Here is a 109,917-nt window from a genome sequence, read left to right as displayed (position 1 = left end):
AATCTGCGCCCCAAGCGCGTCGCCGCCCTGGAAATCCGTGATGGCGATCGGCAGCGGCTCGACATTGCCCTTGTTGACGTTGAGCTCGACCAGCGCCAGCGCCGGCAATGTGCTGGCAGCGGTCATGCCCATCGCCATTGCTGCGACCATCAGGAGCGGCTTGAGGATTGATTTCATGTCTTCTCGCTTCTCGTACTGATTTTCGGATACCCGGGCCTTAGAGGCCCAGCATCTCCCTTGGATCGAAGGTGACGCGGACGTCGGCCCAGATGTCCTGCTTGCCGGCGGGAACTTGCAGGCCGGTGACATCGCATTTTTGCACCGCACGAACGGCACTTTCGTCGAACTGGCGGTTTCCGCTCGACGTTTCGACCGCCGGGCGTCCATCCAGCTTGCCGGAGCCATCCAGGTTGAACCGCACCACGACGACGAAGTTCTCGGAACCTTCAAGGCCCGCGGGAAGGGTCCAGCAGCCGCCAAGCTGGCTTTCCAGAGCACCCATTTCGGACCTGGAAAGCTTCTGGCCCTGATCCTTGTCGCCGCCGAGCGACGCCTGCTGGGTCGAGCGCTTGGCGCCACCGCCGGATGGTTTCTGCTTGTCGAGGAGCGCGGAGATCTCGTCGGCGTTGAATTGCTTGTCGTCGGACTTCGGCTTCGACGACGCTTCCTTGACCGGCTTGTCGGCGTTCTTGCGTTCCGGCGCCTTGGCGCTTTCGGCCTGCGCCGGCTGCGGCTTCGGCCGCGCTTCCGGCGCGGGAGCGGAATCCGGCAGCTGCGTCGCCTCGGCGGGCGGCTCCTGCGCTATGGCTTCAGCGACGGCGTCAGGCTTGACCTCGGGCGTCGGATCGATGGCAGCAGTCTTGTCCTGCGGCGGCGGGGTTGGCGCCGGCTTGGCCGGTGTCGGCTTGGGGTCGGCCTGCTTGACCGGCTCGGGCTTGACCTCTTCCTTGGGCGTCGGCGCCGGCGCCACTTCCGTTGCCGGGGTGGGCTTGGGCTTCTCCTGCGGCTTCGGCACGTCCTCGGGCTTCGGCTTTTCGATCGGGGTCGGCGCGGGCGGCGGAGCCGAGGTCGTGTCGACGGGCTTCGGCTTGGCTTCCGGCGTTATCGGCTTGTCGGTGTCGACGCTGTTCTCGCCGACCTTCTGCGCGTCCGGAACGATGTCCGGGCGCTGCGTCGGCACAGGTGCCGGCTTTTCATGCATCACGGCCTTCTTGTCGCCCTGCAACGTCTGCGCAATGGCTTCCATGGGCACGATATCGACCGCCACCGACTCGACGTCGGACGACGGAAGTGCCGCCGGCGCCGTCAGCGTGAACAGGCCGAAGGTCAGCGCCGCCGTATGCAAGATCACCGATGTGGTGAGGCCGGTCTTCATCGCGCGTCTATTGGTCCTGTTCCTGCAGTGAAACCAAGCCGATGTTCTTGTAGCCAGCGGCCGAAATGCGGGCCATCACCTTCATCGCCGTACCATAGTCGGTGGACTTGTCGCCGCGGATGAAGATGCGCTCCTCATAGCCGGTCTTCGAGATTGCCTGCAGCTTGGCCACCAGCTCCTCGATCGGGATCTCGGTTTCCTGCAGATAGATCTGGCCGGCGGCGTTGATCGAGACGGTGATCGGCTGCGTGTCGGCATTCATCGCCTTGGCCTGCGTATCCGGCAGGTCGATCGGCACGCCGACCGTCAGCATCGGTGCGGCGACCATGAAGATGATCAGCAGCACCAGCATCACGTCGACCATCGGCGTGACGTTGATCTCGGACATCAGCGCATGGTGACGGCCGCGCCGCCTGTGGCCGCGCCCGCCGCGCCCTCCCATGCCCATGGACATACCCATCTGCTACTCCTCAGGCCTTGGGGGCCACTTTTTCATCGATTTGGCGCGAGAGTATGGCGGAGAACTCGTCGGAGAACCCTTCCATGCGCACGGCTATCTTGCTCGCATCGGACGACAGCTTGTTGTAGGCAATGACGGCCGGAATGGCGGCCAGCAGGCCGATGGCCGTCGCCAGCAACGCTTCGGCAATGCCGGGCGCAACCACCGCGAGACTGGTGTTCTTGGAGCCGGCGATCGCCTGGAACGAGGTCATGATGCCGATGACGGTGCCGAACAGGCCGATGAAAGGTGCCGCCGAGCCGGTGGTGGCGAGGAAACCTAGGCGGCCTTCCAGCTTTTCCATCTCGCGGGTCAGCGCCAGGTCCATCGCCTTGTCGATGCGGGTCTGCAGGCCGAGCGGCGACTTGGCGCCCTTCTCGAAACTCTTCTTCCACTCGCGCATGGCGGCGACGAAAATGGCGCCCATGCCGGTGGTCTTGCGATCGGCGAGCGTGCGGTAAAGCTCCTCAAGCGACTGCCCCGACCAGAACACCTGTTCGAACCGGTTGAGCGCCAGCCGCATGCGGGCATAGGAAACCAGCTTGTCGACGATGATCGCCCAGGTCCAGACCGAGGCGCAGAGCAGGCCGATCATGACCAGCTTGACAACCCAGCTGGCCGAAACGAACAGCGACCAAACCGACAATTGCGCGCCCGGGTCGGCGAGTGCGATATTTTCCATCGTTACGTCCTTAAGATTTTCCGGGCGAAGCTGGCGGCTGGCCCCTGGCATCCCTTGTGGTCGGTTCGCACGAAGCTACCGGAACAACCCCAAACTGTGCCGTTATCGGCCTTTTCGGGGCAAATATTGGTGAAAGGAAGGCGTTCGATAACGCCAATCTTCACCAATCTCTTCATGAACCGTTATGGTTAAGGATGGGTTAGTATATAAGGCGCGGCGCATTGCCACGCCCAATGGCAAGGCCATCAATTCAATGGCTGCGCCTAGGGTGTGCTGAGATTCAGGTCAGGCCGAGCCGAAAACGGTAGATTCCGAGAACCGGAGCGGAGCGTACTTTTCGTACGTGAGCACAGTTCTACCGCGATGCGGTAGAACGGGGAAGCGCAGGAAGCTGCTGTTTGCAGGCCGGTATCACCTGAATATCAGCGCACCCTCGGCATGAATGCCGCCACCCATTCTCTGGGAAAACGCCTTGGGCGGCCATTCTCACCGATGATCGCCGCCTCGACCTTGGCCTCGACCAGCAGTTCGTCGCCACGCTTGAGTTGCTGCGCCATGAAGATGCGCGCGCCGGAAATCTCCTCGGTGCGAGTGTCGACCGTCAGGATGTCGTCGATACGGGCGGGGCCGCGAAAGTCGATCTCCATGCGCCGCACCACCCAGACTATTCTTTCGCCATGCTTGCCGTCGGCAAGCTCTGTGTGGTGCACGCCGGTCAGCCGGAGATAGTCGGAGCGACCGCGTTCGAAGAATTCGAGATAGCGCGCATGGTAGACGACGCCGGAGAAATCGGTGTCGGCATAATAGACCCGCGCCATCAGCCGGTGGCCGAACGTGGTCAGCGCGCCGGAAAGCCCGGCCAGCAGCGTCGCCGATTCACCATGATCGCCCATTGCGCTTCCTTTTTCAGCCCCGACGAGGCACCAGTTTCCCGCGGAACATAACATCGGATGGCACTGTTGACGGCGATGATCAAGAGTTTGACGGCGGCGCTGTTCGTGCTCGTGGCTTTGGCGCTGCCTGGCCAGGCCGCGACATTCTCGATGAAGCGCGGCCTCAACCTCGACCAATGGGTCACATGGCCCGGCGAAGACCAGTGGGGCGACGCCAAAGCCATCCTGCCCTATCCGGAATGGCGCAAATTCCTTGGGGAGAACGACCTCAAGGCGCTGAAGGATGCCGGCCTCGATTTCCTGCGCATGCCGGTCGACCCTTCGCCTTTCCTGTCCGACCAGACCGTGGCCTTGCGTGACGACCTCTATGCCAGCGTGCTGGACTCCGTGCGCATGATCAACCGCGCCGGGCTGAAGGTGGTCGTCGACATGCACCTGATCCCGGCCGGCGGCAGCCGCAAGATCGGCATGGCGCAAGTGATGGACGACCCGCGGACCTTCGACGCCTATGTCGAGATGGTCCGCAAGATGGCCCGCACGCTGGCCGGCGAAGACCCCACCCAGGTTGCCTTCGAGCCGATGAACGAACCGATCGTCGACTGCGACAGCGACGGCACCAGCCTGTGGCCGGACCGCCAGCGTAAACTGTTCGCCGCGGCGCGATCCTCGGCGACGAAACTGACCTTCGTGCTGACCGGCGCATGCTATTCCGCGGCGAGTTCGCTGGAGAAGATCGATCCCAAGACGATCCCTGACGACAATGTCATCTGGACGTTCCACTCCTACGATCCGTTCCTGCTCACCCATCAGGGCGCGACCTGGGCCGGCGACTTCATCCCCTATGTGACCGGCCTGCCTTACCCGCTGAGCGCGGTGCCCAAGGCACAGCTCGACGTGACGCTCGACACCATCCGCGCCAGGATCAAGGCCGAGGCGCCGTGGACACGGCAGAGCGGCCTGCTTGCCTATCTCGACGAACAGGTCGCCAGCATGGATAGTCCCGACAAGTTGCTGGGCCTCATGGATGCGCCGTTCAAAAAGGTCGAGGCATGGGCGAGTGCCAATGGCGTCAGGCCTGAAAACATCACGCTGGGCGAGTTCGGCATGATCCGCCAGGAATATGGCAATTCCTATGTGATGCCCGCCGGGTACCGGGCCGCCTATGTCAGGGACATGATCGGGCGTGCCGAAGCACATGGCTTCTCATGGTCGGTGTGGAGTTATGGCGGCGCCTTCGGCATCGTCGACGCCTTCAATGGCGACAAAGCCGAGCCGGATGTGATGGACGTGATCCGCGGGCTGCATTGATCGCTCAGCCAAGATCGACCGAGAAGATTCCGGGCGCATTCAAAAACGTACCGACGCAATGCTGAGCCAATACCCGAGACGACGGGCGGCGCACTGGAAAATTACTCTTCCTGGAACAGGTTGATCTGCTGCTGTGCCAGATCCTTCGGCGCGTCGAGGCCGAGATGGCGCCAGGCATTGGCCGTCAGCATGCGGCCGCGCGGCGTGCGCTGGATGAAGCCCTGCTGGATCAGATAGGGCTCGATGATGTCCTCGATGGCATCGCGCGGCTCTGACAGGCCGGCGGCGATCGTCTCGATGCCGACCGGCCCGCCGCCGAAATTGCGCGCGATCATGCTGAGATACCGCCGGTCGAGCGCGTCGAGGCCGAGCGCATCGACCTCCAGCCGGGTGAGCGCCTCGTCGGCGATCTTGCGGTCGACATGGCCGTCGCCGGCCACCGAGGCGAAATCGCGCACGCGGCGTAAGAGCCGGCCGGCGATGCGCGGCGTGCCGCGCGCGCGCCGCGCGATCTCCAGCGCACCGTCGTCGCCAAGCGGCATTTGCAGGATGCGCGCGCCGCGCCGCACGATCTGCTCCAGCTCCTCGACCGTGTAGAAATTGAGCCGTACCGGAATGCCGAAACGGTCGCGCAGCGGATTGGTGAGCAGGCCGAGCCGCGTGGTGGCGGCGACGAGCGTGAAGCGGGCAAGGTCGATCTTGACCGAACGCGCCGCCGGTCCTTCGCCGATGATCAGGTCGAGCTGGAAATCCTCCATCGCCGGATAAAGGATCTCCTCCACCGCCGGGCTCAGCCGATGGATCTCGTCGATGAACAGCACGTCGCCTTCCTCGAGATTGGTCAGCAGCGCGGCAAGATCACCGGCCTTGGCGATGACGGGACCCGAGGTCGAGCGGAAATTGACGCCGAGTTCGCGCGCCATGATCTGCGCCAGCGTCGTCTTGCCGAGACCGGGCGGCCCGACGAACAGCACATGATCGAGTGCCTCGTTGCGGCCCTTGGCGGCCTCGATGAACACTTTGAGATTGGCCCGCACCGCCGCTTGGCCGACGAAATCGTCGAGCGTCTGCGGCCGCAAGGTCTGCTCGGCATCCTCGCCGCGTTTTTCCGGCGCAATCAGGCGGGGCGACAGGCTCATGACGCCTTCCTTGCACACGGCAAGGAGCTGAACAAGCGACGGTTCACCGCGCCAGTTCCTTCAGCCCGAAGCGGATCAGCTTCGGCGCATCGGCATCCTCGCCCGCCGTCTTCAGCGCCGCCGCCACCGCATTGGCGGCGGTGTCGCGCGAATAGCCGAGATTGACCAGCGCCGAGACCGCATCGGTGATCGGCGCGGATGCCACGCCGTCGCCGAGTTCCTGCTTCAGCCCGATGGTGCCCGAGGCGGTGCCGGCATAGGCCGGCGCCTTGTTCTTCAACTCGGTGACGATGCGCTCGGCCACCTTCTTGCCGACGCCGGGTGCGCGCGACACCATGGCAATGTCGCGCAGCGCAATGGCGTTGGCGAGGTCGGCCGGCGCCAGCGTCGACAGGATAGCCAGCGCCACCTTGGCGCCGACGCCCGGAACATTGTTCATCAGCAGCCGGAACCACTCGCGTTCCAGCACCGACTGGAAGCCGTAGAGGCGCAGCATGTCCTCGCGCACATAGGTCTCGATAAACAGCACCACCGCTTCGCCCGGCGAAGGCAACGCCGCCAGCGTACGCGCCGAGCAATAGGCGACGTAGCCGACGCCATGGATGTCCACGAGGCAATGATCCTCGTCGACCTCGTCGAGCGTGCCCTTGAGCTTGCCGATCATGCCAGATCTTTCATGGAAGATAGGCCCTCATGGGTGCGTTTCAGGAGAGATGATGTCGAGGTCGGGAAAATAGCTGCGGTAGCGAGCAGCGTCGCGGGTCAAAAGACGATGTCCAGCGACGGTCGCGTGAGCGCCGATAAAGAAATCGGGCAAGGTTCTTTCCCTGACGCCACCGGCCCGGCGATAGCGGGAATGCGTCACGCCGGCAAGGAACGCCGCGTCCCAAGATACAAGTTCGCGATCCATCCCAAGCATGTCGACTGCTTTTCGAAGCGCCGTTTCCGTCGCAATCAGCGGCGCCAACTCGGACCAGACGATCGTGTTGACCACCAACGCGCCGTCGCGGCGGCAGGAGGCGATTGCCGATGCCGACCATCCTTTCATCGGCCCGGCTGGACCCCAAACGTCGATCAGGACATTTGTGTCAATCAACGTCGAGATCTTCACGCGGCCCCCTCAACCACTCCATGTACTGATCGGTGGTCATGCCTCCCAGATCCAACGTCCCCTCCATCCGGTCGAGGACATCGCTGAACCTGCGCAATTTCTCTTCCTGGGAGAGGTTCTCGTTGACGGCAACCAGCCGAACGCCCTCGTCGGTGGCCACGAACTCCACCTCGGAGCCCGGGGCGATGCCCAGACGGTCCCTTATCGGCTTGGGGATTGTGACTTGCCCCTTGGTGGTCACGCGCATGGTAATACCTCTGCGGTATTACTTATCCCTGCAGCGTGAACAAGTCAAGAACATAGCTAGCCGGCCAGCGCCATCCTGTAGGCCACGCTCTGCCGGTGATGCGCGTGGCAGATGGCGATGGCGAGCGCATCAGCGGCATGTTCGGTATCGAAGACGGCTTTTGGCAACAGCACCTTCACCATCATGTGGATCTGCTTCTTGTCGCCATGGCCGACGCCGATCACTGCCTTCTTGACCGCGTTGGGCGCATATTCGGCAACGACGAGACCCGCACGCGCCGGCACCAGCATGGCGATGCCGCGCGCCTGGCCGAGCTTCAGCGTTGCCACCGCGTCCTTGTTGACGAAGGTCTGTTCGACCGCCGCCTCGTGCGGCATCGCGCTGTGCAGGATTTCGGCCAGCCCGTCATGCAGCTGGCACAGCCGCGTTGCCAGCGCCGCCTTGTCGTCGGACTTCACGGTCCCGGAAGCAATGAAGCGCAGCGAATTGCCGAGGCTTTCGACGATGCCCCAGCCGGTGCGTCGAAGCCCAGGATCGATACCGATGATGCGAATCGCTTCCGCCATTTGCCGAGTTTACCTCCGGCCCACAGCGATGCCAGCGAAATGTGAACAAACCGGAAACAGAAGACAGACCGGGGTCTAGCCCCGAGCGAAAGCCGTGTTGAGCAGGCTGATCTGGTCGGAAACTGGATTGAGGCGGCGAGCCATCGGTTGCATGTCGACCAAGGCGCCCGAGCCATAGATCTCCTCGTCCATGCGGCGCACCAGTGCTTGCAGGCGCAGCGAGCGGGTGACGAGATCGAGGAAATCCTCGGGCAACTCGGCCCAGCCGGCGGCTTCGTCATGGGCGGAAGCGGTGTCGAGACGCACCTTGGACTTTTCCGACGCGACCTGGTCGCGGGTCATCTCGCCGGAATTGGCGGCGCGCTGCAAAAGCAGCCAGGACGCAACCTGCATCAGCCTGGTGGTCAGCCGCATCGATTCGGCCGCATAGAGCGTGGCGCCCAGCCGCGACAGTTTCTTTGCCTCGGCCCGGCCCTTGCCGTCGAGATATTCGGCGGCCTGTTCGACCAGGCCCATGCCTTCCTGGTAAAGCGGCTTGAAGGATTGCGAGAACACCCGGCGCTCCGCCAACTTGACGGTTTTTGCACTGCCCTTCGAAGGCTCGTTCATTGATACGCCCCTGCACTTGCAACCGGCCGATTCGGCTCCCTGCCGATACACCCGGAACCCTATCTGACTGAAGCTTGAAAATGCGCTTCGTCACCGGCGAAGGCAAGCACATGTTTAACAGAAGGTTAACGGCGAGCCGCCATTGGGCGGCCCCGCTGAGATGCGGACAAAAAAGAGAAATGAAGACAAAAAAAGAGCCGCGGATAAGGCGGCTCTCAGGAGTTTAACAGGGAGGCGTCAAACAAAGTGGCTCCAACCACTCGGTAAGAATCCAGATCACTGGATGAACATAGTAAACACCTGTAAAGCTTAATGAAGCCTTAACGGCGCGGATTTTTTTGACCGAACGCCGCCATACTGTGCCATAACAGGACAGCATTCCCGGCCTCAGGCTAGCTCAGGCTGCCCTCCAGATCGCCGGCACAGCCTCACCTTAACTCAGGTCCAGCTCAGGCCGTCCTCCAGACGGCCGGCAGCGCGATGAAGGCGAACAGCAGCATGGCTGCGTAGAAGCCCATCGAGGAGGCCGCCACCAGCGGTTCGATCGCGGCATTGCCGGCAAGCAGGAAATAGAGGCCGATCAGCAGGCCGATGCCGCTGATTGCGGTCAGCCAGAAATGAACGGTGGCGAGCGTCTTCTGCCCGATGGCAGGGAACAAATGGTAGAAGAAGGCGAAGACCGCCGACATCAGCCATCCGGCCACCATCGTGTGGGCGTGAGTCGGCATCTGGCCGTGATCCTGGCTGATCGACATGTGCAGGCCGAGCGCCATGCCGCACAGCGAATAGATGACGGCCAGTGTGAAGAAATTCCGTGCTACCCCTTGCATGTCTGTCCCCCGAATTGCCTTTTCCCGTTTGCGGGAATGGGTTGATCGTCAGACGACTTTTGTCGCCACCGGGCTCCCGGCGTCGGCGCATTAGCATCGGCGATGTTTCCGGACGATGTCGCGCCAACCCCTCCCGACGATTCGTACATTAGCAGGAAATCAGATAGCGCGTTCACTATCTCAGCCGCTTCTTCATTGCCTGAAACAGATCCGGTTTTTTCGCGACATCGTTCCGAAACAGGCGCCACGCTAAACGCCCGCTCCTCTGACGGCCGGCGCAAATCAGCGCCGCCGCAACCTGACCGGAACACTGCAGGAGCAACCCATGGACTGGTACACGATCGTCAAATTCCTCCACGTCACTACCGCCATTCTGTGGGTCGGAGGCGGCTTCGTGCTGTTCCTGCTGGGCATACTTGCCGAGCGGGCGGGCAACATCGAGGAAAAACTGCAGGCAATGCGCGCCAGCGGTCAGCTGGGCGGCAGGTTCTTCGCGCCGATGTCGATGCTGACGCTGATTTTCGGCCTCATCATGTGCTGGTTCTGGGTCGGCTTCTCCAACCTGTGGATCCTCATCGGCCTGGCCGGCTACGCCACGACCTTTTCGAGCGGCATGTTCATCTTCAAACCGACCGGCGAGCGCATGGGCGCAATGATCGCCAAGGAGGGCGTCACACCAGAGGTTCTTGCCATCGGCCAGCGTATGATGAGCGCGGCGCGCTTCGACTATGCCGTGATGGTGGTCATCATTGCCGACATGGTGCTCAAGCCGACCGTGCATGACATCGGCATCCTTGCCGGGATGGTGCTAGCCGTCTTGATCGGCGCCACACTGGCCTTTGGCGGCAACCGCCGTCTCGTGCCGAGCGCTGCCTGACCCTGATGACGGGCGGCGGCGCAGCCGCCTTTCTACATCAGACCTGCGATGCCATCCCACAGCAGCTTCAGTGCAACGACCGCGACGGTTGCATAGGTGAAGGGATAGAAGGTTTCCGGCCGCATCCGCCGCACCAGCCAGGCCCCGGCAATGGTCGACAGCGGCGCCAGCGGCATCAGCACCGCCGATGCCGTCAGATTGGCGGTGTCGAACTGGCCGAGCGCGAAATAGGGCACCAGCTTCAGCGCATTGGTGGCGGCAAAGAAGATCGCGGCGGTGCCCGACAGAACCTTCGGATCGAGCCGGATCGGCAAGGCATAGACCTGGAAGGGCGGGCCGCCGACATGGGCTACGAAACTGGTGAACCCGGCGACCGTGCCCCAGACCGCGGCGGCCACGCGGTTGGGCGCGGCAGCGTGATCGGCGCCATGGCGGAACTGCAGATAGAGCCAGCGCAGGACGAAGACGATGGCGACGGCGCCGACGATCAGCCGCACCGCCTCTTCGGTCACCAGTGCCGCCGTCAGCCAGCCAAGGCCGATGCCGATGACGGCACCCGGCATCATGTCGACCAGCATCTTTCTGTTATAAACGCCCCACCATGTCCATACCGAGACGATGTCCATCAGGCACAGGATCGGCAGCAGGATGGCCGCCGCCTGCACCGGCGGCATGGTCAGCGCCATCAGCGGCACGCCGACGAAACCGACGGCGCCGCCAAAGCCGCCCTTGGACAGGCCGACCAGAAAGACCGCCGGAATGGCAGCCGCATAGAACCACGGATCGAGAAGCAGGCCTGACATGGGAGGGGGGACTGGTCCGGAGGGAAAGCGGGTCGACGCTTGAATAGCCCAGAATGCCCGGCGGAGCGACAGCAAATATGAGCGTGGCGGCGGCACACTCGGCCGACGCCGGCCAGTGCCTAGCGCCGAGCCGAGACCAGCAGGAACATCGGCCGCTCGAGCTCTTCCGCCAGTTCCGGCTTGGCTGCGATTTGCGCATCGGTCGGCCGGAATTCCTCGACATGGCCGATGGTGAAGCCGAACCGGATCAGTGCGTTAAGGGTGGTGCCGATCGTGCGGTGATGTTTCACCACGCCCTTGGCCAGCCAGTCGGTGCTGCGCGGTCCTTCCACCAGATATTGGTCGACAGGCCACGTCTTGCGGCCTTCGCTATCGATCACCCAGCCGGGTTTGGTCGGCGCCATGAAGATCGGATGTTCCGTCGAAAAGACGAAACGCCCGCCAGGCGCCAGGGCCCGATGCACGGTCCCGAACAGACGCGACACATCCTCGACATAGTGCAAGGCGAGCGAGCTGTAGACGAGATCGAAGCTGGCTTCCGGCAGGCTGAGCCGATCGAGATCGGCCGTCTCATAGCTTATGCCAGCATCGGGGCCGGCGGCCCTTGCCCGGGCAAGCATCTTCTCCGACAGATCCAGGCCAAGCACCTGCGCCGCCCCATGCTCGCGAGCCCAGCGGCAGAACCAGCCGAAGCCGCAGCCGAGATCGACGACCCTCAAGCCGCCGACATCGGGCAGCATGGCGCGCAGGGCCGGCCACTCGGCGGCACCCTCCAGCCCCGCGACCGAACGGCCGAGCTGGCTGTAGCCTGCGAAGAAATCCTCACGATCGTATATATTCTGCGCCATGGTTCCGGCCTCGTTTGGCCGGCACACTAACCAACCGGCCACCGGCTTTCCACCCAACTCGATCAGGAGGCCTGCAAGACCTTTGCCCTATCCCGAGAGGCGGTTGCGTCAAGCGGCGGCGGCCGACGCCGGATCGGCTGCGCCTTGATAATGGCGGTGCTTGTCTCCGCCTTGTCGGCGATACGGTCCAAAATCCCGTCGAGATCGCCGATCGATCGCACGAACAGCCGGGCGACGAAACAGTCATCGCCCGTCACCTTGTCGCATTCGCCGAATTCGGGAATCTCCTCGATCAGCTTCTGGACGATGTGCAGCTTGCCCGGCAAAGGCCGGATGCGCACGATCGCCTGCAGGGTATAACCGAGCGCCAGCGGATCGATCTCGACAGTGAACGCCCGGATGACGCCGCGCTCCTCGAGCCGTCGCAGCCGCTCCGAAACGCTTGGCGACGACAGCCCGACCTGGGCGGCCAGTTCCTTCAGCGAGGTCCGTGCATCCTTGACCAGGATTTCAAGGAGATTTCGGTCGAGATCGTCCAGCATCTTTTTCTTTCCCCGATAGTTTGGAGTTTTCTCCTAATGTAATTAGGCCAACCGGCCATACACCCTTTCCAATCAGATGGAAAGCTTTGCGGCAGCATGAGATTATGGCGGCTCAACCGATATGGAGGTTTGTTGTGAACGAAACGGTGCGCGGCACGGTCGAAATGTCAGCCGCAATGGCCATCCTGGGAACGATCGGATGGTTCGTCGTCCTGTCCGGCCAGCCGATCATGGATGTGGTGTTCTGGCGTTGCGCTTTCGGTGCGCTGACGCTGCTCATCATCTGCGCCGGGCTGGGATTGCTGCGCAACAGGCTGTCGCTGCGCATCATCGGCATCGCCGCGCTCGGCGGCGTCGCCATCGTCGTCAACTGGCTGCTGCTGTTCAGCGCATTCTCGCGCGCGTTGATCTCGATCGCCACCGCTGTCTACAACACGCAGCCTTTCATGCTGGTCGGCTTCGGTGCGCTTTTCTTCGCCGAGCGGCTGACCCTGACCAAGCTGACCTGGCTGGCCATCGCCTTCGCCGGCATGGTTCTGATCGTGCAGTCGGCTCCCGATGCCGGCGATATCGGCACGGATTATTTCACCGGCATCGTCATGGCGCTGGGCGCGGCTTTCTTCTGGGCCGTCGCCGCCATCGTCACCAAGAAGCTCAAGGGCACGCCGCCGCACCTCATCGCGCTGATCCAGGTCTGCGTCGGCGTCGTCATGCTGGCGCCTTTCGCCAATCTTGCAGAGCTTCCGGCCGATGCCTGGAGCTGGACCATGCTGGCGACGCTCGGCATCGTCCATACCGGCCTGATGTACATACTGATGTACGGCGCCATCCAGAAGCTGCCGACGCATCTGCAGGGATCGCTGTCCTTCATCTATCCCGTCGTCGCCATCCTGGTCGATGTCGTCGCCTTCGGCCATCGGCTGCATCTGAGTCAGGTCGTCGGCGCCACCGCCATCCTGATCGCCGCCGCCGGCATGAATCTCGGCTGGACGCTGTGGAAGGGCAAACCGCCCGTGGCGAGCCCGCACCCGATCAAATGAAGCGCCCCGCCGGATGCCCGGCGGGTCAAACATCGCGATCCCGGCTGCCCGCCTGTTCAAAGCGGGCACTTTGCTCTATGCCGCAATCCAACCATCTTCGCCCGGCATAGGCGAAACGCGGGACCCGAAGAACCATGAATGAAGCAACGCCCCCCAATCGCTGTCGCATCGTGCTGATCGCGCCGTCCGGCGTGCCGGCGGCCCGTATTGTCGCGGCATTCGATGGCGGCGATGTCGCTTCGCTGATCCTGCCCGAGAACGGCATGGATGAAGCCTCCTTCCAGGCTTTCGCCGAACAGATCGTGCCGGCAGCGCAAGCCGCCGGCGTTGCTGTCATCATCGCCGGCGACACCCGCATAGCCGGCCGCGTCCAGGCCGACGGCATCCATGTCGAGGTCTCCAAGGCCGAACTTGCCGAGACGATCGAGCATTTCCAGGCAAAGATGATGGTCGGCACCGGCGGCGCCAAGACACGTGACGACGCGCTCGAGCTTGGCGAGACGCGGCCAGACTACATCTTCTTCGGCCGCTTCGGTTACGACAACAAGCCCGAACCGCACCCGCGCAACCTGTCGCTCGGCGCATGGTGGGCGGACATGATCCAGATCCCTTGCATCGTCATGGCCGGATCCGACATCGCCTCGGTCGAAGCGGTGGGCGCCACCGGCGCTGAATTCGTGGCGCTGTCGAGCGCCGTGTTTGCCGACGGCACCGATCCTGGGACAGCGGTCGCCACCGCCAACGCGCTGCTCGACGAGACCGCGCCGCGCTTCGAGGACTGAAATGTCCTCGGCGACGCTTCCCCTCCAGGCTCTGCTTGCGGTGCTGATGGTCCAGGCTGCCGCCGCGGAGACCATCCCCCTGCCGCAGCCCAAGCCGGAAATCGGCGTCCACACCGACAAGCCGATCGACAAGCCGTTGCCGCAGCCCGCTACCACGGCCGAGCCCGCGCCGCTGCCGTCGGCCGACACGGTCAATCCCGACCGCTTCGGCGCAAAACCCGCCGACGCGGCCTATGGCGCCTTCCAGCGCGGTCTCTACAAGACAGCTTACAATCTGGCATTGGTCCGGGCGCAAAACGGCGATCCGGCGGCGCAGACCTTGGTGGCCGAGATCCTGTCGCGGGGGCTCGGTGTACCGGTCAATTCGGCGCAAGCGGCGAAATGGTACGCGCTGGCCGCCGAACAGGGTGTGCCGGAATCGCAGTTCCAGTATGCGCTGATGCTGCTCGACGGCCGCTATGTCAAAAAGGATGGAAAAGAGGCCTACGCCTTGATGCAGGCCGCCGCCGAAGCCGGCAACCGGCTGGCGCAATTCAATTTCGCGCAGATGCTGGTCCAGCAGGACCCCGGCGACGCCGGCATGGCCAAGGCGGTTTCCTACTATGAGCGCGCCGCCGCGACCGGCCTCGCGGACGCGCAATATGCAATGTCGCAGATCTACGCCAACGGTGTCGGTGGCAAGCCACGTGACGACGCCCAGGCAAGGCGCCTGCTGGCGCAGGCCGCAAGGCAGAACTACGACACCGCGCAGATCGATCTCGCCGCCTGGATGATCGAAGGCCGCGGCGGTGCGCGCGACCTGAAATCCGCCTTCGGCTGGATGAAGCAGGCGGCGGAGGGCGGCAATGTCGCCGCCCAGAACCGCCTGGCCAAGCTCTATATGCAAGGCATCGGCACCGATCCGGACCTTGTGCTTGCCGGCGCCTGGTACGTCGTCGCCCGCCGTGCCGGCCTCATCGACCCACAGATGGATGACTTCCTGCAGGGGCTGGACGACGACCAGACCAAGCAGGCGCTGCAGAAGGCCAACCGGCTGCCTTGACGGCGGTTCTCGCGGTCATTGCAAGTGTAACCTCGGCTCCCCTCGCCCGGCACCGACCTGCCCGCTCCCTTGCCTCTTCTGGCGATTTGTGGTCTTGGGAGCCCGAAATCGCTTTCCCAGCGAACATCCCATACCGACGGCGTGGCCGTTGGCATTATTCCGGATCATCTCATCATGGCCAAGATCAATGGCAACGAAATCCGTCCCGGCTATGTCATCGAGCATGATGGCGGCCTTTGGGTGGCGGTCAGGACCAACACCGTCAAGCCCGGCAAGGGCGGCGCCTACAATCAGGTCGAACTGAAGAACCTCATCAACGGCACCAAGCTCAACGAGCGCTTCCGCTCGGCCGAGACCGTCGAACAGATCCGGCTCGACCTGAAGGATTTTTCCTTCCTCTACGCGCAGGAAGACGCACTGGTGTTCATGGACACCCAGAGCTACGAGCAGCTCGAATTGAACAAGGACTTCGTCGGCGATCGCGCCGCCTTCCTGCAGGACGGCATGATGGTGACGGTCCAGCTCTACGAAGAGCGGCCGATCGGCATTTCGCTGCCCGACTATGTGACGCTGACCATCACCGAGGCCGACCCGGTGGTGAAGGGTCAGACGGCGGCATCGTCCTACAAGCCGGCGATCCTGGAGAACGGCATCCGCGTCCTGGTGCCGCCCTTCATCGGCGCCGGCGAGCGCATCATCGTCGACACCAACGAAATCACTTACGTGCGCCGCGCCGACTGACGCATGTCGCCCAAAAGTGGCCGGGTTCCGGGTCACCGACATGCATCGAGGCAGAATTTAAAGCGCAGCACCGGGAAAAAGCACTATGGCACGCTCAGCCCTTCTCAACGTCATGGTCCAGGCCGCAATGAAGGCCGGCCGCTCGCTGTCGCGCGACTTCGGCGAGGTGCAGAACCTGCAGGTCTCGATGAAGGGCCCCGGCGATTATGTCAGCCAGGCCGACCGCAAGGCAGAGGACATCGTCTTTGCCGAATTGTCCAAGGCTCGGCCCGGCTATTCCTTCCTGATGGAAGAGCGCGGCGTGGTTGAAGGCGACGACAGCCAGCATCGCTGGATCGTCGACCCGCTCGACGGCACCACCAATTTCCTGCACGGCATTCCGCTCTTTGCCGTTTCGATCGCGCTGGAGCGCCAGGGCCAGATCGTCGCCGGCGTCATCTACAATCCGGCGATGGACGAACTCTACACCTGCGAACGCGGGGGCGGCGCCTTCATGAACGACCGCCGCTTGCGCGTCGCCGGCCGCATCAAGCTGGTCGACACCGTGATCGGCTGCGGCATGCCGCATCTCGGCCGCGGCCACCACGGCAATTTCCTGGTCGAACTGCGCAATGTCATGGCCGAGGTTTCCGGCGTCCGCCGCCTCGGCTCCGCATCGCTCGATCTCGCCTATGTCGCCGCCGGCCGCATGGATGGCTTCTGGGAAACCGGCCTGTCGGCCTGGGACATCGCCGCCGGGCTGCTTTTGATCCGCGAGGCGGGCGGCTTCGTCTCCGACATGGATGGCGGCCAGGACATGCTCGACAACGGCTCGGTCGTCGCCGGCAACGAGATCATCCAGCGCGCTTTGCTGAAGGTCGTGAAGAAGCCGCTCTCCTCCCGCTGACAGCCACGCCGCGCTGATGCGCCGCAGTCGCAAAACCGCAATGGAAGCTTGAAATACTGCCCGGCATGCGCCCAAATTGAAGGGCGCGGTGCAGGAACCCGGCTTAGTGAGAGACAACCAACCCTACCCCGATATCCCGTTCATCGGACGCTGGCACTATTCGCGTGCCGAGATGATCGCAGACGGTGTTGTCCACGCGATCGGCATCGTGCTGGCGATCGCGGCAGGGTCGGCACTGCTGGCGCTTGCCGCCTTTCGTGTCGGACCTGGCGAATACATCGCCGCCGCCTTCTACGTGGTTTCGCTGCTCACCGTGCTCTCGGTGTCGATGACCTACAATCTGTGGCCGGTGTCGTCGCCGGCAAAATGGGTGTTGCGGCGTTTCGACCACGCCGCGATCTATCTGCTGATCGCTGCGACCTATACGCCTTTCCTGGCGCAGCTCGAAGGCTCGCCGCTGGCGCGCTGGATGATCGTGCTGGTCTGGACCGCGGCAGTGCTGGGTATTGCCATCAAGGTGTTCTTTCCCGGCCGTTTCGACCGGCTGGCGATCGGTTTCTATCTCGCCATCGGCTGGAGCGGCATCATCCTGGTCAAGCCGCTTGTCCAGACGCTGCCGACGACATCGATAGCGCTGATCGTCGCAGGCGGCATGGTCTACTCCTGCGGCGTCATCTTCTTCGCCTGGAAGGGGCTGCGCTTCCACAACGCGCTGTGGCACGGTTTCGTCGTCACCGGTGCTGGCCTGCATCTGGCCGCCATGGTCGACTGTCTGGTCATCAATCGCTTCTGACATTCTCGACGCGGCAATATTGCCAAGCGCCATTCAATTTGGTCACAATTCCGTTTAGAGTCGCGGTTTACGTGATCGGCGGCGGCATCGGAAACGGGGCACGGATGGCTTTTCTCAGATCCTTCGGCATGGGCAGACGTTCTGATGTCCTGATCTACGACCCGCATAAATTATCGAGCCCGCAGGTCTTTTTGCTCACCATGGTGATCTTCCTGGTCATCGTCGCCTTCATCGCCGCCATCCTCACCCGACAGATCTCAACCGCTTTTGGCAGCAATCCCGGCCTCAATGGCCTGATCGTCGGCGTGCTGGTGGTCGGCATCCTTTTGGCCTTCGCCCAGGTCGGGCGACTGTTTCGCGAAGTGCGCTGGGTCAACTCCTTCCGTGCCGGCTCGGAGACCACCGAACCAGTGCTTCTGGCGCCGATGAAGGCGATGATCGGCCGCTCCTCGGCGACGGCCTTCTCGACCAGTTCGATGCGCACCATGCTCGATTCCATCGCCACCCGCCTCGACGAAAGCCGCGACACCTCGCGCTATCTCGTCGGCCTGCTGGTGTTCCTCGGCCTGCTCGGCACTTTCTGGGGACTGTTGAACACCATCGGTTCGATCCGCGAGACCATCGAATCGCTCGATCCCGGCACCGGTGACGCCGCCGCGGTGCTCGATTCCCTGAAGCAGGGGCTTTCCGCGCCGCTGGCCGGCATGGGCACGGCCTTCTCGTCCTCGCTGTTCGGCCTCTCCGGCTCGCTGGTGCTCGGCTTCCTCGACCTGCAGGCCGGTCGCGCCCAGACACGCTTCTACACCGAACTGGAAAACTGGCTGTCCTCGGTGACCGACCTGTCGTCGGACATCGTCGTCGCCGACCCAGCCAAGACCGAATCCTCCGACGAGATCCGGGTGCTGTCGGAACGGCTGCGCTCGATGCAGGAGAATGGCGGCGGCTCCAACCCGCGCGTCGCCACCGCCATGGCCAATCTCGCCGACGGCATTTCCGGCCTGGTCAAGAACATGCGCTCGGAACAGCAGATCATGCGCGACTGGGTCGAAGCCCAGTCCGACGAGCAGAAGGCGATGCGCAACACGCTGGAAAAGATCGCCGATGCCCTGAAGAAGCCCGGAGTTCACTGAAGTGGCACTCGCCAGGGGCCGGCGCACCGATCGCCGCATCGACTACTGGCCGGGTTTCGTCGACGCGCTGTCGACGCTGCTTTTGGCCATCATGTTCCTGCTCACGGTCTTCGTGCTGGCGCAGTTCCTGCTGGGACGCGAAATCTCCGGCAAGGATACGGCACTCTCGCGCCTCAACTCGCAGATCAACGAGCTGACCCAGTTGCTGGCGCTGGAGCGCTCGACGGCGCAGGACAAGGATGATTCACTGGCCAATCTGCAGGCGTCGCTGTCAGCCGCGCAAGCGGAAAGGAGCCGGCTCCAACAGTTGCTGGCGCAAGGCGCCGGTGCCGGCGACGCCGCCAACCAGCGCGCCGCGGCGCTCGGCGGCGAACTCGACAGCCAGCGCCAGATCAGCCAGCAGGCGCTGAGCCAGGTCGAGATCCTCAACCAGCAGATCGCGGCACTGCGCAAGCAGATCGGCGCGCTCGAGGATGCGCTCAACGTCTCCGAAATCCGCGACCGCGATTCAAACACCAAGATCGCCGACCTCGGCCGTCGCCTCAACGTCGCACTGGCACAGCGCGTGCAGGAGTTGAACCGCTACCGCTCCGACTTCTTCGGCCGCTTGCGCGAAATCCTCGCCGACCGCGAGAACATCCGTATCGTCGGCGATCGCTTCGTCTTCCAGTCGGAAGTGCTGTTCCCGACCGGCTCTGAGGTGATCAACGATGCCGGCAAGGTCGAGATGAAGAAGCTCGCCGACGCCATCATCGAGTTGCAGAAGGAAATCCCGCCCGAGATCAACTGGGTGCTGCGCGTCGACGGCCACACCGACAACAAGCCGCTCTCCGGCGCCGGCCGCTACCGCGACAATTGGGAGCTGTCGACGGCGCGTTCGACCTCGGTGGTGAAATTCCTGATCGAAAACGGCGTGCCTGCCAACCGGCTCGTAGCCGCCGGTTTCGGTGAGTTCCAGCCGCTCGACCCCGCCGACACTGAAGAGGCGCGCAATAAGAACCGCCGTATTGAACTGAAGCTCACCGAACGTTGATCTAAAATCACGCGAACTTGTTCGCCGGCTCAACTCTAGGGCGCAGATAGAGGCCGACAAGGCCTGAAAAGATTATCTTTTTTTAATTACACATTGTCGCAGGGCGATCCTAGCTTGCCGACCGGGCCGAGAACCGCCGGCGATGAACCCCCTCATCGCGACGCGACGGAACCGGACGGCCCAAGGCCGGAAGGCAGGCGGACAACCGCCGCCTTCCTCTACAAGAGGAGACGCGTGATGCGCTCTTTCAAGACCTCGCTTAGAACTGCTACACTCACGGCGTTCCTCATCGCCGTTCCGCTTGCCGGCGCCTATGCCGCGGGCCATCACAAGGGCGCTCTCGACGCGGCCGATCCGACCGACATGACTGGCCCGCGTGTCGAGGCGCTTATGGCACAGGTGCAGGGCGTCCGGCAGGGCATCGTGGACGCAAGACAGGCCAACAACATCACCCCGGCCGTGGCGGAACGACTGGAAATGCGCACGGCCCACATCGGTCAGGCGGCAGAGAAAGTCGCCGCGTCCGATCACGGCAGGATACCGGCCGCGCAATATCATGACCTGCTGCGCCGGCTCGACAATGTCGACCAGCGCCTGAGGGTCGATACTGGCAGCGGTTTCCTGATGGGCGACGGCGACGACGGCGGCAACTACCCGAACGGCTGAGACCACAGCGGCTGAAACGGTCCAAGAGGAAGGGACCACCTGGCGCTTTCGGGAGCCATCCCGCGGGCGTCCTTTTACCAGCCCAGCCAGACCGCGATCAGCGCGGCAATCGCCGGCGCGGTCTGGATAAACAGGATTTTGCGGCCAACCGTTGCCGCGCCATAGAGGCCGGCAACAGCCACGCACAGCAGGAAGAAAACCTTGACCTGGAAACCGGCCGCCCCGAGGTAAAGCCCCCAGATGAGGCCGGCGGCGAGGAAACCGTTATAGAGCCCCTGATTGGCGGCGAGCACTTTCGAGGCACTGGCGAATTCCGGGGTCAGGTTGAAAGCCTTGTGTCCGCGCGGCGTGTCCCACAGCACCATCTCCAGATAGACGATGTAGGCATGGATCAAGGCCACCAGCCCGACAAGGATGTTGCCGATCATTTTTTTCCCCCTTGATGTGTTGCCGGCAGCATTTCATGCGCGGCCTCGCCTGCGCAAGGTGCATCTGCCGGACGGCATCCGAGGGTTGCCAACGCATTTGCGTTGGTGTCTTTTCGCGCCGTCCCCAATCACGGAAGCCGCCATGTCCTTTCAGAAACTCGATGACCTCGGCCACAAGCTCGAAGCGCTTGAGCATGCGCTGGCCATCCTCGGCGCCGACGAGGCCACCCACATGGCTGTCGGCGGTGGCGAGAAACGTGCCGAGGCGATGTCGGCACTGGCCGGCATGTATCACACCAGGGCAACGGCGCCGGAGATAGCGGACTGGATCGCCGCGGCCGAGCAGGAAGCGTTGGGTGAAGAGCAGCGCACTGCGGTCTCGGAACTGCGGCGGCAATACACCAACCTGACCTGCCTGCCGGTCGAATTTGTCGAACGCCAGACGACCGCGCGCATGCGTTGCGAGCAGCTGTGGCGCGGCCTGCGCGCCAAGAACGACTGGGCGAGCTTCCAGCCGGCGCTGGAGGGCGTCGTGGCGCTGGTGCGCGAGGAGGCGGCGCTGCGTGCCGATGTGCTCGGCCTCGCCCCCTATGACGCGCTGATGGAGCAATACGACCCCGGCAACCGCACCGCCGACATCACGCCTGTGTTCACCGACCTGAAGGCTTTCCTGAAAGGTTTCGTGCCGGAGGCGCTGGCTATCCAGGACGCACGGCTGCGCAAGCGCCCGCTGAAGCCGCTCTCAGGCACCTATGCGATCGACCGGCAGCGCGAGCTCGGCCTTGCCATGATGGCGGCGGTCGGCTTCGACCTGACACACGGGTCGCTGTCGGTGTCGCACCACCCTTTCTGCGGAGGCGTGCCGAGCGACGTGCGCATCACCACCCGCTACAAGACTACAGACTTCCTGTCGGCGCTGATGGGCGTACTGCACGAGACCGGCCATGCGCTCTACGAGCAGAACCTGCCGAAGGCATGGTCGCACTGGCCGCTCGGCAAGGCGCGCGGCATGGCCGTGCATGAAAGCCAGAGCCTGTTCGTCGAGAAGCAGCTCGGCCGCAACCCGGCCTTCTGGCGCTGGGCGCTGCCGGTGGTCGAAAAGCATCTCGGCGAAGCCTGGTCGCTCGACGACATCCTGCCGCATGTGCATCGCGTCGAGCGCGGCCTGATCCGTGTCGATGCCGACGAGGTGACCTATCCCCTGCATGTCATCCTGCGCTACGAACTGGAGCAGGAACTCGTCGCGGGCCGGCTGGAGGTGGGTGATCTGCCCGAAGCCTGGGACGCCAAGATGCGTGACTATCTCGGCCTCTCCACCATCGACAACCCCGCCGACGGACCGATGCAGGACGTGCACTGGCCGGGTGCGGCCTTTGGCTATTTCCCATCCTACACGCTGGGCGCGATGATGGCGGCGCAGCAATGGGCGGCGCTGACGCGGGATCATCCTGCCGCCGACGAGGATCTCGCCAAAGGCAATTTCGAGGCGATCAACGACTGGCGCCGCGAAAAAATCTGGTCGCAGGGATCACGCTGGTCGACGCCGGACCTGCTCGAACGCGCCACCGGCGAAAAGCTCAACGCTACCTATTTCGTGAACCATCTGAAGCAGCGATACGGAGCCGTATAGCGGCTTGCCGGCACAGCGGCAGATGTTTCTGCCTACTCAGCCGCGCCCCTGAAAGCACTGGCGCCGGTTTCGAACTGCAGCTTGGCCAGCCGCGCATAGATGCCGCCCTTGGCGACAAGGCTTTGATGCGTGCCTTCCTCGACGATCGAGCCGCCATCCATGACCAGGATCCTGTCGGCCTTCAGCACCGTTGCCAGGCGGTGGGCGATGACGATCGTGGTGCGGCCCTGCATCAGCCGTTCCAGCGCCGTCTGCACCAGCGTCTCGCTTTCGGCGTCGAGGGCGGAGGTGGCCTCGTCGAGCAGCAGGATCGGGGCGTCGCGCAGGATGGCGCGGGCGATCGCAACCCGCTGGCGCTGGCCGCCTGACAGCGTCACGCCGCGCTCACCGACCTGGCTGTCATAGCCTTTTTCCAGCTTGAGGATGAATTCATCGGCAAGCGCATCCTTCGCCGCCGTCTCGATTTCGGCCTTGCTGGCTCCCGGCCGGCCGAAACCAATATTGTCACGCGCGCTTGCCGCGAAAATGGTGACGTCCTGCGGCACGATCGCGATGCGCTGGCGGACCGAAACGGGATCGGCCTCACGCACATCGACGCCATCGATCAGGATCTTGCCTGTTTCGGGATCGTAGAAGCGCAGGATCAGCGAAAACACCGTGCTCTTGCCGGCCCCTGACGGCCCGACGATCGCCACCGTCTCGCCCGGCATGACCTGAAAGCTCAAGCCATGCACGGCGGCGCGGTCGGGCCTCGCCGGGTAGGAGAAGGAGACATTGTCGAAGGCGATCGCGCCCTTGGCGACGGCCGGCAGCGGCTTCGGATCGGCGGGAGCCTGGATCGCCGGCTTCTCGGCCAGGATCTCGGTCAGCCGTTCGGCGGCGCCCGCCGCTTGCGCAAGCTCGCCCCAGACTTCCGACAGGGCGCCCAGCGCGCCGGCGGCGAACACCGAATAGAGCAGGAACTGACCGAGCGTACCGGGCGATATCGAGCCTTCGAGCACGTCGCGCGAGCCAAACCACAGCACCGCCACGACGGACGAGAAGATGGTGAAAATGGCGAAGAAGGTAAGGAAGGAGCGCGCGAAGATCGAGGAGCGTGCCGCCTCGAAAGCGGCTTCCACGGCAGCCGAGAAATGCCCGGTAACCAGCTTCTCATTGGTGAAGGCCTGCAGCGTGCGCACCGCGCCTATCTGCTCGCTGGCATAGGCGGTGGCATCGGCCAGCGTATCCTGCGCCTGGCGTGATTTGCGCCGCACCGAACGGCCGAAAGCGACCAGCGGCAGCACGATGACAGGAATGGCGGCAATGACGAGGCCCGACAGTTTCGGGCTGGTGATGACCATCATCCCCACCGCGCCGAGACCAAGGATGACATTGCGCAGCGCCACCGAGGCCGTGGCTCCGACCGCCGACTTGACCTGCGTCGTGTCGGCGGCAAGCCGCGACACGATCTCGCCGGACTGGGCGGTGTCGAAGAAGGCAGGCGACAGCGTCGTCACATGGGCAAACACATCGCGCCGGATGTCGGCGACGACGCGCTCGCCCAGCGTGATGACGAAATAGTAGCGGCCGGCCGATGCCGCCGCCAGCAGGGCAGCCATCGCCACCAGGGCGGCGAAATATTCGGCAATGAAGGTGGTGCTGGACGACGAGAAACCATGATCGATCATGCGTCGCACCGCCAGCGGCAGCGCCAGCGTGGTTGCCGCCGCGATGACCAGCGAGATGATGGCGCCGACGACCAGTGTGCGATAGTGCGTGATGTAGGGGAACAGGCGCCGGAGCGGCTTGAGCGAGCGCCGGCGCTCGTCTGCGCTGCTGATTTGCGCCATCCCGATGTTTCCTCCAGCCGCCCTTGGGGTCTGCGCCTCAATATGCGCTTGCCGCGGCCTTGTGATTCAATTCCGGCTGATGTATAGGCTCGCCGACCGTTTTAGAAGCCGTGGCTCCTCAATAGCTGCGGCTTCGAGTTTTAAAAAGGGGCGCATCGACGCAGGCTTATGCCCGTCGGCAGCGCCGGCAAGCCAGGAACCGAACCCATGAAGACCGACATCCATCCCGATTACCACACCATCAAGGTCGTCATGACCGACGGCACCGAATACACGACCCGTTCGACCTGGGGCAAGGAAGGCGATACGATGAACCTCGATATCGACCCGACCACTCATCCGGCCTGGACCGGCGGCCAGCAGACCCTGCTCGACCGCGGCGGCCGCCTGTCGAAGTTCAAGAAGCGTTTCGAAGGTTTCGGCATCTAAGCTCGACGACCTTTACGCAGATCGAAAACCCGCCCTTGTGGCGGGTTTTTGTTGACCACGGGCAGCCTTGGTGGAACGCAATGGTTCTCGGAGGGCAAGATGTTTATTCTCGACGACGATCGATGTTCCAGCCTTAAAGGCGGATACAAGGTGGCCTACGATCCTCGACCGGCCTTGCGAACACTGGCCCTTCGCTATGATGACAAAACGGTCTGGGACGAGCTTTGGAATGAGTTGCATCATCAGGGGGATGTTGGAGACGCGTCTTACGCAGCGGTCGTTGAAATCGTTCGCATCTCCGAAGGTCACGCTCCGGCTTATTGGGGTGCCTATGGTCTGGCCGCAACCATCGAAGAAGCGCGCCTACTCGACGACCGGAACCCGAAGATTCCTGCTTGGATCGAACCGCATTACAGGGCAGCGTGGCGAACGCTTCTGCATTTGGCATTGCGGGATCTGGCAACTTCCACCGATGACGAGACGGTGAACTGCGCATTGTCCGTCGTCGCGCTTTGTCGCGGCCGGTTCAATCTCGGCCGCATGGCGATGTGCACAGAAGATGAACGCGGCGAAATGCTGAAGGACTATTTTGGCCGCTAGTGCACTGTCCTACTCGGCCAGCAATTCTCGCAACGCCATGCGCTTATACGCGGCGACCAGCCTGTCGCCCTCCAGCCGATCGACCGAGATCGCCAGCCGCATGGCGGCTTCGCCCATTTGCCAGATCAGGAACGCCGTCGTTTCCAGCGCCACCGGATCGGCGTCGGGCCGCAACCGTTTGAGCACGGTGGTCAGAAACTCGGCATTGGCCCGGCTGTCGGCGAGTTCAAGTTGACGCAGCGCCTTGTCGGCCTGCGTGCCCGACCAGATATCGCGCATCACCGGTTCGGCCAGGAACAGCCCGTAGTAGATATCGACCAGTTCCGAAAACGCCCGGCCGAGCCCTTCGGCGTCCCTGACACCAGCCAGTGCTGCCGAAATGCAGGACTGGCTTTCGGCGGTGTAGCGCTCGGCCAGCGCCCAGATGATCGCCCGCTTGTCCGGAAAGAACTGGTAGAGCGACCCGATCGACACCCCGGCCCGTTCCGCCACCTCTCCCATGCGCATGGCGTCGCTGCCTTGCTCGGCGATCAGCGCTGAGGCGGCAGTCAGCATGCGCTCGACCCGCTCGCGGCTGCGCTGCTGGCTGGGCGCCCGGCGCGGCGAAGCAATCTGCTCCCGCGCGGAAACCGGCGCGGCCGTGTCTTCCATGACTGACTCCAATGCCAGCAAAATCGCTTGACTCGCAAAATACGAGGGTTTATCACATTTTGCAAATGTGAGGATTATTCATATTTTAAACAGAGGAAACGGTTATGACTGACCCGACAACCAAACCAATTCTGATCCTCGGCGGCACCGGCAAGACCGGCCGCCGTCTCGCCGAGCGGCTGACGGCGCACGACCTGCCGGTGCGGATCGGCTCGCGCTCCGGTACACGGCGCTTCGACTGGGAAGTCCCAGCGACCTGGGGACCGGCAATGCAAGGCGTCAGCGCCGTCTACATCAGCTACTATCCCGACATCGCCGTGCCGGGCGCCGCTGAAACCGTCGACGCCTTCGCCAGGCTCGCGGTGCAAAACGGTGTCACCCGACTGGTGCTGCTGTCGGGGCGCGGCGAAACGGAAGCCCAGCGCGCCGAAGAGATGCTGAAGGCCTCGGGCGCCGACTGGACCATCCTGCGCTGCGCTTGGTTCTCGCAGAACTTCAGCGAAGGCTTCTTCACCGGGTCCCTGGCTGAAGGCGAAGTGGCGTTGCCGATCGGCAATGTCGGCGAGCCCTTTGTCGATGCCGACGACATCGCCGACGCCGCCTTTGCCGTGCTGACGGAGCCAGGCCATGTCGGCCAGCTCTATGAGTTGACCGGGCCGCGGCTGCTGAGCTTCGCAGACGCGGTCGCCGAGATTGCCAAGGCGGCCGGACGCGACATCCGCTTTGTCAGGATCTCGCATGACGAATTCACTGCCGCAGTAGCCGCGCATGAGCTGCCGCCCGAATTCGGCTGGCTGCCCAATGAGCTGTTCACCCAGGTGCTCGACGGCCGCAACGAGTCGTTCACCGACGGCGTCCAGCGCGTGCTTGGTCGCCAGCCAAGAGACTTCTCCGCCTACGCAACGCAAACCGCCGCAACCGGCATCTGGAGCAACTGACATGATCGCGAAGCTTCTCCCCACCCTCATCTTCATCGCCGCAATCGGCTCAGGCGTCGTCGGCGGCGTCTTCTTTGCTTTCTCCAGCTTCGTCATGCCGGGCCTCGCCCGCCTGCCAGCCGCAAGCGGCATTGCCGCGATGAATTCCATCAACGTCACAGCGGTGACGCCGCTGTTCATGACGGCGCTGTTCGGCACGGCGCTCGTCTGCATTGTTGTCGCCATCGGTGCGGCGATCGGCTGGAGCCAGCCGGGCTCGCTCTGGCTGATTGCCGGCAGTCTGCTCTATCTCATCGGCATCGTGGTGGTGACGATGATCTTCAACGTGCCGCTCAACGATGCCCTGGCCGCCATCGATCCGGCAAGCGGCAACGGTGCAAGCCTATGGTCGCGCTACCTCAATGAATGGGTGATGTGGAACCATGTCCGCACCATCAGCGGCATAGCCGCGCTGGCATCCTTCTGGTTCGCCACGCGTTGACGACGATGGATGGAGCGACCGATGAAGGATCAATACGCAAATATGGCCTTCGGCATGGCCATCGGAGTTGATCGGCACCGCTCTGGATGATCTGCCGATGGGCGTTGCCGTGGGTATTGCGATTGGCGCCGCTGTCGGTGCGTGGCGACGCAAGTGACGGCAGCGCTGGCGACCCCTATGCCTTTGTCTTCCGATCGGAATGGCCGAGGTCGCGGTCCGGATCAATGACATCGCGGACCAGTTGCTTCAGTTTGGCCGCGTCCGGAAAGCCGCCGTCGCGCTTGCGGTCCCAGACAAGCACGTCATTGCAGGAAATGGTGAAGATGCCGCCGGTGCCCGGCACCAGCGTCACCTCGCCCAGATCGGTGCCGAAGGTCGACAGCAGCTCCTGCGCCATCCAGCCGGCGCGCAGCAGCCACTGACACTGCGTGCAATAGGTGATGCGGACGACCGGCAACGGCTTTTCGCTCGTGGCGGGTATAGCTCCGCTCATTTCGGACTGAGCTTCGCTCATGCCGCGCTGAGCTTGGCCATGGTCTCGTCGTCGACTTCGAAGTTGGCGTAGACGCTCTGGACGTCGTCGTCATCCTCGAGCGTGGCGACCAGCTTCATCAGCGACTGTGCCCGCTCCTCATCGACCGGAACGTTGTTTTGCGGCCGCCAGATCGGCTTGACCGATTCAGCCTCGCCGAGCGCGCCTTCCAGCGCCTTCGACACTTCTCCCATGTTCTCGAAGCCGCAATAGATGGTATGGCCTTCCTCGTCCGATTCTACATCGTCGGCACCGGCTTCGATCGCCGCATCCATGATCTTGTCGGCGCTGCCGGCCGATGCCGGATAATAGATCTCGCCGACGCGGTCCCACATGAACGACACCGAGCCCGTTTCGCCCATCGCGCCGCCGGCCTTGGTGAAGGCGGCGCGCACATTGGATGCCGAACGGTTGCGGTTGTCGGTCAGCGCCTCGACAATGACGGCGACGCCGCCCGGGCCATAGCCCTCATAGCGCACGGCTTCGTAGTTCTCGGCATCGCCCATCGAGGCCTTGTTGACGGCGCGTTGGATGTTGTCCTTCGGCATCGACACCGCCTTGGCGTTCTGGATCGCCAGCCGCAAGCGAGGGTTCATCGATGGATCGGGCGTCCCGCTTTTGGCGGCGACGGTGATTTCGCGCGCCAGCTTGGAAAACATTTTAGACCGCACCGCATCCTGGCGGCCCTTGCGGTGCATGATGTTCTTGAACTGTGAATGGCCAGCCATGGTGTCGTCTTCTCGGCTAGAGCATCCCGAAGCGAAGTGATCTGACCTCGTTTCCGCAATGCCCGAATTCAAAATTTCAGAGCGTCTCAGGTGCACCTCGTGGAAGCACGGCGTTCTCTGTCGGAATGGCCGGCTTATAGATAAATCGGCTCAATTCGTCCAGCCGCACCGCGCATGCGGCGTAAGACATGACCTGCTGCGGCCGCTCATGCCTCGAGGTCCGACTTCAGCCGGTCGATGATGCTGAGGGCATGCCCGGCATACTGGCTGATCCAGCGGTCGTGGATCTGCTTGATCGGCAGCGCGTTGAGATGGTTCCAGCGCTCGCGGCCGTCGCGCCGCGCAACGATCAGATCGGCCTCCTCCAACACCTTGAGATGCAGCATCACGGTGCAGCGATCGATGTCGGGAAAGGCCTCGCACAGCATGCCGGTCGTCTTCGGCGTGTCCTTCAGCTGATCCAGCATTTCACGCCGGCGCGGGTGCGCCAGCGCCTTGAAAACATTGTCGTCTTGCGATCGGCTTGACATGTTATGTTTTTATAACATATCGTTGGACCGATCAAGGGAAGGAGTTGTGGATATGTCACTTGGATTCAGTGTTTCCGGACGCATCGGCAAGCCGGTCGCCGAGGTCTTCGACGCGGTCGTCAATCCGAAGAAACTGAGCGGCTATTTCACCACGATCGGCGGCGCCAGCGCCCGGCTGGAAGCCGGCGCCGGCGTCGTCTGGTGGGGCAAGGTGCCGGTCGAGGTCGACGAAGTGGTCAAGGACAGCCGTATCGTGCTGCGCTGGGATGCCACCGACGCCGACGGCAAGCCGGCCTACAAGACCCGCATCGAGATGAATTTCGAGCCGCTCGACGATGGCGGCACCTTCGTCACCATCGCCGAGAGCGGTTGGCAGGAAGGCGCGGTCGGCCTGAAGAAGTCCTACCTCAATTGCGAGGGCTGGTCGCAGATGCTGGCCTGCATGAAGGCCTATGTCGAATACGGCATCAATTTGCGAGACGGCTACTACCGCAGCGAGATGAAGGGCGAACCCGCCAACGAGACCAATATTTGAGCGACCCGATATCCGAGCAACAGAAGGAAGATGGAGACCTTGCGATGACGAAAGTATCGCCATTCCTGATGTTCGAGGGCAAGGCCGAAGAGGCAATGACCCTCTATTGCGAGACCATTCCCGGCAGCAGCGTCCTTGACGTCACACGCTACGGCCCCGGCGAAGACGGCCCGGACGGGACGGTCAAGCTTGCGCGCGTGTCGATCGCCGGCCTGGAAGTCATGATCTTCAATAGCCCCGTCCACCACGCTTTCACCTTCACGCCGTCGGTCTCGCTGTATGTGGACTGTTCCGCCGAGGACGAACTGGACCGGATTGTCGAGACACTGGGCAAGGACGGCGCGTTCCTGATGCCACCGGACAATTACGGCTTCAGCCGCCGTTTCGCATGGCTCGACGACAGGTTCGGGGTCTCCTGGCAGATCAATCTCGCATGACCAGCCTGAGCAAAGGCGACAACAGCAGAACACGACAACGGAGCCAGCTATGACCACGAAAATCACCGGCGGCATCAACATCGCCATGAAGGTACCGCCGCACCAATATAAGGCGACGATCGCCTTCTACCGCGACGTTGTCGGCCTGAAGCCGTTCACGGACAAGGCGCCCGCCATTGGCTTCGAATTAGGCCCCAACCGCCTGTGGATCGATGAGGCGCCGATGATGAGCCAGGCCGAGGTGTGGCTGGAACTATTCACCGACAATTTTTCGACGGCCGCGGATCATCTGGCCAAGGCCGGTGTTGTGCGCTGCGACGTCATCGAGCCCCTGGGTGAGGGCTTTCGCGGCGGTTGGATCGCCAACCCGGCCAACATCGTCCACATGCTGCGCGAGCCGGACGCCTGGTGAGCGCCAAGCCACGAGGGAGCATCCCATGGACATCCACGAAAAGCCGACCGCCGAAGCCGGCATGCTGATCCGGCGGCCTGTCGCCGATGTATTCGAGGCCATCGTCGATCCGGCCATCACCACGAAATTCTGGTTCACCCATGGCAGCGGCCGGCTGGACAGCGGCAAGCAAGTCCTCTGGGAGTGGCGCATGTACGGTGTCTCGACGACCGTCAACGTCAGCGAGATCGTCGCGAATGAAAAGATCGTCATGCAATGGAGCGATCCGCCGACCACGGTGGTCTGGACCTTCACCGAAATGCCCGACGAGACGACCTTTCTCGAGGTTCGCAATTTTGGCTTCGCCGGGGATGGCGACGAGCAGGTGAAAGAGGCCGTCGGCTCAACCGGCGGCTTCACGCTGGTGCTGGCCGGCGCCAAGGCGTGGCTGGAACAGGGCCTGACGCTCGGCCTGATCGGCGACCGTCACCCGAAGGGCGTGCCAGGACATTAGGTATTCAGGGTCTGCCTCAATGCCCGCCGCCCGACTTCTTACGTCGCCGCGCCAGCATGTTGAGCCCCTCGACCAATGCCGAAAAGCCCATCGCCGCATAGATGTAGCCCTTGGGCACATGGTAGCCCATGCCGTCTGCGATCAGCGTCATGCCGATCATCAGAAGGAAGCCCAGCGCCAGCATGACGATGCTCGGGTTCTTGGCGATGAAGTTGGCCAGCGGCCCGGCCGCCAGCATCATCACGGTGACCGCGACGATCACGGCGATGTACATGATGGCGATCTCGTCGGTCATGCCGACGGCGGTGATGATCGAATCGATCGAGAAGACCAGGTCGAGCAGCAGGATCTGGAAGATCGCGCCGGCAAGGCTGATCTGCAGCGTCTCGCCCATCATCGTATCCTTGTGGTCGTCGGGATCGACGGTGTGATGGATCTCCTTGGTCGCCTTCCAGACCAGGAACAGGCCGCCGGCGATCAGGATCAGGTCGCGCCAGGAAAAACCGTGGCCGAAGGCCGTGAACACCGGCGTGGTCAGCTGGACGATGATCGAAATGGTGGCCAGCAGCACCAGCCGCATGATCAGGGCCGCCGAGATGCCGAGCCGGCGGGCACGGGCCCGTTGTGCTTCCGGCAGCTTGTTGGTCAGGATCGAGATGAAGATCAGATTGTCGATGCCGAGCACGACCTCGAGCACAATCAACGTCAGCAGCGCGACCCAAGCCGTCGGGTCGGAAACAAATTGAAAATGCGGCGCCAGGAATTCGATGAGCTGCATGGAGGTCGTCCCCTCTTTTAACGATCTAGAGCAGTGTCGCCGGCAGTTAGGTACTAAGCGTGCCTATATCAATGTCACGACCAGAAGGACGGTGCGGTTTCCTCCAGCCGTGGCCCGCGACGAAACGGCGCAATCCGCTCGGTCAGCCCTGTGCGGTCTGAAATATCGACGCCGACGCCGCACAAGGTCGCCGGTCCGGTCGCCGCCTCGAAGCGGCCTTTCGGCACCTTCGACAGGAACCGGTTGAGCGGCTCCTCCTTGTCCATGCCGAGCGAGGAATCATAGTCGCCGCACATGCCGGCGTCGGACATATAGCCGGTACCGCCGTTGAGGATCTGGTGATCGCCCGTCGGCTGGTGGGTGTGGGTGCCGATGACGAGGCTGGCGCGGCCGTCGACGAAATGCGCGAAGCACATCTTTTCCGAGGTCGCCTCGGCGTGGAAGTCGATAATCACGGCATCCGCCTGCTCGCCGAGCGGACAGGCGGCAAGCTCGCGTTCGCCTGCCTGGAAGGGATCGTCGAGCTCGGGATGCATGAACACCCGGCCCATGATGTTGGCGACCAGCACGCGCGCGCCGCTCCTGGCGATATAGACACCGGAGCCGCGCCCGGGCGTGCCCTTGGGAAAGTTGGAGGGACGCAGGAAGCGCTCTTCGCGCGGCGCGAAGGCGAGCGCGTCGCGCTGGTCCCAGACATGATTGCCGGTGGTGACGACATCCGCACCGGCCGCGATCGTCTCGCGAAAGATCTCTTCGGTGATGCCGAAGCCGCCGGCGGCGTTCTCACCATTGACGATGACGAAATCGAGTTTGAAGTCGGAGATCAGTCCGGGCAGCTGTTCCCACACCGCCGTGCGTCCTGTCTTGCCAACCATGTCACCGAGGAAGAGAAGTCTCATATGATCCCGCACCGAAGGTCAGCGAAAGCTGCATGGCGCCAGTGAAGATCATGCGCCCCTTGTACTTATCTACAATTTTGGCGCGAAGCGGCGCAACCCGCTCTCGGTGAGTATTTCCGCGATGACGACGTCGTGCGCCTCATCCGGCACCTGCGCCACCTCCTGGCAGTCGAAGGCGATGCCGATCAGCCGCGGCGGCTGTCCCTTGTCGATCAGCTTGGCGATGGCGCGGTCGTAATAGCCGGCACCATAGCCGATGCGATGGCCGCGTGCATCGAAAGCGGCAAGCGGCACCAGCATCACAGAGGGGTCGAGCACCTCGGCTTCCTCGTGAGGGCCGACCGTGCCGAAACCCATCTCGACCATCGGCGCGCCGCGCACCAGTTCGCGAAAGACAATGGTGGTCTTGTCGAGAATGGCCGGCAGGCAAAGCCGCGCGCCCTTTTCGCGCAAGGCAAACATCAGCGGCCGAACGTCGACTTCCGAACGCATCGGCCAGAAGCCGGAAACGATCTGGCCCGGCTCGACATGGAGGTGATCGCGTGCCGTCTCGGCCATTTCAAGCGCGACCTCCACCCGCCAGAACTCATCGAGCGCATCGCGGCGTCCGAGGGCCTCACGGCGAAGCTGCTTTTTCAGGTCTTTGAGAGAGGTCATTCAGCCAGGGTAGAATTTGGGAGCGACGTTTTCCACCGCAATCATCCACCGAAATGCGGGACGCGTGGCAATAAGTGACGATCCACACAACCGGTGGAGAGAGCGATCCCGGGAACCTACAAAGTAGGTGGGCGCCGTGTGAGAAAACCCACGGGTCTTCCCAGGGACAGCTCCCTAAGGATCGTTAAGGCCCCGGGGAAAATGTTCTCCTGCCGGGAAGCACAGACCGTCCCGCCCAATATAGGCTGCCGGCCGGCTAAGCGCCAGTGAGACGGGCATATGTTTCCATCAGGGTTCAAGGCCATTCGCCGCGGCCGGCGCACCCTTGCACAGGGTGAGCCGCGTCCTTACGGTTGCCATGACCAACCGAGGAGCAAGAATGCGTTTCGAAGGCACGGCGGCCTATGTCGCCGACAAGGATCTGATGGTGGCAGTCAACGCGGCGATCGCGCTGGAGCGGCCCTTGCTGGTCAAGGGCGAGCCAGGCACCGGCAAGACGGAACTCGCCCGCCAGGTGGCTGCTGCACTCGGCCTCGACCTCATCGAATGGCACGTCAAGTCGACGACGCGGGCGCAGCAGGGCCTGTACGAATATGATGCCGTCTCGCGGCTGCGCGACAGCCAGCTTGGCGACGAGCGCTTCAACGACATCAGGAACTACATCAAACGCGGCAAGCTCTGGGAGGCGTTCGCCGCCGGCAGGAAGGTCGTGCTTTTGATCGACGAGATCGACAAGGCCGACATCGAATTCCCCAACGACCTCCTGCAGGAACTCGATCGGATGGAGTTCTTCGTCTACGAGACCGGCGAAACCATCCGCGCCGCCGTCAGGCCGATCGTCATCATCACCTCCAACAACGAGAAGGAACTGCCGGACGCGTTCCTGCGCCGCTGCTTCTTCCACTACATCCGCTTTCCCGACGTCGACACGCTGCACAAAATCGTCGACGTCCACTATCCCGGCATCAAGCAGAACCTGGTGCGCGCGGCGCTGACCCAGTTCTACGAAATCCGCGACGTGCCCGGCTTGAAGAAGAAGCCGTCGACCTCCGAGGCGCTCGACTGGATAAGGCTGCTGGTCGCCGACGATATCGCGCCGGAAGATCTGCGCGCCGATCCGAAGAACGCCCTGCCCAAGTTGCATGGCGCATTGCTGAAGAACGAGCAGGACGTGCATTTGTTCGAGCGGCTGGCCTTCATGGCACGAAGGCAGCAATAGGGCAGCAGCAGCGCTTTCCCTCCTGTGGACCGTTGCCCGCAGCCGAACAGGCAGGCAGCTTCGGCCAAACCTTCAGAGGAGATGACATGTCTGAGATTATCGTCCGCCCGCTCGTGCAGTCCGACCACGCCGACTGGCGGCGGCTGTGGACCGACTACCTCACCTTCTATGAGACGAAGCTGCCGGAAGAGGTCTACGCCATCACCTGGAAGCGGCTGTTCACCGAGAGTGAATTCGAGCCGAAAGGCTTCATCGCCACGCTCGACGGCAAGGCCGTCGGCCTCACCCACTATCTCTACCACCGCTCAGGCTGGTCGGAAAAAAACAACTGCTATCTGCAGGACCTGTTCGCCGACCCTGACGTGCGCGGCAAAGGCGTTGGTGCTGCGCTGATCAAGGCGGTGAAAGAGGAAGCCGACAAAGTCGGCGTCAAGAACGTCTACTGGATGACGCACGAAACCAACACCACCGCGCGCAAACTCTACGACCATGTCGCGCGCCGCACCGGCTTCATCGAGTATGATCTGCTGTAGATAGACAATGTTCATCCCCTTCTTCCTCGAACTGAAGGCCGCGCGTGTTCCCGTTTCGCTCAGGGAATATCTGTCGCTGCTGGAGGGGCTGGAAGCCGGGCTGGTCGACTACGACGTCGAAGGCTTTTATTACCTCGCCCGTGCGGCGTTGGTGAAGGACGAGCGCCATATCGACCGCTTCGACCAGGTGTTTGCCCATGTCTTCAAGGGCATCGAAGCACTGGGCGGGCCGGATGCCGTCGATGTCGCCAATATCCCCGAGGAATGGTTGCGCCGCCTCGCCGAAAAGCACCTGAGCGACGAAGAGAAAAAACTGGTCGAAGCGCTGGGCGGTTTCGAGAAACTGATGGAGACATTGAAACAGCGGCTGCAGGAGCAAAAAGGCCGCCACCAGGGCGGCTCGAAATGGATCGGCACCGGCGGCACGTCGCCCTTCGGCGCCTATGGCTACAATCCCGAAGGTGTGCGTATCGGCCAGCATGAAAGCCGCAACCGCCGCGCGGTGAAGGTGTGGGACAGACGTGAGTTCAGGAATTTCGATGATGCCGTCGAACTCGGCACCCGCAACATCAAGATCGCGCTGAAGCGCTTGCGTCGCTGGGTGCGCGAAGGCGCCGAGGAGGAATTCGACCTGCCCGGCACCATCCACGCCACCGCCGAACATGGCTATCTCGACGTGCAGACGCGGCCCGAGCGGCGAAACGCGGTGAAGCTTTTGATGTTCTTCGATGTCGGCGGCTCGATGGACGACCACATCAAGAGCGTCGAGGAGCTGTTCTCGGCCGCCCGCGCCGAATTCCGCCAGCTCGAATATTTTTATTTCCACAACTGCCTCTATGAGGGCGTGTGGAAGGACAATCGCCGCAGGCATGCCGAGGTGATTCCGACCTTCGACCTGCTCCACAAATATGGGCCGGACTACAAGGTGATCGTCGTCGGCGACGCGTCGATGAGCCCCTACGAGATCGCTCACCCCGGCGGTTCGGTCGAGCACTGGAATCCGGAGGCAGGCAGCGTCTGGCTCGGCCGCCTGCTGCAGCAATGGCCGAACGCGGTATGGCTGAACCCCGAAGACCCCAGGAACTGGGGCTACACCCATTCGATTGCGATGATCCGCGACATCTTCGGCGGCCGCATGTTCCCGCTGACTTTGGCCGGGCTTGAGGGCGCGACCAAGCAGCTTTCAAGAAAGCATTAGTTGTCAGAGGTGCGGAACCATCACCTCAGAGACCATCAATCGTGAAAGTTGGCGCCGCCCCTCACTGTCCTGCCGGACATCTCTCCCCGTAAACGGGGCGAGAGGGCCTGGCCGCAACGCCGGCGCCCTTTCTTGCAACGCTGACAATTGGCGAAATCGCGGACGACAGGGCCCCTCGCCCCGTTTACGGGGAGAGGATGCCGGCAGGCAGGTGAGGGGCGGCGCAGACGCCTGAAGAAGGGGGAATTCAACCTTGGAACGTCAGACACTGGGCAGTCGTGTAACAAATGCCTATCTTGACGCGAATATCCGGTTGCAATCAACAACGAGCCGGCAAGGCTGAGGAGATCACATGGACACCCATACCTACCCCGTAACCCGCACCGACGCCGAATGGCGCGCCCGGCTGACGCCGGAGCAGTATGCCGTCATGCGCGGCCACGGCACCGAACGGCCGGGAAGCTGCGCCTTGCTCTACGAGAAGCGCGCCGGCACCTTTTCCTGCGCCGGCTGCGACCAGCCCTTGTTCGAATCCAAGCTGAAGTTCGAGAGCGGCACCGGCTGGCCGAGCTTCAACGACCCGGTGCCGGGCTCGGTCGAAAACACCGTCGACCGCAGCTACGGCATGGTTCGCACCGAATGTCATTGCGCCCGCTGCGGCAGCCATCTCGGCCATGTCTTCGAGGACGGCCCGCCGCCGACCGGCCTGCGCTATTGCATCAACGGGGTGGCGCTGAAATTCGAGCCTTCGGCCTGAGCCATCCGGGTTCGACACTATGAAAGGGCGGCATCTGTCGCCCTTTTCGTTTAAGTATCCGTTGCCCCCCTCTGGGCAGACGATCAGACCACGATCATCGCCACCAGCCACAGCGTAGCGCCCAACGTCATCATCCAGGCCTTGGCCCCGGAAATCTTTTCGGTGGTCCGCCACACCGCCAAGGTCAGGAACAGGCTGTAGGGCACCGACGCGAAATGCACTGCCAGCACAAGCCCGAGCGGCAACTTCAGTCCGAGCAAGACGAGCGCCAGCACGGATGCGGCGATGCTGACCGCAGTGCCGACGAGGACAAGGTCGCGCCAGAACAGCCGGTCGAGCGGCACCTGGCCTTGCCAGCGTGAGCGGAAAAAGGAGCCGATACCCTCTGGCAACACCGGATGTCTATCCCTGCCTCAGGACTTCGGTTACCGCGCGCTCGATACGCGAGCATTCGGTCACCAGCCAGTCGGCCATGGCTGGCCAGTTGTCCTCGGCATAGCAGTTCACCCGCCACATCGAATTGATGCCGAGGTCCTCGCAACTCTGTTCCGGCCTGAGCTTCAGCCTGGCTTCGATATCAGGCTGAAACGGTTTCAACCGCGACCACGCCTGCGTGGCGCCGAACTTCTCGTTGCGACCGAAGAAGACGCCGACCTGGCTCTGCGCCGGCGCGACATACATGGAAAGAACCAAGGCGAAGTCGGGCAGCCCACGCTGCCAGAACCAGGGTCCGCGCCTCGCCATCAGAGCCCTTTCTTCCGGATGCCGCTCGGCGAACAGCGTCCAGAAGCCGCGCTGGCGGAATTCAGAGGCGCGGCGGGCGCCGAAGTCGAATTCGCTCATGGCTCGATGCTCGCTTCGGCATCATGCTCGGCCCGAGACTGTTTCGAAATTCGCTCTGGCGAGTCATATGGTGGTGGTTTCGAGAACCGGAGCGGAGCGTACTTAAAGTACGCGAGCACCGGAAGCGCAGAAAACGCCAACAGATGGCCGCCAGAGTAGAATTTCCAGACAGTCTCTACACCATACCGAGTGCGGCCTTGTACAGATCGAGGATGGTTTCCTCTTCCTGACGCTCGGCCTGGTCCTTCTTGCGCAGCCGGATGATCGTGCGCATCGCCTTGGTGTCGAAGCCGGTGCCCTTGGCCTCGGCGAACACTTCCTTGATATCGTCGGAAATGGTTTTCTTCTCCTCCTCGAGCCGCTCTATGCGCTCGATGAAGGCACGCAGCTGGCCGGCGGCAACAGTCTGGCTGGTATCGGTGATATCGTCGGCCATATTTTTCTCCACATCGTTTCTGCGCCGCGACTCGGGATGCATGCAGCGGCGAATTGAGCGGGCTCGATGCCCGACCGGCGGCGGCGGGTCAAGCTGTTATCGATGATCGAACTGACGCTGCCGCCACGATGCGGACAGCCATCCCCAGGAAGGTATCAATTAGCTGAAAGCGATCAGCAGATCCTTCGCATCGATCTGGTCGCCGGCCTTGACCAGCACCTCGGCGACCGTGCCGTCGCGCTCGGCATGCAGCGCCGTCTCCATCTTCATCGCCTCGATGGAAAGCAGCACGTCACCGGCCTTCACAGCCTGGCCGGCAGCCACCGAAAGCGCCGAGACGACGCCCGGCATCGGTGCGCCGACATGCGCCTCGTTGCCGGGTTCGGCCTTGCGGCGGGCCTTGGCGGCGGACGCGCCATGCGCTCTGTCGGGCACTTTCACGCGGCGCGGCTGGCCGTTGAGCTCGAAGAACACGGTGACCATGCCCTTCTCGTCGACATCGCCGATGGCCAGGCAGCGCACCACCAGCGTCTTGCCCTTCTCGATGTCGACGAAGATCTCGTCTTCCGGCTTCATGCCGTAGAAATAGGTCGGCGTCGGCAGGACGCTGACCGGCCCATAGGTTTCCTGCGCGCCGGCGAAATCCGTGAACACCTTCGGATACATCAGCCACGAGGCGAATTCGAACTCCGACAGCTTGCGCTCGAGCTTCTCCTCGATTTCCTTGCGGTTGGCCTTGAGGTCGGCTGGCTTGAGCAGTGAGCCGGGCCGCACCGTGATCGGCTTGTCGCCCTTCAGCGCCTTCCTCTGCAGCGCCGTCGGCCACCCGCCTGGCGACTGGCCAAGATCGCCGCGCAGCATCGAGACGACCGAGTCCGGAAAGGCGATATCCTTGTCCGGGTTTTCGACATCGGCAACGGTCAGGTCCTGGCTGACCATCATCAATGCCATGTCGCCGACGACCTTGGAGGACGGCGTCACCTTGACGATGTCGCCGAACATCAGATTGACGTCGTGATAGGTCTGCGCCACCTCGTGCCAGCGCGTCTCCAGTCCGAGCGAGCGCGCCTGTTCCTTCAGATTGGTGAACTGCCCGCCCGGCATCTCGTGCAGATAGACTTCCGAGGCCGGTCCCTTGAGGTCGCTTTCGAAGGCGGCGTACTGGTTGCGCACCGCTTCCCAGTAGAACGAGATTTTCCTGATCCATTGCGGGTCGAGACCGGGGTCGCGTTCGGTGCCCTTCAGCGCCTCGACGAGCGAGCCAAGGCATGGCTGCGAGGTGTTGCCGGAGAAAGCATCCATCGCCGCGTCTATGGCGTCGACGCCGCTTTCCACCGCCGCCAGCACCGTCGCCGCCGACAGGCCCGACGTGTCGTGGGTGTGGAAATGGATCGGCAGGTCGGTCGCCTCGCGCAACGCCTTGAACAGCACGCGTGCTGCGGAAGGCTTCAGCAGACCGGCCATGTCCTTGACGGCGATGATGTGGGCGCCGGCCGCCTGCAATTCCTTGGCCAGGCCGACATAGTATTTGAGGTCGTATTTCGCCCGCGCCGGATCGAGAATGTCGCCGGTATAGCAGATCGCCGCTTCGATCAGCTTGCCCTCGGCGCCGACCGCATCCATGGCGACGCGCATGTTGTCGACCCAGTTCAGGCAATCGAAGACCCGGAACAGGTCGATGCCACCGCTTGCTGCCTGCTTGACGAAATGCTGCACGACATTGTCGGGATAGTTGGTGTAGCCGACGCCATTGGCGCCGCGCAGCAGCATCTGCAACAGCAGATTGGGCGCCGCCTCGCGCACCAGCGACAGCCGCTCCCACGGATCCTCGGTGAGGAACCGCATGGCGACGTCGAAGGTGGCGCCACCCCAGCATTCCAGCGATAGAAGCTGCGGCAAGGCACGCGCATAGGTACCGGCGATGCCGGCAATGTCATGCGTTCGCACACGGGTGGCGAGCAACGACTGGTGGCCATCGCGCATCGTCGTGTCGGTGACCAGCACTTGCCTCTGATCGCGCATCCAGGCGGCGAACTTCTCCGGCCCGAGCACATCCAGCTTCTGCTTGCTGCCGCCGGGCACATTGCCGTTGAGGTAAGGCACCACGGGTGCGGCCGCATCGGCCTTCGGCTGCGGCCGGCCGCGCGTCTCGGGATGGCCGTTGACGCTGACGTCGGCGAGATAGTTGATGAGCTTGGTGGCGCGGTCCTGGCGCTTGACCTGCTGGAACAGTTCCGGCGTCGTGTCGATGAACTTGGTCGTGTAGGAATTGTCGGCGAAGCTCGGATGGTTGATGATCGCTTCGAGGAAAGTCAGGTTGGTGGCGACGCCGCGGATGCGGAACTCGCGCAGCGCCCGGTTCATGCGGGCGATCGTCTCGGCCGGCGTCGGCGCCCACGCCGTCACCTTTTCCAGCAGCGGATCGTAGAAGCGGGTGATGACAGCGCCCGAATAGGCGGTGCCGCCATCGAGGCGGATGCCGAAGCCTGTTGCGCCGCGATAGGCGGTGATGCGGCCGTAATCGGGGATGAAATTGTGTTCGGGATCTTCCGTGGTGATGCGGCACTGCAGCGCGTGGCCGTTCAGCCTTATGTCCTTCTGCGCCGGCACGCCTGATTCCGGTGTGCCGATGGCAAAGCCGTCGAGGATGTGGATTTGCGCCTTGACGATATCGATGCCGGTCACCTGCTCGGTGACGGTGTGCTCGACCTGGATGCGCGGATTGACCTCGATGAAATAGAATTTGCCGGTGTCGGCATCCTGCAGGAACTCGACCGTGCCGGCGCCGATATAACTGGTCTCGCGGGCGATCTTCAGCGCATGGCTGCAAAGCTCCTCGCGCTGCGACATTTCGAGATAGGGCGCCGGCGCCCGCTCGACGACCTTCTGGTTGCGGCGCTGGATCGAACAGTCGCGCTCGAACAGGTGCACCGCATTGCCATGGGTGTCGCCCAGCACCTGCACCTCGACATGGCGGGCGCGTTCGATCAGCTTTTCAAGATAGACCTCGTCCTTGCCGAAGGCGGCTTTCGCCTCGCGCTTGCCCTCGGTGACTTCACGGGCAAGGTCGGCTTCGGCGCGGATGGCGCGCATGCCGCGGCCGCCGCCGCCCCATGACGCCTTCAGCATCACCGGATAGCCGATTCCCTTGGCCAGTTTCTTGACCGCCTCCATGTCATCCGGCAACGGATCGGTGGCGGGGATCACCGGCACCCCGACCTCGATGGCGAGATTGCGCGCCGCGACCTTGTTGCCGAGCCGCCGCATTGTGTCCGGCTTCGGCCCGATGAAGGTAATGCCGGCTTCGGCACAGGCGTCGGCGAATTCGGGACTTTCCGACAACAATCCGTAGCCGGGATGAATAGCATCGGCACCCGACAGCCTGGCGACGCGGATCACCTCCTCGATCGACAGATAGCTTTCGATCGGCCCCATATCCCGGGTCAGATGCGGCCCGCGTCCGACCTGGTAGCTCTCGTCGGCCTTGAAGCGATGCAGGGAGTATTTGTCTTCCTCGGCCCAGATCGCCACGGTTTTGAGGCCGAGTTCGTTGGCCGCGCGAAAAACGCGAATGGCGATTTCGGACCGGTTGGCGACGAGGATCTTCGTGATGGCCAAGGACTGGGCTCCAGCAACGGAAGGAAGAGAAATCGGCGCAATGATTAGCGTGAAAATGCTGCAGTGCAAACAAAATTGACGTGCGTTTAAACCGATTGAAATGGAATCATTGAGCCAGAAGCCCTTCGCATTCATCCGAACAGCAAGAAAAGCGCCGGCTTTGCAGTTAGCGCACGATCATTCACCGGCTAAGAACCCGGCTCTATCGGCCGCCCCCCGTGATGGCAAAAGAAAATGCCCGGCGCGAGCGCCGGGCATCGTACATGGTCTGGAGACTGACGAGCTTACATCTTCTGGATGTAGGTGTACTTGCCGTCGTCGCCCTTCTTCCATTCGTACATGACGTAGCCGGGCAGCGTCGGGTCGCCCTTGGCGTCATAGGACAGGTCGCCGAGCACGGTCTTGAACGGGCCGTTTTCATGCAGCGCCTTGGCAACTGCCTGCGGATCGTTCGACTTGGCAGCGGTGGCTGCCGCGGCGATCGCCTGCATGGCTGCGTAGGAGTAGAGCGTGTAGGCTTCCGGTTCGAAACCCTGCGCGCGGAACTTCTCGACGAGTTCCTTGTTGGCGGGGATCAGGCGCGGATCCGGACCGAACGTGTTGAGCGTGCCCGCAACCGCGTCGCCCGCGATCGAAGCCAACTCGTTCGACACGATGCCGTCACCGGAGACCAGCGTCGCCTTGAGGCCCTGGTCGGCGGCCTGGCGGATGATCAGGCCGGCTTCGGTGTGCAGGCCGCCCCAATAGATGATGGAAACGCCGGCTTCCTTCATCTTGGCGATCAGCGCCGAGAAGTCCTTGTCGCCGACATTGATGCCTTCGTACATGACTTCCGTCAGGCCCTTGGCATTCATCGCCTTCTTGGTTTCGTCGGCAAGGCCCTGACCGTAGGTGGTCTTGTCGTGCACGACGGCGATCTTGGCATCCTTGAAGTTGGCGGCCAGATAAGCGCCGGCAATGCTGCCCTGCTGGTCATCGCGTCCGCAGGTGCGGAACACGTTCCACAGGCCGCGTTCGGTGAACTGCGGGTTGGTTGCGGCCGGCGTCACTTCGACGATGCCGTTCTCGGCATAGACTTCCGAGGCCGGGATCGAGACGCCGGAGTTGAAGTGACCGACCACGAACTTGACGCCGTCGCCGACGAACTTGTTGGCGACCGAGATGCCCTGCTTCGGATCGGAAACGTCGTCGCCGACTTCGAGCTTGATCTGCTCGCCATTGATGCCGCCAGCCGCATTGATGTCGGCGACAGCAGCTTCCGCACCCTTCTGCAACTGCGCGCCGAAGGCGGCATTCGGACCGGTGATCGGGCCAGCGACGCCGACCATTACGTCAGCCCACGCGGCACCGCCGAACGCGACAAGCGCGGTCAGGGCGACGGCGGACAAAAGTGACTTTTTCATTTAAACGCTCCCATTAACGAGTGGGCGTGGATGAAGCTTTCATGCGATGCCCACCCTTATCGCAGAAAGCATAGTTTGCCGATTTTCAGGCACTTGTCACGCCGATTCAATTTCGAGACGGCGTTAATGATGAACGTCAACCTTTCGGTTTCCAGCTCAAGAGTGAAGCTCTTTCGTAGAGCCAATTATACTGTGTCACCATCTGGTTGGTGCGCGTGTATTGGTAGCCGACGAAGCCGAGGATCATCAGCACGATGGTGTCGACGACATAATAGTGCAGCGAGAACATGGTGCCGCCGAACAGCGCGTGATGGATGAAGCGGATCGCGATGCCGAGGCCCAGCATATAGGCGAACAGCTGGATGAAGCTGCGCCACGTCTGAGCACTGGCCTTGCCCGTCATCCACGCCGCCCAGCCGCCGAGCAGACAGGTGACGAAGAAGAACTGCCAGATCGAGGGTTCCTCGTAAAGAATGCCCTGCATGGTGAAGTCTCCTTAGCATGATCCCGAAAAGTTGCGGACTTTCCGGACAAAGATCATGCGACAAACAAACAATTTGGAGCGGAATGGCGGATGCACGCATTCCGCTCCGAACTCAGTGGTGTCCGCCTTCGAGATAGGCGGCGCGCACTTCCGGATTGGCGAGCAGCTCCTTGCCGGTGCCGCTCATCGTCACATTGCCGTTGACCATGACGTAGCCGCGCGTGGCGAGCTTGAGCGCACCGAAGGCGTTCTGCTCGACCAGGAACACGGTCAGCCCCTGGGTGCGGTTCAGTTCGCGAATGGCATCGAAGATCTGCTTGACGATCAGCGGTGCGAGACCCAGGGACGGCTCGTCGAGCAAAAGCAGCTTCGGCCGTGCCATCAGCGCGCGTCCGATCGACAGCATCTGCTGCTCACCGCCCGACAGCGTGCCGCCGCGCTGGGTGATGCGCTCTTTCAAACGCGGGAACAGCGTGAACACCTTCTCGACGTCCTCGTCATAGTGCTTGAGGTTGTCGAGGCTGGCGCCCATCTGCAGGTTTTCCATCACCGTCATGCGCGGAAAGATCCGCCGGCCCTCGGGCGACTGGGCAATGCGCATGCGAGCGATCTCGTGCGTCGGCATCTGGGTTATGTCGGTGCCGGCAAAGGTGATGGTGCCGGCGCGAGCCCGCGGCGCGCCGAAAATGGTCATCATCAGCGTCGACTTGCCGGCGCCGTTGGCGCCGATCAGTGCCACGATCTCACCTTGGTTGACGGTGACATCGACGCCGTTCAGCGCCCGGATGTTGCCGTAATAGGTCTGCACGCCCTTGATATCGAGCAGCGTTGTCGCGGCCATCACTTGCCCCCTCCACGCTTGCCCGCCGCGGGCTTGGCAGCGGTCTTGCTCGCGGTCTTTCCGGAGGCTGCCTTTGCAGTCTTTGCGGAAGCATGGCTTGTCGCCACCTTGCCCGCGTCGACGCGGCGCGAGAATTCCGTGTCCTTGCCCTGGCCGAGCAGCCTGGCCTGTTTGACCCATTCCTCGCGCGCGATACGTCCGTCAAAGGCGAGATAGGCTTCGGCGGCCTCGACGTCGGCCTTTTTCCAGGCGCCGATCTGGTCGAAATGGAAGATGCCGTGATCGTTGAGCTTCTTCTCGTTGACCGCGCCGATGCCCTTGATACGGGTCAAATTATCGGCCTTGCCGCCGCGAGGTGCAGCCAGCCGGTTGGAGATCTCTCCAGCCTTTGCCGGGGCCTTGACTGCCGGCTTGGCCGACGCGGTCGACTTCGCCGCCGTGCCGGTTGCCGCCTTTGAAGCCGCTTTCGGAGCAGGCTTTGCCTTCGCTGCCGGCACGGCTGCCAGCGAGGCTGCCTTGTTTGCCGCGGCGAGCGACCTGGCGTCGACCTGACCGGCCTTTGACGCTCCCTTGGCCACCGTAACTCGCTCGCCCGAACTATGGCCGACCGTGTCGGTCACCGGCCCGGCGAGATAGGACGACGACGTTCCCGGACCATGCGCGGCATCCGGCCCTGTATCGAGCTGTTCGATGACATCTTCGTCGCCGACTTCGGTAAGGACCGCTTCGACTTCCTCGTCGTCGACGCCGAGATAGGCGGCGATGACGCGCGGATCGGTGCGCACCGACTGCGGACTGCCGTCGGAGATCTTGCGGCCGTACTCCAGCACCACGACATGGTCGGATATCTGCATGACCACCGACATGTCGTGCTCGATCAACAGGATCGAGGTGCCGGATGTGTTCTTGATGTCGATCAGCAGCTCGTTGAGCGCCGCCGATTCTTTCGGATTGAGGCCGGCCGCCGGCTCGTCGAGGCACAGAAGCTCGGGTCCCGTGCACATGGCGCGAGCGATCTCGAGGCGGCGCTGCGCGCCATAGGGCAGGTCGCCGGCCGGGTCGTCGGCACGGTCGACAAGATCGGCCTTTTCCAGCCAATGCTTGGCGAGTTCCACCGATTCGGCCGAGGCCTTGCGATAGCCGCTGAAGCCGAAAAGGCCGAGGACCGTGTAGCCCGATGCCTTCATCAGTTTGTTGTGCTGGGCGACCAGCAGGTTCTCCAGCAGGGTCATGCCGGAGAATAGGCGGATGTTCTGGAAGGTGCGCGCCACCTTGGCGCGCGCCGGGATTTCATGGTTGGGCAGCCGCTCGAGCAGGAAGGTCGAACCATCGTTCCGGTTGAGCGTGATCATGCCTTCCGACGGCTTGTAAAAGCCGGTGATGCAGTTGAACACCGTGGTCTTGCCGGCGCCGTTGGGGCCGATCAGCGCGGTGATCTCGCCGCGCTTGGCGGCGAAAGACAGATCGCCGATGGCCACCAGGCCACCGAACTTCATCGACAGATGATCGACCTGCAGGATAGCGTCGTTCGCGCCGGAATTGGCCTTCTGAACAGGGTTCGCATTCATCAGCCGTGTCCTTCCTTGGTGAAGGAGCTTGAGACAGCCTTTCGCTCCTTCAGGAAGGCGGTTGGTTCACGACTGCCGACGAAGCCGCGCGGCTTCCACAGCATGACGATGACCATGGCCATGCCGAACAGAAGCATGCGGTAGAGTTCCGGTGTGAAGTCGGGCCCGAAGACCTGCTTGAGGAAGTCGAGTTCGCGCAATGCCTCGGTGCCGCCGATCATCACCATTGCGGCGACCGCGATGCCGACCAGCGAACCCATGCCGCCGAGAACGACGATGGCCAGGATGATGGCCGATTCCAGGAAGACGAAGGATTCCGGGCTGACGAAGCCCTGCCGTGCGGCGAAGAACGCGCCGGCGAAGCCGCCGAACATCGCACCCGTGGCGAAGGCTGTCAGCTTCGTGGTGGTGGTGTTGATACCGAGCGAGCGGCAGGCGATCTCGTCCTCCCGCAACGCTTCCCAGGCACGGCCGACCGGCATGCGCCGCAGCCGGATGGTGACGAAGGCTGTCAGCAGCGCCAGCGCCAGGATCAGGTAATAGAGGAAGATCTTGTAGTAGGCGCTCGATGTCGCCAGATGCAGCACCTTGGCGATATAATTGGGGTCCGACACGTTGAAGGTCATCAGGCCGAAGAAGGTGACCTTCGGGATGCCGGAAATACCGGCCGAACCGTTGGTGACCTCGCGCCAGTTGATCAGCACCAGGCGGATGATCTCACCGAAAGCCAAGGTGACGATCGCCAGATAGTCGCCGCGCAGGCGCAGCACCGGGAAGCCGAGCAGCACGCCCCAGAAGGCGGCCATGGCGCCGGCGGCCGGCAAAAGGATCCAGAACGACAGGCCGTACTGCGTGCCGAGCAGCGCATAAGCATAGGCGCCGACCGCGTAGAAGGCGACATAACCGAGGTCGAGCAGGCCGGCGAGGCCGACGACGATGTTCAGGCCCCAGGCCAGCATCACATAGATCAGGATCTGGATGCCGAAATTGTCGACCCATTTCAGCGACCCTTGCAGCCCGCCGACGAACGACCAGGACATCAGCGACAGGATCGCCACCACCAGGATCGGATAGAGGATCAGCGCGGCAATGCCGAGTTTGGTGAAGTTGGCATGGATGAAGCCCCGGAAATAATAGATCACGCAGGCCAGCACATAGATGATTGCCAGGGCGCGCAGGAATTGCAGATAGCCCGCCGGCTCCGCTCCCACCCATCCGACGAGAGAACTGTTGACCGCAAACAACACCACCGCCGCGACCAAGGCCACGATGAAGGCCGGCAATTGGAAGAAGCGTGACGCCACGCTGGCCGGCAGCAGACCGGTGGCGACGTCGGTGATCTTCTGGTTGGCCAGGAAGGGCTGGCCATAAGCGACATAGAGGAAGCGCCCGATGGCCGTGGCGATCACCACGGCGGCAAGCAGGCCCCAGCGCGTCGTCAGGACCAGTTCGTTAGAAATGTTCTGGCCGGTCTTCAGGCCGATGAACAGCACGAACAGGCCAAACGATATGGCAGCGGCATAAAGTGACTCGCGCAACGCGCGCTGCATAGGCGTGGCGACGGTGTCGCGCTCCGGAGATACGGTGACGGCCATGGTCTCAGACCTTTTCGACTTCTGGCCGGCCCAATATGCCGGAAGGCAGGAAGATCAGCACGATGGCCAGGATCGAGAACGCCGCGACGTCCTTGTAGTCGATCGAGAAATATGCCGACCACATGCTCTCGATGAAGCCGATCATCAGCCCGCCGAGCACAGCACCCGGCAACGAACCAATGCCGCCCAGCACCGCCGCCGTGAAGGCCTTCACGCCCGGCGTGAAGCCATCCGAGAAGGCAATGACGCCGTAATACATCAGGAACAAAGTGCCGGCGACCGCGGCAAGGGCCGCACCCATGATGAAGGTGATCGAGATCGTGCGGTCGACATCGATGCCGAGCAGCGCCGCCATCTTGCGGTCCTGCTCACAGGCCCGTTGCGCTCGCCCGAGCGAGGTCTTGTTGACCAGATACCAGAACAGCGCCAGCAGCAGCGCCGTGACGACGACGATGATGATCTGCTTCAGCGACACGCTGATGCCGTTGATGTTGTAAACTTGGCTGACCATCGGCGGGATCGGCTTGTTGCGGGGACCCTGCGTCACCTGGACGAAGTTCGACAGCGCGATCGACATGCCGATGGCGGTGATCAGCGGGGCCAGTCGGAACGAACCGCGCAGCGGCCGGTAGGCGACTTTTTCAATCGTCCAGTTGTAGAGGCTGGTGAGCAGCATCGCCACGATCATCATGACCAGCAGCGCCAGCACAACCGGCACGGAATAGAACAGCGCGCCAAGGGCGAGGAAGACGATCAGTGCTGTGAAGGCACCCACCATGAAGATGTCGCCATGGGCGAAATTGATCATGCCGATGATGCCGTAGACCATCGTGTAGCCGATCGCGATCAGCCCATAGATCGATCCCAGCGTCAGCCCGTTGATAAGCTGCTGGACAAAGTACTGCATGTGTACATGGCTCCCCTGGAATGTCGCCCATGCAGACGCATTCCTTTTCGTATTTCCCCTAGTCGTAAAGTTTCGAGCCCGGATTGCAACGTCATTTTTCAATCGTCATGCGTGTTTTCGAAGCACGCTGTCCGATTGCCCGTTTTCCATCATCCGGCCCCTGGACTATCGCGGACCCTACCATTGGCATAACGCAATGTCTTTGACGATTCGACTGCATCATGCGCTCCGTTTCGAAGAAATCGCCGTCAAAATTAGGTGATGAAAGGAATCCTTGCGTTTTTGGCACGATCCGTTTTTCAAGTCGTCGCTTTCCGCAAGGTCAGGATTCCCATCACTTGACAACAAATCCGTGCGCGAACGGGTCGCGGTCGTCGATGAAGATGGTGTTCAGCCCGGTCATCCGCGCCCAGCCGCCGATAGAGGGAATGATGGCCGGCTTGCCGGCGACGGTGACATCCTTTTCGACCTTGCCCTTGAACAGCGAACCGATGATCGATTCATGGACGAAGCTGTCGCCGGCCTTGAGTTTGCCCTTGGCATGAAGCTGCGCCATGCGCGCCGAGGTGCCGGTGCCGCAGGGCGAGCGGTCGATCGCCTTGTCGCCGTAGAACACGGCATTGCGGGCATCCGCCCCATCCACCGTCGGAGCACCGGTCCACAGCATGTGCGACAGCCGGTTGATGCCCGGGTTCTCAGGATGGACGAAGGAATATTTCTCGTTGAGCCGCTGGCGCACCACCGGGCTCCAGGCGATGAAGTCGCCCGCCGAATAATCGGCCATGTCGCGATAGTTCTTCTGTGGTTCGACGATGGCGTAGAAGTTGCCGCCATAGGCGACGTCGACGGTGATTTCGCCGAGCCCAGGGCATTCGATTGTCAGCCCCTCGGCATGGAGGAAGGACGGCACATTGGTGATGCGCACCTCCTCGACATAGTCGCCGACCTGTTTGTATTCGGCGATGACAAGTCCGGCCGGCGTGTCGAGCCGAAGCACGCCCGGCGTCTTCGGCTTGATCAGACCGTGCTCGATCGCCATCGTCACCGTGCCGATGGTGCCATGGCCGCACATCGGCAGGCAGCCGGAGGTTTCGATGAACAGGATGGCGATGTCGCAATCCTCGCGCGTCGGCGGATAGAGGATCGAACCGGACATCACGTCGTGGCCGCGCGGCTCGAACATCAGGCCGGTGCGGATCCAGTCATACTCGGCCAGAAAATGCGCACGCCGCTCCATCATCGTCGCGCCCTGCAGCAGCGGGCCGCCCCCAGCGACCAGCCGCACCGGATTGCCGCAGGTGTGGCCGTCTATGCAGAAGAAGGATTTCTTGGCCATGACGCTCCTCGAAAATCAAAACCCGAAAATATCAAAATCGTTGCGGACTGAAGGGGGCCAGTTCGATCGGTGGAGTCTGCCCCAGGACAAGATCCCTGATCAACCGTCCGGTGGCCGCCGCCTGGGTCAGGCCGAGATGGCCATGGCCGAAGGCATAGACCACCGGCCGCTTTCCCGGCGCGCCGCCGATGACTGGCACTGAATCCGGCAGCGAGGGGCGGAACCCCATCCATTCGCGCCCGCCCGAGGGATCGAGCCCCGGCAGGAATTTCTGCGCCTTCTGCAGCAGCGCCTTAGACCTGGCATAATTGGGCCGCCGCTCGATGCCGCCGAGTTCGACGGCGCCACCGACACGCAGGCCCGTTGCGAGCGGCGTGACGACGAAGCCATGGCCGGAGAAGATCAGCATCCGCTTCACGTCGAAGGCACTCGTCGGCAACGTGGTGTTGTAGCCGCGCTCGGTCTCCAGCGGAATGCGATCGCCGAGTTGCTTCGCCAGCAGATGAGACCATGCGCCTGCTGCGACGACGAGGTGTCGCGCCTGTCTGGTCGTGCCGTCTGCCAATGTCAGCGTCGCACCATCCTGATCCGCCGCGACTTGGCCGATCCGGGCCATCTCAAAGCGGGCACCCTTGCTTTGTGCGTAGGCCCACACCGCCTTGCCCAGCAGTTTCGGGTCGGCGACCGTCTTCCATCCCGGCACGAACGTGCCTTTGATGAAGCGCGGCGACAGCCCCGGCTGCAAGGCGGCCAGTTCCTCGCCCTCGACATGGCGGAAACCGATGCCGAAACGCTCACGCGCCGCCCAGCCGGGCAGCCCGGCCTGGAACTCGGCTTCGCTTTCATAGAGCTCGAGCGAGCCATCCTCGCGCAGCATCGACCGCGTGCCGGAGCGATCGAGCAGGCCCATCCACTCCGCCTCGGCGAGCTTCATCATACCCGCCTGAGCAGCAAGGCTCGCCTCGTATTTTCCCGGCGCGCCGGCGCGCCAGAAGCGGATCAGCCAGGGCAGAAGCTTCGGCAGATAGGCGGGCGGAATGCTGAGCGGGCCAAGCGGATCGGCCAGCCATTTCGGCAGCTGCCGGATCATGCCCTTGTGGGCCAGCGGCAGCACATCGGAAAAGGCAAAGGCGGCGGCGTTGCCGGAGCTCGTCTCCTCGCAAATGCCGGTGCGGTCGAAGACGGTGACCCGGCGTCCGGCCTCGGCGAGAGACGCAGCGGCACAGATGCCGATGATGCCGCCACCGATGATGGCGATGTCCAAGCCTTCTCCCCGTTCACGGGGAGAAGGTGCCCGAAGGGCGGATGAGGGGCGGCGCGCCGCTTCTGTCGACTTGGAATTTCCTGACACGTAGGCGCTGCCCCTCATCTGGCTGCCGCCATCTTCTCCCCGTGAACGGGGAGAAGAAAGCCATCAAAATGTCGGCAGCTTCGGCCGAACCGCGAGCGCATCCTTGACGATCTTCTCGACGGCCTTGCGGCGCTCGCCCGACAGCGGCTGGCGCGGCATGCGAACGCGGTCATTTGTGTTGATCGCGAACACTTCGGCAAGCTTGATGTTTTGGACCAGATAGGTCGAGACATCGAGATCGAGCAGCGGCCGGAACCAGCGGTAGATGGCGAGCGCCTCCTCGCGGCGGCCCTGCTTCATCAGCTGGAATATGGCGACGGTCTCGCGCGGGAAGGCTGTGACCAGTCCGGCGACCCAGCCGATGGCGCCGACCGACAGCGCCTCGAAGGCCAGATTGTCGACGCCGGTGAACAGGTCGTAGCGAGTGCCCAGGCGATTGATGATCTCGGTCGAACGACGGATGTCGTCGGAGGATTCCTTGATCGCGACAAAGCGCCTGTCCGACGCCAGCTCCTCCATCTGGTCGACGCTGACGTCGACCCGGTAGGCAAGCCGGTTGGAGTAGATCATGACCGGCAGGTCGCCCGCCTGCGCGACCGCGCGCAGCGCCGCGACCGTCTCTTCCGCGTTGGTGTGGTAGATCGGGCTCGGCACGACCATGAGGCCACTGGCGCCTTCCCGGCTCGCGCGCTTGGCGATGCTGGCCGCCTCGCGTGTGCCGGCCTCGTTGACCGTCAGCAGCACCGGCTTCTTGCCGGCGACCTTCTGTGCGGTCTTCAGCACCTCGATCTTCTCGTCGGGCGACAGCATCGGCCCCTCGCCGAGCGACCCGCAGACGATGATGCCGTCGCAACCGGCCTCCATCTGCAGGCTGAAGCAGCGCTCCATCTCGGCATGATCGAGACGATCATCCGCGGTGAATTTAGTCGTGACGGCGGGAAAAACTCCGGTCCACATGATCATCTCTCCATCTGATATATCAGTGGTATATCTATTAACAAACCCGCTGTCAACGCGGATTCCGTTATGATATATTCAAGATATATCAGGAGAGCGCATTTGATATCCACGGCAGCAAGCACCTCGGCAGAGCCGGCCGCGACCAGGGCCTACCATGTGCTCGAGCACATGATCGTCACGCTCGAACTGGCCCCGGCAAGCTTCGTCACCGAGGGCGCTCTGATCGACAGGCTCGGGCTTGGCAGGACACCGGTGCGCGAGGCGATCCAGCGGCTGGCATGGGAAGGGCTGCTCGACGTCAGGCCGCGCGCCGGCATCGCCATCGCCCCGCTCCATCCCGGCGACTGGCTGCGCGTCCTCGATGCACGTCGCGGCGTCGAGGTGGTGCTCGCCCGCTCGGCCGCCCGCTTCGTCACCCGCGAAGCCGCCGACCTGTTTCACGAAGCAGCGCTCGCCATGCAGAAAGCGGTGATCTCGGGCAACGTGCTTGCCTTCATCCAGGCCGACAAGGCTCTCGACGAAGCGCTCGCGCTGGCTGCCGACAATCCCTTCGCCGCCCGTTTGGCCGCCCCCTTGCAGACCCACAGCCGCCGCTTCTGGTTCCGCTACAAGGCCGAGACCGGTCTTGCCGAATCCGCCGAGCACCATGTCGCGCTGATCCGCTCGATCCTTGCCGGCGACGAGGAGGCCGCGGCCAAGGATGCCAAACGCCTGATGGCGCTGCTGCGCGGCCACGCCGAGACGGCCGCCACGCGCTGAACGTCCTTCATACCCCGGTGCGCTTTCGTCGCCGGCGCTTCCTCGAAGCTCGGGTCAAGTCCCTGGCAAGGCAGCCGCCGCCATCAACGAACCGTCCCAGCCTTCGCCCGCCGTGATGACGCAACTCTGACCACGCGTGTCGGTGGCAAGAATTGTCCAGGTGCCCCGGTCGGAGACGAATATCTCAAGAATCAGGCTCGGGTTGACCAGGCCGCGCGCCGCCTCGCTTTCGTGGAATTTTTCCCCGAGCGCTTTGATCATATCCGCACGGGCCGCGCATTGCTCCGCCAGCGCCGGGACGGCGGGGAACGCGGAAACCGCCGCGAAAAATAGCGTTGCCACAAGACGGGTCATCTGACACCTCCTTGCGCCAGACGATGTCCCCGAAGCTGTCGCCAGCGCCGTTCCTTGATCTGCCGTACCTCCTTGCGGCAGGACTGCAGACCAAGACGGCAGATGCCTACTTGGTTCCATCACATTAGCGTTCAAGCGGATAGGGTCGTCACCGGATTGCAAAAAAGGCCCGGGCGCGAGCGCCCGGGCCTTAACCCAAATCAATTTGTTGTCCGGTCAGTTCATCGTCGGGATAACGAATTCGGCACCATCCTTGATGCCCGCCCGCGCGACCGCAGCCGAAGGCGAGGACGCGCAACCAAGAAATCGTCCGGTCAGTTCATCGTCGGGATGACGAATTCGGCACCATCCTTGATGCCGGACGGCCAGCGCGAGGTCACCGTCTTGGTCTTGGTATAGAAGCGGAACGCGTCCGGGCCGTGCTGGTTGAGATCGCCGAACGAAGATGCCTTCCAGCCGCCGAACGTGTAGTAGGCGATCGGCACCGGGATCGGCACATTGATTCCCACCATGCCGACCTGGACACGGCTTGCAAAGTCGCGCGCGGCATCGCCGTCACGGGTGAAGATGGCGACGCCATTGCCCATCTCGTGATCGTTGGCGAGCTTGATCGCGCTCTCATAGGTCGGGGCGCGCACAACAGAGAGCACCGGCCCGAAGATCTCTTCCTTGTAGATACGCATGTCCGCGGTGACGTTGTCGAACAGGCAGCCACCCATATAGTAGCCGTCTTCATAGCCCTGCATGGAGAAGCCGCGGCCGTCGACGACCAGCTTGGCGCCTTCCTTGACGCCGGTATCCACGTAGCCCTTAACCCGTTCCAATGCCTGCGCCGTCACCAGCGGGCCGAAATCGGCGGAAGAGTCCGTCGAAGGACCGACCTTCAGGCTCTCGACGCGCGGGATCAGCTTTTCCATCAGCCGGTTGGCGGTATCGTTGCCGACCGGGACGGCGACCGAGATCGCCATGCAGCGCTCGCCGGCCGAGCCGTAGCCGGCGCCGATCAGCGCGTCGACGGTCTGGTCCATGTCGGCATCGGGCATGATGATCATGTGGTTCTTGGCACCGCCGAAGCACTGCACGCGTTTGCCGGCGGCTGTGCCGCGCGAATAGATGTAATGGGCGATCGGCGTCGAGCCGACAAAGCCGATGGCCTTGATGTCGGGATCGTCGAGGATGGCGTCGACGACATCCTTGTCGCCATTGACGACATTGAGGATGCCTGCCGGCAGGCCGGCCTCGAGGAACAGTTCGGCGATGCGCATCGGCACCCCCGGATCGCGCTCCGACGGTTTCAGGATGAAGGCGTTGCCGCAGGCGATGGCCGGCGCGATCTTCCAGAGCGGGATCATCGCCGGGAAGTTGAAGGGCGTGATGCCGGCGACGACGCCGAGCGGCTGGCGCATGGAATAGACGTCGATGCCGGGGCCGGCGCCGTCGGTGAATTCGCCCTTCATCATGTGCGGTGCGCCGATGCAGACTTCGACCACTTCGAGGCCGCGCTGGATGTCGCCCTTGGCGTCGGCGATCGTCTTGCCGTGCTCGCGCGCCAGGATGTCGGCCAGTTCGTCATAGTCGCGGGCGACCAGTTCGAGAAACTTCATCAGGACGCGTACGCGGCGCTGCGGGTTGGTCGCGGCCCATTTCGGCTGCGCTGCCTTGGCATTCTCGACCGCCGCGCGCAGTTCCGCCTGAGAGGCCAACGCCACCGTGCCGCGCACGGAGCCATCCATCGGCTGCATGACATCCTGCTTGCGGCCGCTGGTCCCGGCGACATGCTTGCCGCCAATGAAATGACCATAGTCGATCATGATTTCTCTCCCTGTTTGTGATGCTGCATTGTCCGCCTTTGGCCGGCGGATGGCAACGCGACGGAGAACGCAACCGTTGTGCGGAGAATAGATAGCGATTGACGAGCGAGCATCAATTCCCGCAAATGGTGGGATGCAATTGCTGCCGTGCGGATTGAGAGATTGAGTTCCACCACAGAACGCAGCGTCGATAATTGTCATCTGGACCCTCCCCATGAACTGGGATGACGTCCGCATCTTCCTCGCCGTGGCGCGCGCAGGCCAGATCCTTGGCGCCGCCAAACGGCTGGAGCTCAACCACGCCACCGTCTCACGCCGCATCGCCGCACTCGAGGAAGCGCTGCGGACAAAGCTGTTTCGCCGCTTGACCACCGGCAGCGAGCTGACGCCCGCCGGCGAGCGTTTTCTCGACATTGCCGAGCGCATGGAGGGCGACATGATCGCCGCGCGCTCGACCATTTCAGGCGAAGGCGACGACGTTTCCGGCACGGTGCGCATCGGCGCACCGGACGGTTTTGGTGTCGCCTTCCTGGCCAAGCGCCTCGGCGAACTGACCGCCCTGCACCGCGAACTGACGATCCAGCTTGTGCCGGTGCCGCGCTCCTTCTCGCTGTCGCGTCGCGAGGCCGACATCGCCATCACCGTCGAGCGGCCGACCGAAGGCCGGCTGGTGGCGGGAAAGCTGGTCGACTACTCGCTCGGCCTGTTTGCCTCGCGCGCCTATGTCGAGGCGCATGGCTTGCCCAAAACCGCCGCCGAGCTCGGCCAGCACACGCTCATCGGCTACGTACCCGACCTCATCGTCAGTCCCTCGCTCGACTATGCGGGCGAATTCAGCACGGACTGGCGCACCAGCTTCGCCATCTCCTCGGCGCTCGGCCAGGCCGAGGCGGTGCGCTCGGGCGCCGGCATCGGCATCCTGCACACCTTCGTCGCCCGCTCGATGCCGGAATTGGTATCGGTCGAGGTGGTCGCGCCGATCCGCCGTGCCTACTGGCTGGTCTATCACGAATCGGTCAGGCCGCTGCGCCGCGTCCAGATCGTCGCCAGCTTCATCACCAAGGTGGTGGAGCGGGAGCGGAGCCTATTTGTTTAGCCGTGCCGCCTTTTCCTTGCCACAAAACCGGCCAGAGTGGCATCAGACGTGCAGCCGCCGCGTAGAGACGATCCCTTAGAAAGCTGGCGCGGATAGACATGCGAGCCGTTCTTGCCATCCTGCCGCTGCTTTTCGTTTCCGCTTGCGCCAATCCGTGGACGAAGGTCCCGGGAGCCGAACTGCCCAAGCCGATCCGCTACGCAATGGCGCGGCCTTCGCCTTTCGTTCTTGGCAATTATTGCGGCCCCGGCACCCGCACCGGCGACCTGTCGGCCCGGCCGGCCGACCGCCTCGATGCGGCCTGCCAGGCGCATGATGCCTGCTACATCGCCCGCCACAACCATTGCGACTGCGACGGCACCCTGGTCGCCTCGGCGAAAGCGATCCGCGACGACAAGACGGCGCCACGCAAAATGCGCGGCGAGGCCGAACTGTTGATCGCCACCTTCGCCATTCCCGTTTGCAAGGTCTTCCCGCAGGGCTTCATGCCGCCGCGCGATCCCGCGCAATTGAGCGCCCTGAAGGCCGGAGCGGCCGGGTGAAGGGTCGCGCATCCATCGCCATCGTTCTGTTCGGGCTGGCTGTCCTTGCCGGCTGTGCCGGCGCTGGCCGCAATGCCTGCGACCTGCTGCAGGGCCAGAGCGCTTGCGCGCGACCCGCGCTCTCGGCCGGGACAGCTGGGCCGCGGATCGCCGCCGCGCAGTTTTTCGGTGACGCTGGCACGAGCGACTATGAAAAACGCTTCCTGGCGCTGCTCGCCCACCACCAGCTTGGCGCCATGGACCGCGCCAACGGCACCGGCCCTTTCGGCCATGACCGCCATGAGATCGCCAACAGCGATTTCCAGGCGACCTACCGGACACTGCAAAAACTGGCCGGACCGGTTGCCGAAACGCATCTGCCGCCGGCCGGCGCCAGCAGCGGCGAGGGCCATTTCGATGGACGCTGGCGGGTGTCGCGGCAGACACTCTACATCGATGCGGCTGCGCGGCCCTCGGCGCCCAGGATCTTCGATTTCTCCGGCCTGCAGGCGCGCAGCGTCGAGATCGTGCTGCGCCAGGCCGGCAAGCAACCGGCCGACATCGAAGGCATCTGCGACGGCACGCTGGCGATCCGTGCCGGCGGCGGTTCACGCACCATCGCCATGGGCACGGCATTCCGTTTTCGCCTGTCCGGCGAGGACGACACGGTCAGCCTGTTTCCGAGTGACGGCCTGAACCGCTGCACCGCAAGGATCCGCTCCAGCCTTGCCCCGGCCGGCGCGCCGCTCACCATTCGGCGCGAAGAGGCCGCCGATCCGGCTCTCGCCGCCTTCGACAGTCGCTACGAGCGTTGCACGACGCCTAACCCCACCGGCCTCGATGCGCTCAGCCGCGCCTTCTATGCCAGCCGCTGGCTGTCGCAGACCTGCGCCTTGCCGATCGGAAAGCCGCGCCTGCTGCGCAAATCGCGCGATGGCTTCAACGCCAAGGTCGAGGCGCTGATGGGAGCGCCGCTGTCCGACAGCGCCATCGACAAGGGCGACCCGGAGCTGCCGCTCGACTTCTCCAAGGCGCCAAGGCTGAAGCTGATCTATCTGTCGTCCCTGGAGTTCAAGGCCGACTTTTCCGGCCGCATCATCGAACGGCTGATCCGTCATCATGCGGCCCTCGGCACCAAGGTGCGCATCCTGGTCACCGACGTGCTGGAGCGCGACAAGGACGACGCCATGCTGCATCGGCTGGCGGCCGAATTCCCCAATGTCGAGCTGCAGGAATATCGCTGGCGGGCGGACCGGGGCGCGCCGATCGACGAGCAGATCTCGCAATTGCACAAGGTCCATCACGTCAAGATGCTGGCGACGCTTGCCGACGATCCACGGCGGTCGCGCGCCATCATCGGCGGCCGCAACATCCATGACGGCTTCCTGTTCCACCAGCCGATCGATCTGTCGCGCTATCCAGACCTTGAGCAATACGGCAAGACCGACGGGTTCTCGCTGAACTACTATTCGAACTGGAGCGACTTCGACATCGAGTTCGCCGATCCGGCCATGGTCGAGACGCTTGCCGCGCATCTTTCGACAGTGTGGCTGCGCGACGCCGACACCAATCTGGCGCGTCCCTTCTCCATTCCGGTCCGATCCGACGGCGCCCGCCCCTCAGGTACGGCGCGGCACTTCATTTCGGTGCCCTACGAGGATGGCCATGCGCTGGAAGATTATTTCGTCGAACTGGTCGACGCGGCCCAGCACCATATCCAGATCGTCAATCCCTACCTCAACCTGACACCGAAACTTGCCCAGGCTGTTGACCGGGCGCTCGCCCGCGGCGTCAGGATCGACATTGTCGGCCGCATCGATCTCAAGGGCGATATCGGCGGCAAGTTTCTCACCGCGCTCAACAAGCTGTTCGTCGAGAAATATGGCGACCGCATCAACATCCGCGAATTCAAGGCGCCTGACGTGGTGCTGCATTCCAAGATCATGATGATCGACGAAAGGTTGGTCGCCATCTCGTCGGTCAATCTCAACAACCGCAGCTTCTTCCACGACAGTGAGAACGGCATGATGGTACTCGATCCGGCCTTCTACACCAGGATGAAGCCGATCTATGACGACTATGTCGCGCACTCCAATCCGGTCGCCACCAATGTAACGAATCCGTGGGCCTACCGGCTGCTTTTCGACGAGGACTGGGTCCGGCAGGCGTTCTGACCCTCTACCGTAGATAGCGCTCCTGCGCGAGGTCGCGAACGTCGATGTCAGGCACCCGGCTGGAGATGATGTCGGCCAGAACCTTGCCCGAGCCACAAGCCATGGTCCAGCCGAGCGTGCCGTGGCCGGTGTTGAGATAGAGATTGGAAAGCTCGGTGCGGCCGATCAGCGGCGGACCATCCGGCGTCATCGGCCGCAGCCCGCACCAGAACGTCGCGTCCCGCATGGCGCCGGCGCCCGGAAAGAGATCGCCAACCGAGTGTTCCAGCGTGCGTCGCCGCGATTCGTGCAGCCTGAGGTCGAAGCCGGAAATCTCGGCCGTACCACCAACCCGGATGCGGTCGCCGAGCCGGGTGATCGCCACCTTGTAGGTCTCGTCCATCACCGTCGACACCGGTGCCGCGGCGGCGTCCTTGATCGGCACGGTGATCGAATAGCCCTTGACCGGATAGACCGGGATCGGCCGCTTCACCCGGCGCATGAAACCTGCCGAATAACTGCCCAGCGCCATCACATAGGCGTCGGCGGTCTTCCAGCCCTTGCTGGTGCTGAGATTGGCGATGCGGTTGCGGCTGCGGATGACGCGCCAGATCGTCACGTCGTACTCGAACTTGACGCCGCGGGCCAAACAGAGTTCGGCCAGCCTGTCGGTGAACATCTTGCAGTCGCCGGTCTCGTCGTGCGGCAGCCTGAGGCCGCCGACGAACTTTTCGCGCACCCCGGCAAGGCCAGGCTCAGCCGCGATGCAGCCGTCCTGGTCGAGGATCTCGTAAGGCACGCCATACTTCTTCAGCACCTCGACATCGCCGCCGGTGCCGTCGAGCTGCTTTTGCGTGCGAAACAGCTGCAGCGTGCCCTGGGTGCGCTCGTCATAGGCGATGCCGGTCGCTTCGCGCAGCGCCTTCAGCGTGTCGCGGCTGTATTCGGCGAGCGGCACCATGCGTGCCTTGTTGATCGCATAGCGCTCGGCCGTGCAGTTGCGCAGCATCTTGATCAGCCATGTCCACATATGCGGGTCGAAGGCCGGCCGCACCACCAGCGGGCCATGCTTCATCAGCAGCCATTTGATCGCCTTCAGCGGAATGCCGGGTCCGGCCCAGGGCGAGGCGTAGCCGGGCGAAATCTCGCCGGCATTGGCGAAGCTGGTTTCCAGCGCCGGGCCTTTCTGGCGGTCGAGAACCGTCACCTCGTGGCCGGCCTCGGCAAGAAAGTACGCCGTGGTCACTCCGATGACGCCGCCGCCCAGCACCATGATCTTCATCGTTCACTCCTTGCCGCCGCACGTCCTTGAGGACGCCTGGACGCGGCCGCATTTCCGATTTGCGCACGATCCCCTGCGAAAATCGATGCCGACTTTCGGGATCGTGCAGTGTTGCCTGTTCACGCCGCCGTGGGACCGGGGTCGTCATCCCCTGTCTGCCGCATTCCGGCCCTTTCGCCAAGGGGCCGCCAATCGGCTGCGGCGCTGTAGACGAGGGTGAGCCCATGCGGCCGTCGCGCCTCGGCCTGGGATTTCTTCCTGACGGCACGCCGCGCGGCCTCCGGCTGGTAGAGCACGGCTGCAATCAGGACCGACTCCCGCCTGCCGTCGGCGTGTTCGATCCATGCAGTCTGACCCTCGGCCATGCCGAGCATGCAAAGCCCCCGCCTTGTCATGATCGACAGGCTGGAGCCGACCGGACCGCGCACCTCATTCTGCACCAGAGTTCGGGTCTCGGCAGGGCCGGCATCGACACGAAACACCAGCCTGCTGTTCAGCGTCACGATATCGGATCCGACCGAATCGATCGCGACGACCTCGGCTTTGGAAAGCTTCTCTTCAAGCATTGGAACAGTCGGATCCGCGAAAGCCCGCCAACGCTCCAACATGATCTCGAGGACGGCGAAGTCCTTCGTCGTCAGCCGGAAATTCGCGCCTGTCATCGCCGTCTCCATGATCAGGACCCTTCCCGCCCGCAGGCCGGCGCATCGACCGCTTCGATGGTCGCCGACAGCTCCCGGCCGCCACGGCTGCTCCAGCACACTGTCTGCCCGATCGACGCGCCGATAAGCGCCGTCCCCATCGGTGTCAGCACCGAGATCCTGTTTTCACTGATGTCTGCTTCGCCGGGATAGACCAGCGTGATGCGCTGGGTGTGGCCGCCATCGTTGCGGATTGTCACCGTCGAATCCATCCGCACCACGTTGGCCGGCATGGAAGCCGCCGCCGTGACGACGGCACGGTCCATCTCCGAAAGCAGTTCTTCGGCCGTCTCGGGCTCGCGGTCGAGCGACGCCCGCGCCAGGCCCGTCAGCCTGTGGTGGTCGGCATCGCTGACCAGAAGCCGGCTCGGTGGCCGCAATCCTGTTGCATGTTGCATGGCAAACCTCATGACTTGGCGCATCCAACAGACGCGCGCCTGCCCCCGCACAAACGGTGGCTTGATGAAAAGCCGGCAGCCGCGAAGCTGTCTGGCTCGGGAATGATGATGTCAGGTAGAAATGCCCCGGTTCGGACGAACGCCAAAAGGCGACCGCGCCGGGGCTACGATCCCGCGATTGGGCAGACCCTGAACAAGGTTCTGATATAAGCTGGGTTGCTCATGCAAGGAGCCTTGCCGACAGGCATCCGCTTGTCAAGCGCGGCCAAACCGCTCAACCGCCCACATAGCGCCGATGGAAGCGCGGGCCGAGGCTGGTCAGGATCTCGTAGCCGATGGTGCCGGCATGGCCGGCAGCGTCATCGACACTTTGCGAGGGACCGAGCAGTTCGACGAGATCACCCTCGCGCAACCTGCCGGCCGGCAGGGCGGAAATGTCGAGAATGATCGAATCCATCGACACCCGCCCGAGGAAAGGCAGGCGCGTGCCCTCGAACCACGCAGCCGACACGGCCCGGCGCTGCCAGCCATCCGCGTAGCCGAACGAAATTGTCGCCAGCCTGAGCGGGCCTTGCGCTTGATAGGTGTGGCCATAGCCGACGCCGGCGCCTTTTTCGACGCTTCGCGTCTGTGCCACCTTTGCCTGCAACCGCACCACCGGCAGCATCGGATTGGGCTTTGCCGGCGTCGGATTGATGCCGTAGAGCGCGGCACCGGGGCGGGCGAGATCGTAGTGAAAGCGCTCCCCAAGAAAGATGCCGGAGGAATTGGTCAGCGAGGCCGGTACCGCCGGCAGCATCTTGCGCAGCTGCTCGAATGCCAGCCGCTGCAGCTCATTGGCCGGGTGCTCCGGCTCGTCGGCGCAGGCCAGATGACTCATCACGAACCGGATGTCGATGCCGTCGAAGGCCTGCGGATCGGCGGCAACGCGCTCCACATCCCGGGGCGCCATGCCGAGCCGCGACATGCCGCTGTCGACCTGGATCGCGGCCGGCAGTTTTCGGCCGGCGCGGCGAGCCGCCACACGCCAAGCCGCCAGTTGCTCAGGGCTGTTTATAACAGCACAAAGGTTTGCTGCCACGGCGTCCGTCTCGGCACCGGACGGAATGCCGTTCAACACGAAAATGGCAGGGCCCGCACCAAGCGAGCGGCGCAGGGCGACGCCTTCGCCCAGAAGCGCAACGAAGAAGACATCGCAGCCTTCGCGCAGCAGCGCCGCCCCGACCTGGCCGGCGCCAACGCCGTAGCCGTCCGCCTTGAGCACACCAGCGCAGGCAACATCGCCCAACCGCGCCTTCAGCCGCCGGTAGTTTTCACGGATTGCACCGAGATCGATGGTGAGGATGGCCCCAGCCGCCACTTCGCTTGTGGCGGTGACCTCTTCTGGCGGCGACTTTTGGGGGGCGTCGTTCATGGCGACCCTTCGCGTGCTAGTGGATACATCAATAGGACCGCCGGGCCGGCGCGGCAACCGCGGTTGTTGTATAGCGGCTATTGCACCAGATGCCGGAATGCTGTCACCACATCCTCATAGACATGGCGCTTGAACGGCACGATCAGGTCGGGAAGGTCCTGCATAGGCCGCCATGCCCATTTGTCGAACTCTGCGGTGTGGCCACCCGGCGGCGGGTTGATCTGGATCTCGCTGACATCGCCGTGGAAGCGAAAGGCGAACCATTTCTGCGTCTGGCCGCGATACCGGCCCTTGAAGGCGATGCCGACGAGATGGTCCGGCAAATCATAGTTGATCCAGTCCGGCGCCTCGGCCAGCAGCGAGACGCCTCGCATGCCGGTCTCCTCATAGAGCTCGCGCTCGGCCGCCTGCAATGGCTCCTCGCCCTCGTCGATGCCGCCCTGCGGCATCTGCCAGAGCTGCGTCGTGCCGGCAAATTCGCTGTCCGGTTCGGCAATCCGGTGCCCGACCCAGACAAGGCCCTCGGCATTGAGGATCATCAGCCCGACACAGGGACGGTAAGGCAATTTTTCGCGGTCGATCTTGTTCGTCTTAGGCATCAGTCAGTCTTTCCAGCCGTCTTACGATGGCTAGCCTTTTTGCGGATCTATAGCCACCGCTGAAATCGGCACGATCTCGATGCCGCGCTTCTTGGCCTCGACCACCCAGGACGACACGGTATCGACCGTCAGGTCGAAGGCCGAACCGATGCCGACGGCAGTGCCTTTGGCCCGCGCGGTCGCCTCCAGACTGTCGAGCTTCTTCAGGATTTCGCCGCGATCCTGCACGGCATCGATCGCCATGTCGCCGGCGACGAAGGGCACGCCGTCCTTCAGCGCTAGGTCCGGCGCCAGGCTGCGAGCCGACGAGCCGTCATCGATATAGGCAAGGCCGCGTTTGCCGAGTTCGGCCATGAACGGCTCCATCGCCGCCGCGTCGGCGGAAAAGCGCGCGCCCATATAGTTCATGACGCCGGTATAGTTGGTCGTCCGCGACAGTGCCCAGTGCAGGCTTTTCAGATTCTCATCCGCGCTCGCCGCCACCGTCAGCGTGTTGCGGCCCGGATTTACCTTCGGATAATCGAACGGTTCGAGCGGCACCTGCATGACGATCTCGTGGCCGCTCTGCCTGGCTGCCTGCATCCACCGGCCGATGCTGTTGCCTTGCGGCGCGAAGGCCAGCGTCACTTCCGCCGGCAGCTTGGCGATGGCCGCCTGGGTGCCGGTCTGCGAAACCGAAAGCCCGCCGATGACGATCGCCACCCGTGCGCCGCGCCCGCCCGACCAGGGCCGCGCATAGACGTCGAACGGCCGCCTGCCATCCGTGGCGCGCACCGGCAACGGCCCGGTCTCGCTGGTCTCGATCAGCGCCTTGTCTGGAATATGCGCGATCTTCAGGTTCTGGCCGATAGTCGACGGATCGCGAATGACGATCGCTGCCTTGGGCGGCCCATCGCCCTCCTCCGTCTGCACATGGATGATCTGCGGCCCGCCTGATTTGACCGGCGCCTCCGGCTTCGGGGTCGATGCGGGCGGCGCAGGGGCAGGCTCGGCCGCCGCGGTCACTTTCGGCGTTGAAACGGCAACCTCTTGCGGCTTTCTAAACGGCTTTTCCCTGAGCGCGATCGCGCCGGAGACGCCGGCCACCGCCAGCACGGCCACTGTCGCCATGATCGCACTGCCGCTGATCTTGCCGGCGGCGCGCGGCGACCGGACTGCCTGTCCGAGCGGGCGTTCGATGTCCTTGCCGATATCAGCCAAGCCTAATCCCCGGGCACATGGCTCCGAAGACGAAGCCGCTTCGAAAAGACATGCGCGAATTCATCAATCCCGGCGCACCCCGCGCCATGTCTCGGGAGCTTTGCCTCGCCCCCCGAATCAAACTGCCGGAACCTCTCGGTCCCGGCAGCATCGCATTGCTTCCATCTGGCTCAAACAGAAAGATGGGGCGGCGCGTGCGCCACTCCAGATCCTTACTGGTTGAGAACCGCCTTTTGCGGATTGGGGGGGAAGGACGGATCGGTCTTCTGGCCACGCAGCAGCTGCTCGGCATAGATGAGCTGCAGATCGTCTTTCGGATCCGGCGGCACATAGGCCGCCGAGCCCGAACCCGTCGTGCTCTCGTCGGCGCCCTTGATATGGCCCTTGAGATCGGATTCGCCACGTGTCAGATCCCTGCCCTGCAGTTCCGGCGGCAGTGGCTGTTCGACCTTGATGTCCGGCGTGATGCCCTTGCCCTGGATCGACTTGCCGGACGGCGTGTAATAGAGCGCCGTCGTCAGCCGCAGCGCACCATTCTCGCCGAGCGGAATGATGGTCTGCACCGAACCCTTGCCGAAGGACTGCGTGCCGACCACCGTGACACGGCGCAGGTCCTGCAGCGCGCCGGCGACGATTTCCGACGCACTGGCCGAACCGCCATTGACCAGGACGATCATCGGCTTGCCGTTGATGTCGTCGACCTGCTTGGGCTTGGCGTCGAAGCGGGTGACGTCCTTGGGGTCGCGGCCGCGCGTCGAGACGATCTCGCCGCGGTTGAGGAAGGCATCGGACACGCTCACCGCCTGGTCGAGCAGGCCACCCGGATTGAGGCGGAGATCCAGAACGTAGCCCTTCAGCTTGTCGTCGGGAATCTGCTTCTTGATGGTGTCGATGGCGTTCTCGAGGTCGTCATAGGTCTTTTCGGTGAAGGAGGTGATCTTCATGTAGCCGATGTCGTTCTCGACCCGGAACTTGACCGCCTTGACCTTGATGATGTCGCGCACGACCGTCAGTTCGATCGGCTTGTCGGCGCCCTGGCGCAGGATGGTCAGCTTGATCGGCGTGTTGACCAGGCCGCGCATCTTGTCGACCGCATCGTTGAGGGTCAGGCCGCGAACCTCTTCGCCGTCGATCTTGGCGATATAGTCGCCGGCCAGCACGCCTGCCTTGGCGGCCGGCGTGTCGTCGATCGGCGTGATCACCTTGACCAGATCGTTCTCCATGGTGACCTCGATGCCGAGGCCGCCGAACTCGCCCTTGGTCTGGACGCGCATATCCTGCGCCTGCTCGGCATTCATGTAGGAGGAGTGCGGGTCAAGCGAGGCCAGCATGCCGTTGATGGCATTCTCGACCAGCGACTTGTCGTCGGGCGGTGTCACATACTGTGCCCGCACCCGCTCGAAGATATCGCCGAAGATCGCCAGTTGCTTGTAGGTCTCCGACCCTGCAGCGTTCGCCGCCGAGCCGGGCGCGCCATAGACCAGGCTCATGGCGGACGCGCCCATCAGCGCACCGGCAAACAGAAGCGACAGTTTCCGCATTATTCACGTCCTTCCAGAAAAACGGTCCGCCCACCATGGGGCCGGATCGACGGGTTTTCCATCCTTGCGGAACTCGACATAGAGTTCCGGCGTGGCATTTCCATTCTTCGAAACCGAGGTGCTCGCCACCCGGGCCTCTCCCATCGCACCGATCGGCTCTCCTGCAAGCACTGATTGACCGGTCGCGACGCTGATTCTGCTCATCCCCGCCAAAACGACATGATAGCCGTCGCCTGCGTTCAGGATCAAGAGTTGACCATAAGAGCGAAACGGCCCCGCATAAAGCACATTTCCATCCGCCGGCGCGGTAACGATGGCTCCCGATTGTGTCGCAACCATGTCGCCAAGCATCACCGCGCCGTTACCGTCATCGGCGCCGAATCGCCGCTTGATACGACCGGTCACCGGTAGCGCGATCTGCCCCTGAAGGGCCGAAAAGGGCACCGCGGCGGCAAGTTGGTTGCTTTCCGGAACGGGCAGCGACGCCAGTTCCGCCGGCGCCGATGTGTTGTCGCCATCCGGTGTCTTCGGCTCCGCGGCCTTGGCAGCATCGGCAGCCTTGCGGCTCTTGTCGGCCTGCGCTTCGAGCGACGCGATCAACTCCTTCAGGCTGCCGGCCTTGGCCGCCAGCGCTTCGGATCGCTGCTTTTCGGCGGCCATTTGCGTCTGCGTGTCGGCTTCGAGCTTCTGCTTGGCCTCCAGCAGCATGCCGAGGCGCTTCTTTTCCGCCGTCTGGTCGCCGACCGCCGCCGTCAGCCGCGCCCGTTCGGCGTCGATCGACGCCGTGAGCCTGGTCTGTTCCTTGAGATCGGCAAGCAGGCTATCGGTCTGCTGGCGCAGTTCCGGCACCACCGCGCCGAGCAGGATGGCGCTGCGCACCGACGACAGCGCGTCCTCGGGCTTGACCAGGATCGCCGGCGGCGGGTTGAGACCCATGCGCTGCAACGCGCCCAGCACTTCGGCCAGAACGTCGCGCCGCGCCATCAGTGAGGCGCGGATCTTCTGTTCCTGGCCCTTCAGTCCTTCCAGCCGGGCGCCGATGTCCTCGATGTCCTGGCCGAGCTTCTGCTCGGTCATCGCCGACTGGATCAATGCGGCGGTGATCGAGGCGTGATCCTTCTTGATCGTCGCGATATCGGCGGAGAGTTTGGCCAATCGTTCCGACGACAGCGTGATCTCCTTCGAGACCCGTTCATATTCGGCCCGGCTCTGATCCGGATCGGGAGCCATGTCGAGCGTGTTTTCCGCCCGCCCCGCATGCATCGACAGCACAAGCACCGCCACCGCGATGCCGCAGCGCGCGCGCCAGGAGCCCGTTCTTGATTTTCTGTCTTCAGACATTGAAGCCCGACTCTATGCGTGGCTTCGTTAACGAACAATCAACCATGTTCGAAACCGCCCACTCGATGCAATCTTGCCTCGGCATTGGGGCGGAAATCCGGGTGTAGTGCACCAATTCACCGGTTTACGAGCGATGATAAGGATGTCCCGAAAGGATCGTGGCCGCCCGATAAAGCTGCTCTCCCAGCATCACGCGCACCAGCTGATGCGGCCATGTCAGCAATCCGAACGACATCACCAGTTCGGCCTGGTCGCGCAGCGACTGGTCGTGACCGTCGGCGCCGCCGATGGCGATGACCAGTCCCTTGCGGCCACCGTCACGCAACAGGCCGAGGCGCCCGGCGAAATCTTCCGAAGAAAAGCTTTTGCCGCGTTCGTCCAGCAGGATCAAAGCGGTGCCGGGCTGCAACTGCGTCTGCAGTTTCTGGCCTTCCTCACGCCGGCGCTCGTTGGCGGTCTGGCTGCGCCCCTCGGCAATCTCGGCAATGCCGCCAAATTCAAGCCCGACGGCCGGGCCGCTCTTGGCGAAGCGCTCGAAATAGCGGTCGGCAAGCAGCTTTTCGGGGCCGGCTTTCATCCGGCCCACGGCATGAACTGATATCTTCATCCTCGCCTTGTAAGCCGCGCGAACGACTTAGTGGAGCGTTTCTTCCTCGAGGTCCGGCGCCTGCCACATCTTTTCGAGATTGTAGAATTCGCGGACTTCGGGGCGGAAGACATGGACGATGATGTCGCCAGAATCGATCAGGACCCAGTCGGCGCCGGACAGCCCCTCAACGCGCGCGGTGCCGAGACCGGCATCCTTGATCGCTTTGAGAAGATGATCGGCGACAGCCGCGACATGACGGTGCGATCGGCCCGAAGCGACGACCATGTAGTCGCCGAGGCTCGATTTCCCCTGAATGTCGATGGAGACAATGTTTTCGGCCTTGGAGTCTTCCAGACTGGCAAGGACTGTCTTGATGGCGCGGGACACGGCGTCGTCTACGCTGATCCTGGCCGGCGAAGGCATGATATCGGCCTTCTTCCGCAGTGCTGTTCTCAGTGTATTTCCTTTCGCAGCAAGAACAACCAAATCACCCCTTGAAGCAGGTGACACCACTTAGATAGGCAGAGTTCCCTGACAGTTTCAAGACGGGACCCTGCCTCGCACGAACGTATTGTCGCTCTTGTGGTTCCGCTGCACGCCGGAAAAGATCGGAACCCTCACCGCCCGCATGGGTTATCGGCTCACCGACCAACCGGATTCCCCCCATGCCGATCGACCCGCAAAACGCCTTTCTCAGCGTCCAGGCTGGCCTCGCCCAACTGAGCACGCTGATTGTTTCGTACTCCTTCTCGGCCATCGGTGCCGTCATCCTCTTGATTGTCGGCTACATCGTCGCCGGTCTTGCCGAACGTTCGATCTTCGCCGGTCTCGGCCATATCCATGGTTTCGATGCGACGTTGCGGCATTTCTTCTCCAAGATCGTCCGCTACGCCATCCTGATCCTCGTCACCATCATGGTGCTCGGCCAGTTCGGCGTGCAGACGGCCTCGATCATTGCCGCGATCGGTGCCATTGGCCTCGCCATCGGTCTGGCGTTGCAGGGCACGCTGCAGAACATCGCCGCCGGCATCATGCTTCTGGCGCTGCGGCCGTTCCGCATCGGCGAATCCGTCGAGGTTGGTTCGATCGCCGGCACGATCGAGGAAATCGGTCTGTTCGCGACCAAGCTCAGGACCGCCGACGGCGTCTACATCCTGGCGCCCAACTCGACGTTGTGGAACCAGCCGGTGCGCAACTTCTCGCGCAACGGCGTACGCCGCAGCGACATCACACTCTCCATCGGCTCCTGGAACGACATCGACAGGGCGCAGAAAACCTTGCTTGCCACTGCCGCGGCCGAACGGCGAGTGAAACGTGAGCCGGCGCCGATCGCTTTCGTCTCGACATTGGGTGACAGCACTGTTTCGATTGCCTTGCGCTATTGGACATCGTCGGCGGACTTCTTCGCCACCCAGACCGATCTCACCAAGCGCGCCAAACAGGAATTCGATAGCGAAGGCATATCGATCCCGCTGCCGCCGCCGGAAGCGCCCCAACCCGAAGCCCGCCGGCAATAGTCGGTTGGCTCAGTGCCGGCCCTCATCGTCCGGTGAGAAGGCAAGTTCGACCGGCAAAGGCGCCTGCGCCGTCATCGGTGCGAAACTGCCGGTTTCACCGACCGGGACCGCACGCGTCGTGAACACGCGCAGAAGCACGAACAGGCAGAAGGCTGCGGCGATGAGAACAGCCACATAGATGAAAGCCTGCGTTCCAAAGACGGCCGAAAGCGCCGTCACGATGCCGGGCACGACGAAACCCGACAGCGACCAGGCAAACAAAAGCGAACTGGACAGCGCCACCATGTCATCCTTGCCGGCGCGGTCGGCGGCATGTGCGCTGGCCAGCGAATAGATCGATTCCGAGGCGCCGTCCCACACGATATAGATCACAACCAACGCGGCCAACGCGCCGCCATCGTACCCGAGCGCAAATACGCCGGCGACCATGGCAAGCGCGGATGCGGCGATCAGCACATAGCGGCGGTCGGTTCGGTCGGAAATCCAGCCAAGCGGGATCTGCAGGATCAGAGTGCCGAGAGGCATCGCCGAAAGCAGCAGCGCCACATCGGCCTGGCTGTAGCCCTTGGCCGTGGCGTGGATCGGCGCGAAGCCCGCAATCGACATTGACAGGCCGCCGACCGCAAGCATGCCGGCGACGCCGACCGGTGAAACCCGCCAGGCGCGGCGCAGCGCCACCGAGGCCGCCTGCGGTGCCGGCGGCTGGGCAAGTCGGGTCATCCCGACGGGAAGGATCGATAGCGCCGTGAAGGCGATGCCGATCAGCGGCGCATCCGCTGTCCTGATATCCACCAGCGCCAGCGTCGCGTAGCCGACGCCGAGCCCGGCGACATAGGCAACGTAGAAGAAAGCCATGACCCGGCCACGGATGGCGTTGGCAACGGCGTCGTTCAGCCAGCTCTGCGCGACGATGAACAGGCCGCAGATGGCAAAGCCGTAGAGCGCGCGGGCGGCTATCCACAGCAGCGGATGGACCCCGGCGCCGACGGCGGCGTTGGCCAGTGCGATCAGCGCCGACAACACCATGAAGGCACGGGCATGGCCGACCCTTCGCACCAGCGGTCCGGTCAGGATGCAGCCCGCCAGCCCACCGGCCGAAAGTCCGGTGATGATAAGTCCGGCCCAGGTCGGATCGAAACCCTCGGCGCCGAGCCGAACCGGGATATAGGCAAACATCAGCCCGTTGCCGACGGCTATCAGTGCCATCGACACGATGACGCTGGCAATCGCGATCAGCGGTGTGGGCTCGGCGCCCTGCTCGGCTTCGCTACGGGTTTTCCTGGGAATCGACATGCCTGCTCAGGATTGCCCATGAAACGGGCAAAGGGAGCGATAAAAGCGACATGGGCGGGCGGTCGGGCTCACCCCTTCGCCAGCTTGCGGATCGCACTTGATGACAGCGACGAGCGCGGGCCGTGGATAAAGGTCCAGGCCGGTGCTTTCATGCGGGCAAGCCGCGGCGCATCGCCCTCGTCGATGCGGGCATAGTCGAAGGTCTTGGCGACGACGGAGGACAGGAACGACAGCGTCGCGCCCGGGCGGTCGATGACGGCGATCGGGAAAGTCATAACGATCTCGCGCCAGCGCTGCCAGCGGTGGAAATCGCGCAAACTATCCGCCCCCATGATCCAGACGTAGTCGACGCCGGGATTGCGCGCCTTGACCAGCGCCAGCGTGTCGGCGGTGTAGCGGACGTGATGGGCGGCTTCGAACGCGGTGACCTTGATCTTCGGGTTCTTGGCGATCTGCTCCGACAGCTGCAGCCGTTCGCCGAGCGGCGCCAGTTCCCTGGTGTTCTTCAGCGGATTGCCCGGCGTGACCATCCACCACAATTGGTCGAGCGCCAGGCGTCTGAGCGCGATCTCGGCGACCAGCGCATGGCCGGCATGCGGCGGATTGAACGAGCCGCCGAACAGGCCGACGGCGAGGCCTTTCTCAGCATGCGGCATCTTCAGGTAACGGGAGGGTACCGCCGGTTCGGAAGATGCCAGCATTGCCTCAGGCTCTGACAACGAAAAGATTCAAGGCCTCACCTGTCCCGACCCGCGCACGCGGTATTTGAACGAGGTCAGTTGCTCGACGCCGACCGGTCCGCGCGCATGCATCTTGCCGGTGGCTATGCCGATCTCGGCGCCCATGCCGAACTCACCGCCATCGGCGAACTGCGTCGATGCGTTGTGCAGCAGGATCGCCGAATCGATCTCGTTGAAGAATCTCTCGACGGCTTGCGCGTCCTCGGCGACGATCGCCTCGGTGTGATGCGAGGAAAACGTCTCGATATGCTCGATGGCACCGGCAACACCGTCGACCAGCTTCACCGCGATGATGGCGTCGAGATATTCGGTCACCCAGTCGGCATCGATCGCCGGCTTGGCATCGAAAAACACTTTCAGCACGTCGGCATCGGCATGGATTTCGCAGCCGGCCGCGCGCAGTGCGTCGAGGATCGGCACCAGATGGGTGGAGGCGACCCCCTGGTCGACCAGCAGCGTCTCGGCGGCACCGCAGACGCCGGTGCGCCGCATCTTGGCGTTGACGGCTATCCGCACCGCCATGTCGAGATCGGCCGAGCGGTCGATGTAGAGATGGCAGATGCCTTCGAGATGCGCGAAAACCGGCACCCGTGCCTCAGCCTGCACGCGCCCGACGAGGCTTTTGCCGCCGCGCGGGATGATGACATCCAGCGTGCCGCCGAGGCCCTTCAGCATCTCGCCAACGGCGGCGCGATCGGTGGTCGGCACCAGCTGGATGGCGTCTTCCGGCAGGCCGGCTTGCTTCAGCCCTTCGACCAGGCAGGCATGGATGGCGGCTGATGAATTGAGCGAATCCGAGCCGCCACGCAGGATCACCGGATTGCCTGCCTTGAGGCACAGCGCGCCGGCATCGGCGGTGACGTTCGGGCGGCTCTCATAGATGACGCCGACGACGCCGAGCGGCGTGCGCACACGCTCGATATGCAGGTCGTTCGGCCTGTCCCATTGCGCCATCACATCGCCGACCGGATCGCGCAGCGCGGCGATTTCCCTGATGCCGTCGGCCATGGCGCGAATGCGCGCCGGATCGAGCTTCAGCCGGTCCATGAAGGAGGCGGAAAGCCCGGATTCCTGGCCGTTCGAGACATCGATGGCGTTGGCGTCGAGAATGTCCTGCTCCCGAGCGACGATCGCCTCTGCCATGGCGAGGAGTGCGGCGTTCTTGGCGGCGGTCGTGGCAATGGCCAGCGGTCGGGCGGCAGCGCGGGCACGACGGCCGATATCGGCCATCGTTGCTACGGTGTCATCCCCGGATTTTTCATGCAGTTTCAGCATGGCTCATCCTCCGCTTACATCGCCACCGACCGTGACTTGGTCACCGGCCCCTGTTTGGTCGCCGGCCCGTACTTGGTCACCCGAATGGCTCACCACAAGGTCGTCGCGGTGGATCATCGCCGAACGCGCCTCGTAGCCGAGCACGGTTTCGATCTCGGTCGTCTTCAGGCCCGCGATCCTTACGGCATCGGCCGCATCGTAGGCAACCAGCCCGCGCGCGATCTCGCGGCCCTCGGGCGACAGGATCGCCACCGTGTCGCCGCGCGAGAAATTGCCGCTGACCAGCTTGACGCCGGCCGGCAGCAACGACTTGCCCGACAGCAGCGCACCGATGGCGCCGGCATCGACCGTAAGCCGGCCGGCCGGTTCGAGCTGGCCGGCGATCCAGGTCTTGTAGCCCTTGACCGGGTTGCTGCTCGGCCGAAAGAAAGTAGCGCGCTCGCCGCGTTCGATCGCCATCAGCGGCGACAACCGCGTGCCTGAGGTGATGATCATCGCGGTGCCGGCGGCGGTGGCGATCTTGCCGGCATCGAGCTTCGTGCGCATGCCGCCGCGCGACAGCTCGGAAGCGGCCGCACCCGCCATCGCCTCGATATCGGGCGTGATGCGGTCGACCACCGGAATGAATTTGGCCTGAGGGTCACGCGCCGGCGGCGCCGTATAGAGGCCATCGATGTCGGAGAGCAGCACCAAAAGATCAGCGCCCATCATGGTGGCGACGCGAGCCGCCAGCCGGTCATTGTCGCCATAGCGGATTTCGGACGTCGCCACCGTGTCGTTTTCGTTGATGACCGGCACCGCCTTCATCTTGAGCAGCGTCGAGATCGTTGCCCGCGCATTGAGATAGCGGCGGCGCTCCTCGGTGTCGCCGAGCGTCAGCAGGATCTGGCCCGATTTCAAGCTGCCCTTGCCGAGCGCATCCGACCACGCGCCGGCCAATGCGATCTGCCCGACGGCTGCCGCGGCCTGGCTCTCTTCGAGCTTCAAGGCGCGCTTGCCGAGACCAAGGATCGTGCGGCCTAGCGCGATGGCGCCGGACGAGACGACGAGGATTTCAGCGCCGCCCTTGGCCAGCGCCGCAATGTCGTCGGCGAGCGAGGCCAGCCAGTCGCGCTTCAGGCCTGTCGCGCGGTCGACGAGCAGCGCCGAGCCGATCTTGACGGTGATGCGCCGATATTTTCCCAGCGACTGCATCGTCCTACTTTTCCCAGCGCGTCTCGACTGGCGCAGCGATCTGCGCACGCGCCTCGGCCACCACCGACATCAGCGCCCGCAGCACCGCCTCGACACCCTCGCCGGTGACGGCCGACAACAGCATCGGCGCGCGGCCGGCGGCGCGCTTCAGCGAGGCGACTTTCTTCTTGCGCGCATCGGCTTCGAGCGTGTCGACCTGGGACAGTGCCACGATCTCGACCTTGTCGGTCAAGCCGTTGCCATAGGCCTCAAGCTCCGCGCGCACGGTCTTGTAGGCTTTGCCCGGATTTTCCTCCTGCGCCGAAACCAGATGCAACAGCACACGCGTGCGCTCGACATGGCCAAGGAAGCGGTCCCCGATGCCGACACCCTCATGCGCGCCTTCGATGAGGCCCGGAATATCGGCGATGACGAATTCGCGCGCGTCGATGCGGGCAACGCCGAGGCCGGGATGCAGCGTCGTGAACGGATAGTCGGCGATCTTCGGCTTGGCCGCGGTGACGGCGGCCAGGAATGTCGACTTGCCGGCATTCGGCAGCCCGACCAGTCCGGCATCGGCGATCAGCTTCAGCCGCAGCCAGATGTTGAGCTCCTGCCCCGGCAGGCCGGGGTTGGCGCGGCGCGGCGCCTGGTTGGTCGAGGTCTTGAAATGCTGGTTGCCGAAGCCGCCATTGCCGCCCTTGGCCAGCAGAAAGCGCTGGCCGACCACGGTCAGATCGCAGATCAGCGTCTCGTTGTCTTCTTCGAACACCTGCGTTCCCGCCGGCACTTTCAGCGTGACATCGGCGCCCTTGGCGCCGGTCATGTTGCGGCCCATGCCGTGGACGCCGGTCTTGGCCTTGAAATGCTGCTGGTAGCGGTAGTCTATCAGCGTGTTCAGCCCGTTGACTGCCTCCAGCCAGACATCGCCGCCACGGCCGCCATCGCCGCCATCCGGTCCGCCGAACTCGATGAATTTTTCGCGCCGGAACGACACCGAACCGGCGCCACCGTCACCGGAGCGGATGTAGACCTTGGCTTGATCCAGAAATTTCATGGGATTGTACAGTTTCTACTAGTGGCCTTGCGGCATTGCTCTAAACCTTGGCCCTTGCTCTAAACCAAGGCGCGGCGAAGGGCGAGGCCGTTTTGTGACAATGGCCGCGCGGGATCGGCCGGAGAGATGCCGGAATGAAGCTTGTAACTTACAACATCCAGTACGGCATCGGCCTCGACGGGCAATACGATGTCGGGCGCATCGCTGATGCCGTGCGCGGCGCCGACGTGATCGCTTTGCAGGAGGTGACCCGCAACAATCCCCGGAATGGCGGCCGCGACATGGTCGCCGAGATCGGCGAGGCGCTGCCCGACTACTTCGCCGTCTATGGCAGCAATTTCGAGGCCAATATCGGTTCGCACATCGACAATGGCCGCGCCATCACGAAAACCTTCCAGCTCGGCAACATGGTGCTGTCGAAAACGCCTATTCATCTGTCGCGCAACCTGCTTTTGCCGCGCAGCCGCAGCTTCGAGATGATGAACTTCCAGCGCGGCGCGCTGGAAGCGCTGATCGAGACGCCGCTTGGTTTCATCCGCTTCTATTCCATCCATCTCGATCACCGCAGCCCCGTCGAACGCGCCAGCCAGATCCAGTTCCTGCGCCAACGCATGCTGAACTACGCGCTAGAAGGCGGCGCGCTGTCCGGGGTCGCCGAGATCGGCCTGCCGGAACTGCCGCATCCCGAAGCCTTTGTCGGCATGGGCGATTTCAACATGCTGGCCGGCTCGCCCGAATATGTCGAACTCGCCGGCCGGCCGGACCACGAATTCGGCATGCCGCTGACCGCCGACTTCGCCGTCGATGCCGCCTTGCGGCTGAACGCTAGCGGCGACGATCTCATTAGCTGGGTCGATCCCAAGCAACCCACCGACCCCAGCCGCCACAAGCGCATCGACTACATCTTCACCAGCGCGTCGCTCGCCAGATCCCTGCAGCGCCTGTGGGTCGACCGAAAGGCCGTCGGCTCGGACCATCTGCCGGTCTGGGTCGAACTGGGCTGATCCAAGTTTGCCTCCCATTGGTTTCGCGCCGTACCCGATGTGTGTCGAGATTCAGGTCAGGCCGAGCCGAGAATAGTGGCTTCCGAGAACCGGAGCGGAGCGTACTAAAAGTACGTGAGCACCGGAAGCGCAGGAAGCCGCCATTCGCAGGCCGGCCTCACCTGAATATCGGCACACATCAAAAGTGGACCCAGTTCCGCAGGCTGGTCCAGGTCTTCCTATCGAGCCGATAACGCTCGACCGGCACCTGGCCGGCGACGATCGAGTTCAGCATGCCCTGGCCGGCATACTGGAACCCGCATTTGTGGATGACCCGGCGCGAGGCCGGATTGATGACCCGTGTCGAGGCATGCAGCACCTGGATCGACGTCCTCTGGAAGGCGAGATCGACCAGCGCATGTGCCGCCTCGGTCGCGTAGCCCTTCTTCCAGTGCGGCTCGCCGATCCAGTAACCGAGCTCCAGCCCGCGATCGGTGGTGTTGAGGCCGGCGCAACCGACGAAAGTGTCGGTGCCGGCCAGCGTCAGGGCATAAGCGATGCCGGCCCGGCGCGACTTGGTCATGGCCAGGAAAGAGCGCGCCTCGGCCTCGCCATAGGGGTGCGGCATGCGGGCCAGCATTTCGGCGACATGGCGGTTGTCGGCAAGCTCGACCAGTTGCGCGATATCGCCCTCGTGTGGCGCCCGCATCACTAGCCGCTCGGTGACCAGCACCGGACAATCTATCGCGTAACTTTCGTCTTCTGAGTCTTCCGCTTCGGCAACCATTTGAAAGTCCTCCAGGCACAAGAAAAAGGGGAGATGGAAACCCATCTCCCCTGATCCTTTTCCTGGCTTTGCCAGACACCGGTTCCCGAGATGGGCGCCGGTGTTCTAGTGCGGAACCGGCTACTCCGCGGCTTTGGCAATCGGGTTGACCGATACGTAGGTTCGGCCGTTGGCTTTTTTGTTGAACGTCACGGCGCCGGTCTCGAGCGCAAAAAGCGTATGGTCCGTGCCCATGCCGACATTGACGCCGGGATGCCACGTGGTGCCGCGTTGACGAATGATGATGTTGCCCGGGATGACGGCTTCGCCGCCGAACTTCTTCACGCCCAGACGCTTGGAATGCGAGTCGCGACCGTTGCGCGACGAGCCGCCAGCTTTCTTGTGTGCCATCTAACTAACTCCGTTGCGCCGCAAGGCGCCTAAAAGGCCTTATGAACGCGTTCGCGTTCCGTTTCAAGTCCGATCCGGCGACCTGGTCGCCAGAAAATTACTTCGCAGCCAATTCCTTGGCCTGCTCGCGCCAGTCCTTGATCTGGTCGGCGCTGAAGGACATGTGCTCGTCGATCTTGGCGACATCCTTGTCGGTCAGCTTGGCGAGCTGCGCGAAGGTGATGATGCCCTGCTCGTTGAGATCCTTGGCTGCGACCGGGCCGATGCCCTTGATCACGGTCAGATCGTCCGGCTCACCCTTCGGCGCCTTGAACAGCGGCGCTGCCGCGGTCTCGGCTGCCTTTGTCTCGGCTGCCTTGGCCTTGGGCTCCTTCTTCGGCGCGGCTTCCGCCTGCACCTCGGTGGCGGCCTCGGCCTTCACCTTCTTCGGCGCCTTGACCGATGCCGTCTTCGTCGGCTTGGCGCCACCCAGCAGGATCTCGGAGATCCGCACGGTGGTCAAAAGCTGACGATGGCCGATCTTGCGGCGCGAATTCTGCCGGCGGCGCTTCTTGAAGGCGATGACGGTGCGGTTCTTGCCCTGCTCGACGACTTCGGCGGTGACCACCGCGCCGTCGACGAACGGCGCGCCGAACGTGACATTCTCGCCCTCGCCATGCGCCAGCACATGGCCGATCTCGACCATATCGCCGACAGCGGCTTCGAGTTTTTCGATCTTCAGGAGATCGTTGGCGGCAACGCGATACTGCTTGCCACCCGTTTTAATGACTGCGAACATTTTTTGCCTTTCGCTGTTCGGTCGGCCTTGATGAACCGCCTGAGGCAGTTCAGCCGTCTTTTTGTCAGTCTGCGGGTTCAAAAAACAAGCGGCGCGGAAGAACCCTCCACGCCGATTGCGCGCTGTCCCTAACCGAAGGTTGGGGGCGAGTCAAGGCAAACCAGCCGCGCCGTTTCCGAGACCGTCATTGGCGGGCACGGACCGGCTGTGCCGACATGCCCACGGCGTTGCCCCCCTGGGCTGAGGATGGGTGACCGGTCGGCAATCTGCCTCGGGTCTCGCTGTACCTCACCAGCCCGTGAATCCGCCGCTTGCCAAGCAAGCCAAATAACTGACGGATTGGCCTTGTAACCTGCCCGTTCAGCCGTTATCTAGTGCGCCGCGCCGGCAACGGCCGACCATGACCGCGGAGAGGTGGCAGAGTGGTCGAATGCACCGCACTCGAAATGCGGCATGGGTGCAAGCCCATCGGGGGTTCGAATCCCTCCCTCTCCGCCATTTAGCTTCCATAATAATCGTTTCCTTTCAAAAGCTTCCTTGTTGCGCTTGACCAGCGCGAAGCGAAACTTATCTTAGACTGTGTAACAAACTGTGTAACATTAGAGAAAGATAATGCGACGTTCCGCAGCGCCAAAGCCGCATAAACGTGAAGGCATCTGGTATCTCGTCCGCAGGGTGCCGAAGGAATTCGCGGCGTTTGATCGCCGCTGCCTAGTACGCATTTCCACGGGCGTCGCCGTGGCTGACGATCCCCGCGGTGTACGGGCGCGAGATGCAGTGCAAAGCCTCGGCGCGGGGCTGGAGGCGTATTGGCGTAGACTGCGGGAAGGCCAATCCGCCGAGGCGGGGCTGCGTTTCGAAGCCGCGAGGAAGCGCGCGCGGTCATTTGGATTGGCCTATCGCTCTAACGAGGAACTAGCAGCGGGGCCGCTCGACGAACTCATGGCCCGTATCAAGCTGCTCCTCGACAAAAAATCGATCGAGGACGCGCAGGACGTCTCGGCCGTCATGGGTGGGGAGAAGCGGCCAGCGGTCCGCCTGAGCGGTCTTATCAAGGAATTCGAGACGATCGAGCAACAGAACTTGCTGACCATGTCGCCTAACCAAATCAAGAAATGGCGTAACCCCAAAAAGCGCGCAGTTGCCAATCTGGTTGGAGTCATTGGCGACAAGGAGATCGCAAGCCTCACTCGGGACGACGCAATCGCGTTCCGCGAGTGGTGGCAAAAGCGGATCGTTGAGGATGGACTTGATATCGGTACGGCCAACAAGGACATCGGCCATGTTTCGAAAATGCTGCGCGTCGTCGATCTGACTCACCAGCTCAAGCTGGAGCCGGTTTTTCGAAACCTGCGTCTTTCCGGCGCCGTCCCCGGGCAACGCGCTGCGTTCACAGCGGAGTTCATTCAGGAGAAGATACTCGCTGAAGGCGCGCTCGACGGACTCAATGACGAAGCCCGCCATCTAATCTATGTGATTGCCGATACCGGACTCAGGCTTTCTGAAGCGGCAAACCTCACCACCGAAACAATCCACCTCGATCAAGAAATCCCGCATGTGCGGGTGCGCCCCAATGGCCGTCGCTTGAAGACCGGTCATTCAGCCCGTGACATTCCCTTGGTTGGCGGCGCACTTGCAGCCATCAAGCTCCATCCGGACGGCTTTCCTCGTTATCGCGACAAGGCCGCGTCACTTTCAGCGCTCGTCAACAAGGTGCTCGCCAGCAAGGAACTTCTGCCGACTTCCGAGCATAGTCTTTATAGCCTGCGACACACTTTCGAGGACCGGCTGACGGCAGTTGAGGCGCCGGAGAAGGTAATTGCTTCTCTGATGGGCCACAAATGGATCCGGCCCAAATACGGCGCGGGACCTTCGTTAGCGCAAAAGCGCGAGTGGCTTCAAAAAATCGCTTTTACCCCGCCCGGGCGAATGTGATTGCGGCGCCATCCAGGCCTTGAGAACCAACCTCACGGCTCCAGCTGTCCGAGCCATTTAGGTTGAGCGTGGCCAGCACGCGCTGCGCTCGCTCGCGATTTCCGAGCTTCCGCCGCATTTGTTCGACCTCGTATTCCAGCCTTTCGAAGGTCGGTATATAGGCATCTCCATGCCGGATGACCAAGTAGGCGGCAACAGCTAGACAGCATTCTAGCTCCGTGGCCGATGGATCGGAAAAAGGGGCGACGCCATACCAAGACGAGCAACGCCTCTCGAGGGCTTCCGAACTAGGCAAACGGCCAGCATGTGGCATGGGATAGAAACCTATGCCTGATCGACGAACCTAAAGTGCTCACGAAGCTTGACCGGTACGCGGGCCATCGGAGGGTTCTGCCTAAAACCGCCAAAAATTTTGAAACACCCATTCATCCGGCTCGAATTCAAAGGGATCGGCGATTTTTGGGTTATGGCTTGCAAGCATAGTTCAGCCCAGACAAGAACGCCTGATATCTTGTCGTTCACTGTCACCCTGCCAAATATGGTGCCGGTGACAACGGCAGTTTGGCGAGCAGAAGAATTCCCGAGACTGAGACGTTCTACGGCTTGGCCCATGTTCGCGCTCCTCCTCGATTGGAGACAGGATGGGCCATATGGAAGCGAATAAAAGGAGGTTGGTGACGAGTCTCGGTAGTGGAGTAGAAACGGGTGGAAAAGCTTGCGCTATTCGCCGTCGGCGCCGCTAAGCGCATTTGAGAGAAGGGGCAACGATCGCCAAGAGATGACGTCCGATCGCAAGCCGGCTAGAAATGCGACAGTGACGCGCCTTTTTTGGCACGACCTTAGCACCCGATCGGGCCTCAGCTGGTCGTCGTTGCGCAGCCGATCGGGTGCGATTTTTATAAAGCTCTCTTGGCTTTAGCTTTGAGAGCCCGTCATCGAGACAAATGCAAGGGAACGGTCCCGCCCCCTGGGGACATTCGACATGCCGTGGCAGCTTCCTATGGTGAGCCAGCGCATTCCGATACACGTTTTCCGCGCTCTACCGTTGCTCCAGCACCTGTGCTGAGGCTGAGCGCTTGATCAGGACCCGACCGCTGCTGTTGCGGGATGGTGACTGGGTTGAGGTCGCGAAAACCTTGACCGCGGGTACGTTGTTCATCCGGATGAGCGCTGAGCCGAGAAGCAGCCAAGAACGCTTCCCGTAATCGAATCCTACGGGAACCGCGAAACCAGCGTCCAAGGGACGCAATTCTCCGACGTCGTTCACTCAAGCTCATCTCGCAACTTGAACGCTTGCATGAAGCCGCTGCATGTGCGCCGGTGGACCGGATTGCTGCTATCCAAACCACGTGCTCAGTTTCGCCCCCGTAATAACTCTACCGTCCGAAACGGCTTTCGCGCGTCAGGTCCACCCCACATGAAAGTTCCGCGAGCAGCACGGACGGAGAGGCCGGTCACAACTCCTTCGCGTGCTCTTTTACTACCGAATCAAGTGCCAAATGGAGAGGCACTGCCTTAGAGAACAGGAAGCCCTGCGCGGTTCTGCAGCCAAGCTTGTACAGAGTTTGCCGATCTGCCTCTGTTTCAACGCCCTCGGCCATGACCTCGATCCCGAGCGTCCTACCAAGATCAATCACCGCTTTGACAAGCAGCCGATTCTCCCGGGACTTGGCTAAGCCGCGAATGAAGCCCTGATCTATTTTCACTTTCCTGATCCGACTGTCCTTGAGCGATGCCAACGTCGAAAAACCGGTGCCGAAGTCCTCGAGCGCGATAGAAATGCCAGCATGTGAAAGCTGGCCGAGCTTTTCATCCACTCTGTCCGGATCCACTGGGGCTTCTTCGGTAATCTCGATGTCGAACATCGTTGCAGGGAGGTCTTTTGCCGCCAGACCATTAAGAATCATCTCGTCAATATCGCCAGCTTCCAACTCGCGCGGTGAAACATTCATCGCCACACGAACATCACGACGGTCAGCTTTGACCAAGCCCTCGATAAGAGCGCAACAGTCGGCGAATACCGTTTGAGTTAGCAGCTGAAGCATTCCAGTTTCGCGTGCCGCTGTCATGATCTCGGGCGGAGAAATGGGACCGTGAAGCGGGTGAGACCATCTTAGCAAGGCTTCAAAACCGACGACGGCTTCAGTTTCGAGTCTTACGATTGGCTGAAACCAAGCGACCAAGCTTCTCATCGTTATCGCCGAATGAAGATCGCGTTCGATTGACTGGCGGCGTTGCAGTTCCCGGGCTAGCTCGGCACCGAACAGACAAAATTCATTCCTGCCGCGGCGCTTAGCTGTGTAAAGGGCGATGTCGGCCCGCAACAACATTTCCGTCAGTCCGGGGTTTTCAGCCAAGTAGATTCCTATAGACGCTCCAATGCGGACGGATGCGATCCCAGGATAGGGGCGAGCAAGCTTGGCTATGAGATTGGACGCGAGATTGGTGGGAGAAGGAGAATTCTTTCGCGAAGAAAAAACCAGCACGAATTCATCCCCACCGATGCGGGCGAGCGTTGAGCCCTCCGGTGCTTCTTCCTCTATTCGGCGGGCGATCCTGGCAAGCAGCTCGTCACCCGTTCTGTGACCGTAGGTACCGTTGACAGATTTGAACCCGTCCAGATCAATCAGCATGGCCACAAAGGGTCCATCGGTGTTCTCAAACTGATCGATTGCATGTTCGAGGCCCCGCCTGTTGAGGAGCGCGGTAAGATGGTCCTCCCTGGAATTGCGCTCCATTTCCGCGGCAAGCCGCTCGGCTTGATGTCTCAGGCGGCTCGCGTCACGGAAGCGCGCTTGTCCAACGAACGAGGATCGAACCAGGCCGCCCTCGAAAAGCAGGACGGCAAAAGCCCGAATGTAGTTTTCCGGGGCTCCCTTCGTCAGCAAACATGCGGCGGCAATGAGGAGTGGCGGTGTGATGAAGCATATCGCTGCCGCAGCATATGAGCTGCCGTACGTGACCGCGCCAGCTGAAATGCCCGCCAGAATTATTAGATGCAGCGATGCTTGAGACGTCGTGTATCCAGCCGTTAGGATGGCAAGGAATGACCAGGTGAATCCCGCCAGAAGAGCAAGCCTGCCAAACCAGCGAAGCCGCAGCCAAACCCGTGTCAGATCATCCTGGACTCCGGGTTCCTTCAGCTGATGACGGGCGAGTGCAAGGCGGGCGGCATTTATCGCATTAACGACCGAAAACCAGGCCGCGCCAGCAAGACCGTTCCCGGAAAGGGCCTGCACGGTCAAAATCAGCCCGGACAGCACAATGCTTATCGGCATTGAGACGAAAAGGCCTGCCCTCAGATCAGCGAGCTGGTCCTGAAGGATTCTCGCCTCCAGCGGATCTTCTTTTCCAAGGCTGGACGGGTCAGCTTGCTTACTCCTGCTTGTCCGCAGCCTATGCAGCCCCCCTGAAGGACGGGTTAATTCTTCAATCGGAGATCAGCGTCGGGGAGCAGGATTACTCCGGTGCATCATGCACTCTCTCCCATCGCTCGCCCAGCACGCGCAAAAATGCGACTGCTGGTGCAGTATCACCGCTGGAGCTCCGCCGATATCCCATGCCGGACAAGGGGAACATGTTGGGCAAAGCGAAGCCCCAGATGCCTTGCAAGCCGTGCCGCCAGGTGGTCTCTGGAGTAGAGTCCAATCAATATGTTCGTTGCATGGTAGAGCGGCGCCGCCGACAGGCGCAGCCGCCTTTCGTATATATGCAGCATGTCGGGGTCGCCAACATTGCGGCCGTCGCGGCACGCAGTCATGATTCCACGGGCGAGTTGCTTCTGGCTGCTGAGACCGATGTTGAATCCGTGAGCGGTCACCGGGTGCATGCCGATGGCAGCGTCGCCGATGAGTGCGGCGCTCGGCGCCCGGAATTTGTGCGCCCAGGTCGTGACCAGCGGATAGGTGTGGCGCTTGCTTGCCAAGGTCATTTTTCCAAGGCGCCCTCGACACCGTTTCGTCAACTCCGACAGGAACAAATCATCATCGAAGGCAAGCAGTCTATAGGCCTCGTTTGAGCGCAATGTGAGCAGCAGCGACGACATGCCCTCCGCGAGGGGCAACATCGCTATCGTCTGATGGTGATCGAACCATTCGATGGCGATCTGGTGGTGGGCGCGCTCGTGCCTCACTCGGCAAATCAGCATCGAGTGGCCAAGCCGGTTGATATCGGCGCCGATGCCTAGCAGATCACGCGTGGCGGACAAACGCGAATCCGCGGCAACAACCAGCCGAGCAGTTAAACGCGCGCCATTAGAGAGCGTTACGACTGCTCCTTCTTGGCTGTTTGTTGCATCGACGACCGAGTGGCCGCACAACAGCCGGGCGCGATCCTGCAAGCGGACGATTTTGAACAGCGCCTCGCGGATCCGGCAATTTGGAACCAAAACCCCCAGCGGTTCTCCAGAGTTGCTGGGAGGATCGAAACGAAGAGCGAATGCGCTCGAGCCGTTGAGCACGCGCGCGCCTTGAAGTGCTGATTTGTCCGAAGCCGGGATGACATCCCAGGCGCCGAGCTCGCGAAGGGTTCTGATCGAAGCGTTGGTCAGCGCGATTTCGCGACCATCGAAAGCCGGATTCGCCAGACTATCGAATGTGTTCTGTTCAACAACTGCCACCTTGAGTTCGCTTTGGGCAAGCGACGCAGCGAACGAAAGGCCGACCGGGCCGGCTCCAACGACAACGATGTCAAAATTATCGTCAGAGCCCATCAGCGTGCCGCCATCCGGTCGCCTATCCTCGTGTAACGGTGGAACTGAGCCGAGTGACATGAGCTCCGTGGCCGCCGCATTGCCTAAAGGCGCTGGGCCGGGAGATTCGCATCGATCGGCAACGAAGCACTCAAAGCGCTCAGAGGTGGATGCGGCTAACCGATCCCGCCCTTTGGCCGCGCAGCCGCGCAGATCGCCGCCAGCAAGCGAGACACTCGCGACGCTGGTCAGCCACGGCCGCGCCGCATCGATCGCCACATTCCACCTGGAACCCTTGCGCATACTACTCACGCTCCACGACGTCGAAGCGGGCTCTCTTGCGAGGGTATCGAACGTAGCGCTCTCTCTCGTCATCCCAGCCAAGGTAGCGGAAACTTTTATCCACGACCGCGCATATCTCATCAAGAACCTGCTGCATGGCTTCGATGTCGATGTCCTTGCAATTTAGTCGCCGATAGAGCAAAGCCCACGCGGCGACATAGTCGTCGAAATAGCGCGCGTCACTCGAACCAATGATCAACTTCGGACGGTTGATCGATCTCGAAAACGCACGTCCCAACCCCGATGATGCTCCGCAGCACGTTGACATCACGAGGATCTTCGGCGCTGGATGCGAGCCCTGGAACATTTCTACGAAGTCAGCCCAAAGAAGGCCACTTCGCCCACTGGACGAAGCGATCCCGTCACCATTGCCGTGCCCGGCGATGTGAAGCACGTCGCACTCCGCCTCCATCGCTCGTACTACAGCCTCACCAAATTTCGTTCGGTTCAACGCCATGTGGAGCTCCGCGCGGATGTTGACAGCCTTTAACAAGTGCTGCACGATCGGTCCCTCTTGCCTGTCGGCGAAGTAGTCATTTGCATTGTGGCAGTCGATGATGTGTACGGTGTTCATGGTACTCCAGCCGCTTGTTCGTTCATCGTCGTGACGAGCGGACACCACGCGCGCGGAACCGCGTGACGTGCGCTGGGTTCCGGTACCGTCGCATAGCCTCAAGGCGCGGGCCGGGAATCGGGATGGATCGGCAACGACGCACACAACCCATCAAAGGCGAAAGCTGTTGATCGGCCCCCGTGTCCGCGCAGCCACGCGGATGGTCAGCCAGCAAGCGAGATACACACGACGCCGGTCAGCTAATGGCTGCGCCGTAAGCACAAGGCATGGCCGACCACACGACAGAAAACCCAGAACCGTGAAGGTGCTGATAATGACGACCAATCTTTCCGTAAGTCATGCATTTCTCCGTCGAAGACTGGTCAATAGAACACACCGATGAGTATGACCCTGATCTGGATCAGCCAGACATGACCAATCGGCACTGGCGGTTCACGGTCAGGTGATCGACCGTGACGTTCCACTTTGGAACCCGTGCGCACATGGCCAAGCTCTCGTCCGGCCACGCGAGGTACTCTCGTGGCATCAGCCGCCTCATACTGGGTGCAATGGGAGGCAGTCCTTCGCACGACAGAGGCTTTTCACAAATGTAGTGTGCAGCTTAGGTCAAGATGGTCATGGAGCATGGAGCATGGACAGCTTGTTCCCGACCGAGCCGGCTCGACTGACGAGCGCGATCCGCGCATCTTATGCACAGCGGATTGAAATCAGCGTTCCGGTTTGTCGTCCCGATCAATTAGTATCCGCTCGGCGGCTCCGTCGAGATCTTCGTATTGACCGCTTCGCAATGCCCAGACGAAGCCGGACACACCCAGTGCACCCAGAAAAAGGGCCACTGGTATGAGATAGAGCAACGTCGTCACGAGGATTATGCCGAATAGCTGACTGCGGAGCGTCCGACTTTTTGAATAACTTGCAGCGTCGCATTCGCCCCGAAGCCGTGCAAGCGCAATGCGTTTCCAATAACAAGCACCGATGAGGCAGACATGGCAATCGCCGCTAACAAAGGCGTGGCGTGCCCGAGGATGGCGATTGGTACTGCCACCGCATTGTAGACGATCGCAATCGCGATGTTCTGGCGGATCAGGTGTCCCGCCTTGCGCGAGACGTCCAGCGCGAGAGGCACTGCCAGAAGGCTTTCGCGCAGGAATACGAAGTCGGCGGCATTGCGGCCAATGTCGGCGGCGGTAGCTGGAGCGATCGAGACATGCGCCGCGCTGAGCGCCGGCGTGTCGTTGAGGCCGTCGCCAACCATCAGAACCTTGTGTCCGTCTTTCGCCAGGGTCTCGATGCGCTCGACCTTGCCGGATGGCAGCAGGCACGGAACGAAGTCCTTGACACCCAGCATTTCTGCGACTTCACCGCAGGCACCCGCAGTATCGCCCGACAGCATTTCCACTGACACCCCGGCATGGCTCAATTGCCCGATCGCCGCCTTGGCGTCTGCGCGCAGCGCGTCCTCAAAATCGAAGGTCGCGACAATGAACCCGTCTTTTGTCAGCACGGTTCCGCCATGTTTGCCTTCACCACCGGTCCGGGCTCTCCATCCAGCCCATCCGCGTCGGCCTAGCCGCCAGGTGCTTCCGGCTCCAGTGGCTTCGATTCCAAACCCTGGATGCTCGGTGACGGCATCAAATTTGTACTGCCCGCCGGGATGGGCAAAACCGGCTATGGCCTTTGAAAAAGGATGGCGGGAATGCGTAGCCATGTCTCCCGCGACTGCCAGCATGGCCGGATCGATCGACGATGCATTGACCAGCCGGGGCTGGCCGAGCGTGAGCGTTCCGGTCTTGTCGAACACCGCTGTATCAATCGTCGCCAGGCGCTCCATGGCAGAACCGTCCTTTACCATGATGCCGTTCTCAAACAGGCGCCGCGCGGCGACCACCTGAACGATCGGTACGGCGAGGCCGAGCGCGCACGGGCAGGTGATGATCAGAACGGCAATGGCGATGGTTATCGCCCGGTGCCAGTCGCCGGTCACCGCCATCCAGCCAAGGAACGTCGCGAAGGCTGTGAGATGAACCACCGGGGCATAGAGCGCTGAAACGCGATCGGCGATCCGGCGATAATGCGCGCGGCCGCCCTCTGCGGCTTCCATAAGACGAACCATTTCCGCCAGAAACGAATCCTTCGCGGCGGCTGTCGCCTCAATCGTCAGCGGGCCGGTAAGATTGAGCACGCCGGCCTGAACTGCTTCGCCCGGCGCCACGTTTTTCGGCGTGCTTTCGCCTGAGGCCAGCGAGCAGTCGAGATCCGACGTTCCCTGGATGATCTTGCCGTCGACGGGGATCCTCTCACCGGCTGCGATCAACAACCGCATGCCTGGTTCGATCTCGCCGACCGGCAAATAGTCGCGCGCGCCGTCGCTGCGCAGCACCATGGCGCCATGTGCGGCCAACTGGGACAGGCCTTTCACAGCGGTCCGGGCACGTTCGCGCATCACGTGATCCAACGTGCGGCCGATCAACAGGAAGAACAGCAGCGATACCGACGCGTCAAAATAGGCGTGATCGCCATGGTTGATCGTCTCGTAGAGGCTCATGGCGTAGGCGAGCGAAACACCGACCGCGATCGGCACGTCCATATTCATGCGGCCATGGCGCAAAGCATTCCAGGCCGAACGGAAGAAGATGCCGCCGGCGAAGGCGAGGGCAGGAATGGCGATCAGCGCCGAGACCCAGTGAAACAGGTCGCGGGTAGCACCTTCGGCGCCGGACCAGACCGAGACCGAAAGCAGCATGATGTTGCCCGCCGCAAAGCCGGCAACCGCGACCGCGCGGATCAAATCCGATAACGTCCTGTCCTTGTCGCCGACCTCGGAAGGGAAGAGATGCGCCTGGTAGCCTAGCCGCCCAAGCGCGACGACGAACGGTGGGACCTCGTCACCACGCCACCGGACAGAGACCCGTTTCGTCGACAGGTTGACGCGGGCGCTCTCGACGCGATCGAGCTTTCCCAGCGCCGTCTCGATCGTCTGGATGCAGCCTGCGCAATGAACCGTCGGTACTGAAAGATCGGTCTGGTGAAGATCATCGCCAAGCGATCGGCTCGCCAGCCTGATCTCCTGGCTGGACGGCAGGACCGATCCGGTGTTGACCAGATCAAGCGCCATTTCGGCGCCCGGTGCACAACAACTCATTGCAGCGCTCCATTGGAAATCATGATCCGGCGGACGTCGCGATACGGTTTGTCCAGACCGGCGTCGGCGTCGACTTCGACAATCCAGACGCCGTCCTTCGGCATGTGCTGGGCTGCGAATTCCTGGCCCGAGGCGGGTGCGAGGGTGACCGACTTGTCCTCCTTCTCGTACGCGGGATGGCGAAACAGCACCTTGACGCCGTGCAAGGGAACCGGCTTGCCGGCGACGTCGGCGAGGCCATAGCGAACTTCGCCCCATGCGATGGTCAGCTTGCCGGTCCAGCCAAGTGCTGCCTGCGCCCGTCCTTCCTCGGCCTTCTTGTTGAATTGCTGGCTCGCCACATAGGTGTTTTCGACGACGAGGCCAGTCCAGCTTGTGCTGGCGAGCGTTGCCATGGTCAGATTGACTGCGATGACCACGCCGAAAAAGGCCAGGATGATGACCAGCATGTGCCTGCCGGTGAATTCACGAGGCTTTTGTACATTGGCAGTCATCTGAGGGGCTCCGGCGCGTTGAAGGTGGCGGTGTACTCGTTCGACTCAAAGCTGGCTCTGTCCTCGACGCGGAACTTGAAGGTCTGTGCCGGAGCGCGGATCTGGTCCGCCGGCTGGCGAACGAAGACCCTCAGCATTTTCAGGCGGTCGGGGTCGACCGGAATGGCGAAGGAACGGCCTGCGGGGATGTCGTCGCCGACGACGACCATGTCAGCGCCTTCAAGGCCCTGCATGGTTACGACGATCGTCCTCGGCTCGGGGATCATGTTGAGCAGCTTGACGGTATAGCCATTGCGGATGGATCCGTCGGTCAGCGTGACGAACTGGGGATTGCGATCATGCAATACGTTCAGTTCGAGCCGATCGCGCGTCAGCAGCGAATAGAGCAGGCCGAGGCCGATCAGCGACCACAAGCCCATGTAGACGTAGGTGCGCGGCCGAAAGATCTTGCGGATGTGAAAATGCGCCACCTTGTCGGAGAACAGGCCATCAGCGGTCCTGATCAGCGATGGATTGACTGAGCTGGACCCGCCTGCAGTCGCCAGCATCATGTTGGCGTTGTAGTCGGAGAGCGTCGCATAGGCGATCAGCCCACGCTCCTTGCCGAGCTTGTCCATGACGCCGTCACAGGCGTCGATGCAGAGCGCGCAAGTGATGCATTCGAGCTGCTGGCCGTCGCGAATGTCTATCCCCATCGGGCAGACCGCGACACAGGCATTGCAGTCGACGCAGTCGCCCACGGGCTGGCCTGCGGCCAGCACCTTCTTGGCGTGGCGCGAACGCGGTTCGCCGCGCCAGTCATTGTAGGTGACAGTGAGGGAATTTTCATCGAGCATGGCCGCCTGGATGCGGGGCCACGGGCACATATAGGTGCAGACCTGTTCGCGCATCAGACCGCCGAACGTGTAGGTGGTAGCCGTCAGGACGGCGACAGTGATGTAGGCGACGGGCGCCGCAGTGCCGATGAAGAGCTCGCCGAGCAGCGTCGGTGCATCGGCAAAGTAGAAGATCCAGGCGCCGCCAGTCGCCGCCCCTATGACCAGCCAGATGGTGTGCTTGGACACACGCAGCATGAGCTTGCGCGCGGTCCAGGGACCTGCGTCAAGTTTCATGCGGGCGTTGCGGTCCCCCTCGATCGCACGTTCGACGACGAGGAACAGATCGACCCACACCGTCTGAGGGCATGCATAGCCGCACCAGGCACGGCCGACAGTCGAGGTGATCAGGAAAAGACCGACGCCCGCCATGACCAGGAGGCCGGCCACATAGAAGAATTCCTGGGGCCATATCTCGATGAAGAAGAAGTAGAAGCGCCGGTTCGCGAGATCGAGCAGGACTGCCTGGTCCGGGGCAAATGGACCGCGAGCCCAAGGCAGCCACGCAGCCAGGTAGTAGATGCCAAGTGTGATCGTCATCACCAGCCATTTGAAGCGACGAAAGTTGCCCGAGGCGCGCTTCGGAAAGATCTTTTGACGCGCGGCATAAAGCGGCTTGCGGGTTTTGGCGGAATTGACAGTTTCTGTTTCGAGCCGTGTCAACTGCGTCTTATCACGCATGTGCAACTCCACTTTCCCAGCCAATGTCAGGGGCACCTGTCGTAAAGCCTCGCGGTAGGATAGCCTTGCCGGGTTGTGCAGATCGCATTAGGGATGGTGTCGAGGCCCGGCTCACGCCGGGCCTCGTCCGCTTGGCAGGGGGGACCGAAGAATAGGACTTCCATTCCTATTCTCCGCCGCCAAGCGAATGGACATAAACTGCAAGTTCCTTGACCTTGATCTCGCCGAGACGGCCAACCCAGGCCGGCATGACGCCCTGTTTTGGCGCACGGACCTGTGCGGCGATGGCTGTCTCACCGGATCCATAGAGCCAGATCGCATCGGTCAGGTCGGGGGCGCCGAATTCCCTGTTGCCTTTTGCATTGTCGCCGTGACAGGCGACGCAGTTCTCGGCAAAGACCTTGGCGCCGGGTTGGATCAGACTTGCATCGCGGACCTTGCCGGAAAGGCTGGCCACGTAGGCGCTGACTTGTGCGATCTGGTCGGCGGTAATGATGTCGCCGAAGGCCGGCATTTCCGACAGGCGCGTGTCCGGATCGGATGCGAAGCGGATGCCGTGCGTAATCGTCTGCTGGATCTGCTCGGCCTTGCCGCCCCATAGCCAGTCGTCGTCGTTGAGATTGGGAAAGCCCTTGGAACCTTGGGCGCCGGAGCCGTGACATTGTACGCAATTGACCTTGAAAGCGGCGCCACCGGCGGCGATTGCGAATTCGCGCAGGCCGTCGTCCGCGGAGATCTCCGAGACGCTCTTGGACTCCACCGCCGAGATATATTTGCCCTTGGCGGCCTCAGCCGCAGTCAGCTCGTTCCTGACCTCGTTGCGGCTGGAATAGCCGAGCACACCCTTCGTCGCCGAGTGCAACAGAGGCCATGCTGGATAGGCGATGGTGTAGCCTATCGCCCAGACAATGGTGACGTAAAAGGTGATAACCCACCATCTGGGAAGCGGGTTGTTCAGCTCCCGGATGCCATCCCATTCGTGGCCGGTGGTCGAGACGCCAGAGATTTCATCGATATGCTCGTCGCTCATGATCACTCGTCCTCGAGCGGAATGCGGGCCGCTTCGTCGGCCAGCCTTCGGCTGCCGGGGCGTAGGGCAAAGGCGATGCACCCCACGAAGAACAGCGCCATCGCAACCAGGCCCCAGCTGTCGGCAAACGCCCGCATCAAATTGTAGGTCATCAGCGTTCTCCTCAGCGGTAGCCGGCGGCTTCGTCGTAATTTTTGAAGTCGACCAGTGTGCCAAGCATCTGCAGGTAGGCGAGCAGGGCATCCATTTCGGTGACCTGTTGCGGGTTGCCGTCGAAGTCGCCGATCTTGGCTTTTGGGTAACGCGCCTCAAGGCCTGATGTGTCGGCATTGGGATCGGCCTGCGCCGCCAGATCCGCATTGGCGTGGACGATCATGTCATCGGTGTAAGGGACGGCTACAAGCCTGTTGGCGACCAGATGCGTTGAGAAATCCTTCACGTCGATCGGCGTGTCTTTCAGGAACCCATAGCTCGGCATGATCGATTCCGGCACCACCGAGCGCGGGTCGGTAAGATGCGCGACATGCCATGCATTCGAGTAGCGGTCGCCAACTCTGGCGAGATCCGGCCCGGTGCGCTTCGATCCCCACTGGAAGGGGTGATCGTACATGGACTCGGCAGCTAGGCTGTAGTGGCCATAGCGCTCAACTTCGTCGCGGAACGGCCTGATCATCTGGCTATGACAGAGGTAGCAGCCCTCGCGCATATAGATGTTGCGCCCGACAAGTTCGAGCGGCGAATAGGGGCGCATGCCTTCCACCTTCTCGATCGTATTGTCGAGATAGAAGAGAGGCGCGATCTCGACGATGCCGCCGACCGTCACCACGAGCAGCGAGCCAACGAGAAGAAGCGTGGCGTTCTTCTCGATGATTGCGTGTTTGTCCATCAAGCCCATTACCTGGCTCCTGATCGCGCAGGTCGGATGGCGACGGGGCTCGGCATCGGCTCCTCCTCGCGCTGGTGGCCGAGGATGGTCCTGGTGATGTTCCAGGCCATGATCAGCGCGCCGGAGAGGTACATGGCCCCACCGATGGCGCGCATGACATAGTAGGGGTGCATGGCGGCGACGGTCTCGGCGAAGGAGTAGACCAGGAAGCCCTGCTCGTCGTATTCGCGCCACATCAGGCCCTGCATGACGCCGGATACCCACATCACCGCGGCGTAGACAACGATACCAAGTGTCGCCAGCCAGAAATGCCAGGTGACCAGCCGCAACGAGTAGAGCCGTTGCCGGTTCCAGAGCTTCGGCACCATGTAGTAGATTGCGCCGAACGAGATCATGCCAACCCAGCCGAGCGCGCCCGAATGGACGTGGCCGATGGTCCAGTCGGTATAATGCGACAGCGAATTGACCGCCCGGATCGCCATGATGGGGCCTTCGAAGGTCGACATGCCATAGAAGGCGACGGCCATCACCATCATGCGTATGATCGGATCGGTGCGCAGCTTGTCCCAGGCGCCGGAGAGCGTCATCAGGCCGTTGATCATGCCGCCCCAGGACGGCATCCACAGCATGATCGAGAACACCATGCCGAGCGTCTGCGCCCAATCGGGCAAGGCGGTGTAGTGCAGGTGATGCGGCCCGGCCCAGATGTAGAGAAAGATGATCGCCCAGAAATGGACGATCGACAGCCGGTACGAATAGACTGGCCGGTTCGCCTGCTTGGGCACGAAATAATACATCATGCCGAGGAAGCCGGCGGTGAGAAAGAAGCCGACCGCGTTGTGGCCGTACCACCATTGCGTCAAGGCGTCCTGGACCCCTGAAAAGGCGGAGTAGCTCTTGGAGCCCAGGAACGAGACTGGTATGGACAGGTTGTTGACCACATGCAGCATCGCGATGGTGACGATGAACGACAGGTAGAACCAGTTGGCCACGTAGATATGCGGTTCCTTGCGCTTCAGGATCGTGCCAAGGAACAGAATGAGGTAGGCGACCCAGACGATGGTCAGCCAGACATCCACATACCATTCGGGTTCGGCGTACTCGCGGCCCTCGGTGATGCCGAGCAGGTAGCCGGTCGCGGCCATGACGATGAACAGCTGGTAGCCCCAGAAGACGAACCAGGCCAGATCACGGCCGAAGAGGCGGGCGCGGCAGGTGCGCTGCACGACATACAGAGACGTGCAAAGCAGCGCGTTGCCGCCGAAGGCGAAGACGACACCGGATGTGTGCAACGGCCGCAAACGACCGAAATTGAACCAGGGCTGGATGTTGAGATCGGGGTAGGCGAGCTGCAGCGCGATCACCACGCCGACCAGCATGCCGACGACACCCCAGAACACGGTGGCGATCGCGCCGTAGCGGATCGGACCATCCATGTAAGCGGATGGGTCAATCGGAGCTGCTGGCTTGAACTCCGTGTTGCGCAACAGGATCGCAGTGAAACCAGCCACTGCGAAGAACAACACCCACATGTGTCGGCGGAAAGGTTCATCCACGCCGAAGCCGGCGGCCACCAGGGCCGCAAAAGCGAACACGCTTAGAAGGACGATCTCTGTGCCGAATTTCATTGCAGATCCCGATCTCGAATCTGGTGGATGCCAAATCCGCAGCGCACTAATCGCGCAGCCGCCGCCCCCTCGCCCTGATCTATGTCAGGCCGCAAGATTTTGTGTCGGCGGCGCAATCAGCAGGTGGCGAATGAACGAGGAACGCAGCGCGGGCTCACCCCCCTCATGGAAGGCGTTCCCTGGGTTGGGCGGGCGCAGACGCGATCGCTGAGGCGAAAGCTGAGGCCCTGCGCGCGTTGGATGCTATTGCCGATGCCCTGCCAAACGTTGTTCGGATCCCATTGGAAACGAACGCGATCGTTCCGCCGAGCCGTGGCAGATTAAGGACCATGCTTCGCCGGTATGTGCCGAAACACACCTGGCGATTGGTCACGTTCCTATCAAAGCCCGAAAGCTGTTTGTCTCGACCGTGACGCCGCTTCGTCGAAGGCGCGGCAACATCGCATTAAAAGGCAAACACGGCCCGCCCCGGAGTCATGCGACATGGCCTCGCCGCTTAGGGCCGCTCGCGTCCGCCGCCACAGCGCTTCTCCAGACGGCTTATGCTGTCCACCGTCACATGGCGTGCGTTCTCAATCCGAATCACCCCGTCAGCCCGCAATCGCGTCAGTTGGCGGCTCACGGTCTCGTTGGTGATTCCAAGGAAATCAGACATTTCGACACGCGTCAGCGGCAGATCGAAGGACGCCGACCCGGAAGCCGCATCGAGACTGGAATCGATATTCCGGGCCATCATGAGGAGAAAAGTCGCCACCTTTTCCGGAGCTGTCTTGCGCCCCAGCGTCACCATCCACTCGCGCGCCTCATCGAGTTCATTCAGCGTCTGTTTGAGCAGGCGATGCTCGAATTCCCGTGACGCCTTCATCATCCGTTCGACGGCCGCTCGCGGAAACGAACACAGCGTGACTGCTGTTGCCGCTTCCGCATTGATCGAGCTTTCCACCTTGAAAGGACGTCCCAGAAAATCCGGTGCAAACTGGAGACCGACGATCTGCTGGCGCCCATCCGACAGGCTCTTTGATAGCTTTACAACGCCTGAAAGCACGTTGGAGTAGCTGTCGACGTTCTGTGCCTCGCCGGTCAACTCCATTCCTGACTCGATCCGGCGACGCGAGCAAGTCTTGGCGAGCCCAACCAAATTGTCTGGATCGAGCGCACCGCAGACACCGCGACGCCGTGCCTCGCAAGGGAAGCAAAGAACAGGAATGCCGGAACTATGAATGTCTTGCCGAAAGGTCATGCGTTCGCCTTACCCGATCCTAACTGCCGGCAGGATACCCATCCAGGGTAGAGAAATCCTGCGGCGGTTTGTCCATGAGCGCGGCTGATCGAGATCAGGGTCTGCTTCAGCGATGCGTGCAGTGTTCCGGCGGGCAACACGGTGAACGCGAGATGCAATCGGAAATAGCTGTCAAACTCAGCGAGAACGTCCCACGCTACACCAGCTATCCGACGGCGCCGCATTTCCATTCGGGGATCGATGCTGCCATTTACCGTGGCTGGTTGGAGACGCTGGAAAGCGGCGACGAAATCTCGCTGTACCTGCACATTCCTTACTGCGACAAGCTCTGCTGGTTCTGCGCCTGCCACACCAAGCAGACGCACCAATATGAGCCGGTGGCCGCTTATCTGCGCTCGCTGAATGCCGAAATCGTCACGATTGCCGGTCTGCTGAGCGGCAAGGCACATGTCCGTGCAATCCACTTCGGTGGCGGTTCGCCAACTATTCTGAGGCCCGATGATATGGTTGCTCTTGGAGCGGCCTTGCGGGACAGCTTCGACTTTCTCCCGGATGCTACGGTCAGCATCGAAATCGAAACCAACGACATGGACAAGGCGCGCCTTGATGCACTTGCTCAAATCGGCGTAACCCGGGCGAGCCTCGGCGTGCAGGATTTCGATCCGCAAGTGCAAAAAGCAATTAATCGTGAGCAGAGTTTTTTGCAGACCAAGGCAGTCGTCGACGGGGTTCGTTCGCGGGGCGTCGAATCGGTCAATCTGGACCTGCTCTACGGGCTCCCGAATCAGACACGCGAGACGATCTGTTCCACGGTGGCGCAGGCACTGACCTTGGAGCCAGACCGGATGGCCCTGTTCGGCTACGCACATGTGCCCTGGTTCAAGAAGCATCAGACGATGATCGACGAGGCATGGCTGCCGAGTCCCACTGAGCGTTTCGCCCAATCTCAACTCGCGGCGCGGGCAATTGTCGCCAAGGGATATGAGGCAATAGGACTCGATCATTTCGCGAAGCCCGACGATGCGCTGGCCATAGCGGCCCGCGCAGGAGTTTTGCATCGCAATTTTCAGGGCTACACTGAGGATCGCTGCCCGACACTGATCGGACTTGGCCCTTCGTCCATCGGTCGTTTTCGCCAAGGCTACGTGCAAAACATGGCTTCGACTGCCGGGTACGGGCGCATGGTTGCGGATGGCGGGTTGGCTGCCGTCCGCGGCGTTGCCCTTTCCGACGACGATCGCGTCCGTGGCTGGATCATCGAGCGGCTGATGTGTGATTTTGCCTTCTCGGCAGTCGATCTGGTGGAGCGGTTCGGCAAAGCCGGCGAGCAGCTCCTTCATCGCTCGAGGTCCATCGCACTCCACGATCCTGCCCGAGCGCTTGAATTCGATGGTGACAGTTTCCTCGTACGGACTGAAAGTCGCCCCTTCATTCGAACCATCGCGGCCAAGTTCGATACATATTTCAAAGGGGGAACGGCGAGGCACTCGGTGGCGGTCTGAGCAAAGCACAGTGCGCTCGCCGTTTGGTCGATCGGCGAACCAGCTGCGTTCGTTTTGACCGCTCATAGGCGACTACCGCATCAAATCGAAAATGCAAACTTAGGCTGTTGCGCGGTATCTCCTTCCACATCCTCTCTTGCGCATACCTACATTCCAAGGGGTTTGATCCTATGCTTCGCGAGGAGCAGGTAGGTCGCGACAGCTAGGCAATGTTCCAGCTGCCCTAGCGGAGGAGTCACGATTTTCCGGCAAGCTCCGTCGGCAGACGTTCTTTTCTGGCCCTGGCAAAGGCTCGGTCGCCTTCCAGAAACGCCGCCAGCATGAAAGGGATGAGTTCTGCCACGGTTTCAGACTGACCATAGGTCTGACGGTAAAGTGCAGCATACTCCTTGAGTGTTTGGCTCAGCTCCGCGCTGACGGTAATGGTGATCTTCGAAGCTGTTCGGTCCGGAAGTTTTCCAAGTTTCAGGTCAGCCATGATAACTCCTGCTCAACTGGCGTATGGCCGCAGCACGATGTCCTTGTGCACGATGACGCGCAGTGGCCAACCTGGGCGGACGACGATGGTGGGCTGGATATTGAGGTTTTTTTCGGTGATGCGCTGGCCGGCTCGACTGGCGTTCTGCTGGGCTGATTCCCGGATCGCCTTGACCAGATCGCTCTCGTTTTCGCCGAGGCTGAATTCTGTGCCGACACCGAGCAATGTGGCAAGCGCCACTCCCTTGATCATCTGCCAAGTGTGGAAATCGACTTTGTCTTCCAGCCCTGCGTAGCCGGCGGTGTCGCTCGCGGGCAGATTGTCGATTTCGGCCGACGAGCCGTCGGGCAGCAGAATGCGCTGCCAGACCAGCAGCGCTCGCTTTTGCCCGAACGCGACGACGCTGTCGTAGACGCCGATAAGACGTGAGCCCTGCGGAATCAGCAATATGTTGCCCGTGACCGTGTCGTGCACATTTTCGGTGACTTGCGCGACGACAAGGCCCGGCAAATCGGAATTGATGCCGGTGATCAGGCTGGCGGCAATCACGCTGCCAGCCATCAGTTGATATGGCGAGATCGGCGTCTGAAGCGCATGCGGATTGTAGATCCCGCCAGTGCTCCGCTGGCTGAGAAAATCAAGCTTTCGCTGCTGATTGTTCTGGTCGCCTTCCGCCGCCGCCACCGAGGCTGACGCGCGTCCTGCTTCGGATTGGGGAAGCGCCTCAAATGGATGCTGAGCAGTTTGCACGCTCTCTCCGACATCTGTCTGTTGAGCTCGATTTTCGACGCGGAAAAGCACCCGCGATTCACGCGCTTCGATCGCCTGCTGCGCTAGACGCTGCTCCTCGGCCGAGATGTCTTGGCCCGGCACGATGCCGAGCTGGCGCTGCCGCTCGAGGATGGGGCGGCCGAGGTCGCCCGGCAAAGGTAGCCCAAGGACGGGAGGCTTTGGCTTCATGCCGGAATAGTCATGGGGAAGCGTATCGAGTCCCTCGGCGGTTGGTTTGCGCTCAGTGTTGTAGAGATCTTCCGCCTGATCCCTGATGCGAAGGGCCGGCCCCTGGAGGGCGATCATGGTAACGCCGAAGACAGCGCCGGATCCGAGCGCTGCGATAGCGATGATCACACCGCGCCTGAACCGCACCACGCGGCGGGGAGAGGCCCGAAGCTGCAGTTCCTCGGGATCCAGTTTCGGCGGGATGCCAGAGCGGGAATTTTCGATCATGAGCCCTCACCTCGCCGGCTGCCGCGAAAGAGCGAGATCCGCCGTTGCGGTTGCCTGCCGTCAATCCTGCTGATGCGGATCACCTGCTGCCGCTTGGTGCCGAGGCGAAGTTCGGCCGCGGCGAAGAGCCGATCGACGATGTAATAGTTGCCGCGCACGCGATAGTTGACGAGCTCGCTGCTCCCATCTGCGCCGACGATGAAGAGTGGTGGCGCCTCGCCCTGATCTATGCGACGAGGGAACTCAATATAGACCTTGCTGCCGTCGTCGAAGGCTCGCGTCGGTCTCCAGGGCGGTGTGTCGCCACTGATTGAGTAGCGAAAGCGAAGGTTTTCGAGCGCGATGTTCGACGCGACCGGTGTAACTGCCTCGGCTTGAGCATTGCGCTGGCGAAGCGCGATGATCTGGTCTTGGCTGTAGGTCCAGGAGATTGCCGCCATTGCGGTCTTCTCGGTGCTTTGAAGCTGCAAATGATAGGTCCGCCGGTCCGTCGTAATGACGACATTGGTGGCAAGACCCGGCGCGAAGGGTTTTACCAGAACATGGGTGCGCTGATTGTCACCGGTGCCGCTTGCGGTATCGCCAATGACCCAGCGCACGGTGTCGCCAGCCGACACGGCGGTTAGTTTCTCGCCCGGCTGCAGAGCGATGTCGGTCACGCGCTCCGGCGCGGCATAGAGTTGATAAAGCGCGCCATCGGTGAAGGGGTAGACTTGCACTGCATTAACATACCCGTACTTGGTGGGTTGCTGGGTCGCGGCTTTGTTGGCATCAGCGACGCGTTCTTCAGGAGGGCGCTTGTCCTCGGCCTTGCCGGGCTCGGGCTGCATTTGGCCAGGCAGCGGCAGTGGTTTTGGCACCTCGACAATTCTAATCGGCCTCTCCGGCGCTTTTTCGATCGCGGCCGGTTTGAAGTCGGCAGCGTCATAGGAAATCTCAGGCGGCGGCACCTTCTTCGATGCACAAGCGGAAACGACCGCTGCCGACACCGATAGGATCAGCACGGCACGAATCGGTGACATTTTACCTTTCATTGGTGGACTCCGTCGGAGAAAGGGGGGCTGGGACGGCGCTGTCGAGCTCGCGTGACCAGTCAATGGCATTGATGAAGACGCCGAGCGGATTCTTGCGCAGCTGATCCGTATTGCTTGGCGAGCGGATCACGATCGTGAGGATCGCAGTCCAGCGCATCGTGCTGGCAAGGCTTCCGCGCTCAAACACCTGCTCGGTCCATTTGACCTGGAATGAACTTTCGGAGGCTCTGACCACGCTGGTGACCTGTACCGAAACACTGCGCGTTCCGATCTGACCGAAGGGGTCGTTCGCCTTGGCGTATTCGTTGAGGAAGAGCGCTGCGCGATCGCTAGCAAAGTCGTACGCTGCCAACCAGTTCTGCCGAACCAAAACCGGATCGGTGGAAACGGAACGGACATTCTGGATGAAGCGGCCGAGATGCCAGGCGATCTGAGCATCCGAGGGCTCATAATTCCGGACCGCCGGCGCGACGGCGCGCGTCTCGCCGAAGCCATCGACCTCGACGACATAAGGCACGACACGGCTTTGCATCGACTGCCATACGAGTCCGCCGGAAAGCCCGGTCGCCAAGGCCAGGCAGCCAAGGGCCATGATCCGCCAGTTCCTGGCCTGCAGTCGAGATGAGCCGATGCGCTCGTCCCACAGTTGGGCGGCTTTTTGATACGGCGTGACCGGTTCGGGTGTTTTGCCGTAACGGTGCACGGGTCGCTTGAAGAGCATCTAGTCATCCTTGTCGTTGAGAGAGGGGTTGGCGCTGCCTCCCGGCCGGTCTCCGTCTCGGACAGCTTGCATGGCAGCGTGGCGATTTGCCCGGGCGGTCTGTTCAGAACGTAGGCGCCTTGCCCACGTCGGCGCCGAAACAGTGGCCGAACCGGCAGAGCGTTCGGTCATTGACGCTGTCGGCGCGCCGCCGGTCGCGGTCCACGCGGCATCGCGCCCGGCATCGGCGTTGCGCCCAACACTTGCAGTGGCGGATCGCGCTATGCGTATAGCGGCGCCGCCAGCTGCACTGGTTACACCATGCATTCCAGCAGCCACACCGGAGAGGCCAGCGTCGGGCGAGGTTGCGCGCCCGATCTGCCATGACGTGGAAGCAGCCGATCCCATTGTTGTGCCGGCTCGGATGGCGGCGAGACCGCCGCTGGTTGCCATACGCGCGCCAGCAAATGCTGTGCCTCCAGCAACGAGTGATACACCCGCTGCCGCCGCGGTCGTGCCGAGGGCGGCGCCCGCCCCAAGCTGCGGTGCGCCTGAGACGAGACCCGACGCGATCCCCGGCCCAAAAATGCCAAGGCCAAGCAGTGCCAGTGCGCCCAGTACCTGGGACATGGCACCGGCAAGATCCGGCTCCTTGCCTTGCAATGCGGAAGCGAACTCCCCGAAGAGCGTGGAGCCGATACCGACAATGACGGCGAGCACCATCACCTTGATGCCTGACGAGATAACATGGCCGAGCACGCGTTCGGCCAGGAACGCTGAACGGTTCCAAAGTGCGAATGGAACCAAAACAAAACCTGCCAGCGTGGCGAGCTTGAACTCTAGGATGGTGATGAAAAGCTGGATGGAAAGGATGAAGAAGGCGATGATAACCAGGAACCAGGCCATCAGCAGCACGAAGATGGTCAGTGCGTTGCCGAAGATTTCCGGGAAGCCCAGGAGCTGACTGGCTTGGTCAAGCATTGGCCAAGCACCTTCGAAACCGGTCGCGGCAATGCGGCCCGGGCGCAAGAGATTGTCTGCCGACAGATTGCCGGCCGACGCCTTAATCCCGAGACCGGCAAAAGAACGATAAACGATATCGGCGAGGTTCTTGAAATTGTTCAGAATGAAGGCGAAGACGCCAACATAGAGCACCTTGCGGACAAGCCGGCCGAGAACGCTGGTTTCGTCGCCGAGCGCCCACGCCAGGCCGGCAAGTGTGATGTCAATGCCGATCAGAATGGTAGTGAGGAAGGCGAGGTCGCCCGATAGCAGACCGAACCCGCTGTCGATGTAGCGGATGAAGGTCTCCATGAAGCGATCGATGACGCCAAGGTCGTTCATGCCGCTGCCTTTCTCGTCGTGATGAACTCGTGATTAATTGCCGGGATAAGCCGAGCCGGTACCCAAGAACCGCTTCGTCATCTCGCGGGCGGCTTCGTCTGACTGGGCCTTGCGGGCGGCATCCTCGGCCTCAGCTCGAAACTGCGTTGCGAGCAGCGTCTGGATCTGCATCTGCTGTTTTGTCGAAAGCGCCATCAGCTGGTTGGTGGCCTGGCTTGCCTGAAGCGCACCGGCCGCCCCTTGGCTGCGGTTGACGAGATCGGCGAGCAGATCGCCGTCGGCGCGGACGTTCTCGACGATTTGCGACTGGACACCCATGGTCTGGCGGAACGCCTGCATGGCGGTTTGCCAACGCTCCCGCGCAGCACTCGCCACATCGCTGACTTTGATCGTGGCGTCGTAGCTTTCCGGATATTGGCTGCGCCACTGGTCTTGAAGCTTGCCCAGATCAAAGCTGAGGCCACTCGCCTGGTCCATCAAGCCGTCGATGCGATGGAGTGAACCGGTGAGTTGGCCAACGGAAGAGAAATCCAGACGCTGAAGATTGCGCGCCATGTTCTGCAGCATGGTCGCCTGATTCTGCAGCGACTGGATCTGGTTGTTGATCTGCTCCAATGCGCGCGCGGCCGTCAGCACGTTCTGCGCATAATTGGACGGATCGAACACGATAAGGGCGTAGGCGGGCTGCACATAGTCGGCCATAGGCTTGGCGATCAGGGAAACGGTGATCAGGCCGGAGAGAAGGCGTCGCCGCATCATGAGAATTGCTCCTTGTCTGGTTGAGGGAATTGCTTGAGAAGTTCGCCGGCCCAATCGAGGCCGCGCGCGATCAGGAACTGCGAGGCAAAGCTGCCTTGCCCGTCTTCGGACATGATCCTGTCGATCAGAGTCTGCGTGGCCGGATCGGAAGCACCGCAAAGCGCAAGAGCGATGGGGCCAAGCTCGAGCTCGAACAGACGGTTGCCGCGGCGCGATTGCAGATAATACTGACGCTTCGGCGTGGCGCGGGCGATCAATTCGATCTGCCGCTCGCTTAAACCGAAGCGCTCGTAGGCTGTGCGCGCCTGGGGTTCCACGGCACGATCATTGGGAAGGAAAATGCGCTGCGGGCAGCTTTCGATGATTGCCGGCGCTATGCCAGAGCCCGCGATATCAGCCAGCGACTGCGTAGCGAAGACAACCGACACGTTCTTCTTTCGCAGCACCTTCAGCCATTCGCGGATGCGGGCGGCGAACAGCGGATTGTCGAGATAGACCCACGCCTCGTCGAGCATGATCAGCGTGGGCCGTCCGTCGAACCGTTCCTCAAGTCGCTGGAACAGATAGGTAAGCACCGGCAGCAAAGCGCCTTGGCTGTGCATTAACTCCTCGGTCTCGAAACACTGCACATCCGACAAGGCCAGCCCATCATGATCGGCATCGAGCAGGCGGCCGAAGGGACCGTCGAGCGTGTAGGGCATCAATGCGGTCTTCAGCGCATTGGATTGAAGCAGGACCGAAAGACCGGTCAGTGTGCGTTCCTGCGCCGGCGCGGTGGCAAGGCTGGCCAGCGCTGACCAAATAGCCTCCTTCACCTCCGGCGTGACGGTGACGTTCTCGTGGGCAACAAGGCTGGCGATCCATTCGGCCGCCCAGCTTCGGCTAGCCTGGTCGTTGATGCTGCGCAGTGGCTGAAAGGCAAGGGAACCGTCCGCTCCTAGCGCGTGGTGTTCTCCACCCATGGCAAGTGTTGCAGCACGGGCCGAATTGCCTTTGTCGAAGACATAAACCTGGGCGCCGGCATAGCGCCTGAACTGCAGAGCAATCAGAGCAAGCAGAACCGACTTGCCGGCGCCGGTCGGACCAACAACCAGCATGTGGCCGACATCTTCGACGTGGGTGGAAAGCCGAAACGGTGTCGACCCACTGGTCTCGGCAACGAAAAGCGGTGGCGCTTCGGTTTGGGTGACTTTCGCGAGATGCTCGTTTGTCGCAGGACCGGCCCAAACCGACGACAGCGGCATGAGATGGGCAAGGTTCAATGTATGAACGAGCGGTTGGCGAACGTTAGCGTAGACATGGCCAGGCAATGAGCCGAGCCAAGCCTCGACCGCATTGACGCCTTCTCGGATCGTGGTGAAGCCGAGCCCATTGATGATGCGCTCGACCGCGCGAAGCTTCTCTGCAGCGGCTTGGCGATCCTCGCCCCACACGGTCACGGTGGTGGTGAGATAGCCGAAACTCACATGATCACCGCCCAATGCCTGAAGGGCTTCGTCGGCATCGAGCGCCTTGTTGTCGGCATCGTTATCGACAAGCGGGACCGGCTCGTTGGTAATGACCTCGCGTAGGATTGCCACGATCGATTTGCGCTTGGCAAACCACTGCCGGCGCAATCGCGTCAGCGTCTTCGTGGCTTCCGTTTTCTCGAGCGGAATGAAGCGCGTCATCCAGCGATAGGCGAAATCCTGATGATTGAGGGTATCGAGGATTCCGGGCCGGGTGAGGTTCGGAAAGCCGAGGATGGTCAGTGTGCGAAGATGCTGCTCACCCAGCATCGGCTCCAGGCCACCGGTAAGCGGCGCATCGACCAGGATTGCATCCAGATATATCGGCGTTTCCGGGGCCATGATAGGATGGCGACGAGGCGAAATCGTGCCGTGGAGGTAGGTCAACGTCTGAGCATCATCGAGGACGCGTACTTCGGACATGAAACCCGAGAAGAGATCGAGCACGCGGTTGGTCTCGTCACGGAACCTCGCCAGATCCTGGCGCCAGTCTCTTTCTCCTCGGGAATAATGAGAGTCGACGAGCGCGCTTTCTGCGCGCGCCTGGGCGTCCGGCGGTGGCATAAACACCAAGGTCAGATGATAGCGGCTCTCGTAGTGCGCTACCTTCCCCTCGAAAGCAGCGCGGCGTTCTTCGTCGACCAGCCACGACGCGGCGTCAGGAAAATGCGAGTTCGGATAGCCCAGCGCTTCTGTGCGCTCGGCCTCAAAGAACAATGCCCAGCCAGAGCCAAGGCGTCTGAGAGCATTGTTCGCCCGGGCGCAAATGCCGACGAGTTCAGCCTCCGTCGCACTTTCGAGATCCGGGCCGCGGAACCGCAACGTCCGCTGAAAGCTGCCGTCCTTGTTGAGCACGATGCCGGGCGCCACCAAGGCAGCCCAGGGTAGATGGTCGGCAAGCCGGTCGGCTTTGCTTCGATATTCCGAAAGGTTCAGCATGCAAGCCACCCCTTCAGACGTAGGTGGCGCACAAGCACGCTGGCGAAGTCCGGATCGCGTCTTGCGGCAAACACCGCTAACGAGTGGCCTGCGATCCAAAGCACCAGACCAGCAATCCATTGCTGCAAGCCGAAGCCAATGGCCGCGGCCACTGTACCGTTGAGGATCGCCACCGCGCGCGGAGCCCCGCCGAGCAGGATCGGCTCGGTCAGCGCCCGGTGGACCGGTACTGCGAAGCCCTCGATATGCTGCTCCCCGGCGGCCATCAGACGAGCGCCCCACCACCGAAGGAGAAGAAGGAGAGGAAGAAGCTCGATGCCGCGAAGGCGATTGACAGACCGAAGACGATCTGAATCAGGCGCCGAAAACCACCGGCGGTGTCGCCGAAGGCAAGCGTCAGGCCGGTGGTGATAATGATGATCACCGCAACGATCTTGGCGACCGGTCCCTGCACGGACTCCAGGATCTGCTGCAGCGGCTGCTCCCACGGCATGCCGGAGCCGGCGGCATAAACCGGGGCCGTGTTAAGAAACGCGAGCGCTGTGGACGAAAGAAAGCGAAGCTTCTTGCGCATGAGGAAGGCCTTTCAAAGCTGCTGGAGTTGCGAAAGCGTGAGCGGGGCAACGGCGTAATCGCCGCTGCCGTCGAGACCGGTGACCTCGGCGATTGCGTCGATGTGGCGCGACGAGCCGCGTCCCGCTATGAAGACGATCAGATCTATCGCCTCAGCGATGAGCCGGCGGGGAACGGTGACCACCGCTTCCTGGGCGAGTTGCTCAATGCGATAGAGAGCCGAGCGCGCGGAATTGGCGTGTACGGTAGCGATGCCGCCTGGGTGCCCGGTGTTCCATGCCTTCAGCATGTCGAGCGCTTCCGCGCCCCTCACCTCGCCCACGATGATGCGGTCCGGCCTGAGCCTCAGCGTCGAGCGCACGAGATCGGCAAGGGTGACCGAGCCCCGCCTTGTTCTCAGGGCAACGCAGTCCCTGGCCGCGCACTGCAGTTCGCGTGTGTCCTCGATCAGGATCACCCGATCGTCGCATTCGGCGACTTCAGCAAGCAGAGCGTTGGCGAGTGTTGTCTTCCCCGAGGAAGTGCCGCCGGCGATCAGCATGTTGCGCCGCTCGCGGACGGCCTTTTTCAGCGCATCGGCCTGCAGCGGCAGCATGATGCGTTCGGCAACATAGTCGGCCAGGGTGTAGACTTTCGCGGCGGGCTTGCGGATGGCAAAACATGGCGCCAACACCACAGGTGGCAGCAGGCCTTCGAAGCGTTCGCCAGACGGCAATTCGGCACTGACGATCGGGTTGTCGGCGTGCGCCTCGGCGCGCACGTGCGAAGCAACCAGGCGGATGATACGTTCTGCCTCGGACGGGTGCATGTGAACGTCGGTATCGACCCGACCTTCGCCTAACCGGTCGAGTCGCAGCGCGCCGTCGGGATTGACCATCACCTCGATGACGGACGGATCGGCCAGGGCTTCGGTGATTGCCGGACCCATGGCGGTGCGCAGCATGACACGCCGCCGGTGGTCGGCCTCGGGATGAGAGCTCATCCTTCCCCTCCCCCACCATTGTCTTTGCTAAGCGACTTTTTGCCGGAAGCGATCTGGCGGCCGACCTTCTCAACGAATTTCTCGAAACGCTCTTGGGCAATAGCCTGCGTTGCCCGATCCGGGACCGGCGTGTGGGCGTGAAGGGTGATCGAAAAGCGGATGAAGAGCGCCAGGCTCTCCAGGATCACCTCGGAATCGCGCCTGACGTGGGCAAGATCGCGGGAGAGCCGGTCAAGCCTTACGCCGTAGCGCCGATCGAACTCGCTCTCGCCACGCCGCTCGATGAACGCCTCGATCGCCTTCGCCACGATCGCTGATTTGGTCGTTGACGGATCGCGACTGAGGTTGTCCAGTTTCTCGCTGAGCTCCGGCTCAAGCAGAAACTGATGGCGAATGCGGTGCGGCTTCATGCGGCTCGTTCCGACGGCCCGGCGTTGCGCCGGCGACGGGAGAAGCATCGGCCAGACGCTCAAAATTGCTTATGGCCGTTATCTACGCTGAGGTGCGCTCTGCAACTCAGCGGACTTCAGAAGCCGGGAATGACATCGTCGCCCCTGCCCTCGTTGATACCGTAGGCGCGGGCCGCAGTGGAAATCCGATCCATGACACGCTTGTCCGCGAGCGCTTCGCTGTCATCGTCTGCGGGCTTGTACAGATCGGCCTGATCGGGCTCTTGAGAGACAACAACGTCTTCTTCGGGCAGGCTTGGATGGCGTTGCTGCTGAACGCCTCCCTCGTCTTCAACTGGCGCGTCGGCGCTTTCCTCGTCCGCAGCAAGTCGGCTATCGACGCTGCACACTTGTCCAGTCCAGCCGTCCGGGCGTGATGCAGGGCAGTCCGCATAGGGTCCGTCGTGCAGCACCGGCGCAGGCAGCACCCGATCTGTGAAATTCTGATCCTGATAATAGCGCAGCTTCTTGGCGCGGATCGGCGGCAACCCAGAAACCAGGACCAATTCGTCTGACGGCGGCAATTGCATCACCTCGCCTGGCGTCAGGAGCGGGCGCGCGGTTTCCTGGCGGCTCACCATGACATGTGAAAGCCAGGGCGCAAGCCGATGGCCCGCATAGTTGCGCATCGACCTAAGTTCGGTTGCGGTGCCGAGGGCATCCGAGATGCGCTTGGCCGTGCGTTCGTCATTGGAGGAAAAGGCAATTCGCACGTGGCAATTGTCGAGAATAGCATTGTTCTCGCCATAGGCCTTTGAAACCTGGTTCAAAGATTGTGCGATCAGATAGGAGCGAATGCCATAACCTGCCATGAAGGCGAGCGCCGTTTCGAAGAAGTCGAGGCGACCGAGCGCCGGAAACTCGTCCAGCATCATGAGCAGCTGATGCTTACGGCTCTTCTTCGGGTCCCCCTCCAGACGCTCCGTCAACCGCCTGCCGATCTGGTTCAAGATCAGTCGCACCAAAGGCTTGGTGCGCGAGATATCCGAAGGCGGCACGACCAGATAGAGCGACAGCGGTCGCTCTCCATCCACTAGGTCAGCGATGCGCCAGTCGCAGGACGAAGTGGCCGCCGCGACCGTTGGATCACGATAAAGCCCAAGAAAGGACATGGCGGTCGAGAGGACGCCTGAGCGCTCGTTTTCCGACTTGTTCAGGAGTTCGCGAGCCGCCGAGGCCACTACGGGATGGACCTGAGGGTTATGCCCCGTCCCGAGATGGTTTGTCGTCATCATCCGCCGTAGCGTTGCGGCAAACGAGCGTTGCGGGTCCGACAGGAAGGTGGCGACGCGGGCTAGCGTCTTGTCCTCTTCAGCGTAGAGCACGTGCAAAATGGCGCCAACTAGGAGTGAATGGCTGGTCTTCTCCCAGTGGTTCCGTCGCTCCAGCGCGCCCTCGGGATCGACGAGGATGTCGGCGATGTTTTGAACGTCCCGGATCTCATCTGGGCCTTTGCGCACCTCCAGCAGCGGGTTGTAGCGTGCCGATCTCGGGTCGGTCGGATTGAACAGAAGGCAGTACGAGAATTTCGACCGCCAGCCGGAGGTCAACTGCCAATTTTCGCCTTTTATATCATGAATGATGGCAGACCCGGTCCAGGAAAGTAGCGTTGGAACAACCAGCCCCACGCCCTTGCCCGAACGCGTCGGCGCAAATGCCATGACGTGCTCCGGGCCGTCATGGCGCAGATAGCGATCGTTCAGCCTACCGAGGAAAACGCCCGCCGGCCGTAACAACCCTGCCGTCTCGACCTCATGAGTCGTGGCCCACCGTGAAGACCCATAGGTCGTAACCGACCCGCGCTGTCGCGCGCGCAAAAGCGAGCCTGCGATTGCGGCGGCACAGCCCAGGAATCCGCTGGCGCCTGCAAGCGTACCGGCTTTGTCGAAGACCTCCGGCGCATAAGCATCGAAGTGGAACCACCATTCAAACAGCTTCCACGGCTTGTAGATTGGCCAGCCGGCGAAGAGAAACCATGGTGCGCCGAGAGGCGTCTGGTAGGTCAGCATTTGAGCGCACCATTGGGTTGCCGTCCATACGCCGATAATGACAATTGCGCACACAACGGCGATCTGCCCGATCAGTAGCTTCGTAGGTGTCATCGGCTTGGCCCGCTGAACAACGCGACCTAGCATCGCGCGGTGCAGCCGGGACAGGAATGTTCCTCACATACGATTTGGGAGCAATGAACGACTTCCTACTATGCAGGTCGGTCAGCACGCGTGTTGCGCCTTCACGCGACACCATCCTCTCCATTCACCCTGAGGCCCGGCGCCGCCGACAGTTGCGTGACCGCTCCTCCGCAAAGTTATCTTCTGCGTTCAGGGAGCCAGGGCGCCTGGGCTGGCTGATGAACACCGTCCGCTCGCGCATGTGGGGTCGAATTGATTTGTGCCCAAGTGGAGGCAGGCTCATCATTCAACAGTTGCCGCAGTTCCCCTGGCTCGAACGCCATCATTGGTGGGGAGGCAGGCTCGTCTTCCAACAGTTGCCGCAGTTCCCCTGGCTCGAACGCCATCATCGGTGGGGAAGCGGGTTCATCCTCCAACAGTTGCCGCAGTTCCCCTGGCTCGAACGCCATCATCGATGGGGAAGCGGGTTCATCCTCCAACAGCTGCCGCAGTTCCCCTGGCTCGAACGCCATCATTGGTGGGGAGGCAGGCTCGTCTTCC

General features: G+C 62.4%; 112 protein-coding genes, 1 tRNA gene, 1 other RNA gene and 2 pseudogenes (1 of these 116 cut by a window edge). 33 read left to right on the top strand and 83 right to left on the bottom strand.

The window, feature by feature from the left end:
- From tolB to ybgC, 5 genes and pseudogenes are all read right to left on the bottom strand, one after another.
- Positions 1 to 177 (bottom strand): annotated as a pseudogene (gene tolB / locus EOB80_RS35220) (Tol-Pal system protein TolB); the annotation flags it as partial.
- 40 nt (positions 178 to 217) lie between these two features.
- Entirely contained in the window at positions 218 to 1,375 is a 1,158-nt protein-coding gene (locus EOB80_RS11080; protein ID WP_127327631.1) for a TonB family protein, read from the bottom strand.
- A gap of 7 nt (positions 1,376 to 1,382) precedes the next feature.
- On the bottom strand, positions 1,383 to 1,835 hold the full coding sequence (tolR, locus tag EOB80_RS11075) for a protein TolR (protein WP_023811855.1): 453 nt from the start codon (positions 1,833 to 1,835) through the stop codon (positions 1,383 to 1,385).
- Positions 1,836 to 1,845: 10 nt separating this feature from the next.
- Positions 1,846 to 2,556 carry a protein TolQ gene (tolQ, locus tag EOB80_RS11070; RefSeq protein ID WP_013529145.1) on the bottom strand — a complete coding sequence of 237 codons (711 nt, stop codon included), beginning with the start codon at positions 2,554 to 2,556 and terminating at the stop codon, positions 1,846 to 1,848.
- Positions 2,557 to 2,978: 422 nt separating this feature from the next.
- Positions 2,979 to 3,449, bottom strand: a complete 471-nt coding sequence (gene ybgC / locus EOB80_RS11065) for a tol-pal system-associated acyl-CoA thioesterase (protein ID WP_127269539.1) — start codon at positions 3,447 to 3,449, stop codon at positions 2,979 to 2,981.
- Positions 3,450 to 3,506: 57 nt separating this feature from the next.
- On the opposite strand from ybgC, the gene EOB80_RS11060 reads away from it, so the two are divergent.
- Positions 3,507 to 4,757: a cellulase family glycosylhydrolase gene (locus tag EOB80_RS11060; RefSeq protein WP_127320887.1), complete on the top strand. Its 1,251-nt coding sequence runs from the start codon at positions 3,507 to 3,509 to the stop codon at positions 4,755 to 4,757.
- 101 nt (positions 4,758 to 4,858) lie between these two features.
- Here the strand turns inward: EOB80_RS11060 and ruvB are convergent, their stop codons facing one another.
- The 7 genes from ruvB to EOB80_RS11025 all read right to left on the bottom strand — a co-directional run bounded on the left by ruvB (position 4,859) and on the right by EOB80_RS11025 (position 9,259).
- Positions 4,859 to 5,896, bottom strand: coding sequence for a Holliday junction branch migration DNA helicase RuvB (ruvB, locus tag EOB80_RS11055; RefSeq protein ID WP_023811851.1), 1,038 nt, complete (start codon positions 5,894 to 5,896; stop codon positions 4,859 to 4,861).
- 43 nt (positions 5,897 to 5,939) lie between these two features.
- Positions 5,940 to 6,560, bottom strand: coding sequence for a Holliday junction branch migration protein RuvA (gene ruvA / locus EOB80_RS11050; RefSeq protein WP_013529140.1), 621 nt, complete (start codon positions 6,558 to 6,560; stop codon positions 5,940 to 5,942).
- 27 nt (positions 6,561 to 6,587) lie between these two features.
- A complete protein-coding gene (locus tag EOB80_RS11045) occupies positions 6,588 to 7,007 on the bottom strand; it encodes a type II toxin-antitoxin system VapC family toxin (RefSeq protein WP_127268491.1) in 420 nt (139 codons plus the stop codon).
- Entirely contained in the window at positions 6,985 to 7,254 is a 270-nt protein-coding gene (locus EOB80_RS11040; RefSeq protein WP_027162524.1) for an AbrB/MazE/SpoVT family DNA-binding domain-containing protein, read from the bottom strand. The genes EOB80_RS11045 and EOB80_RS11040 overlap by 23 nt, the downstream gene beginning before the upstream one ends.
- Positions 7,255 to 7,310: 56 nt before the next feature.
- Positions 7,311 to 7,820, bottom strand: coding sequence for a crossover junction endodeoxyribonuclease RuvC (gene ruvC, locus EOB80_RS11035; protein ID WP_127268489.1), 510 nt, complete (start codon positions 7,818 to 7,820; stop codon positions 7,311 to 7,313).
- Between the two features lie 75 nt (positions 7,821 to 7,895).
- Positions 7,896 to 8,429 (bottom strand): DUF1465 family protein, encoded by a 534-nt coding sequence (locus tag EOB80_RS11030; protein WP_127320883.1) that lies wholly within the window; start codon positions 8,427 to 8,429, stop codon positions 7,896 to 7,898.
- A 449-nt stretch (positions 8,430 to 8,878) separates the two neighbouring features.
- Positions 8,879 to 9,259, bottom strand: a complete 381-nt coding sequence (locus EOB80_RS11025; RefSeq protein ID WP_127320882.1) for a hypothetical protein — start codon at positions 9,257 to 9,259, stop codon at positions 8,879 to 8,881.
- 325 nt (positions 9,260 to 9,584) lie between these two features.
- Here EOB80_RS11025 and EOB80_RS11020 point away from each other — a divergent pair, with 325 nt between their 5' ends.
- Positions 9,585 to 10,136, top strand: coding sequence for a DUF2269 family protein (locus tag EOB80_RS11020; RefSeq protein WP_127327630.1), 552 nt, complete (start codon positions 9,585 to 9,587; stop codon positions 10,134 to 10,136).
- Between the two features lie 32 nt (positions 10,137 to 10,168).
- Here EOB80_RS11020 and EOB80_RS11015 read toward each other — a convergent pair whose 3' ends face one another.
- The 3 genes from EOB80_RS11015 to EOB80_RS11005 all read right to left on the bottom strand — a co-directional run bounded on the left by EOB80_RS11015 (position 10,169) and on the right by EOB80_RS11005 (position 12,329).
- Complete coding sequence (locus EOB80_RS11015; RefSeq protein WP_127327629.1) at positions 10,169 to 10,939, bottom strand: sulfite exporter TauE/SafE family protein; 771 nt, start codon at positions 10,937 to 10,939, stop codon at positions 10,169 to 10,171.
- Positions 10,940 to 11,058: 119 nt separating this feature from the next.
- Positions 11,059 to 11,787, bottom strand: coding sequence for a class I SAM-dependent methyltransferase (locus EOB80_RS11010; RefSeq protein WP_127327628.1), 729 nt, complete (start codon positions 11,785 to 11,787; stop codon positions 11,059 to 11,061).
- A 62-nt stretch (positions 11,788 to 11,849) separates the two neighbouring features.
- Positions 11,850 to 12,329, bottom strand: a complete 480-nt coding sequence (locus EOB80_RS11005) for an Lrp/AsnC family transcriptional regulator (RefSeq protein WP_127268483.1) — start codon at positions 12,327 to 12,329, stop codon at positions 11,850 to 11,852.
- A gap of 134 nt (positions 12,330 to 12,463) precedes the next feature.
- On the opposite strand from EOB80_RS11005, the gene EOB80_RS11000 reads away from it, so the two are divergent.
- From EOB80_RS11000 to EOB80_RS10960, 9 genes are all read left to right on the top strand, one after another.
- Positions 12,464 to 13,369 carry a DMT family transporter gene (locus tag EOB80_RS11000; protein WP_127327627.1) on the top strand — a complete coding sequence of 302 codons (906 nt, stop codon included), beginning with the start codon at positions 12,464 to 12,466 and terminating at the stop codon, positions 13,367 to 13,369.
- Between the two features lie 134 nt (positions 13,370 to 13,503).
- A complete protein-coding gene (locus EOB80_RS10995; RefSeq protein WP_127323222.1) occupies positions 13,504 to 14,151 on the top strand; it encodes a thiamine phosphate synthase in 648 nt (215 codons plus the stop codon).
- A 1-nt stretch (position 14,152) separates the two neighbouring features.
- Positions 14,153 to 15,193 carry a tetratricopeptide repeat protein gene (locus EOB80_RS10990; RefSeq protein ID WP_127270840.1) on the top strand — a complete coding sequence of 347 codons (1,041 nt, stop codon included), beginning with the start codon at positions 14,153 to 14,155 and terminating at the stop codon, positions 15,191 to 15,193.
- Between the two features lie 174 nt (positions 15,194 to 15,367).
- Complete coding sequence (gene efp / locus EOB80_RS10985; protein ID WP_013529127.1) at positions 15,368 to 15,934, top strand: elongation factor P; 567 nt, start codon at positions 15,368 to 15,370, stop codon at positions 15,932 to 15,934.
- Between the two features lie 85 nt (positions 15,935 to 16,019).
- Positions 16,020 to 16,820, top strand: coding sequence for an inositol monophosphatase family protein (locus EOB80_RS10980; RefSeq protein ID WP_127327626.1), 801 nt, complete (start codon positions 16,020 to 16,022; stop codon positions 16,818 to 16,820).
- Between the two features lie 106 nt (positions 16,821 to 16,926).
- On the top strand, positions 16,927 to 17,613 hold the full coding sequence (locus tag EOB80_RS10975) for a hemolysin III family protein (RefSeq protein ID WP_164762582.1): 687 nt from the start codon (positions 16,927 to 16,929) through the stop codon (positions 17,611 to 17,613).
- Between the two features lie 104 nt (positions 17,614 to 17,717).
- The gene (locus EOB80_RS10970; protein WP_027037204.1) at positions 17,718 to 18,743 is read left to right on the top strand and encodes a MotA/TolQ/ExbB proton channel family protein; all 1,026 of its coding nucleotides are present in this window, start codon (positions 17,718 to 17,720) and stop codon (positions 18,741 to 18,743) included.
- Between the two features lies 1 nt (position 18,744).
- The gene (locus EOB80_RS10965) at positions 18,745 to 19,776 is read left to right on the top strand and encodes a peptidoglycan -binding protein (RefSeq protein WP_127327624.1); all 1,032 of its coding nucleotides are present in this window, start codon (positions 18,745 to 18,747) and stop codon (positions 19,774 to 19,776) included.
- Between the two features lie 237 nt (positions 19,777 to 20,013).
- Positions 20,014 to 20,442 (top strand): hypothetical protein, encoded by a 429-nt coding sequence (locus EOB80_RS10960; protein ID WP_127327623.1) that lies wholly within the window; start codon positions 20,014 to 20,016, stop codon positions 20,440 to 20,442.
- A gap of 74 nt (positions 20,443 to 20,516) precedes the next feature.
- Here EOB80_RS10960 and EOB80_RS10955 read toward each other — a convergent pair whose 3' ends face one another.
- A complete protein-coding gene (locus EOB80_RS10955) occupies positions 20,517 to 20,870 on the bottom strand; it encodes a DUF1304 domain-containing protein (protein ID WP_127327622.1) in 354 nt (117 codons plus the stop codon).
- Positions 20,871 to 21,012: 142 nt separating this feature from the next.
- Here EOB80_RS10955 and EOB80_RS10950 point away from each other — a divergent pair, with 142 nt between their 5' ends.
- Entirely contained in the window at positions 21,013 to 22,500 is a 1,488-nt protein-coding gene (locus EOB80_RS10950) for a carboxypeptidase M32 (protein WP_127327621.1), read from the top strand.
- A gap of 32 nt (positions 22,501 to 22,532) precedes the next feature.
- Here the strand turns inward: EOB80_RS10950 and EOB80_RS10945 are convergent, their stop codons facing one another.
- On the bottom strand, positions 22,533 to 24,332 hold the full coding sequence (locus EOB80_RS10945) for an ABC transporter transmembrane domain-containing protein (RefSeq protein WP_127327620.1): 1,800 nt from the start codon (positions 24,330 to 24,332) through the stop codon (positions 22,533 to 22,535).
- 207 nt (positions 24,333 to 24,539) lie between these two features.
- Between EOB80_RS10945 and rpmE the strand changes: the two genes are divergently transcribed.
- Both rpmE and EOB80_RS10935 read left to right on the top strand, forming a co-directional pair.
- Complete coding sequence (gene rpmE / locus EOB80_RS10940; RefSeq protein WP_013529118.1) at positions 24,540 to 24,761, top strand: 50S ribosomal protein L31; 222 nt, start codon at positions 24,540 to 24,542, stop codon at positions 24,759 to 24,761.
- 51 nt (positions 24,762 to 24,812) lie between these two features.
- Complete coding sequence (locus EOB80_RS10935) at positions 24,813 to 25,361, top strand: hypothetical protein (RefSeq protein WP_245466329.1); 549 nt, start codon at positions 24,813 to 24,815, stop codon at positions 25,359 to 25,361.
- A gap of 9 nt (positions 25,362 to 25,370) precedes the next feature.
- Here EOB80_RS10935 and EOB80_RS10930 read toward each other — a convergent pair whose 3' ends face one another.
- Complete coding sequence (locus tag EOB80_RS10930) at positions 25,371 to 26,012, bottom strand: TetR/AcrR family transcriptional regulator (RefSeq protein WP_127327619.1); 642 nt, start codon at positions 26,010 to 26,012, stop codon at positions 25,371 to 25,373.
- A 104-nt stretch (positions 26,013 to 26,116) separates the two neighbouring features.
- Here EOB80_RS10930 and EOB80_RS10925 point away from each other — a divergent pair, with 104 nt between their 5' ends.
- Both EOB80_RS10925 and EOB80_RS10920 read left to right on the top strand, forming a co-directional pair.
- A complete protein-coding gene (locus tag EOB80_RS10925; protein WP_127327618.1) occupies positions 26,117 to 26,950 on the top strand; it encodes an NAD(P)H-binding protein in 834 nt (277 codons plus the stop codon).
- Between the two features lies 1 nt (position 26,951).
- The gene (locus EOB80_RS10920) at positions 26,952 to 27,431 is read left to right on the top strand and encodes an anthrone oxygenase family protein (protein WP_127327617.1); all 480 of its coding nucleotides are present in this window, start codon (positions 26,952 to 26,954) and stop codon (positions 27,429 to 27,431) included.
- Positions 27,432 to 27,606: 175 nt separating this feature from the next.
- Here the strand turns inward: EOB80_RS10920 and EOB80_RS10910 are convergent, their stop codons facing one another.
- From EOB80_RS10910 to EOB80_RS10900, 3 genes are all read right to left on the bottom strand, one after another.
- Entirely contained in the window at positions 27,607 to 27,924 is a 318-nt protein-coding gene (locus EOB80_RS10910) for a SelT/SelW/SelH family protein (protein WP_164762581.1), read from the bottom strand.
- A gap of 17 nt (positions 27,925 to 27,941) precedes the next feature.
- Positions 27,942 to 28,691 carry a YebC/PmpR family DNA-binding transcriptional regulator gene (locus EOB80_RS10905; RefSeq protein ID WP_127327615.1) on the bottom strand — a complete coding sequence of 250 codons (750 nt, stop codon included), beginning with the start codon at positions 28,689 to 28,691 and terminating at the stop codon, positions 27,942 to 27,944.
- Positions 28,692 to 28,897: 206 nt separating this feature from the next.
- Positions 28,898 to 29,221, bottom strand: coding sequence for a helix-turn-helix domain-containing protein (locus EOB80_RS10900; protein ID WP_127319142.1), 324 nt, complete (start codon positions 29,219 to 29,221; stop codon positions 28,898 to 28,900).
- Between the two features lie 52 nt (positions 29,222 to 29,273).
- Between EOB80_RS10900 and EOB80_RS10895 the strand changes: the two genes are divergently transcribed.
- Genes EOB80_RS10895 through EOB80_RS10880 form a run of 4 tightly spaced genes read left to right on the top strand, consistent with a single transcriptional unit; the run spans position 29,274 to position 31,098 of the window.
- Entirely contained in the window at positions 29,274 to 29,756 is a 483-nt protein-coding gene (locus tag EOB80_RS10895; RefSeq protein WP_127327614.1) for an SRPBCC domain-containing protein, read from the top strand.
- A gap of 44 nt (positions 29,757 to 29,800) precedes the next feature.
- Positions 29,801 to 30,193, top strand: coding sequence for a VOC family protein (locus EOB80_RS10890; RefSeq protein ID WP_127327613.1), 393 nt, complete (start codon positions 29,801 to 29,803; stop codon positions 30,191 to 30,193).
- 49 nt (positions 30,194 to 30,242) lie between these two features.
- On the top strand, positions 30,243 to 30,605 hold the full coding sequence (locus EOB80_RS10885) for a hypothetical protein (protein WP_127327612.1): 363 nt from the start codon (positions 30,243 to 30,245) through the stop codon (positions 30,603 to 30,605).
- Positions 30,606 to 30,630: 25 nt separating this feature from the next.
- Entirely contained in the window at positions 30,631 to 31,098 is a 468-nt protein-coding gene (locus tag EOB80_RS10880) for an SRPBCC family protein (protein ID WP_127327611.1), read from the top strand.
- 16 nt (positions 31,099 to 31,114) lie between these two features.
- Here the strand turns inward: EOB80_RS10880 and EOB80_RS10875 are convergent, their stop codons facing one another.
- The 4 genes from EOB80_RS10875 to ssrS all read right to left on the bottom strand — a co-directional run bounded on the left by EOB80_RS10875 (position 31,115) and on the right by ssrS (position 33,663).
- Positions 31,115 to 31,876, bottom strand: coding sequence for a TerC family protein (locus tag EOB80_RS10875; protein WP_127269216.1), 762 nt, complete (start codon positions 31,874 to 31,876; stop codon positions 31,115 to 31,117).
- 74 nt (positions 31,877 to 31,950) lie between these two features.
- On the bottom strand, positions 31,951 to 32,775 hold the full coding sequence (locus EOB80_RS10870) for a YmdB family metallophosphoesterase (protein ID WP_127319132.1): 825 nt from the start codon (positions 32,773 to 32,775) through the stop codon (positions 31,951 to 31,953).
- Positions 32,776 to 32,844: 69 nt separating this feature from the next.
- On the bottom strand, positions 32,845 to 33,432 hold the full coding sequence (locus tag EOB80_RS10865; protein WP_127327610.1) for a 5-formyltetrahydrofolate cyclo-ligase: 588 nt from the start codon (positions 33,430 to 33,432) through the stop codon (positions 32,845 to 32,847).
- A 75-nt stretch (positions 33,433 to 33,507) separates the two neighbouring features.
- A non-coding RNA gene (ssrS, locus tag EOB80_RS10860) (6S RNA) lies at positions 33,508 to 33,663 on the bottom strand.
- Between the two features lie 148 nt (positions 33,664 to 33,811).
- On the opposite strand from ssrS, the gene EOB80_RS10855 reads away from it, so the two are divergent.
- The 4 genes from EOB80_RS10855 to msrB all read left to right on the top strand — a co-directional run bounded on the left by EOB80_RS10855 (position 33,812) and on the right by msrB (position 37,139).
- Positions 33,812 to 34,651, top strand: coding sequence for a MoxR family ATPase (locus tag EOB80_RS10855; protein ID WP_027037221.1), 840 nt, complete (start codon positions 33,812 to 33,814; stop codon positions 34,649 to 34,651).
- Positions 34,652 to 34,737: 86 nt separating this feature from the next.
- Positions 34,738 to 35,184 (top strand): GNAT family N-acetyltransferase, encoded by a 447-nt coding sequence (locus EOB80_RS10850; protein WP_127327609.1) that lies wholly within the window; start codon positions 34,738 to 34,740, stop codon positions 35,182 to 35,184.
- 7 nt (positions 35,185 to 35,191) lie between these two features.
- Positions 35,192 to 36,382 carry a VWA domain-containing protein gene (locus EOB80_RS10845; protein WP_127327608.1) on the top strand — a complete coding sequence of 397 codons (1,191 nt, stop codon included), beginning with the start codon at positions 35,192 to 35,194 and terminating at the stop codon, positions 36,380 to 36,382.
- Positions 36,383 to 36,734: 352 nt separating this feature from the next.
- The gene (gene msrB, locus EOB80_RS10840; RefSeq protein ID WP_127270383.1) at positions 36,735 to 37,139 is read left to right on the top strand and encodes a peptide-methionine (R)-S-oxide reductase MsrB; all 405 of its coding nucleotides are present in this window, start codon (positions 36,735 to 36,737) and stop codon (positions 37,137 to 37,139) included.
- A gap of 83 nt (positions 37,140 to 37,222) precedes the next feature.
- Here the strand turns inward: msrB and EOB80_RS10835 are convergent, their stop codons facing one another.
- From EOB80_RS10835 to EOB80_RS10775, 13 genes are all read right to left on the bottom strand, one after another.
- Positions 37,223 to 37,534, bottom strand: coding sequence for a hypothetical protein (locus EOB80_RS10835; protein ID WP_127327607.1), 312 nt, complete (start codon positions 37,532 to 37,534; stop codon positions 37,223 to 37,225).
- Positions 37,535 to 37,541: 7 nt separating this feature from the next.
- Positions 37,542 to 37,982, bottom strand: a complete 441-nt coding sequence (locus EOB80_RS10830) for a hypothetical protein (protein ID WP_127327606.1) — start codon at positions 37,980 to 37,982, stop codon at positions 37,542 to 37,544.
- Positions 37,983 to 38,157: 175 nt separating this feature from the next.
- Complete coding sequence (locus EOB80_RS10825; protein ID WP_013529099.1) at positions 38,158 to 38,418, bottom strand: DUF2312 domain-containing protein; 261 nt, start codon at positions 38,416 to 38,418, stop codon at positions 38,158 to 38,160.
- 159 nt (positions 38,419 to 38,577) lie between these two features.
- On the bottom strand, positions 38,578 to 42,036 hold the full coding sequence (gene pyc / locus EOB80_RS10820) for a pyruvate carboxylase (protein WP_127327605.1): 3,459 nt from the start codon (positions 42,034 to 42,036) through the stop codon (positions 38,578 to 38,580).
- 284 nt (positions 42,037 to 42,320) lie between these two features.
- Positions 42,321 to 43,439: a branched-chain amino acid ABC transporter substrate-binding protein gene (locus tag EOB80_RS10815; protein ID WP_027037229.1), complete on the bottom strand. Its 1,119-nt coding sequence runs from the start codon at positions 43,437 to 43,439 to the stop codon at positions 42,321 to 42,323.
- A 136-nt stretch (positions 43,440 to 43,575) separates the two neighbouring features.
- Entirely contained in the window at positions 43,576 to 43,923 is a 348-nt protein-coding gene (locus tag EOB80_RS10810; RefSeq protein WP_023811804.1) for a DUF6867 family protein, read from the bottom strand.
- A gap of 112 nt (positions 43,924 to 44,035) precedes the next feature.
- Positions 44,036 to 44,764 carry an ABC transporter ATP-binding protein gene (locus EOB80_RS10805; RefSeq protein WP_027037230.1) on the bottom strand — a complete coding sequence of 243 codons (729 nt, stop codon included), beginning with the start codon at positions 44,762 to 44,764 and terminating at the stop codon, positions 44,036 to 44,038.
- Complete coding sequence (locus EOB80_RS10800) at positions 44,764 to 46,332, bottom strand: ATP-binding cassette domain-containing protein (protein WP_127327604.1); 1,569 nt, start codon at positions 46,330 to 46,332, stop codon at positions 44,764 to 44,766. Before EOB80_RS10800 ends, EOB80_RS10805 begins: the two co-directional genes overlap by 1 nt.
- Positions 46,332 to 47,927 (bottom strand): high-affinity branched-chain amino acid ABC transporter permease LivM, encoded by a 1,596-nt coding sequence (livM, locus tag EOB80_RS10795; protein ID WP_127327603.1) that lies wholly within the window; start codon positions 47,925 to 47,927, stop codon positions 46,332 to 46,334. The genes EOB80_RS10800 and livM overlap by 1 nt, the downstream gene beginning before the upstream one ends.
- A 4-nt stretch (positions 47,928 to 47,931) precedes the next feature.
- Positions 47,932 to 48,834: a branched-chain amino acid ABC transporter permease LivH gene (locus EOB80_RS10790; RefSeq protein WP_127267457.1), complete on the bottom strand. Its 903-nt coding sequence runs from the start codon at positions 48,832 to 48,834 to the stop codon at positions 47,932 to 47,934.
- 334 nt (positions 48,835 to 49,168) lie between these two features.
- Positions 49,169 to 50,170: a 4-hydroxyproline epimerase gene (locus EOB80_RS10785; protein ID WP_127327602.1), complete on the bottom strand. Its 1,002-nt coding sequence runs from the start codon at positions 50,168 to 50,170 to the stop codon at positions 49,169 to 49,171.
- A 31-nt stretch (positions 50,171 to 50,201) separates the two neighbouring features.
- Positions 50,202 to 51,539, bottom strand: a complete 1,338-nt coding sequence (locus EOB80_RS10780) for an FAD-dependent oxidoreductase (RefSeq protein WP_164762580.1) — start codon at positions 51,537 to 51,539, stop codon at positions 50,202 to 50,204.
- Between the two features lie 45 nt (positions 51,540 to 51,584).
- On the bottom strand, positions 51,585 to 52,478 hold the full coding sequence (locus tag EOB80_RS10775) for a dihydrodipicolinate synthase family protein (protein ID WP_127327600.1): 894 nt from the start codon (positions 52,476 to 52,478) through the stop codon (positions 51,585 to 51,587).
- A 69-nt stretch (positions 52,479 to 52,547) separates the two neighbouring features.
- Between EOB80_RS10775 and EOB80_RS10770 the strand changes: the two genes are divergently transcribed.
- Positions 52,548 to 53,240, top strand: a complete 693-nt coding sequence (locus EOB80_RS10770; RefSeq protein WP_164762579.1) for a GntR family transcriptional regulator — start codon at positions 52,548 to 52,550, stop codon at positions 53,238 to 53,240.
- A 54-nt stretch (positions 53,241 to 53,294) separates the two neighbouring features.
- Here the strand turns inward: EOB80_RS10770 and EOB80_RS10765 are convergent, their stop codons facing one another.
- Positions 53,295 to 53,594, bottom strand: a complete 300-nt coding sequence (locus tag EOB80_RS10765) for a hypothetical protein (RefSeq protein ID WP_127327598.1) — start codon at positions 53,592 to 53,594, stop codon at positions 53,295 to 53,297.
- A gap of 314 nt (positions 53,595 to 53,908) precedes the next feature.
- The gene (locus EOB80_RS10760) at positions 53,909 to 55,405 is read right to left on the bottom strand and encodes a CoA-acylating methylmalonate-semialdehyde dehydrogenase (protein WP_023811796.1); all 1,497 of its coding nucleotides are present in this window, start codon (positions 55,403 to 55,405) and stop codon (positions 53,909 to 53,911) included.
- 214 nt (positions 55,406 to 55,619) lie between these two features.
- On the opposite strand from EOB80_RS10760, the gene EOB80_RS10755 reads away from it, so the two are divergent.
- The 3 genes from EOB80_RS10755 to EOB80_RS10745 all read left to right on the top strand — a co-directional run bounded on the left by EOB80_RS10755 (position 55,620) and on the right by EOB80_RS10745 (position 59,196).
- Positions 55,620 to 56,501 (top strand): LysR family transcriptional regulator, encoded by an 882-nt coding sequence (locus tag EOB80_RS10755; RefSeq protein WP_127327597.1) that lies wholly within the window; start codon positions 55,620 to 55,622, stop codon positions 56,499 to 56,501.
- Between the two features lie 98 nt (positions 56,502 to 56,599).
- Complete coding sequence (locus EOB80_RS10750) at positions 56,600 to 57,043, top strand: hypothetical protein (RefSeq protein ID WP_127327596.1); 444 nt, start codon at positions 56,600 to 56,602, stop codon at positions 57,041 to 57,043.
- Positions 57,040 to 59,196 carry a phosphatidylserine/phosphatidylglycerophosphate/cardiolipin synthase family protein gene (locus EOB80_RS10745; protein ID WP_127327595.1) on the top strand — a complete coding sequence of 719 codons (2,157 nt, stop codon included), beginning with the start codon at positions 57,040 to 57,042 and terminating at the stop codon, positions 59,194 to 59,196. The genes EOB80_RS10750 and EOB80_RS10745 overlap by 4 nt, the downstream gene beginning before the upstream one ends.
- A 4-nt stretch (positions 59,197 to 59,200) precedes the next feature.
- Here EOB80_RS10745 and EOB80_RS10740 read toward each other — a convergent pair whose 3' ends face one another.
- The 10 genes from EOB80_RS10740 to rsfS form a co-directional block, all read right to left on the bottom strand.
- On the bottom strand, positions 59,201 to 60,457 hold the full coding sequence (locus EOB80_RS10740; RefSeq protein ID WP_127327594.1) for a D-amino acid dehydrogenase: 1,257 nt from the start codon (positions 60,455 to 60,457) through the stop codon (positions 59,201 to 59,203).
- A gap of 119 nt (positions 60,458 to 60,576) precedes the next feature.
- Positions 60,577 to 61,119 (bottom strand): nucleoside-diphosphate kinase, encoded by a 543-nt coding sequence (locus tag EOB80_RS10735; protein ID WP_245466328.1) that lies wholly within the window; start codon positions 61,117 to 61,119, stop codon positions 60,577 to 60,579.
- Between the two features lie 14 nt (positions 61,120 to 61,133).
- Entirely contained in the window at positions 61,134 to 61,556 is a 423-nt protein-coding gene (gene rnk, locus EOB80_RS10730; protein WP_127327592.1) for a nucleoside diphosphate kinase regulator, read from the bottom strand.
- A 274-nt stretch (positions 61,557 to 61,830) separates the two neighbouring features.
- Positions 61,831 to 62,970, bottom strand: a complete 1,140-nt coding sequence (gene alr / locus EOB80_RS10725; RefSeq protein ID WP_127327591.1) for an alanine racemase — start codon at positions 62,968 to 62,970, stop codon at positions 61,831 to 61,833.
- Between the two features lie 77 nt (positions 62,971 to 63,047).
- Entirely contained in the window at positions 63,048 to 63,569 is a 522-nt protein-coding gene (locus EOB80_RS10720) for an RNA pyrophosphohydrolase (RefSeq protein ID WP_127327590.1), read from the bottom strand.
- 30 nt (positions 63,570 to 63,599) lie between these two features.
- Entirely contained in the window at positions 63,600 to 64,769 is a 1,170-nt protein-coding gene (locus EOB80_RS10715; protein WP_127327589.1) for a divergent polysaccharide deacetylase family protein, read from the bottom strand.
- Between the two features lie 212 nt (positions 64,770 to 64,981).
- Positions 64,982 to 66,313, bottom strand: a complete 1,332-nt coding sequence (locus EOB80_RS10710; protein ID WP_024502881.1) for a S41 family peptidase — start codon at positions 66,311 to 66,313, stop codon at positions 64,982 to 64,984.
- Positions 66,314 to 67,651 (bottom strand): murein hydrolase activator EnvC, encoded by a 1,338-nt coding sequence (locus EOB80_RS10705; RefSeq protein WP_127327588.1) that lies wholly within the window; start codon positions 67,649 to 67,651, stop codon positions 66,314 to 66,316. It abuts the gene before it with no gap.
- Positions 67,652 to 67,775: 124 nt separating this feature from the next.
- Positions 67,776 to 68,258: a 23S rRNA (pseudouridine(1915)-N(3))-methyltransferase RlmH gene (rlmH, locus tag EOB80_RS10700; RefSeq protein WP_127327587.1), complete on the bottom strand. Its 483-nt coding sequence runs from the start codon at positions 68,256 to 68,258 to the stop codon at positions 67,776 to 67,778.
- 27 nt (positions 68,259 to 68,285) lie between these two features.
- A complete protein-coding gene (gene rsfS, locus EOB80_RS10695; RefSeq protein ID WP_013529073.1) occupies positions 68,286 to 68,663 on the bottom strand; it encodes a ribosome silencing factor in 378 nt (125 codons plus the stop codon).
- A gap of 242 nt (positions 68,664 to 68,905) precedes the next feature.
- Here rsfS and EOB80_RS10690 point away from each other — a divergent pair, with 242 nt between their 5' ends.
- Entirely contained in the window at positions 68,906 to 69,757 is an 852-nt protein-coding gene (locus EOB80_RS10690) for a mechanosensitive ion channel domain-containing protein (RefSeq protein WP_127267095.1), read from the top strand.
- A 9-nt stretch (positions 69,758 to 69,766) separates the two neighbouring features.
- Here the strand turns inward: EOB80_RS10690 and EOB80_RS10685 are convergent, their stop codons facing one another.
- From EOB80_RS10685 to obgE, 5 genes are all read right to left on the bottom strand, one after another.
- Positions 69,767 to 71,050, bottom strand: coding sequence for an MFS transporter (locus tag EOB80_RS10685; protein WP_127327586.1), 1,284 nt, complete (start codon positions 71,048 to 71,050; stop codon positions 69,767 to 69,769).
- A 68-nt stretch (positions 71,051 to 71,118) separates the two neighbouring features.
- The gene (locus tag EOB80_RS10680; protein ID WP_245466327.1) at positions 71,119 to 71,751 is read right to left on the bottom strand and encodes a nicotinate-nucleotide adenylyltransferase; all 633 of its coding nucleotides are present in this window, start codon (positions 71,749 to 71,751) and stop codon (positions 71,119 to 71,121) included.
- A gap of 27 nt (positions 71,752 to 71,778) precedes the next feature.
- Positions 71,779 to 73,065 (bottom strand): glutamate-5-semialdehyde dehydrogenase, encoded by a 1,287-nt coding sequence (locus EOB80_RS10675; RefSeq protein WP_127327585.1) that lies wholly within the window; start codon positions 73,063 to 73,065, stop codon positions 71,779 to 71,781.
- A gap of 3 nt (positions 73,066 to 73,068) precedes the next feature.
- Positions 73,069 to 74,259 carry a glutamate 5-kinase gene (gene proB / locus EOB80_RS10670; protein WP_127317719.1) on the bottom strand — a complete coding sequence of 397 codons (1,191 nt, stop codon included), beginning with the start codon at positions 74,257 to 74,259 and terminating at the stop codon, positions 73,069 to 73,071.
- Positions 74,260 to 74,263: 4 nt separating this feature from the next.
- On the bottom strand, positions 74,264 to 75,295 hold the full coding sequence (gene obgE, locus EOB80_RS10665; RefSeq protein WP_127327584.1) for a GTPase ObgE: 1,032 nt from the start codon (positions 75,293 to 75,295) through the stop codon (positions 74,264 to 74,266).
- Positions 75,296 to 75,429: 134 nt separating this feature from the next.
- Between obgE and EOB80_RS10660 the strand changes: the two genes are divergently transcribed.
- Positions 75,430 to 76,299 carry an endonuclease/exonuclease/phosphatase family protein gene (locus EOB80_RS10660; protein ID WP_127327583.1) on the top strand — a complete coding sequence of 290 codons (870 nt, stop codon included), beginning with the start codon at positions 75,430 to 75,432 and terminating at the stop codon, positions 76,297 to 76,299.
- Positions 76,300 to 76,477: 178 nt separating this feature from the next.
- Here EOB80_RS10660 and EOB80_RS10655 read toward each other — a convergent pair whose 3' ends face one another.
- The 3 genes from EOB80_RS10655 to EOB80_RS10645 all read right to left on the bottom strand — a co-directional run bounded on the left by EOB80_RS10655 (position 76,478) and on the right by EOB80_RS10645 (position 78,233).
- Positions 76,478 to 77,065, bottom strand: coding sequence for a GNAT family protein (locus EOB80_RS10655; RefSeq protein WP_063173273.1), 588 nt, complete (start codon positions 77,063 to 77,065; stop codon positions 76,478 to 76,480).
- A gap of 120 nt (positions 77,066 to 77,185) precedes the next feature.
- Positions 77,186 to 77,455 carry a 50S ribosomal protein L27 gene (rpmA, locus tag EOB80_RS10650; RefSeq protein WP_013529063.1) on the bottom strand — a complete coding sequence of 90 codons (270 nt, stop codon included), beginning with the start codon at positions 77,453 to 77,455 and terminating at the stop codon, positions 77,186 to 77,188.
- A gap of 97 nt (positions 77,456 to 77,552) precedes the next feature.
- Entirely contained in the window at positions 77,553 to 78,233 is a 681-nt protein-coding gene (locus EOB80_RS10645; protein ID WP_127327582.1) for a 50S ribosomal protein L21, read from the bottom strand.
- A 408-nt stretch (positions 78,234 to 78,641) separates the two neighbouring features.
- Between EOB80_RS10645 and EOB80_RS10640 the strand changes: the two genes are divergently transcribed.
- Positions 78,642 to 78,731, top strand: a tRNA-Ser gene (locus EOB80_RS10640).
- Positions 78,732 to 78,845: 114 nt separating this feature from the next.
- Positions 78,846 to 80,168, top strand: a complete 1,323-nt coding sequence (locus tag EOB80_RS10635) for an integrase (protein ID WP_126057794.1) — start codon at positions 78,846 to 78,848, stop codon at positions 80,166 to 80,168.
- A 1,454-nt stretch (positions 80,169 to 81,622) separates the two neighbouring features.
- On the opposite strand, the gene EOB80_RS10630 is transcribed toward EOB80_RS10635, so the two are convergent.
- The 12 genes from EOB80_RS10630 to EOB80_RS10575 form a co-directional block, all read right to left on the bottom strand.
- Positions 81,623 to 83,446, bottom strand: coding sequence for an EAL domain-containing protein (locus EOB80_RS10630; protein ID WP_245463523.1), 1,824 nt, complete (start codon positions 83,444 to 83,446; stop codon positions 81,623 to 81,625).
- A 254-nt stretch (positions 83,447 to 83,700) separates the two neighbouring features.
- The gene (ubiM, locus tag EOB80_RS10625; RefSeq protein WP_185928959.1) at positions 83,701 to 84,882 is read right to left on the bottom strand and encodes a 5-demethoxyubiquinol-8 5-hydroxylase UbiM; all 1,182 of its coding nucleotides are present in this window, start codon (positions 84,880 to 84,882) and stop codon (positions 83,701 to 83,703) included.
- Positions 84,883 to 85,162: 280 nt separating this feature from the next.
- Positions 85,163 to 85,774 (bottom strand): hypothetical protein, encoded by a 612-nt coding sequence (locus tag EOB80_RS10620; RefSeq protein ID WP_127317709.1) that lies wholly within the window; start codon positions 85,772 to 85,774, stop codon positions 85,163 to 85,165.
- Between the two features lie 707 nt (positions 85,775 to 86,481).
- A complete protein-coding gene (gene ccoS, locus EOB80_RS10615; RefSeq protein ID WP_081714250.1) occupies positions 86,482 to 86,637 on the bottom strand; it encodes a cbb3-type cytochrome oxidase assembly protein CcoS in 156 nt (51 codons plus the stop codon).
- Between the two features lie 5 nt (positions 86,638 to 86,642).
- On the bottom strand, positions 86,643 to 88,916 hold the full coding sequence (locus EOB80_RS10610; protein ID WP_126059322.1) for a cation-translocating P-type ATPase: 2,274 nt from the start codon (positions 88,914 to 88,916) through the stop codon (positions 86,643 to 86,645).
- Positions 88,913 to 89,410, bottom strand: coding sequence for a FixH family protein (locus EOB80_RS10605; protein ID WP_126057792.1), 498 nt, complete (start codon positions 89,408 to 89,410; stop codon positions 88,913 to 88,915). Before EOB80_RS10605 ends, EOB80_RS10610 begins: the two co-directional genes overlap by 4 nt.
- On the bottom strand, positions 89,407 to 90,966 hold the full coding sequence (ccoG, locus tag EOB80_RS10600; RefSeq protein WP_127327581.1) for a cytochrome c oxidase accessory protein CcoG: 1,560 nt from the start codon (positions 90,964 to 90,966) through the stop codon (positions 89,407 to 89,409). Before ccoG ends, EOB80_RS10605 begins: the two co-directional genes overlap by 4 nt.
- A gap of 166 nt (positions 90,967 to 91,132) precedes the next feature.
- Entirely contained in the window at positions 91,133 to 91,996 is an 864-nt protein-coding gene (ccoP, locus tag EOB80_RS10595) for a cytochrome-c oxidase, cbb3-type subunit III (protein ID WP_126057790.1), read from the bottom strand.
- A gap of 2 nt (positions 91,997 to 91,998) precedes the next feature.
- Positions 91,999 to 92,148: a cbb3-type cytochrome c oxidase subunit 3 gene (locus EOB80_RS10590; protein ID WP_024502864.1), complete on the bottom strand. Its 150-nt coding sequence runs from the start codon at positions 92,146 to 92,148 to the stop codon at positions 91,999 to 92,001.
- An 11-nt stretch (positions 92,149 to 92,159) separates the two neighbouring features.
- Positions 92,160 to 92,891 (bottom strand): cytochrome-c oxidase, cbb3-type subunit II, encoded by a 732-nt coding sequence (ccoO, locus tag EOB80_RS10585; protein WP_126057789.1) that lies wholly within the window; start codon positions 92,889 to 92,891, stop codon positions 92,160 to 92,162.
- Positions 92,891 to 94,510, bottom strand: coding sequence for a cytochrome-c oxidase, cbb3-type subunit I (gene ccoN, locus EOB80_RS10580; protein ID WP_126057788.1), 1,620 nt, complete (start codon positions 94,508 to 94,510; stop codon positions 92,891 to 92,893). Before ccoN ends, ccoO begins: the two co-directional genes overlap by 1 nt.
- A gap of 496 nt (positions 94,511 to 95,006) precedes the next feature.
- A complete protein-coding gene (locus EOB80_RS10575) occupies positions 95,007 to 95,750 on the bottom strand; it encodes a Crp/Fnr family transcriptional regulator (protein WP_126057787.1) in 744 nt (247 codons plus the stop codon).
- Between the two features lie 152 nt (positions 95,751 to 95,902).
- Here EOB80_RS10575 and hemN point away from each other — a divergent pair, with 152 nt between their 5' ends.
- Complete coding sequence (hemN, locus tag EOB80_RS10570) at positions 95,903 to 97,252, top strand: oxygen-independent coproporphyrinogen III oxidase (RefSeq protein ID WP_126059321.1); 1,350 nt, start codon at positions 95,903 to 95,905, stop codon at positions 97,250 to 97,252.
- Between the two features lie 235 nt (positions 97,253 to 97,487).
- Here hemN and EOB80_RS10565 read toward each other — a convergent pair whose 3' ends face one another.
- The 13 genes and pseudogenes from EOB80_RS10565 to EOB80_RS10505 form a co-directional block, all read right to left on the bottom strand.
- The gene (locus EOB80_RS10565; protein ID WP_126057786.1) at positions 97,488 to 97,730 is read right to left on the bottom strand and encodes a DUF2274 domain-containing protein; all 243 of its coding nucleotides are present in this window, start codon (positions 97,728 to 97,730) and stop codon (positions 97,488 to 97,490) included.
- A 12-nt stretch (positions 97,731 to 97,742) separates the two neighbouring features.
- The gene (locus EOB80_RS10560) at positions 97,743 to 98,957 is read right to left on the bottom strand and encodes a TrbI/VirB10 family protein (protein ID WP_126057785.1); all 1,215 of its coding nucleotides are present in this window, start codon (positions 98,955 to 98,957) and stop codon (positions 97,743 to 97,745) included.
- Positions 98,954 to 99,979, bottom strand: coding sequence for a P-type conjugative transfer protein TrbG (trbG, locus tag EOB80_RS10555; RefSeq protein WP_127232321.1), 1,026 nt, complete (start codon positions 99,977 to 99,979; stop codon positions 98,954 to 98,956). The genes EOB80_RS10560 and trbG overlap by 4 nt, the downstream gene beginning before the upstream one ends.
- Before the next feature lies 1 nt (position 99,980).
- The gene (gene trbF, locus EOB80_RS10550; RefSeq protein WP_126063930.1) at positions 99,981 to 100,712 is read right to left on the bottom strand and encodes a conjugal transfer protein TrbF; all 732 of its coding nucleotides are present in this window, start codon (positions 100,710 to 100,712) and stop codon (positions 99,981 to 99,983) included.
- Positions 100,713 to 102,035 carry a P-type conjugative transfer protein TrbL gene (gene trbL, locus EOB80_RS10545; protein ID WP_127317705.1) on the bottom strand — a complete coding sequence of 441 codons (1,323 nt, stop codon included), beginning with the start codon at positions 102,033 to 102,035 and terminating at the stop codon, positions 100,713 to 100,715. It abuts the gene before it with no gap.
- A 33-nt stretch (positions 102,036 to 102,068) separates the two neighbouring features.
- Positions 102,069 to 102,794 (bottom strand): P-type conjugative transfer protein TrbJ, encoded by a 726-nt coding sequence (trbJ, locus tag EOB80_RS10540; protein WP_024502854.1) that lies wholly within the window; start codon positions 102,792 to 102,794, stop codon positions 102,069 to 102,071.
- Positions 102,791 to 105,241 (bottom strand): conjugal transfer protein TrbE, encoded by a 2,451-nt coding sequence (trbE, locus tag EOB80_RS10535; protein ID WP_126057782.1) that lies wholly within the window; start codon positions 105,239 to 105,241, stop codon positions 102,791 to 102,793. The genes trbJ and trbE overlap by 4 nt, the downstream gene beginning before the upstream one ends.
- Positions 105,235 to 105,507, bottom strand: coding sequence for a VirB3 family type IV secretion system protein (locus EOB80_RS10530; protein WP_024502852.1), 273 nt, complete (start codon positions 105,505 to 105,507; stop codon positions 105,235 to 105,237). Before EOB80_RS10530 ends, trbE begins: the two co-directional genes overlap by 7 nt.
- Complete coding sequence (locus EOB80_RS10525; RefSeq protein WP_126057781.1) at positions 105,507 to 105,815, bottom strand: TrbC/VirB2 family protein; 309 nt, start codon at positions 105,813 to 105,815, stop codon at positions 105,507 to 105,509. Before EOB80_RS10525 ends, EOB80_RS10530 begins: the two co-directional genes overlap by 1 nt.
- 12 nt (positions 105,816 to 105,827) lie before the next feature.
- Positions 105,828 to 106,796 (bottom strand): P-type conjugative transfer ATPase TrbB, encoded by a 969-nt coding sequence (gene trbB, locus EOB80_RS10520; RefSeq protein ID WP_024502850.1) that lies wholly within the window; start codon positions 106,794 to 106,796, stop codon positions 105,828 to 105,830.
- The gene (locus tag EOB80_RS10515) at positions 106,793 to 107,206 is read right to left on the bottom strand and encodes a CopG family transcriptional regulator (protein WP_095488561.1); all 414 of its coding nucleotides are present in this window, start codon (positions 107,204 to 107,206) and stop codon (positions 106,793 to 106,795) included. Before EOB80_RS10515 ends, trbB begins: the two co-directional genes overlap by 4 nt.
- A 116-nt stretch (positions 107,207 to 107,322) precedes the next feature.
- Positions 107,323 to 109,347: a conjugal transfer protein TraG gene (locus tag EOB80_RS10510; protein WP_024502848.1), complete on the bottom strand. Its 2,025-nt coding sequence runs from the start codon at positions 109,345 to 109,347 to the stop codon at positions 107,323 to 107,325.
- A gap of 541 nt (positions 109,348 to 109,888) precedes the next feature.
- Positions 109,889 to 109,917: pseudogene (locus EOB80_RS10505) on the bottom strand (Ulp1 family isopeptidase) (it continues 3,160 nt past the right edge of the window).

Origin of the sequence: Mesorhizobium sp. M7A.F.Ca.MR.245.00.0.0 (genome assembly GCF_003997415.1) — a bacterium.
Classification (GTDB): domain Bacteria; phylum Pseudomonadota; class Alphaproteobacteria; order Rhizobiales; family Rhizobiaceae; genus Mesorhizobium.
This window is presented reverse-complemented; position numbering and strand designations above follow the sequence as displayed.

Coding starts and splice junctions, on each gene's coding strand:
- trbF (WP_126063930.1), bottom strand. CDS start 100,712: ATGCTCTTCAAGCGACCCGTGCACCGTTACGGCAAAACACCCGAACCG.
- EOB80_RS10925 (WP_127327618.1), top strand. CDS start 26,117: ATGACTGACCCGACAACCAAACCAATTCTGATCCTCGGCGGCACCGGC.
- EOB80_RS11010 (WP_127327628.1), bottom strand. CDS start 11,787: ATGGCGCAGAATATATACGATCGTGAGGATTTCTTCGCAGGCTACAGC.
- msrB (WP_127270383.1), top strand. CDS start 36,735: ATGGACACCCATACCTACCCCGTAACCCGCACCGACGCCGAATGGCGC.
- EOB80_RS11040 (WP_027162524.1), bottom strand. CDS start 7,254: ATGCGCGTGACCACCAAGGGGCAAGTCACAATCCCCAAGCCGATAAGG.
- EOB80_RS10875 (WP_127269216.1), bottom strand. CDS start 31,876: ATGCAGCTCATCGAATTCCTGGCGCCGCATTTTCAATTTGTTTCCGAC.
- EOB80_RS10720 (WP_127327590.1), bottom strand. CDS start 63,569: ATGCCTAAGACGAACAAGATCGACCGCGAAAAATTGCCTTACCGTCCC.
- tolR (WP_023811855.1), bottom strand. CDS start 1,835: ATGGGTATGTCCATGGGCATGGGAGGGCGCGGCGGGCGCGGCCACAGG.
- EOB80_RS10900 (WP_127319142.1), bottom strand. CDS start 29,221: ATGTCAAGCCGATCGCAAGACGACAATGTTTTCAAGGCGCTGGCGCAC.
- EOB80_RS10995 (WP_127323222.1), top strand. CDS start 13,504: ATGAATGAAGCAACGCCCCCCAATCGCTGTCGCATCGTGCTGATCGCG.
- EOB80_RS10750 (WP_127327596.1), top strand. CDS start 56,600: ATGCGAGCCGTTCTTGCCATCCTGCCGCTGCTTTTCGTTTCCGCTTGC.
- EOB80_RS10575 (WP_126057787.1), bottom strand. CDS start 95,750: ATGACCTTTCGGCAAGACATTCATAGTTCCGGCATTCCTGTTCTTTGC.
- ccoG (WP_127327581.1), bottom strand. CDS start 90,966: ATGCGTGATAAGACGCAGTTGACACGGCTCGAAACAGAAACTGTCAAT.
- EOB80_RS11020 (WP_127327630.1), top strand. CDS start 9,585: ATGGACTGGTACACGATCGTCAAATTCCTCCACGTCACTACCGCCATT.
- EOB80_RS10945 (WP_127327620.1), bottom strand. CDS start 24,332: ATGGCGCAAATCAGCAGCGCAGACGAGCGCCGGCGCTCGCTCAAGCCG.
- EOB80_RS10605 (WP_126057792.1), bottom strand. CDS start 89,410: ATGACTGCCAATGTACAAAAGCCTCGTGAATTCACCGGCAGGCACATG.
- EOB80_RS10620 (WP_127317709.1), bottom strand. CDS start 85,774: ATGAACACCGTACACATCATCGACTGCCACAATGCAAATGACTACTTC.
- rsfS (WP_013529073.1), bottom strand. CDS start 68,663: ATGCCTTCGCCGGCCAGGATCAGCGTAGACGACGCCGTGTCCCGCGCC.
- trbE (WP_126057782.1), bottom strand. CDS start 105,241: ATGCTGAACCTTTCGGAATATCGAAGCAAAGCCGACCGGCTTGCCGAC.
- EOB80_RS10890 (WP_127327613.1), top strand. CDS start 29,801: ATGACGAAAGTATCGCCATTCCTGATGTTCGAGGGCAAGGCCGAAGAG.
- proB (WP_127317719.1), bottom strand. CDS start 74,259: ATGCAGTCGCTGGGAAAATATCGGCGCATCACCGTCAAGATCGGCTCG.
- ccoP (WP_126057790.1), bottom strand. CDS start 91,996: ATGAGCGACGAGCATATCGATGAAATCTCTGGCGTCTCGACCACCGGC.
- EOB80_RS10990 (WP_127270840.1), top strand. CDS start 14,153: ATGTCCTCGGCGACGCTTCCCCTCCAGGCTCTGCTTGCGGTGCTGATG.
- EOB80_RS10930 (WP_127327619.1), bottom strand. CDS start 26,012: ATGGAAGACACGGCCGCGCCGGTTTCCGCGCGGGAGCAGATTGCTTCG.
- EOB80_RS10525 (WP_126057781.1), bottom strand. CDS start 105,815: ATGCGCAAGAAGCTTCGCTTTCTTTCGTCCACAGCGCTCGCGTTTCTT.
- rpmE (WP_013529118.1), top strand. CDS start 24,540: ATGAAGACCGACATCCATCCCGATTACCACACCATCAAGGTCGTCATG.
- trbJ (WP_024502854.1), bottom strand. CDS start 102,794: ATGATGCGGCGACGCCTTCTCTCCGGCCTGATCACCGTTTCCCTGATC.
- EOB80_RS10645 (WP_127327582.1), bottom strand. CDS start 78,233: ATGTTCGCAGTCATTAAAACGGGTGGCAAGCAGTATCGCGTTGCCGCC.
- EOB80_RS10855 (WP_027037221.1), top strand. CDS start 33,812: ATGCGTTTCGAAGGCACGGCGGCCTATGTCGCCGACAAGGATCTGATG.
- EOB80_RS10530 (WP_024502852.1), bottom strand. CDS start 105,507: ATGGCCGCCGGGGAGCAGCATATCGAGGGCTTCGCAGTACCGGTCCAC.
- EOB80_RS10845 (WP_127327608.1), top strand. CDS start 35,192: ATGTTCATCCCCTTCTTCCTCGAACTGAAGGCCGCGCGTGTTCCCGTT.
- EOB80_RS10970 (WP_027037204.1), top strand. CDS start 17,718: ATGGCTTTTCTCAGATCCTTCGGCATGGGCAGACGTTCTGATGTCCTG.
- EOB80_RS10515 (WP_095488561.1), bottom strand. CDS start 107,206: ATGAAGCCGCACCGCATTCGCCATCAGTTTCTGCTTGAGCCGGAGCTC.
- EOB80_RS10590 (WP_024502864.1), bottom strand. CDS start 92,148: ATGACCTACAATTTGATGCGGGCGTTTGCCGACAGCTGGGGCCTGGTT.
- EOB80_RS10770 (WP_164762579.1), top strand. CDS start 52,548: ATGATATATTCAAGATATATCAGGAGAGCGCATTTGATATCCACGGCA.
- EOB80_RS10780 (WP_164762580.1), bottom strand. CDS start 51,539: ATGAGGGGCAGCGCCTACGTGTCAGGAAATTCCAAGTCGACAGAAGCG.
- EOB80_RS10735 (WP_245466328.1), bottom strand. CDS start 61,119: ATGACAGGCGCGAATTTCCGGCTGACGACGAAGGACTTCGCCGTCCTC.
- alr (WP_127327591.1), bottom strand. CDS start 62,970: ATGAACGACGCCCCCCAAAAGTCGCCGCCAGAAGAGGTCACCGCCACA.
- EOB80_RS10655 (WP_063173273.1), bottom strand. CDS start 77,065: ATGGTTGCCGAAGCGGAAGACTCAGAAGACGAAAGTTACGCGATAGAT.
- EOB80_RS10685 (WP_127327586.1), bottom strand. CDS start 71,050: ATGTCGATTCCCAGGAAAACCCGTAGCGAAGCCGAGCAGGGCGCCGAG.
- EOB80_RS10765 (WP_127327598.1), bottom strand. CDS start 53,594: ATGACCCGTCTTGTGGCAACGCTATTTTTCGCGGCGGTTTCCGCGTTC.
- hemN (WP_126059321.1), top strand. CDS start 95,903: ATGCAATCGGAAATAGCTGTCAAACTCAGCGAGAACGTCCCACGCTAC.
- EOB80_RS10755 (WP_127327597.1), top strand. CDS start 55,620: ATGAACTGGGATGACGTCCGCATCTTCCTCGCCGTGGCGCGCGCAGGC.
- EOB80_RS10830 (WP_127327606.1), bottom strand. CDS start 37,982: ATGAGCGAATTCGACTTCGGCGCCCGCCGCGCCTCTGAATTCCGCCAG.
- EOB80_RS10955 (WP_127327622.1), bottom strand. CDS start 20,870: ATGATCGGCAACATCCTTGTCGGGCTGGTGGCCTTGATCCATGCCTAC.
- EOB80_RS11025 (WP_127320882.1), bottom strand. CDS start 9,259: ATGCAAGGGGTAGCACGGAATTTCTTCACACTGGCCGTCATCTATTCG.
- EOB80_RS10870 (WP_127319132.1), bottom strand. CDS start 32,775: ATGAGACTTCTCTTCCTCGGTGACATGGTTGGCAAGACAGGACGCACG.
- EOB80_RS11015 (WP_127327629.1), bottom strand. CDS start 10,939: ATGTCAGGCCTGCTTCTCGATCCGTGGTTCTATGCGGCTGCCATTCCG.
- EOB80_RS10815 (WP_027037229.1), bottom strand. CDS start 43,439: ATGAAAAAGTCACTTTTGTCCGCCGTCGCCCTGACCGCGCTTGTCGCG.
- EOB80_RS10785 (WP_127327602.1), bottom strand. CDS start 50,170: ATGGCCAAGAAATCCTTCTTCTGCATAGACGGCCACACCTGCGGCAAT.
- trbB (WP_024502850.1), bottom strand. CDS start 106,796: ATGAGCTCTCATCCCGAGGCCGACCACCGGCGGCGTGTCATGCTGCGC.
- tolQ (WP_013529145.1), bottom strand. CDS start 2,556: ATGGAAAATATCGCACTCGCCGACCCGGGCGCGCAATTGTCGGTTTGG.
- EOB80_RS10885 (WP_127327612.1), top strand. CDS start 30,243: ATGACCACGAAAATCACCGGCGGCATCAACATCGCCATGAAGGTACCG.
- EOB80_RS10895 (WP_127327614.1), top strand. CDS start 29,274: ATGTCACTTGGATTCAGTGTTTCCGGACGCATCGGCAAGCCGGTCGCC.
- EOB80_RS10560 (WP_126057785.1), bottom strand. CDS start 98,957: ATGATCGAAAATTCCCGCTCTGGCATCCCGCCGAAACTGGATCCCGAG.
- rlmH (WP_127327587.1), bottom strand. CDS start 68,258: ATGAAGATATCAGTTCATGCCGTGGGCCGGATGAAAGCCGGCCCCGAA.
- EOB80_RS10775 (WP_127327600.1), bottom strand. CDS start 52,478: ATGTGGACCGGAGTTTTTCCCGCCGTCACGACTAAATTCACCGCGGAT.
- EOB80_RS10850 (WP_127327609.1), top strand. CDS start 34,738: ATGTCTGAGATTATCGTCCGCCCGCTCGTGCAGTCCGACCACGCCGAC.
- EOB80_RS10910 (WP_164762581.1), bottom strand. CDS start 27,924: ATGAGCGGAGCTATACCCGCCACGAGCGAAAAGCCGTTGCCGGTCGTC.
- EOB80_RS10980 (WP_127327626.1), top strand. CDS start 16,020: ATGGCACGCTCAGCCCTTCTCAACGTCATGGTCCAGGCCGCAATGAAG.
- trbL (WP_127317705.1), bottom strand. CDS start 102,035: ATGAACGACCTTGGCGTCATCGATCGCTTCATGGAGACCTTCATCCGC.
- ccoN (WP_126057788.1), bottom strand. CDS start 94,510: ATGAAATTCGGCACAGAGATCGTCCTTCTAAGCGTGTTCGCTTTTGCG.
- ruvC (WP_127268489.1), bottom strand. CDS start 7,820: ATGGCGGAAGCGATTCGCATCATCGGTATCGATCCTGGGCTTCGACGC.
- efp (WP_013529127.1), top strand. CDS start 15,368: ATGGCCAAGATCAATGGCAACGAAATCCGTCCCGGCTATGTCATCGAG.
- EOB80_RS10740 (WP_127327594.1), bottom strand. CDS start 60,457: ATGAAGATCATGGTGCTGGGCGGCGGCGTCATCGGAGTGACCACGGCG.
- EOB80_RS10680 (WP_245466327.1), bottom strand. CDS start 71,751: ATGCTGGCATCTTCCGAACCGGCGGTACCCTCCCGTTACCTGAAGATG.
- EOB80_RS10825 (WP_013529099.1), bottom strand. CDS start 38,418: ATGGCCGACGATATCACCGATACCAGCCAGACTGTTGCCGCCGGCCAG.
- trbG (WP_127232321.1), bottom strand. CDS start 99,979: ATGTCACCGATTCGTGCCGTGCTGATCCTATCGGTGTCGGCAGCGGTC.
- EOB80_RS10690 (WP_127267095.1), top strand. CDS start 68,906: ATGCCGATCGACCCGCAAAACGCCTTTCTCAGCGTCCAGGCTGGCCTC.
- ruvB (WP_023811851.1), bottom strand. CDS start 5,896: ATGAGCCTGTCGCCCCGCCTGATTGCGCCGGAAAAACGCGGCGAGGAT.
- EOB80_RS11030 (WP_127320883.1), bottom strand. CDS start 8,429: ATGAACGAGCCTTCGAAGGGCAGTGCAAAAACCGTCAAGTTGGCGGAG.
- EOB80_RS11080 (WP_127327631.1), bottom strand. CDS start 1,375: ATGAAGACCGGCCTCACCACATCGGTGATCTTGCATACGGCGGCGCTG.
- EOB80_RS10610 (WP_126059322.1), bottom strand. CDS start 88,916: ATGAGTTGTTGTGCACCGGGCGCCGAAATGGCGCTTGATCTGGTCAAC.
- rnk (WP_127327592.1), bottom strand. CDS start 61,556: ATGCAACATGCAACAGGATTGCGGCCACCGAGCCGGCTTCTGGTCAGC.
- EOB80_RS10660 (WP_127327583.1), top strand. CDS start 75,430: ATGAAGCTTGTAACTTACAACATCCAGTACGGCATCGGCCTCGACGGG.
- EOB80_RS10635 (WP_126057794.1), top strand. CDS start 78,846: ATGCGACGTTCCGCAGCGCCAAAGCCGCATAAACGTGAAGGCATCTGG.
- EOB80_RS10950 (WP_127327621.1), top strand. CDS start 21,013: ATGTCCTTTCAGAAACTCGATGACCTCGGCCACAAGCTCGAAGCGCTT.
- EOB80_RS10675 (WP_127327585.1), bottom strand. CDS start 73,065: ATGCTGAAACTGCATGAAAAATCCGGGGATGACACCGTAGCAACGATG.
- EOB80_RS11005 (WP_127268483.1), bottom strand. CDS start 12,329: ATGCTGGACGATCTCGACCGAAATCTCCTTGAAATCCTGGTCAAGGAT.
- livM (WP_127327603.1), bottom strand. CDS start 47,927: ATGGCCGTCACCGTATCTCCGGAGCGCGACACCGTCGCCACGCCTATG.
- EOB80_RS10705 (WP_127327588.1), bottom strand. CDS start 67,651: ATGTCTGAAGACAGAAAATCAAGAACGGGCTCCTGGCGCGCGCGCTGC.
- EOB80_RS10920 (WP_127327617.1), top strand. CDS start 26,952: ATGATCGCGAAGCTTCTCCCCACCCTCATCTTCATCGCCGCAATCGGC.
- EOB80_RS10905 (WP_127327615.1), bottom strand. CDS start 28,691: ATGGCTGGCCATTCACAGTTCAAGAACATCATGCACCGCAAGGGCCGC.
- ybgC (WP_127269539.1), bottom strand. CDS start 3,449: ATGGGCGATCATGGTGAATCGGCGACGCTGCTGGCCGGGCTTTCCGGC.
- EOB80_RS10510 (WP_024502848.1), bottom strand. CDS start 109,347: ATGACACCTACGAAGCTACTGATCGGGCAGATCGCCGTTGTGTGCGCA.
- EOB80_RS10865 (WP_127327610.1), bottom strand. CDS start 33,432: ATGACCTCTCTCAAAGACCTGAAAAAGCAGCTTCGCCGTGAGGCCCTC.
- EOB80_RS11060 (WP_127320887.1), top strand. CDS start 3,507: ATGGCACTGTTGACGGCGATGATCAAGAGTTTGACGGCGGCGCTGTTC.
- EOB80_RS10565 (WP_126057786.1), bottom strand. CDS start 97,730: ATGGCTGACCTGAAACTTGGAAAACTTCCGGACCGAACAGCTTCGAAG.
- EOB80_RS10810 (WP_023811804.1), bottom strand. CDS start 43,923: ATGCAGGGCATTCTTTACGAGGAACCCTCGATCTGGCAGTTCTTCTTC.
- ccoO (WP_126057789.1), bottom strand. CDS start 92,891: ATGGGCTTGATGGACAAACACGCAATCATCGAGAAGAACGCCACGCTT.
- rpmA (WP_013529063.1), bottom strand. CDS start 77,455: ATGGCACACAAGAAAGCTGGCGGCTCGTCGCGCAACGGTCGCGACTCG.
- EOB80_RS10960 (WP_127327623.1), top strand. CDS start 20,014: ATGCGCTCTTTCAAGACCTCGCTTAGAACTGCTACACTCACGGCGTTC.
- obgE (WP_127327584.1), bottom strand. CDS start 75,295: ATGAAATTTCTGGATCAAGCCAAGGTCTACATCCGCTCCGGTGACGGT.
- EOB80_RS10880 (WP_127327611.1), top strand. CDS start 30,631: ATGGACATCCACGAAAAGCCGACCGCCGAAGCCGGCATGCTGATCCGG.
- EOB80_RS10800 (WP_127327604.1), bottom strand. CDS start 46,332: ATGAATGCGAACCCTGTTCAGAAGGCCAATTCCGGCGCGAACGACGCT.
- EOB80_RS10630 (WP_245463523.1), bottom strand. CDS start 83,446: ATGCCGATAAGCATTGTGCTGTCCGGGCTGATTTTGACCGTGCAGGCC.
- EOB80_RS10790 (WP_127267457.1), bottom strand. CDS start 48,834: ATGCAGTACTTTGTCCAGCAGCTTATCAACGGGCTGACGCTGGGATCG.
- ruvA (WP_013529140.1), bottom strand. CDS start 6,560: ATGATCGGCAAGCTCAAGGGCACGCTCGACGAGGTCGACGAGGATCAT.
- EOB80_RS10805 (WP_027037230.1), bottom strand. CDS start 44,764: ATGGCCGCGACAACGCTGCTCGATATCAAGGGCGTGCAGACCTATTAC.
- EOB80_RS10760 (WP_023811796.1), bottom strand. CDS start 55,405: ATGATCGACTATGGTCATTTCATTGGCGGCAAGCATGTCGCCGGGACC.